Source organism: Gottschalkia purinilytica (assembly GCF_001190785.1).
Classification (GTDB): domain Bacteria; phylum Bacillota; class Clostridia; order Tissierellales; family Gottschalkiaceae; genus Gottschalkia_A; species Gottschalkia_A purinilytica.
Window position 1 is genome coordinate 57672 of sequence record NZ_LGSS01000007.1, and the last position, 97120, is coordinate 154791.

General features: G+C 34.4%; 92 protein-coding genes and 1 pseudogene (1 of these 93 running past the window's edge). 81 read left to right on the top strand and 12 right to left on the bottom strand.

All coding sequences use genetic code 11. The features are described 5' to 3' along the window. The 36 genes from CLPU_RS08630 to CLPU_RS08810 all read left to right on the top strand — a co-directional run. Positions 1 to 173, top strand: the final stretch of a protein-coding gene (locus CLPU_RS08630) for an HNH endonuclease (RefSeq protein WP_035150329.1). Its footprint begins 187 nt before the window's first position; the window shows 173 of its 360 coding nt (coding positions 188-360); its start codon lies off the left edge, out of view; it ends in the stop codon at positions 171 to 173. Positions 174 to 284: 111 nt separating this feature from the next. Further along, on the top strand, positions 285 to 836 hold the full coding sequence (locus CLPU_RS08635) for a P27 family phage terminase small subunit (RefSeq protein ID WP_024400905.1): 552 nt from the start codon (positions 285 to 287) through the stop codon (positions 834 to 836). A gap of 17 nt (positions 837 to 853) precedes the next feature. Beyond that, positions 854 to 2035, top strand: a complete 1182-nt coding sequence (gene metK, locus CLPU_RS08640; RefSeq protein WP_157857716.1) for a methionine adenosyltransferase — start codon at positions 854 to 856, stop codon at positions 2033 to 2035. Next, complete coding sequence (locus CLPU_RS08645; RefSeq protein WP_050355262.1) at positions 2010 to 3251, top strand: site-specific DNA-methyltransferase; 1242 nt, start codon at positions 2010 to 2012, stop codon at positions 3249 to 3251. Before metK ends, CLPU_RS08645 begins: the two co-directional genes overlap by 26 nt. Next, the gene (locus CLPU_RS08650) at positions 3244 to 5439 is read left to right on the top strand and encodes a DNA cytosine methyltransferase (RefSeq protein ID WP_050355263.1); all 2196 of its coding nucleotides are present in this window, start codon (positions 3244 to 3246) and stop codon (positions 5437 to 5439) included. Before CLPU_RS08645 ends, CLPU_RS08650 begins: the two co-directional genes overlap by 8 nt. A gap of 64 nt (positions 5440 to 5503) precedes the next feature. Beyond that, the gene (locus CLPU_RS08655; protein ID WP_050355264.1) at positions 5504 to 6292 is read left to right on the top strand and encodes a hypothetical protein; all 789 of its coding nucleotides are present in this window, start codon (positions 5504 to 5506) and stop codon (positions 6290 to 6292) included. After that, a complete protein-coding gene (locus CLPU_RS08660) occupies positions 6292 to 6519 on the top strand; it encodes a DUF4314 domain-containing protein (protein ID WP_050355265.1) in 228 nt (75 codons plus the stop codon). The genes CLPU_RS08655 and CLPU_RS08660 overlap by 1 nt, the downstream gene beginning before the upstream one ends. Before the next feature lie 135 nt (positions 6520 to 6654). Next, a complete protein-coding gene (locus tag CLPU_RS08665) occupies positions 6655 to 7554 on the top strand; it encodes an amidoligase family protein (RefSeq protein ID WP_050355266.1) in 900 nt (299 codons plus the stop codon). A gap of 38 nt (positions 7555 to 7592) precedes the next feature. Then, on the top strand, positions 7593 to 8051 hold the full coding sequence (locus CLPU_RS08670; RefSeq protein WP_050355267.1) for a gamma-glutamylcyclotransferase family protein: 459 nt from the start codon (positions 7593 to 7595) through the stop codon (positions 8049 to 8051). Further along, positions 8044 to 8232, top strand: coding sequence for a DUF5049 domain-containing protein (locus tag CLPU_RS08675; protein ID WP_018664388.1), 189 nt, complete (start codon positions 8044 to 8046; stop codon positions 8230 to 8232). Before CLPU_RS08670 ends, CLPU_RS08675 begins: the two co-directional genes overlap by 8 nt. An 88-nt stretch (positions 8233 to 8320) precedes the next feature. Then, positions 8321 to 9925, top strand: a complete 1605-nt coding sequence (locus tag CLPU_RS08680; protein WP_041700827.1) for a terminase large subunit — start codon at positions 8321 to 8323, stop codon at positions 9923 to 9925. A gap of 50 nt (positions 9926 to 9975) precedes the next feature. Then, entirely contained in the window at positions 9976 to 11220 is a 1245-nt protein-coding gene (locus CLPU_RS08685; protein ID WP_012102986.1) for a phage portal protein, read from the top strand. Then, on the top strand, positions 11221 to 11910 hold the full coding sequence (locus CLPU_RS08690; protein ID WP_018664390.1) for a head maturation protease, ClpP-related: 690 nt from the start codon (positions 11221 to 11223) through the stop codon (positions 11908 to 11910). Between the two features lie 19 nt (positions 11911 to 11929). Next, positions 11930 to 13135, top strand: coding sequence for a phage major capsid protein (locus CLPU_RS08695; RefSeq protein WP_050355268.1), 1206 nt, complete (start codon positions 11930 to 11932; stop codon positions 13133 to 13135). 12 nt (positions 13136 to 13147) lie between these two features. Beyond that, complete coding sequence (locus tag CLPU_RS08700; protein WP_035150350.1) at positions 13148 to 13528, top strand: head fiber protein; 381 nt, start codon at positions 13148 to 13150, stop codon at positions 13526 to 13528. 19 nt (positions 13529 to 13547) lie between these two features. Further along, positions 13548 to 13865, top strand: a complete 318-nt coding sequence (locus CLPU_RS08705; RefSeq protein WP_012102982.1) for a head-tail connector protein — start codon at positions 13548 to 13550, stop codon at positions 13863 to 13865. Between the two features lie 3 nt (positions 13866 to 13868). Then, positions 13869 to 14204, top strand: a complete 336-nt coding sequence (locus CLPU_RS08710) for a head-tail adaptor protein (RefSeq protein ID WP_050355269.1) — start codon at positions 13869 to 13871, stop codon at positions 14202 to 14204. Then, on the top strand, positions 14197 to 14628 hold the full coding sequence (locus CLPU_RS08715; RefSeq protein WP_050355270.1) for an HK97-gp10 family putative phage morphogenesis protein: 432 nt from the start codon (positions 14197 to 14199) through the stop codon (positions 14626 to 14628). Before CLPU_RS08710 ends, CLPU_RS08715 begins: the two co-directional genes overlap by 8 nt. Further along, on the top strand, positions 14625 to 14969 hold the full coding sequence (locus CLPU_RS08720) for a hypothetical protein (protein ID WP_050355271.1): 345 nt from the start codon (positions 14625 to 14627) through the stop codon (positions 14967 to 14969). Before CLPU_RS08715 ends, CLPU_RS08720 begins: the two co-directional genes overlap by 4 nt. A 2-nt stretch (positions 14970 to 14971) precedes the next feature. Beyond that, positions 14972 to 15571, top strand: coding sequence for a major tail protein (locus tag CLPU_RS08725; RefSeq protein ID WP_044037664.1), 600 nt, complete (start codon positions 14972 to 14974; stop codon positions 15569 to 15571). Between the two features lie 2 nt (positions 15572 to 15573). Then, positions 15574 to 15957 carry a hypothetical protein gene (locus CLPU_RS08730; protein ID WP_050355272.1) on the top strand — a complete coding sequence of 128 codons (384 nt, stop codon included), beginning with the start codon at positions 15574 to 15576 and terminating at the stop codon, positions 15955 to 15957. A 209-nt stretch (positions 15958 to 16166) separates the two neighbouring features. After that, entirely contained in the window at positions 16167 to 18623 is a 2457-nt protein-coding gene (locus CLPU_RS08735; RefSeq protein WP_050355273.1) for a phage tail protein, read from the top strand. A gap of 15 nt (positions 18624 to 18638) precedes the next feature. Beyond that, on the top strand, positions 18639 to 19412 hold the full coding sequence (locus tag CLPU_RS08740; RefSeq protein ID WP_044037658.1) for a distal tail protein Dit: 774 nt from the start codon (positions 18639 to 18641) through the stop codon (positions 19410 to 19412). Between the two features lie 5 nt (positions 19413 to 19417). Next, positions 19418 to 21937, top strand: coding sequence for a phage tail spike protein (locus CLPU_RS08745; RefSeq protein ID WP_050355274.1), 2520 nt, complete (start codon positions 19418 to 19420; stop codon positions 21935 to 21937). Positions 21938 to 22159: 222 nt separating this feature from the next. Further along, complete coding sequence (locus tag CLPU_RS08755) at positions 22160 to 22729, top strand: hypothetical protein (RefSeq protein WP_050355275.1); 570 nt, start codon at positions 22160 to 22162, stop codon at positions 22727 to 22729. Further along, positions 22726 to 25194, top strand: a complete 2469-nt coding sequence (locus CLPU_RS08760) for a glycosyl hydrolase family 18 protein (RefSeq protein ID WP_050355276.1) — start codon at positions 22726 to 22728, stop codon at positions 25192 to 25194. Before CLPU_RS08755 ends, CLPU_RS08760 begins: the two co-directional genes overlap by 4 nt. Positions 25195 to 25278: 84 nt before the next feature. Then, a complete protein-coding gene (locus tag CLPU_RS08765; RefSeq protein ID WP_050355277.1) occupies positions 25279 to 25695 on the top strand; it encodes a phage holin family protein in 417 nt (138 codons plus the stop codon). Next, on the top strand, positions 25692 to 26393 hold the full coding sequence (locus CLPU_RS08770) for an N-acetylmuramoyl-L-alanine amidase (RefSeq protein WP_050355278.1): 702 nt from the start codon (positions 25692 to 25694) through the stop codon (positions 26391 to 26393). Before CLPU_RS08765 ends, CLPU_RS08770 begins: the two co-directional genes overlap by 4 nt. Positions 26394 to 26588: 195 nt before the next feature. Beyond that, complete coding sequence (locus tag CLPU_RS08775) at positions 26589 to 26825, top strand: SHOCT domain-containing protein (protein ID WP_050355279.1); 237 nt, start codon at positions 26589 to 26591, stop codon at positions 26823 to 26825. Between the two features lie 61 nt (positions 26826 to 26886). Then, the gene (locus tag CLPU_RS08780; RefSeq protein ID WP_050355280.1) at positions 26887 to 28446 is read left to right on the top strand and encodes a recombinase family protein; all 1560 of its coding nucleotides are present in this window, start codon (positions 26887 to 26889) and stop codon (positions 28444 to 28446) included. A gap of 5 nt (positions 28447 to 28451) precedes the next feature. Further along, entirely contained in the window at positions 28452 to 28880 is a 429-nt protein-coding gene (locus CLPU_RS08785; RefSeq protein ID WP_050355281.1) for a recombinase family protein, read from the top strand. Then, on the top strand, positions 28870 to 30441 hold the full coding sequence (locus CLPU_RS08790; RefSeq protein ID WP_050355282.1) for a recombinase family protein: 1572 nt from the start codon (positions 28870 to 28872) through the stop codon (positions 30439 to 30441). The genes CLPU_RS08785 and CLPU_RS08790 overlap by 11 nt, the downstream gene beginning before the upstream one ends. 140 nt (positions 30442 to 30581) lie before the next feature. Next, positions 30582 to 31103, top strand: coding sequence for a hypothetical protein (locus tag CLPU_RS08795; RefSeq protein ID WP_050355283.1), 522 nt, complete (start codon positions 30582 to 30584; stop codon positions 31101 to 31103). A 2-nt stretch (positions 31104 to 31105) separates the two neighbouring features. Next, a complete protein-coding gene (locus tag CLPU_RS08800; protein WP_050355284.1) occupies positions 31106 to 31861 on the top strand; it encodes an HNH endonuclease in 756 nt (251 codons plus the stop codon). Between the two features lie 58 nt (positions 31862 to 31919). Beyond that, positions 31920 to 33611, top strand: coding sequence for a DUF262 domain-containing protein (locus CLPU_RS08805; protein ID WP_050355285.1), 1692 nt, complete (start codon positions 31920 to 31922; stop codon positions 33609 to 33611). A gap of 51 nt (positions 33612 to 33662) precedes the next feature. Next, the gene (locus CLPU_RS08810) at positions 33663 to 34592 is read left to right on the top strand and encodes a hypothetical protein (protein WP_050355286.1); all 930 of its coding nucleotides are present in this window, start codon (positions 33663 to 33665) and stop codon (positions 34590 to 34592) included. Between the two features lie 406 nt (positions 34593 to 34998). Here CLPU_RS08810 and CLPU_RS17870 read toward each other — a convergent pair whose 3' ends face one another. Then, the gene (locus CLPU_RS17870; RefSeq protein ID WP_050355287.1) at positions 34999 to 35511 is read right to left on the bottom strand and encodes a hypothetical protein; all 513 of its coding nucleotides are present in this window, start codon (positions 35509 to 35511) and stop codon (positions 34999 to 35001) included. A 247-nt stretch (positions 35512 to 35758) separates the two neighbouring features. Then, positions 35759 to 37204: a PQQ-dependent sugar dehydrogenase gene (locus tag CLPU_RS08820; RefSeq protein WP_235436148.1), complete on the bottom strand. Its 1446-nt coding sequence runs from the start codon at positions 37202 to 37204 to the stop codon at positions 35759 to 35761. A 160-nt stretch (positions 37205 to 37364) separates the two neighbouring features. Here CLPU_RS08820 and CLPU_RS18015 point away from each other — a divergent pair, with 160 nt between their 5' ends. The 3 genes from CLPU_RS18015 (at position 37365) to CLPU_RS08830 (ending at position 40550) form a co-directional block, all read left to right on the top strand. Beyond that, positions 37365 to 37493: a hypothetical protein gene (locus CLPU_RS18015; protein WP_268760462.1), complete on the top strand. Its 129-nt coding sequence runs from the start codon at positions 37365 to 37367 to the stop codon at positions 37491 to 37493. A gap of 1006 nt (positions 37494 to 38499) precedes the next feature. Then, positions 38500 to 38721 (top strand): YdbC family protein, encoded by a 222-nt coding sequence (locus tag CLPU_RS08825; RefSeq protein WP_050355288.1) that lies wholly within the window; start codon positions 38500 to 38502, stop codon positions 38719 to 38721. A 365-nt stretch (positions 38722 to 39086) separates the two neighbouring features. Next, positions 39087 to 40550 (top strand): protein adenylyltransferase SelO, encoded by a 1464-nt coding sequence (locus CLPU_RS08830; RefSeq protein WP_050355289.1) that lies wholly within the window; start codon positions 39087 to 39089, stop codon positions 40548 to 40550. Positions 40551 to 41017: 467 nt separating this feature from the next. Here CLPU_RS08830 and CLPU_RS08835 read toward each other — a convergent pair whose 3' ends face one another. Further along, the gene (locus CLPU_RS08835; protein WP_050355290.1) at positions 41018 to 41413 is read right to left on the bottom strand and encodes a hypothetical protein; all 396 of its coding nucleotides are present in this window, start codon (positions 41411 to 41413) and stop codon (positions 41018 to 41020) included. Positions 41414 to 41883: 470 nt separating this feature from the next. Between CLPU_RS08835 and rlmD the strand changes: the two genes are divergently transcribed. From rlmD to CLPU_RS08885, 11 genes are all read left to right on the top strand, one after another. After that, complete coding sequence (gene rlmD, locus CLPU_RS08840; RefSeq protein ID WP_050355291.1) at positions 41884 to 43242, top strand: 23S rRNA (uracil(1939)-C(5))-methyltransferase RlmD; 1359 nt, start codon at positions 41884 to 41886, stop codon at positions 43240 to 43242. Positions 43243 to 43518: 276 nt separating this feature from the next. Beyond that, positions 43519 to 44088, top strand: a complete 570-nt coding sequence (locus CLPU_RS08845; protein WP_050355292.1) for a TetR/AcrR family transcriptional regulator — start codon at positions 43519 to 43521, stop codon at positions 44086 to 44088. 301 nt (positions 44089 to 44389) lie between these two features. Beyond that, on the top strand, positions 44390 to 46183 hold the full coding sequence (locus CLPU_RS08850) for an oleate hydratase (RefSeq protein ID WP_050355293.1): 1794 nt from the start codon (positions 44390 to 44392) through the stop codon (positions 46181 to 46183). 140 nt (positions 46184 to 46323) lie between these two features. Continuing rightward, positions 46324 to 48435 (top strand): P-loop NTPase family protein, encoded by a 2112-nt coding sequence (locus CLPU_RS08855; protein ID WP_050355294.1) that lies wholly within the window; start codon positions 46324 to 46326, stop codon positions 48433 to 48435. Continuing rightward, complete coding sequence (locus tag CLPU_RS08860; protein ID WP_050355295.1) at positions 48432 to 49670, top strand: hypothetical protein; 1239 nt, start codon at positions 48432 to 48434, stop codon at positions 49668 to 49670. The genes CLPU_RS08855 and CLPU_RS08860 overlap by 4 nt, the downstream gene beginning before the upstream one ends. 12 nt (positions 49671 to 49682) lie before the next feature. After that, entirely contained in the window at positions 49683 to 50906 is a 1224-nt protein-coding gene (locus tag CLPU_RS17680) for a hypothetical protein (protein WP_200898547.1), read from the top strand. 72 nt (positions 50907 to 50978) lie between these two features. Beyond that, positions 50979 to 51626 carry a vWA domain-containing protein gene (locus tag CLPU_RS17685; protein ID WP_200898548.1) on the top strand — a complete coding sequence of 216 codons (648 nt, stop codon included), beginning with the start codon at positions 50979 to 50981 and terminating at the stop codon, positions 51624 to 51626. Positions 51627 to 51765: 139 nt separating this feature from the next. Next, the gene (locus CLPU_RS17240; RefSeq protein ID WP_157857717.1) at positions 51766 to 51936 is read left to right on the top strand and encodes a hypothetical protein; all 171 of its coding nucleotides are present in this window, start codon (positions 51766 to 51768) and stop codon (positions 51934 to 51936) included. Positions 51937 to 52070: 134 nt separating this feature from the next. Then, complete coding sequence (locus CLPU_RS08870; RefSeq protein WP_050355296.1) at positions 52071 to 52289, top strand: hypothetical protein; 219 nt, start codon at positions 52071 to 52073, stop codon at positions 52287 to 52289. Positions 52290 to 52536: 247 nt separating this feature from the next. Continuing rightward, on the top strand, positions 52537 to 53016 hold the full coding sequence (locus CLPU_RS08875; RefSeq protein ID WP_050355297.1) for an SAM-dependent methyltransferase: 480 nt from the start codon (positions 52537 to 52539) through the stop codon (positions 53014 to 53016). A gap of 261 nt (positions 53017 to 53277) precedes the next feature. Next, positions 53278 to 54093: a MerR family transcriptional regulator gene (locus tag CLPU_RS08885; RefSeq protein ID WP_050355299.1), complete on the top strand. Its 816-nt coding sequence runs from the start codon at positions 53278 to 53280 to the stop codon at positions 54091 to 54093. A 227-nt stretch (positions 54094 to 54320) separates the two neighbouring features. On the opposite strand, the gene CLPU_RS08890 is transcribed toward CLPU_RS08885, so the two are convergent. Both CLPU_RS08890 and CLPU_RS08895 read right to left on the bottom strand, forming a co-directional pair. After that, complete coding sequence (locus CLPU_RS08890) at positions 54321 to 55268, bottom strand: ketopantoate reductase family protein (RefSeq protein WP_050355300.1); 948 nt, start codon at positions 55266 to 55268, stop codon at positions 54321 to 54323. A gap of 726 nt (positions 55269 to 55994) precedes the next feature. After that, a complete protein-coding gene (locus tag CLPU_RS08895; RefSeq protein ID WP_050355301.1) occupies positions 55995 to 57440 on the bottom strand; it encodes a pyridoxal phosphate-dependent decarboxylase family protein in 1446 nt (481 codons plus the stop codon). A gap of 146 nt (positions 57441 to 57586) precedes the next feature. Here CLPU_RS08895 and CLPU_RS08900 point away from each other — a divergent pair, with 146 nt between their 5' ends. Further along, positions 57587 to 58477 carry a LysR family transcriptional regulator gene (locus tag CLPU_RS08900; RefSeq protein WP_050355302.1) on the top strand — a complete coding sequence of 297 codons (891 nt, stop codon included), beginning with the start codon at positions 57587 to 57589 and terminating at the stop codon, positions 58475 to 58477. A gap of 286 nt (positions 58478 to 58763) precedes the next feature. On the opposite strand, the gene CLPU_RS08905 is transcribed toward CLPU_RS08900, so the two are convergent. Next, complete coding sequence (locus tag CLPU_RS08905) at positions 58764 to 59468, bottom strand: FadR/GntR family transcriptional regulator (protein WP_050355303.1); 705 nt, start codon at positions 59466 to 59468, stop codon at positions 58764 to 58766. 266 nt (positions 59469 to 59734) lie between these two features. Here CLPU_RS08905 and CLPU_RS08910 point away from each other — a divergent pair, with 266 nt between their 5' ends. The 8 genes from CLPU_RS08910 (at position 59735) to cphA (ending at position 70950) form a co-directional block, all read left to right on the top strand. Next, on the top strand, positions 59735 to 60715 hold the full coding sequence (locus tag CLPU_RS08910) for a DUF5692 family protein (protein ID WP_050355304.1): 981 nt from the start codon (positions 59735 to 59737) through the stop codon (positions 60713 to 60715). A gap of 23 nt (positions 60716 to 60738) precedes the next feature. Continuing rightward, entirely contained in the window at positions 60739 to 61410 is a 672-nt protein-coding gene (gene hypB, locus CLPU_RS08915; RefSeq protein WP_050355305.1) for a hydrogenase nickel incorporation protein HypB, read from the top strand. A gap of 126 nt (positions 61411 to 61536) precedes the next feature. Then, positions 61537 to 64128 carry an FAD-dependent oxidoreductase gene (locus CLPU_RS08920; RefSeq protein WP_200898550.1) on the top strand — a complete coding sequence of 864 codons (2592 nt, stop codon included), beginning with the start codon at positions 61537 to 61539 and terminating at the stop codon, positions 64126 to 64128. Between the two features lie 39 nt (positions 64129 to 64167). Continuing rightward, on the top strand, positions 64168 to 64509 hold the full coding sequence (locus CLPU_RS08925) for a hydrogenase maturation nickel metallochaperone HypA/HybF (RefSeq protein WP_050355307.1): 342 nt from the start codon (positions 64168 to 64170) through the stop codon (positions 64507 to 64509). A 558-nt stretch (positions 64510 to 65067) separates the two neighbouring features. After that, a complete protein-coding gene (locus CLPU_RS08930; protein ID WP_050355308.1) occupies positions 65068 to 65655 on the top strand; it encodes a GNAT family N-acetyltransferase in 588 nt (195 codons plus the stop codon). 647 nt (positions 65656 to 66302) lie between these two features. After that, positions 66303 to 67448, top strand: a complete 1146-nt coding sequence (gene iadA, locus CLPU_RS08935; protein WP_050355309.1) for a beta-aspartyl-peptidase — start codon at positions 66303 to 66305, stop codon at positions 67446 to 67448. Between the two features lie 15 nt (positions 67449 to 67463). Next, positions 67464 to 68270: a cyanophycinase gene (locus CLPU_RS08940; RefSeq protein WP_050355310.1), complete on the top strand. Its 807-nt coding sequence runs from the start codon at positions 67464 to 67466 to the stop codon at positions 68268 to 68270. Positions 68271 to 68310: 40 nt separating this feature from the next. Beyond that, the gene (gene cphA / locus CLPU_RS08945) at positions 68311 to 70950 is read left to right on the top strand and encodes a cyanophycin synthetase (protein WP_050355311.1); all 2640 of its coding nucleotides are present in this window, start codon (positions 68311 to 68313) and stop codon (positions 70948 to 70950) included. 449 nt (positions 70951 to 71399) lie between these two features. Here the strand turns inward: cphA and CLPU_RS08950 are convergent, their stop codons facing one another. Beyond that, a complete protein-coding gene (locus CLPU_RS08950; RefSeq protein ID WP_082154157.1) occupies positions 71400 to 71855 on the bottom strand; it encodes a DUF2512 family protein in 456 nt (151 codons plus the stop codon). Between the two features lie 588 nt (positions 71856 to 72443). Here CLPU_RS08950 and CLPU_RS08955 point away from each other — a divergent pair. From CLPU_RS08955 to abc-f, 9 genes and pseudogenes are all read left to right on the top strand, one after another. Then, positions 72444 to 73694 (top strand): agmatine deiminase family protein, encoded by a 1251-nt coding sequence (locus tag CLPU_RS08955; protein WP_050355312.1) that lies wholly within the window; start codon positions 72444 to 72446, stop codon positions 73692 to 73694. Between the two features lie 204 nt (positions 73695 to 73898). Further along, a pseudogene (locus tag CLPU_RS18150) lies at positions 73899 to 74158 on the top strand (hypothetical protein). Positions 74159 to 74713: 555 nt separating this feature from the next. Then, positions 74714 to 76069, top strand: a complete 1356-nt coding sequence (locus CLPU_RS08960) for a sodium:solute symporter family protein (RefSeq protein WP_050355313.1) — start codon at positions 74714 to 74716, stop codon at positions 76067 to 76069. 41 nt (positions 76070 to 76110) lie between these two features. Next, positions 76111 to 77103: a biotin synthase BioB gene (gene bioB / locus CLPU_RS08965; RefSeq protein WP_050355314.1), complete on the top strand. Its 993-nt coding sequence runs from the start codon at positions 76111 to 76113 to the stop codon at positions 77101 to 77103. Positions 77104 to 77722: 619 nt separating this feature from the next. Beyond that, the gene (locus CLPU_RS08970; RefSeq protein ID WP_050355315.1) at positions 77723 to 79261 is read left to right on the top strand and encodes a phytoene desaturase family protein; all 1539 of its coding nucleotides are present in this window, start codon (positions 77723 to 77725) and stop codon (positions 79259 to 79261) included. Positions 79262 to 79460: 199 nt separating this feature from the next. After that, complete coding sequence (locus CLPU_RS08975) at positions 79461 to 80057, top strand: LysE family translocator (RefSeq protein ID WP_050355316.1); 597 nt, start codon at positions 79461 to 79463, stop codon at positions 80055 to 80057. 5 nt (positions 80058 to 80062) lie between these two features. Beyond that, entirely contained in the window at positions 80063 to 80839 is a 777-nt protein-coding gene (locus CLPU_RS08980) for an AraC family transcriptional regulator (protein WP_050355317.1), read from the top strand. Between the two features lie 14 nt (positions 80840 to 80853). Next, a complete protein-coding gene (locus CLPU_RS16695) occupies positions 80854 to 80967 on the top strand; it encodes a DUF2000 family protein (RefSeq protein ID WP_200898551.1) in 114 nt (37 codons plus the stop codon). Positions 80968 to 81398: 431 nt separating this feature from the next. Continuing rightward, the gene (abc-f, locus tag CLPU_RS08985; protein ID WP_050355318.1) at positions 81399 to 83036 is read left to right on the top strand and encodes a ribosomal protection-like ABC-F family protein; all 1638 of its coding nucleotides are present in this window, start codon (positions 81399 to 81401) and stop codon (positions 83034 to 83036) included. Positions 83037 to 83325: 289 nt separating this feature from the next. Here the strand turns inward: abc-f and CLPU_RS08990 are convergent, their stop codons facing one another. Together CLPU_RS08990 and CLPU_RS08995 are read right to left on the bottom strand one after the other, a co-directional pair. Beyond that, positions 83326 to 83658 carry a dimethylsulfonioproprionate lyase family protein gene (locus CLPU_RS08990; RefSeq protein ID WP_050355319.1) on the bottom strand — a complete coding sequence of 111 codons (333 nt, stop codon included), beginning with the start codon at positions 83656 to 83658 and terminating at the stop codon, positions 83326 to 83328. A gap of 49 nt (positions 83659 to 83707) precedes the next feature. After that, a complete protein-coding gene (locus CLPU_RS08995; protein WP_050355320.1) occupies positions 83708 to 84352 on the bottom strand; it encodes an oxygen-binding di-iron domain-containing protein in 645 nt (214 codons plus the stop codon). 295 nt (positions 84353 to 84647) lie between these two features. On the opposite strand from CLPU_RS08995, the gene CLPU_RS09000 reads away from it, so the two are divergent. Further along, positions 84648 to 84971 carry a winged helix-turn-helix transcriptional regulator gene (locus CLPU_RS09000; protein ID WP_050355321.1) on the top strand — a complete coding sequence of 108 codons (324 nt, stop codon included), beginning with the start codon at positions 84648 to 84650 and terminating at the stop codon, positions 84969 to 84971. Between the two features lie 456 nt (positions 84972 to 85427). Here CLPU_RS09000 and CLPU_RS09005 read toward each other — a convergent pair whose 3' ends face one another. Beyond that, a complete protein-coding gene (locus tag CLPU_RS09005) occupies positions 85428 to 85853 on the bottom strand; it encodes a hypothetical protein (RefSeq protein WP_050355322.1) in 426 nt (141 codons plus the stop codon). A gap of 215 nt (positions 85854 to 86068) precedes the next feature. On the opposite strand from CLPU_RS09005, the gene mntA reads away from it, so the two are divergent. Then, on the top strand, positions 86069 to 86479 hold the full coding sequence (gene mntA, locus CLPU_RS09010; protein ID WP_050355323.1) for a type VII toxin-antitoxin system MntA family adenylyltransferase antitoxin: 411 nt from the start codon (positions 86069 to 86071) through the stop codon (positions 86477 to 86479). Beyond that, entirely contained in the window at positions 86469 to 86867 is a 399-nt protein-coding gene (gene hepT / locus CLPU_RS09015) for a type VII toxin-antitoxin system HepT family RNase toxin (RefSeq protein ID WP_050355324.1), read from the top strand. The genes mntA and hepT overlap by 11 nt, the downstream gene beginning before the upstream one ends. Positions 86868 to 86912: 45 nt before the next feature. On the opposite strand, the gene CLPU_RS09020 is transcribed toward hepT, so the two are convergent. Further along, a complete protein-coding gene (locus CLPU_RS09020) occupies positions 86913 to 87788 on the bottom strand; it encodes a LysR family transcriptional regulator (protein WP_050355325.1) in 876 nt (291 codons plus the stop codon). Between the two features lie 122 nt (positions 87789 to 87910). Here CLPU_RS09020 and CLPU_RS09025 point away from each other — a divergent pair, with 122 nt between their 5' ends. The 10 genes from CLPU_RS09025 (at position 87911) to CLPU_RS09070 (ending at position 96369) form a co-directional block, all read left to right on the top strand. Then, positions 87911 to 88486 carry a chromate transporter gene (locus tag CLPU_RS09025; protein ID WP_050355326.1) on the top strand — a complete coding sequence of 192 codons (576 nt, stop codon included), beginning with the start codon at positions 87911 to 87913 and terminating at the stop codon, positions 88484 to 88486. After that, a complete protein-coding gene (locus CLPU_RS09030) occupies positions 88483 to 89046 on the top strand; it encodes a chromate transporter (RefSeq protein ID WP_050355327.1) in 564 nt (187 codons plus the stop codon). The genes CLPU_RS09025 and CLPU_RS09030 overlap by 4 nt, the downstream gene beginning before the upstream one ends. A 393-nt stretch (positions 89047 to 89439) precedes the next feature. Next, positions 89440 to 90240 (top strand): helix-turn-helix domain-containing protein, encoded by an 801-nt coding sequence (locus tag CLPU_RS09035; protein ID WP_050355328.1) that lies wholly within the window; start codon positions 89440 to 89442, stop codon positions 90238 to 90240. A 41-nt stretch (positions 90241 to 90281) separates the two neighbouring features. Further along, entirely contained in the window at positions 90282 to 90986 is a 705-nt protein-coding gene (locus tag CLPU_RS09040; protein WP_050355329.1) for a transglutaminase-like domain-containing protein, read from the top strand. A 215-nt stretch (positions 90987 to 91201) separates the two neighbouring features. Continuing rightward, entirely contained in the window at positions 91202 to 91906 is a 705-nt protein-coding gene (locus CLPU_RS09045; RefSeq protein WP_050355330.1) for a pseudouridine synthase, read from the top strand. 422 nt (positions 91907 to 92328) lie between these two features. Further along, the gene (locus tag CLPU_RS09050) at positions 92329 to 92778 is read left to right on the top strand and encodes a LytTR family DNA-binding domain-containing protein (RefSeq protein ID WP_050355331.1); all 450 of its coding nucleotides are present in this window, start codon (positions 92329 to 92331) and stop codon (positions 92776 to 92778) included. Between the two features lies 1 nt (position 92779). Next, positions 92780 to 93211: a DUF3021 domain-containing protein gene (locus tag CLPU_RS09055; protein ID WP_050355332.1), complete on the top strand. Its 432-nt coding sequence runs from the start codon at positions 92780 to 92782 to the stop codon at positions 93209 to 93211. A gap of 251 nt (positions 93212 to 93462) precedes the next feature. Then, positions 93463 to 94233: a GntR family transcriptional regulator gene (locus CLPU_RS09060; protein ID WP_050355333.1), complete on the top strand. Its 771-nt coding sequence runs from the start codon at positions 93463 to 93465 to the stop codon at positions 94231 to 94233. Between the two features lie 251 nt (positions 94234 to 94484). Then, positions 94485 to 94967, top strand: coding sequence for a nucleoside deaminase (locus CLPU_RS09065; protein WP_050355334.1), 483 nt, complete (start codon positions 94485 to 94487; stop codon positions 94965 to 94967). A gap of 85 nt (positions 94968 to 95052) precedes the next feature. Then, positions 95053 to 96369: a uracil-xanthine permease family protein gene (locus CLPU_RS09070; protein WP_050355335.1), complete on the top strand. Its 1317-nt coding sequence runs from the start codon at positions 95053 to 95055 to the stop codon at positions 96367 to 96369. Positions 96370 to 96728: 359 nt separating this feature from the next. Here CLPU_RS09070 and CLPU_RS09075 read toward each other — a convergent pair. Next, the coding region (locus tag CLPU_RS09075; RefSeq protein ID WP_131701614.1) for an IS3 family transposase at positions 96729 to 97120 on the bottom strand (392 nt) is incomplete at its 5' end.

The following is a 97120-nucleotide window of genomic DNA, read 5'->3' on the forward strand; positions in this document are numbered from 1 at the left end:
CTCTTTGCGAGGAGTGTAAACGGCAAGGAAAGCTGACCCCAGCAACCGAGGTACATCACATTCTTCCTCTTGCAAGAGGTGGAACACATGATAGAAGCAATCTGATGTCCCTTTGTACTTCTTGTCACTCTGCCATCACTGCAAAAGATGGAGACCGTTGGGGAACCCGGTAGGGGGAGTCAAATCTCCACAGCTTTTTAGATGTGCAACGGGCGTGGGGCAACGCGTGAAAATTCGCGGTTTCAAACAGGGTAATAGACCCATCGACGAAAAGAGGTGAGTGAATGGCCAAAGATGGAACAAATCGTGGCGGTGCCCGTATAGGCTCTGGTCAAAAAAAGAAACCACTTGCTGATAAAATTGCACAGGGTAATCCAGGTAAGAGAAAGCTAGAAATCATTGACTTCCAAAATACCGCTGATTTAAAGGGGCAGGAAATGCCAAAGCCAAGGGCCATGCTCTCAGCGGTGCAAAAGGACGGGAAAACCCTAGTAGCCAGCGAGATTTATGAAATTACTTGGAAATGGCTTGAGGAGCGAGGCTGTGCCCATTTGGTGCTCCCACAGCTTCTAGAACGATATGCCATGAGTGCGGCCAGATGGATACAGTGTGAGGAGGCGGTAACTGAGTTTGGCTTTCTTGCCAAGCATCCAACTACCGGCAATGCTATTCAAAGTCCTTATGTAGCTATGAGCCAGAACTTTATGAGCCAGACAAACAGATTGTGGATGGAGATTTATCAAATCGTTAAAGAGAATTGTGCTACAGAGTATTCTGGTTTAAACCCACAGGACGATGTGATGGAGCGACTGCTATCTGCCCGCAGAGGAAAATAAAGATGAGGAGATATATAATGAGTAAAAGATATTTAACAGCTGAAAGTGTATGTGCTGGACATCCTGATAAACTATGCGACATCATAGCAGATAGCATTTTAGAGGCATGTTTACGTAAAGACAAAGCATCACGTGTCGCTTGTGAGGTAATGGCAACCAAAGGGAAAATTATCGTGGCGGGCGAAATCTCCTGCAGCGAGAAAATAGACATCCGATACATTGTTAGGAATGTCCTTAAAGAGATTGGATACAACCCTCTTAAATTCTTGATTTATGTATTTGTACACAAACAAAGTGTAGATATTGCAACTGGCGTGGATACTGCACTGGAAGTAAGAAATGGAATAAATGAACAGTATGGTTCGATAGGTGCTGGAGACCAAGGAACTGTGTATGGCTATGCTACAAAGGAAACAGGAGAAATGCTTCCCCTACCCCTTGTACTATCTCACAGGATTGTAAAGAGACTGGATGATTGCCGAAAAGGGAAACTGATAAAAGGTATCCATCCAGATGGTAAAGCGCAGGTGACGGTGGAATATGAAGGGGACACTCCAGTGCGAATAAAGACTATTGTGATATCGGTACAGCATGATAAGAATAAAACACAGGAAGAACTTAAGACAGATATCCTTAACAATGTCCTATGGCAGTGCTTTGAGGATTTCCCATTTGATGATGAAACAGAAATTCTCATTAACCCCTCTGGTAGATTTGTCGAAGGTGGTCCCGCTGCCGATACAGGCTTAACTGGTAGAAAAGTTATGGTTGATACCTATGGAGGACTTGCATCCCATGGAGGTGGCGCACTTAGTGGTAAAGACCCCACCAAGGTTGACCGAAGCGGTGCCTATATGGCTCGGTACATTGCAAAGCATATCGTCTGGTGTGGTTATGCAAAGAGATGTGAAGTTAGTATATCCTATGCCATTGGTAAGGCAAATCCTGTAGCCTTTTCTGTAAATACCCTTGGCACAGGTATTGTTTCTGACGAAATATTAACTCTTGCTGCACAGGAGATTTTCAATTTAAGACCTGCGGCAATCATAGAGAAGTTGCGTCTAAGGAATGTGATTTACTCTGATACAGCTGTTTATGGTCACTTTAATAGTTGTCTATTCCCGTGGGAGGATGTAAATAAGTACAGTGAATTTAGAAAGGCGGTGGAAAAGTATGTTGATAGAGAAGATAAAAACTAAACAACTCATCCCCGCTGAATATAACCCAAGGAAGGATTTAAAACCGGGTGATCCGGAATATGAGAAACTTAAACGCTCCCTTGAGGAGTTTGGATATGTAGAACCCGTAATATGGAATAAGACCACAGGCAGAGTCATCGGAGGTCATCAGCGTTTGAAAATCCTGCTGAGTATGGGCATGGATGAGATAGAATGCGTAGTTGTTGAAATGGATGAGCAAAAGGAGAAGGCGCTGAACATTGCACTAAATAAAATAAGTGGTGATTGGGATAAAGACAAATTAGCACTTCTCATCACGGACTTAAATGCTTCAGACTTTGATGTGTCTTTGACAGGTTTTGACCCAGGAGAGTTGGACGATCTTTTCAAGGATTCCCTTAAGGATAATATAAAAGAAGATGATTTCGATGTAGACAGCGAGCTGAAAAAGCCCGCTGTTTCGCATTTAGGGGATATTTGGCTACTTGGACAGCATCGATTAGTCTGCGGAGACAGTACAAAGAAAGACACCTTTAATGTCTTGATGGATGGGAAAACTGCTAATTTGGTAGTTACGGACCCTCCATATAATGTTAACTATGAAGGCACTGCTGGAAAAATCAAAAATGACAATATGGCTAACGAAGCGTTCTACGATTTCCTGCTGGCAGCATTTCAGAACACCGAAGTAGCGATGGCAAAGGACGCTTCTATTTATGTATTCCATGCGGATACGGAAGGACTCAATTTTAGAAGAGCATTCTCCGATGCAGGATTTTATCTTTCCGGTACTTGTATATGGAAAAAGCAGTCCCTTGTTCTCGGTCGCTCTCCTTATCAGTGGCAGCATGAGCCTATTCTCTTTGGGTGGAAAAAGAAAGGTAAGCATAACTGGTATTCCGATAGAAAGCAGACTACCATCTGGGAATTTGAGAAACCGAAGAAAAACAGTGATCATCCTACGATGAAGCCAGTTGCACTTGTGGCCTACCCTATTTTGAATTCAAGCCTTTCTAATTGTATCGTGCTTGATCCTTTTGGAGGTTCAGGAAGTACACTGATTGCTTGTGAGCAGACAGATAGAATCTGTTACACCATTGAACTGGATGAAAAGTACTGTGATGTTATTGTGAAAAGGTATATTGAGCAAGTTGGAAACTCAGACGGTGTGTTTCTTTTAAGAGATGGTTCGAAAGTCAGATATTGTGACCTGCCGGAGGTGAATGCAGATGAGTAAATTGACACTCGGTTCCCTTTTTGATGGGAGCGGAGGTTTTCCTCTAGGCGGTCTGCTCTGTGGCATTGAGCCTTTATGGGCATCTGAAATTGAGCCCTTTCCTATAAGAGTTACGACCAAACGCATCCCTCAGATGAAGCACTATGGGGATATAAACAAATTAAATGGTGCGGAGCTTCCACCTGTAGATATCATAACATTTGGCTCTCCCTGCACAGATATGAGTGTGGCGGGTAAAAGAGCTGGTCTGGACGGAGAACAATCCGTCCTTTTTTATGAAGCAATAAGAATTATCAAGGAAATGAGGTGTAAGACCAATGGACAATATCCAAGGTATGCAGTCTGGGAAAATGTCCCCGGAGCATTCTCGTCAAATAAAGGAGAGGACTTTAGGGCAGTCCTCGAAGCGGTCATCGGTGTCAAAGAGCCGAACACCTCGGTGCCTTTACCTGAAAAAGGACGATGGCCATACGCTGACATCTATATGGGAGACGGATGGAGTGTGGCTTACCGAACTATCGATGCGCAATATTTCGGAGTACCCCAACGTCGTCGTAGAATCTACCTTGTCGCAGATTTTGCAGGCAGATGTGCCGCAGAAATACTATTTGAGTCCGAAGGCATGCCAAGGAATTTTGCGCCGAGCGGCAGCCCGTGGCAAAGAACTGCCGGAAATGCTAAAAACTGTACTAGAAAGACAGGCAATAGCATAACCTGCCTAAATGATCAAGGCGGAAGAGTGATGTCTGTTTCTAAAGATATTACTGCAACACGTCGAGCAGAGGAACACGGGCATCAGCCTTGCGTAATGCAGTCAAGCTGTTTTTGTACCGAACACAGTGCCAAGAGTAGAAGTGTCGGTTATGAGGAGGAACGCTCCACTACCCTTAGAGCGGGTGGTGTTCCAGGTACAGTCATGTCTTTTGAACCAGGTGCAGTTTCACGCATTGGCGGGCACACGGATGAAAATATAAGTGGAGCACTTCGTGCAAGCATGGGAGATAATCAAACAGCTGTTGTAATAGAAAACCACCCAACTGATAGCCGTGTGAAACTCTCAGAGGATAATAAAGTACAGACGCTTACTTCTCGTATGGGGACTGGTGGCGGGAATGTACCTCTTGTTATGAACACTCCTAAAACGTTAAAAATTCGTTCCGGGTGTGAAGGTGGCGGTAAAGGTGCGTTAATTCAGGATGATAAGTCTGCTACCCTTGGATGCAACAATGACCAGACTGTTTTTGTGCCTACTGCATTTGGTATCTGTTCTGATAAGAGCAACTCTATGCAGTCAAGCAATCCTCACAGCGGTATATATAAAGCAGATACTTCCCGAACCATCGATGCTAATGGTGGAAATCCGGGATGTAATCAAGGCGGTATTGCAGTAGTTGCTCTTCAAGGCTCGATGATTGGAAGGCAGGATAAAAATGGTCCCCAAGGAAGCGGTATAGATGAGGATGTTTCTTTTACACTTAATACCGCTGATCGTCATGCTGTTGCCTATGCCATGACTACTGGAGCCTATGCACAGGTTGAAGAAGATAAAGCGCCAACGTTATTGTCGAGAGATTATAAGGATGCCCCTGTTGTGACTCAGCCATCTTACGGTATTGATAGGGCAGCTTTTAACCAAGGAAAGAACGCGCTATATAAACCTGCTATAAATGAAGAGCAGCAACCTACGCTCACGGCAAAGGGACCTGGGGCAGTGGCACACCCAGCTTCATTTTATCCTCAGATGAAAGCCGAAAGTCAATGCTACAGACAAGACGGTACATCAAATACGATTATTAATGGTACCAATCCAGGTTATCAAAATGGATTGGTTGAACCGGACTATATCGTTCGAAGGCTTACACCAACGGAATGTGCAAGATTGCAAGGTTTTCCTGATGATTGGTGTGATGACCTCGGTACGGAAAACCCTACAGAGGATGAAATTTTATTCTGGACAGAGGTTTGGGAAACTCACCGCAAAATCATGGGTAAGAGCAGCAAGCCAAAAACAAGAATGCAGATTATAAAATGGCTTAACAACCCTCATTCTGATTCAGCTGAGTATAAAATGTGGGGTAATGGTGTAGCACTTCCATGCGTCTGTTTTGTGCTGACTGGCATTGTGTTATCTGCTGAAAATCCGCCGATTAATGGAACAGTCTTTTCTACAGAAAGATGCTCTAAATGACTTGATATTAACAGCCTTTAGAGTGATATATGTATGTACCGAAAATAGAAAGGCGGTATAAAAAATGCAGATAAACTATAATGTCACAGGAGCAAAAAGAAAAGAGTTAGTCAACGCAATCAGCCAAAAACTGAATGCTCCTGCAAGATATCTTGGAGCACCTACATTTGCATATGAGGTGGAAGACTACAACATTGACAAAAACGGGGTAGTCAGAGGACCAGATAATTCTGAACTGGTTAATGATCTATTAGGCTTTTATGACTTCAATGCGGTTACAGCAGAATATGACACACCACTTCCAGAAGCAGAGCCTGTTCTTGAAAATATTCAAGTTCCCAATGAAGCGGCTCTTGGGGATAGGGTAAGTCCAAATAGTGATTACGAAGAACCTCCCGTATATAGCGAATCAGATGAAACCGAAGAAACTGTTAATTTAATTATCCATATGCCGAGGGAGGGTTTTAGCGAAACTGCACTTGATAACCTAAAAGGATTGGTAGAAAGCAAAGAAACCCTTATAAAGAAAGCACTTGATACTGACTCTATTCCCATTATCATAAATGAGGAATTTATAACCTTCCCTTGGTTCCAGAGTGAGTGCTCCGCAGAGGAGGTGAAGGCTTATACCCACTTTGTAACAGCACTTTGTGAAATGGCAAAGAAGCAGACCCGCGTCAACTCGACCGAGAAATCAGTGGAGAATGAAAAGTACGCTTTCCGTTGTTTCCTTCTAAGACTTGGATTTATCGGGCCAGAATACAAAACAGAACGAAAAATTCTCCTCTCCAAACTGTCGGGTAGCTCTGCCTTCAAAAGCGGAAGTGCCAAGCATCAGGAGGTGAGTGAATAATGAATATCATTCACCCAGAAATGCTAAAGCAACTTAGAAGTTATTACACTCCAGGAACTCGTGTCATGCTACTTAAGATGAATGACCCTTATACCAAGCTTCAGCCAGGAGATAAAGGTACGGTTACTAGTGTTGATGATTTGGGAACTATCCACGTCAGTTGGGATTCAGGCAGTTCCCTTGGAGTGGTTTTTGGAGAGGATTTATGCAAGAAAATCGAAGAATAAAAACACACATTTTAAGCCCAATATGGCAGTAAATATGTAGATTTATGTTGCAGAATTGTCTTGCTATATAAGCCTTTTAGAGTGATATATGTACATGCCGAAAGGACAAACACACTTTAAAAGGAGCGAGACACGATGTTAAGTGCAAAATTCGGGATTGAGATTGAATTTACAGGGATTACAAGGGAAAGGGCAGCTAGAGTCGCTGCAGAATATTTGCAAGGCATTTACAGTGAAGGCGGGACTTACTACGACACCAAGAAGGTAAAAACTTCAGATGGTCGAGTGTGGAAGTTTATGTACGATGGGAGCATCAACTGCCAAAGAAAAGAAGGTAGAAGAAAAGTAGCTGCAGGTAGAGATTATAGCGTTGAGCTGGTTAGTCCAATCCTAACCTACCGGGAGGACATTGAAACTTTGCAGGAGCTAGTAAGAAAGCTTCGCAAATCTGGAGCCTTTACAAATACATCTTGCGGAATTCACATTCATCTAGACGGTGCTGAACATACCCCACGAAGCATTCGAAACTTTGTAAATATCATTGCAAGCAAAAACGACTTATTTTATAAAGCACTTCAGATTGCACCGCAGAGAATGAATTACTGCAAAAAGATGGACAGCATTTTGGTTGAGAAGATAAACCGTAAAAAGCCTAGAACCATGAGACAAATTGAGGACATTTGGTACGAGGGCTACAGCGAGAGTAGAAACACTCATTACCACAACAGCCGCTACCATTTCCTCAACCTTCACAGCTTTTTTACCGGAAACCATACAGTTGAACTTAGAGGGTTCAATAGCGAACTTCATGCAGGAAAGATAAGAAGCTACATTGTTCTAGCACTTGCCATCAACCACCAAGCCTTAACACAAAAGTGTGCATCAGCAAAGAAACCGCAGGTGGAAAACGAGAAATTTGCCATGAGAACCTATCTAAACCGGATTGGTTTCATTGGGGATGAATTTGCAAACTGCAGAGAACATTTGACAGCAGCACTTTCGGGTTCAGCTGCATGGCGGTTTCGGGCGGCCTGAGCTGCCCCTAACCCACAAAGCTAAGAAGGAGGATTACAATGAAGAATAAATTATATCTTGCCTATGGCTCCAACCTTAATCTAAAGCAAATGGCCGACAGATGCCCCACAGCGAAGGTGGTAGGAGCAAGTCAAATCAATGACCACCGCCTATTATTTCGAGGGGCACACGCGGGCGCTGTGGCGACAATCGAGCCTTTTGAGGGTGGCAACGTACCAGTTTTAGTTTGGGAGATTACACCGACCGATGAAGCGGCACTTGACCGTTACGAGGGATGGCCGTTCCTTTATCGAAAGGAAACAATAAAAGTGAAGTTGGGAAGCAAAACCGTCAAGGCGATGGTCTACATCATGAATGATGGTAGACCGCTTGGACAGCCGAGTTGTTATTATTACAGTACAATTTTAGAAGGCTATAAGAGTGTGGGCTTCGATGTGGAAATCCTGCGCAAAGCGACAACCGATTCAATAGAATCGGAGGAGGTAGCCAATGAATGAGATAATTAAGCAACAAATCCTTTCCATCCGAGAAAGTGGAGTCACAAATATGTTTGATGTGGACCGAGTACAGTATGAGGCAAATGAACGAGGGTTTTATGAATTGGTAGTCTATTTAATAGACCATAAAGCAGAATATGCCCATTTCATACTGACGGGTGAAGTGGATAAAAAGAAATAACTAAATCTAAATAGGATAGAGAAAAGGGCTTCATCTATAGGATTGAGGCTCTTTTCTTATGTCCTTTTCCATAAAAGGGGCGGTGTTTATGCGGAAACTGAAGAAATATAAGCCGACCGCCTTTATAGCTGAAGGGTCATATTACGATAAGGACGCTGCTGATTACGCTGTGGCTTTTATCGAAGCACTCTCCCATACGAAAGGTTCATGGGCAGGCAAGCCTTTTGAACTTATCGACTGGCAGGAACAAATTGTCCGTGATTTATTCGGTATCTTAAAACCTAATGGATACCGGCAGTTTAACACGGCTTATATAGAAATACCTAAAAAGATGGGAAAAAGCGAGCTTGCAGCAGCAATCGCACTTCTCCTCACTTGTGGAGATGGTGAAGAACGAGCAGAGGTATACGGTTGTGCCGCAGATCGCCAGCAGGCATCAATTGTATTTGAAGTAGCAGCCGATATGGTGCGGATGTGTCCAGCGCTGAATAAACGAGTGAAGTTGCTGGCTTCAACTAAACGACTGGTGTACCTGCCGACCAACAGCTTTTATCAGGTATTGTCGGCTGAAGCCTATTCAAAACACGGCTTCAATATACATGGTGTTGTTTTTGATGAACTTCATACTCAGCCAAATAGGAAACTATTTGATGTTATGACAAAAGGGTCTGGTGATGCGAGAACCCAACCGCTATATTTTCTTATCACCACTGCAGGGACGGATACCCAGAGTATCTGCTATGAAACACACCAAAAAGCGGTTGATATTATTGAGGGCAGAAAATACGATCCTACTTTTTATCCCGTAATCTACGGTGCCAAAGAAGAGGATGATTGGACTGATCCTAAAGTATGGAAGAAAGCAAATCCAAGCTTAGGAATTACAGTAAGTATCGATAAAGTTAGAGCCGCTTGTGAAAGTGCAAAGCAGAACCCTGCTGAGGAAAATAGCTTTCGACAGCTGCGTCTGAACCAGTGGGTTAAGCAATCTGTCCGTTGGATGCCAATGGCAAAGTGGGATGCCTGTGCGTTTCCAGTAAAACCAGAGAGCCTTGAAGGTAGAGTATGCTATGGAGGACTTGATTTATCCTCTACCACTGACATTACAGCCTTCGTGCTGGTGTTCCCACCGGAAGATGAAACAGATAAATATACCGTTCTCCCGTATTTTTGGATGCCGGAGGATAATATTGACCTCCGAGTTCGACGAGACCACGTGCAATACGACCTTTGGGAGAAGCAAGGCTATATTTTAACCACCGAGGGAAATGTAGTCCATTATGGATACATTGAAAAATTCATTGAAGAACTGGGGGAAAAGTACAACATTCGAGAGATTGCTTTTGACCGCTGGGGCGCTGTTCAGATGGTGCAAAATCTTGAAGGGTTAGGCTTTACTGTAGTTCCTTTCGGTCAAGGTTTTAAAGATATGTCACCACCTACAAAGGAACTTATGAAATTGACATTAGAAGAAAGAATAGCACACGGCGGGCATCCAGTACTACGGTGGATGATGGATAACATCTATATAAAAACAGATCCGGCTGGAAATATAAAACCGGACAAGGAAAAAAGTACAGAAAAAATAGATGGAGCAGTGGCAACTATTATGGCACTCGACCGCGCCATCCGCTGTGGACCAGGTAATAGTGGAGACTCGGTGTATGACGAGAGAGGTTTAATAATTCTATAAATTTCAATGATTGTTTGTGGTGTAATTCTTTCAATTTGGAGGTGAGGCCTATGAATTTATTAAAAGGACTGTTTCGTTCAAGGGACAAACCGCAAAACCGTGTGGGTAGCGCATTTTCCTTCCTGTTTGGCGGTACATCATCTGGCAAAACAGTAAATGAGCGTACTGCAATGCAAGCAACAGCGGTGTATGCCTGCGTAAGAATACTAGCTGAAGCGATTGCTGGACTGCCACTACATGTATATAGATATCGTTCTGATGGAGGTAAAGAAAAGATTCCTTTCCACCCTTTGTATTACCTTCTTCATGATGAACCAAATCCAGAGATGACTTCATTTGTGTTTCGAGAAACACTGATGAGTCATCTTTTACTTTGGGGCAATGCTTATGCACAGATAGTTCGAAATGGTCGTGGCCAGGCAATTGCGCTTTATCCCCTACTTCCTAACAAGATGGAAGTAAGTCGAGCATCAAATGGTGAACTGGTTTATACCTACTACCGGGATACAGACGAAAGTGGCCTGAATCCAAAAGGAGGCTATGTCACACTTCGCAAAGATGATGTACTTCACATACCAGGCTTAGGCTTTGATGGACTCATTGGCTATAGCCCCATTGCTATGGCAAAAAATGCAATCGGTATGTCACTTGCTACTGAAGAGTACGGTGCGGCATTCTTTGCTAATGGAGCCAATCCCGGCGGTGTGCTGGAGCACCCGGGAGTAATTAAAGACATACAGAGAGTGAAGGATAGCTGGAATAGTGCTTACCAAGGCACAGCTAAGGCACATAAAATCGCTGTATTGGAAGAGGGCATGAAGTTTCAAGCCATCGGTATACCTCCAGAACAGGCTCAGTTTTTAGAAACACGGAAATTTCAAATCAATGAGATTGCGAGGATTTTCCGTGTGCCTCCTCATATGGTGGGAGATCTTGAGAAATCTAGCTTCTCCAATATCGAGCAGCAGTCGTTGGAGTTTGTAAAATACACTCTCGATCCGTGGGTGGTGAGATGGGAGCAAAGTCTCCAGCAATCGCTTATTTTGCCTTCTGAGAAAACATCAGTATTCATCAAGTTCAACTTAGATGGTCTGCTTCGCGGCGATTATCAAAGCCGAATGAATGGCTATGCTATTGGGCGACAAAATGGCTGGATGTCAGCTAATGATATCCGTGAATTGGAGGACATGAACCGTATCCCAGCTGAGGAAGGTGGCGATTTATATCTGGTTAACGGAAATATGACGAAACTGGCTGACGCAGGAGCGTTTGCCAAAACCGAAGGAGGTCAGTAAATGAAGAAGTTCTGGAATTGGGTGCGAGATTCTGATGAAGGGCGCACTCTCTATTTAAATGGAGTGATATCCGAAGAAACGTGGTGGGGTGATGAGGTCACACCTAAGATGTTCAAAGATGAACTGCTAGCTGGCACAGGTGATATTACAGTGTGGATTAACTCTCCTGGCGGGGATGTGTTTGCAGCAGCTCAGATTTACAACATGCTTATGGACTATACCGGAAAGGTCACTGTAAAAATTGACGGGCTTGCGGCAAGTGCAGCTTCCGTTATTGCAATGGCGGGTGGAGATGTATATATGTCGCCGGTATCCATGATCATGATTCATAACCCTTCGACCATTGCCATCGGTGACAGCGAGGAAATGCTGCGAGCAAAGGCTCTATTAGATGAAGTTAAGGAAAGTATTATTAATGCCTATGAGTTAAAGACTGGTCTTTCCCGAACAAAGCTTTCTCATCTGATGGATGCAGAGTCATGGATGAATGCAAATAAAGCCATAGAACTTGGTTTTGCAGATAAGATCATGTTTATGGAAAGTGAAACACCGGATTTGACGGATAGCCTTATCTTTAGCAGGATGGCGGTTACTAACTCACTTATTAGCAAACTACCCAAAAAACAAAAACAAAAGACAGGTACACCTATAGAGTCGCTGGATAAGCGGCTTTCTTTAATTTCTCACTAATTTAAAGGAGGAAATAACAATGAGTAAAATTCTTGAATTGCGCGAGAAACGCGCTAAGGTTTGGGATGCGGCGAAGGCATTCCTTGATTCAAAACGTGGCGGTGATGGATTGTTATCCGCAGAGGACACACAAACCTATGAAAAGATGGAAACTGAAGTTGTTGCACTTGGTAAGGAAATAGAACGTTTGGAACGTCAGGCGGTTATTGACTTAGAACTTTCCAAAGCCACTAGTAGCCCTATTACAAACACACCATCCAAACATGCCGATGATAAGACAGGACGTGCGTCTGCAGAGTACAAGAAAGCATTCTGGAATGCTATGCGTACTCGTGCAGGTGAAGGCCTTGATGTAAACGTAAGAAATGCCCTTCAAATCGGTACAGACTCCGAGGGTGGTTATCTTGTGCCTGACGAGTTTGAACGTACCTTAGTAGAGGCTCTTGAGGAAGAGAACATTTTCCGTTCACTGGCCAATGTTATCAATACATCTTCTGGCGATAGGAAAATTCCTGTTGTAGCTACAAAAGGTACTGCTTCCTGGGTGGATGAAGAAGGCACTATCCCAGATAGCGATGATAGTTTCGGACAGGTTTCTATAGGAGCTTACAAACTCGCTACCATGATCAAAGTTTCCGAGGAACTTCTTAACGATTCTGTGTTCAATCTTGAAGCCTACATCTCTAAGGAGTTTGCAAGACGTATCGGTAACAAAGAGGAAGAAGCGTTCTTTACTGGTGATGGATCTGGAAAACCGACAGGTATACTTGCTTCTACAGGTGGTGCCCAAATTGGTGTGACTACTGCAGGTGCTACGGCAATTACTATGGACGAGGTACTTGATCTGTTCTATTCACTAAAGGCACCTTACCGTAATAAGGCTGTATTCGTTATGAACGACGCCACTGTAAAAGCAATCCGTAAACTAAAGGATGGTCAAGGACAGTACCTATGGCAACCTTCCTTACAGGCAGGTACACCGGATACTATCCTCAATCGACCATTGTATACTTCTGCATATATGCCAACTATTGCTGCAGCTGCAAAGAGTATCGCATTTGGTGATTTTAGTTATTACTGGGTAGCTGATCGTCAGGGTCGTGTATTTAAGAGACTTAATGAACTTTATGCTGTTACTGGCCAAGTAGGCTTTGTTGCTACTCAGCGTGTGGATGGAAAATTAATTCTACCTGAAGCCATAAAAGTACTTCAGCAGAAAGCTTAATGGAGGTGCGTTATGAGCTATAACACAAAGAATTATACCGAACAAGGCGGAGAGAAAACTGTTATAGGCGGAACACTTGAAATCAAGGAAGGAGCCTCGGTAACGGGGCTCTCCGCCGATCCGCTTCTCGTTGCCACAGAGGAGACTCTCGGTGGTGTAAAAGCCGCCGCTGCTGATGAGGGTGATACTGTCGAAATCAAAATTGGTGAAGATGGTAAGCTGTATGCTCCAACATATCCTACCGATGCTACGGAGTCAGTCTCTGGGCTGGTAAAAATGGCTGCTAATCAATCCGACAGCATAGCCGAGGATACAGCCACTCTTGTCACGGATTTTAATGCTCTGCTCGCTAAACTAAAAGCGGCTGGGTTAATGGCAGCAGACGAAGAATGACCGGAGGGAGGCGGACGGCATGACAACTGATAATCTTCTCCCTAAAGTAAAAGCAAATCTGATCCTGACGCATGATGCAGACGATGGACTTCTGCTGCATTACATCAAAGCCGCCGTCTCTTATGCGGAAAGTTATCAGCATGTTGCTGAGGGTTATTACACTGAAAACATCATGCCCCCAACAACTGAACAGGCAGTAATCATGCTGTCGAGTCATTTCTACGAAAGCAGAGATGGCTCGACGGCTGGTTTCTTCGCCGATAGCGTACAAGCGGGGCAGCAGGTTTGGAACACAGTGAACCTACTTCTTAGACTAGACCGGGATTGGAAGGTGTAGCCTATGAGTTATGGGAAAATGAATACCTTTATCGATATAGTTTCCGTTGAAAATGATAAGGATAGCGAGGGCTTTGGTACAATCAGTGACACTATTATTGCCTCGGTTCGTGCGTATAAGGAAGAACGACATGGTAATGAGAAATGGGCAAACAGGGCGGTATTTTCTGAAGCAACCGTTCTTTTTTGTTTTCGAAGGATCCCTAGTATCCATGTGACAACAAAAATGGTCATTGTAGATAGTGATGGGCGGTATGAAATTACCGGTGTAGAAGATGTAAAAGGCCGAGGAATGTATATTGAGGTTTTAGCAAAAAAGGTGGTGGCATCGAATGGCTAAAGTGGATGTAAGAATGCCTGAGGACTTTCTTCTTAAGGTATCTAAATTGGCTGAGCAAACTGATGTGATTATCCCAAAGGTACTAGAAGTTGGTGGCGAAGTTGTGCTTGCTAAAGTCAAAGATAATTTACGCTCTGTTGTTGGAAAGGGAACAAAATACCCGTCCAAATCCACTGGAGAACTTGTATCCTCCCTTGGTGTTACTTCAGCAAAACAAGACCGTAAAGGTAATTATAATGTCAAGGTTGGGTTTTCAGAACCCAGAAGCGATGGTGGTAGCAATGCAAAAATTGCTAATATCATTGAATATGGTAAACATGGGCAGCCTGCAAGGCCATTTCTAAAACCCGCAAAATCTAAATCAAGAAAGCAGTGTGTGGAGGCCATGACTGCCAAACTGGAGGAGGAGATTAACAGACTATGAGTATATTATTGGAGCTAAATAGAATTGTGGATGGTCTAGGTATTCTTGTGGAAACGGGTGTGTTCAAGGACAAAGCCCCTGATGAGTATGTTGTTATCACACCTCTTTCGGATACCTTTGATGTTCACTCAGACAATTGTCCACAGTATGAGATACAGGAAGCACGGCTTTCGTTATTTAGCAAAAAGAACTATCAAGTACGAAAGAATCAGCTTGTCCGTGCGTTCCTGGATGCAGACTTTACAGTGACGGATCGTCGTTATATTGGACATGAGGATGACACGGACTACCATCATTATGCCATTGATGTGGCAAAAGAATATAAATTACAGGAGGTTTGATTATGGCAACGATAGGACTTGACCGTCTCTATTATGCTCCCATTACAGAGGACGAAAACGGAGACGAAACCTACGGTACGCCCGTTATGCTGGCAAAGGCAATCTCCGCAGAGCTATCCATTGAACTTGCGGAAGCTACCCTTTACGCTGATGACGGAGCGGCAGAGATTATAAAAGAATTCAAAAACGGAACACTCTCCCTTGGTGTGGATGACATTGGACGTAAAGCTGCTGAGAGTCTCACAGGAGCAACTACAGATGATAATGGTGTACTTATTTCAGCTAGTGAGGATGGAGGAAGCCCTGTTGCTATCGGTTTTCGAGCGAAAAAGGCAAATGGACATTACCGCTACTTCTGGCTATACAGGGTAAAGTTTGGTGTTCCTTCAACCAACCTGGCTACAAAGGGAGATTCTATCACTTTTTCTACACCAACCATTGAGGGAACTGTATCGCGCAGAAATAAATTAGATGGAAATGGTAATCATCCGTGGAAAGCGGAGGTCAATGAAGATGATGAAGGAGTTTTACCAGCTACTATCAGTGGTTGGTATACGGAAGTCTATGAACCTGTTTTTGCTGTTTCTGGCGGAGGTGAATAAGGATGGATAACGATAGAAGTGCAACGATAAATATTGGTGGACAGGAACATGAGCTTATCCTCACGACCAAAGCTACAAAAGAAATCGCCCGTCGCTATGGTGGTTTGGAAAATCTGGGAGACAAATTGCTGAAATCTGAAAACTTTGAGATAGCTTTGGATGAGATAATATGGCTTATTACTCTCTTGGCAAACCAATCCATTCTCATTTACAACCTGAAAAATAAGGAAGCTCCAAAGGATGTGCTAACCGAGGATGAGGTGGAACTGCTCACATCCCCACTAGAACTTGCAACTTATAAAAGTGCCATTACAGAAGCTATGTTCAAAGGAACAAAGAGAAATATTGAAAGTGAAGATAACCAAAAAAACACCGAGGCCGAGTAAGCGATGATGAATTGTTTACTCGGCTTCTTTATTACGGAACAGTGCACCTGAACCGTACTGAGGAAGAAACATGGCTCACACCATTAGGGCTTCTCATGGACTTGTGGGATTGTCATCGCCAGTTCTTGGGGCTTGCTAACCGGAAGCGAGAACTCTTCATTGAGGATATTATTCCCGAAGGATTGAATTAGAAAGGAGGGCAATAACGTATGTCTGATAATTTTGGCTTAAAGATTGGCATTGAGGGAGAAAAAGAGTTTAAGAATGCCCTTCGTGATATCAATCAGTCCTTTAAGGTTCTAGGTAGTGAGATGAAACTCGTGTCCTCGGAATTTGATAGAAATGATAAAAGTGTTCAGGCTATAACCGCTCGAAATGAAGTTTTGAACAAAGCCATTGAAGCACAGAAGGATAAAATCTCTACACTGGAAGCCGCTCTAAAAAATGCTTCTGAGAGCTTTGGCGAGAACGATAGACGTACACAAAATTGGGCTATTCAGCTGAATAATGCAAAAGCCCAACTTAATGATATGGAACGAGAACTAGAAGAGACAGCTGATGAAGCAGATGATCTTGGAGAGGAACTTGAGGATACAGGTAATATTGCAGATGAGACTGGTAGCAAGTTTGAGAAGCTGGGCGGTGTCCTTAAAGGTATCGGTGTGGCGATGGGTACAGTTGCTGTTGCCGCAGGAGCTGCTGCGATTAAGCTTGGTAAAGAGGTAGTTGCTCAGTTCGGAGAGTTAGAACAGAACCTCGGTGGCTCTGAGGCGGTATTCGGTCAATATGCCGCATCAATTCAAAAAACTGGTGAAGAGGCTTACAAAAATCTCGGTGTTTCCCAAAGTGAGTATCTTGCTACGGCAAACAAAATGGGTGCATTGTTCCAAGGCTCTGGCATAGAACAGCGCAAAAGCCTTGAACTGACAGAAAAAGCTATGCAACGAGCAGCGGATATGGCATCTGTAATGGGTATTGATATGCAAGTGGCACTGGACTCAGTAGCAGGAGCAGCAAAGGGTAATTTCACCATGATGGATAACCTTGGTGTTGCTATGAATGCTACCAATATCGAGGCCTATGCACTGGCAAAAGGCCTAGATTTCACTTGGAATACAGCTACACAAGCAGAAAAGGCTGAAGTCGCAATGCAAATGTTCTTTGAAAACACAGAGCAATATGCAGGCAACTTTGCACGAGAATCTACAGAAACCGTCACAGGTTCGCTTGGCTTACTCCAAGCCGCACTCGGATCGTTTACAGCAGGACTTGGCAATGCTGATGCAGATATGACGAATTTGACACAGAATCTTGTAGATGCATTTCAATCGGTTGTTGCTAATATTGTCCCAGTTTTAGAAAATATCGTAACTGCATTACCTACGGCAACAGGTGCGATATTATCAGCTGTGGGAGACTTGCTTCCTATGCTTCTGAGGACTGTTACGGAATTGTTTTCTCAAGTACTGGAGGTAATTCTGAGTCTTTTGCCAGAACTCATTCCAGCTACTGTTGAAGCTGTAATGACGATTGTTGGGGCATTGATTGATAATCTACCACTCCTAATTAATGCTGCAGTGGAACTGGTCACTGCACTTGTAGAAGGCATCGGGTTGGCTTTACCAAAACTCATACCAGCAACAGTTCTTGCTGTAACACAGATTGTACAAGGATTAACTGACAACTTGCCAATGATACTGGAGGCAGCCTTTCAGCTTATTATGGGGCTAGCCCAAGGTCTAGTTGACGCTATTCCGCAGTTAATTGCCGCATTACCCGCCATCATTACCGCTTTAGTTGACTTTATTATTGGTTCCATTCCGCAGATTATCGATGCAGGTATACAGCTTTTGGTTTCACTAGTTGAAGCATTGCCGGAAATCATTGCAGCAATAGTTGCTGCAATCCCACAGATAATTGATGGTTTAGTTAAGGCGATACTTAGCTCAATCCCCCAAATAATTGATGCCGGGGTGAATCTGTTGATTTCCTTAATTCAAAATTTACCACTCATCATCACTACTGTGGTGGCGGCGATACCTAAGATTATTACCTCGCTTGTCAATGCAATTATTGGTAGTATCCCACAGATAATTCAAGCGGGTATACAACTTTTAGTATCACTGATTAAAAACCTACCTACTATTATCGTAGAGGTTGTCAAAGCTGTCCCACAGATAATCGCAGCTTTAGTAAAGGGTTTTACGGGTTCAATTGGGCAGATGGCTCAAGTTGGTGGCAATCTCATCAAGGGTCTATGGCAGGGAATCTCTGATGCGGGTGCATGGCTCTGGGGGAAAATATCCGGCTTCTTCGGTGGTGTGGTGGATAAAATCAAAAACTTCTTTGGCATCCGCTCACCTTCTGCACTTTTTGCAGGACTTGGTGACAATATGGCACAGGGGCTTGGGCAAGGCTTTGAGAAGACGATGGCGCAGGTTGGTGAGGATATGCAAAACGCTATCCCCACAGACTTTGACACACCAGGTATAAACCTTAGTAGCTCTATCAATGGGTCAGTCGGTACTGGGGGCTTTGGTGGTTCGCTTATCACCATACAGCAGATGATAGTTCGATCCGAGGACGATATCCGCAGGATTTCACAGGAACTGTACAACTTGATGGAAACTGGCTCGAGGGCGCAAGGACGCTTCAATCCCGCTTAAGGAAGGAGGATGAAAATGGGGTTCACATTTAACGGCATATCATCGCAATCAATGAGTATCAAGGCTAGGCTGACATACTGGCAAGCATCACCCTCATTGCGAAACTCCTTTGTAACGATACCTGGCAAGCCCGGTGTAGCTGACTTTGGCAGCGATATTGCAGAGAAAATAATCACAGTTCATTGCAATGTCTACCCACAATATAAATTTTCTAAACTGGTATCTGTTATGGATAGCCTTGCTGAATGGCTAAATCCTGAACGTGGGGTGCAACAACTCGTTTTAGACGATGTACCTGACCGTTATTTTACTGCTCGTCTGTCAGAAGCTGTGGACTGTGACAGACTCATTCTTTCAGCCGGTGCATTTGATTTGAAGTTTGTTTGCCCAGATCCTCATGCCTACGCTTTAACGGATGAAACCTATAGCATATCGGTCATGGGAGAAAGTACCGTTACAAGGCTTAAAGGGAATGCCGACTCTGAGCCTGTGTACTTGGTAAAAGGAATAATTCCATCAGGAACAAACACATATGTTTCCATTCAGACTAACAATGAAGAAATTCGTGTTATTGGCCCTTTGTATGATGGTGAAACATTAATCATTGATACAGGAAAGGTCACAGCAAAGGTCGTTGATACTAGCGGCGAAACACTCCGTAACGGTCTACCGCTTATGCAAGAACTCAATTTCCCTGTACTTCGTAAGGGTAACAATACTGTGACGATTACTCCTGTAGGAGCGGATTTTACGGAACTTAAAATACAAGCAAAAAGCCGATGGAGGTGATGCAAATGGCAATTAAATCAATATTGACATCACAAACTGACTTTACGGGTGAGTTTCCTGTAAGTGAGAATACCCTTGCCCTTTGGCGATTCAATGAGTCTGGACCTGACTCCGATGTTAAACTTGTAGATGCGAGTGGCCACGGTCGGCACGTCACTATATCGGGATGGTCTGGCACATCGGCAAGTCTCCCAAGCGGTCGTTATGGACGATTTTTTCGTCAGAATATTGTTAATCCGACATCAGAGAAAACCCACTTAATTGCAAAGAATGATGGTACATTTTTCTCCAATCTAGGCGATAAAGTCGCAGTAGGTGGATGGATAAACCCAACTACCTACTCTGTGGGACAGACCTTTATTCCGCTGTTTAATACAAGACAGGGCCCGGGTCAACCTATTCTATACTTGTCTCTGTACCAGGGCAGACCTCGAATGATGTTATATAACTCTTCTGGTTCACTGATTCTCGACCAGAGTGAAACACCAAGTTTTAACATGGTTAACGGCGGGTGGTACTTTATCGCAGCAATTATTGAAGTGAATACCAAGACATCGCAGTTTATTCTTTGTAACCGAGCAGACGGCACAGTCTGGATTGCGCCTAAACGGACATTCACGGGAACATTAAACCCATCTTGCACAGCCGATATTGTGATTGGAATGCATGCAAATCAGTATTATTATGCAGGTGGATTTGATGATTGGTTCATTGAAGTGAATTCACAGCTTACAATTGAGGGTTTAGAACGACATTTCAAGCAGTCAATGCTTGCCAACGGTGGTGATACCAGTGGTGCGGTTGATGCTATAACAGAGCCAGGTGTGGTAACACTCCTCAAGGATACTAACAACAGATATCCTGAAAGTGGGCAGCTTACGACTATAGCTACAGAATGTTCTCTTGCAGGTAGTGGTCGGGTGTCTGTAACCTCGGAATATACTGCAGGTGTGACTTCAATTTCTTCTATAGAGACGGCTACGTCAGACGATTTGCAGGATTGGTCGGCGTGGCAGGAGGTGGGTTCCAACGGTGAACTGGTTTCTCCAAACCGTAACTTTATTCGTTATAGGATTACACTTTCAACTATTGATCCCTTGGTTACACCGAAACTTTTGGATATCACACTTCACGACATACCGAAAGCTCCATATGAAAAACTGGGTTTTGCTAGGCCTGTCGTGCTGGACGAGAATGGCGCATGGGAAGCAGTACTTGAAAATGCATATGACATCATCGTAACGGGAGAGATTAATGGCGCAGATACTTTGGAATTCAAACTGCCATGGAATGATAGCAAGCGTGTATATTTAGATAATGAAAAACAGGTTCAGGTTGCACATGACATTTATCGCATAAGGACACTGACAGATGAAAAAGGAGCAGATGGAACAGGGATTCTGACCACTGTATATGCGGAAGCAGCATTTTATGATTTAACCTTTTCAGATGAAAAACAGCCGCGAGAGTTTAATGCCGATTTACCCTCCGTTCCAATGAGTTATGCGTTGGAAGGCACAGGATGGTCTATTGGTGTAGTTGATGTCACTACCAAACGGACATGGCAATGCCAAGAGAAGAATGCATTGGCCATACTCAGAATGACGCAACAGATTCACGGTGGAGACTTAGTATTTGATAGTCGAAACCGTCTTGTAAATTTACTTACATTTAGTGGTAGAGATAGTGGTGCATTATTTGCCTATAAGAAAAACCTTACAAGTATCAAGAGGGTTGTTGATACCCGCTCTCTGGTGACAAGGCTATATGCCCATGGTAAAGATGGCATGACCTTTGCCACTATCAATAGTGGCAAGGAATATGTAGAAAACTATGAATATTGCAATGAGGTGCGGGTTTCAACACTCGATCTTTCGAACTTCACAAATCCTTATCAAATGCTTGAGTTTACGAATATGCGACTTGCAGAGTACTCAAAGCCTCGTGTCTCCTATGTGCTATCGGCGATGGATTTGTCTGTGCTGACAGGTTATGAGCATGAAAGGTGGTCACTTGGCGACATTGTGACGGTGGATGATAGAGATTTAAATCTTACTATCAAAACAAGGGTTGTTCGCAGACAATATAATCTTCAGGAGCCGTGGAAAACAGTGCTTGAGTTATCATCAAAACTTCGTGAACTTGGGGATACGTCATCTAGCATTCTCGCTGATCAGCTTGACCAAAGCAACCTCATTGGGCAGGAAATCAAAGATATGGTGCCGTTCAACCACCTGCGTAATAGTAGAGCAGACGATGGCTTCGCTTACTGGCAGAATTCAGGTTTTGAGGTGGACACTGAAAAAGGTGTGACCGGTACAGCTTCCTTTAAAGCGGTAGGCTCTGCAACTGCTACAAAAAGTATGGCTCAAACAGTATATCCTGCATCCCGCCGTAACTACACCATATCAGCACAAATAGGCTCAGATAACCTCCAAAAAGGCCCAGATGGACAAGTGGGTATCGAAGTAGTGTTTGAGTTTGAGGACGGAACTACTGAAACGAGATTTATTGACCTATATTAAGGAAGGATGGTGATTGACTTGGCTGTATTTCAACAAATTGCTCGTGATGCAACACCTAAAGGGTATGAAACACTTCGCTCTATCACCATTCGGTTGGTAGTTTCAAACTGCACAGGAGAAGTATATTTCACTGACCTTATGCTGCAGGCAGGTTCTATTGCCACTGGTTGGGTCGGTCATGTATGCGAAATCAAGTGGACGAACGACGGGTAGGTGATGGCTATGCAGGAAAGCAATTTTATACGTTTTGCGGAAGTTATAAAAGTAAAATCAGAAAAGCGTGTAGTAAGTATCACTGTGCGTCCCCTTATTACCAACTGTACGGGTTCGATTTATTTCACCGACCTACAACTTCAGGAGGGTGACAAGCTGACAGGATACACGCTACACACGGAAACGTTCCTAAAGCATTCGCCTAATCCGGTACGTTTCCACAATGGTGTAGTCCGTAGTGGAGACACAATCATTATTTTTAACCTCGGAGAAACTTCAAGCGGGCTAGATTGTTATATCTACCCCCTGCAAGCTATGGAAGCTGGCAGTATTCAGCTTTCACAGGGGATGGGTTCACATAAGGTAAAATTTGATTCAGAGGCTTACCCAGGTGATGAATTTACACTTAAGGCTTCAACAAGAGAGTGTTTGCGAAACGGCTATCCCACGCCGAAGCATGGATTCTATCAATACACAGCTGCTACTGATAGTAAGCACCAAGTGAAGCTACAAGACAGAAAATCTGCTAGGGTATATTTCGAATACAAAGAAATGCTGAAAGGGGATCTGCGTCCATGAAAGATTATATTAAGGGTAAACGCTGTATGGTATGGTCCTTCATGGGCAATGCTCGGATGTATCAGGCTTTGAACGATTACGGTGACCGCTTAGATACTGTTGGTATTTTCACTTTTGAGGTAGACATCACAGGTACGATAACGGAAACAGGTACTAGCGTTTCTTCCCTTACTCCATATCGTACAAAGTGGCCACATATCAAATGGTTACTTACCATTATGAATCATGGGACAGAGAGCATATTTACGGCTCTGAGAAATAACGAAGGTGGTGCAAAGTCGAAATTCCTCTCAGAAATAGTACGTATTATGAACAAACACCCTTGGTGTGCAGGTGTAGATATCGATTTAGAGCGCGGTGGCGGATTTGAGAACCGTGCTGCCGCAAATGCTCTATTTGCTGATATATACTCGACTGTTAAAAACTATGATTCATCAAAACTGGTCAATATCTGCTTACCTGGAATGACGGGTGTGCAAGGATCAGTTGGTGGAGAAAATTGGTGTGTTTATGCCGACCTTAACGATTATTGTGATACGGCAGCAATCATGAGTTATGGCATGGCATGGGCAGGTTCAGCTCCAGGCCCAGTATCACCAAGGAGCTGGCTTGAAGGTATCTACAATTATGCTATTATAGCTATGTCACCACAAAAAGTATATATGGGTTTACCTGGTTACGGTTGGAATTGGCAGATTTACGACTATCCATCCAACCTAGGTAAGACTTATCGCGGTACATCGAACACTTACTATGCAGCTAAGAACTGGATGACTGGGGTGTATAACTTTACAAATGATCAGCCTCCACAACCATTTATCCCAATCATTGCCTACTGGGATGATCACGATAAAGTACCATGGGCGCTGCCACATGTCTACGATTATATGGAAGGCTGGGACGCAGTATCACGAGAAGCTCCTATTATTGCTGAAACATATAATCGGCGAAAATATCTTACTTGTTATGGGAAAACACAAAAGTCGGAGTTTGGAACTATATATGTTAACCGAGATGGTGAACCAGACAGCTACACAGATGGTGTTGTGGTTGGTAATGGAATGATCACTCTTTCGTCAAGTGAAGGTAAAGCGGAGTACAACTTTACAATTGACAAATCAGGTACTTATGATGTAGTTGTACAGCTTTGCTTTCCGTTCTGGGATAAGAATGGTATCACAATTGCAATTGACGGTACAGTGGTTAGCTACTCAGAGAATCGTCTGTGGTGGCCATACTGGAGGAAAACTTTCTGGGCAGAACTTGCCACTAATGTAAATCTCCTAGCAGGAACACATAGCATCACGATTGAAGGTGGTGTAGTTGGTACTCAATTTTATGGTTTCCGGGTTTGTTCTAATTTTAGTGAATATCCTTCTGCTGGAGAGGCAACCTTCAGTTTATCTCCACGAAGCTTCAAAGACGTAAATGGTAACATGGCTGTTCCCGACAAAGGGTTTAAGCTTACTACAGAGGTTTTGCGCCGTAAGCCGGATTCAGCGTTAGCTTGGTATGAAGACTTTAGAGATCCCTTCATCCTGCCAGAAAGCTACTGGCAGACGTTATCGGGGAGTTGGAGTGTATGGCAAAATCCTGATGACAATGGCAATCGCCCGTATTCTCAGCTTGAAGGAAGTGGTCAGCTTGCCTGGAAATACGACAGCTTTAGTGATGTGCATATTCGTGCTAGAATTGCCTTTCCTATGAGCGGTAGCGGAAGAGCAGGAGTGTTTTGTGGGAATGTGTTTTGTTGTATCAACATTGATGCCCAACAAGTGGAGCTTTACCAAGGCTCTACATTACTTGGTAGTTATCCGGCAAGTTACTATAAGACTTCAGATGCTGACATCCGCACAAATCCGAATATGTATCTCATTGAAATGAGGAAACGTGGAAATAAGGTGCGTGTCTACTCTGGGAATTCCAACACACTCCGTTTTACTGCAAACATCTCAAGTACGGGTGGCTATTGTGGGATTCAGTCCGATGGGCATATAAAATGTGAACTTCTCCGCTTGGGAGATGCATGGACTTATGAACCTTACGAAGCCTTTGATGTCACCATGCCAGACGGATCACTTATGCAGTATGGCAGAATTGCTAGGAATGGTGTAACTTGGGATAGTAAGTTTCATGTATTTACTCTTACAGCTGATGTAGAGGAAGCCTCCACCAGAAGTGAGGATATTTCCATGGATTATGACTTTTATCATAGTAATCTCTTGCAGATACCATGCAATGCAGATTATACAGCGAAGGTTATACCAAGGGACATCAACGTCTGGATATCTCGGCTGTTTCTCGGTGATGCAGATGGCTTTTCAATTTTGTACTATCAAGATGTGGATTCGCTGGTCTACTGGTCAAACGAAGCGGCTTATCGTTGGGACTTACGGGGTATTGCTATCTGGTCATTGGGACAGGAAGATATGCGGCTATGGGAAGCTTTGCCAAAACAAATATAGAGGAAAAATAACCTATACAAGTATACGCTTGCCTATTTCGGTTGGCGTTTTTTTATGCAATTAGAATGATAGGAGGTTAAGACAATGAAGGAAATTTGGAACTGGATTCAAGTGACATTTGCTGCTATTGGTGGTTGGCTTGGGTATTTCCTCGGAGGATGGGACGGATTTTTATATGCTTTACTTACTTTTGTTGTGATTGATTACATCACAGGTTTAATGTGTGCTGTGCTTGATAAAAAGCTATCCAGTGAGGTAGGCTTTCGCGGCATATTCAAGAAAGTACTCATCTTTTCACTGGTAGCAATCGGTCACATTATTGATAAAAACGTTATTGGAGATGGCTCTGTTATACGAACAGCGGTCATCTTTTTTTATCTTTCAAATGAAGGCATATCCATACTTGAAAATGCTGTTCATATTGGTTTGCCTGTACCACAGAGACTCAAGGATATATTAGAGCAGCTTCACAACAGAAGCGACAAGGAGGACTATAAATGAATCTACGTAAACTGATACTTACAAACAATGCCTGCTATAGGGCAGGCAGAACTATAAAGCCCAAGGGCATTATGGTGCATTCAACAGGGGCGAATAACCCAAACCTAAAACGCTATGTTGGCCCAGACGATGGCTTGCTAGGAAAGAACCAGTATAACAACCATTGGAATCAAGACAAACCTGGAGGCCGTCAAGTTTGTGTTCATGCCTTTATTGGTAAATTAGCAGATGGTTCCATTGCTACCTATCAAACATTGCCTTGGAATCACCGAGGTTGGCATGCTGGAGGAGCTGCGAACAATACTCATATTGGTTTTGAAATTTGCGAGGACGGTTTGACCGATGCCTCGTATTTTTCTGCTGTTTATAAGGAGGCTGTGGAGCTATGTGTATATCTTTGCAAACTCTATGGGTTTAGTGAAAGAGATATCATTTGTCATAGCGAAGGTTATAGACGAGGCATTGCCAGTAATCATGCAGACGTGATGCATTGGTTTCCTAAGCATGGGAAGAGTATGGACACCTTTCGAGCGGAGGTAAAGAAACTATTAAGTGCTGAAAATAAAACAGTTGAGCCGGTGAAAAAGAAATATTACCGTGTGCAAATTGGTGCATACTCTGATAAATCAAATGCGAATGCACAGCTTGCCAAAGCTAAAAAGGCAGGCTTTACGGATGCATTTATTAAGTATGATTAATCAAAAGGAGTGAGTAAATAAGCAATTATGCTTTAGCTTTACAGAGTTTCCCTAAAAATATTAACTATTAGATGTATATAGCCTGTGGGGGTTATTCCCTTGCAGGCTCTTTTTTTATGCTCTGATTTTATTTTATTTTTACAAATCCTCAACTTCGACCTGTTCCCGTGGCTATTAGGTAGGAGGTGATTCTACATGAATCAGCATGAGGATAAAAAAGTCATGAAGATCTCGGATGAGATTATAGACAAAGGCATCGAATTAAAGAAAATGTCACAGGAGCAACTACAGCGTGAGTTTGATTATATTCAAGCAGAGAAATTACTTAGAAAGATGCTCCAAAAAGGTTTAATAACTGAAGTAGAATTCAACAAGATAGACGCATTAAACCGCCAAACTTTCTCCCCCTTTTTAGCAGAAATAATGCCCTGAAATCGTTGATATATAAGGGTTTCGGAGGTAATATGTGACCTACAAAGAAGGAGGTGAGGCGATGAAAAAGATAACAAAAATAGAAGGAAATAAGGTTGCATCGATTATCAAACCTAAACTACGAGTGGCCGCATACTGTCGTGTTTCTACGGATAGTGATGAACAGTTAGTAAGTCTACAAGCACAAAAATCCCATTATGAGACTTACATAAAGGCAAACCCAGAATGGGAGTATGTTGGCTTGTATTATGATGAGGGAATTAGTGGCACTAAAAAAGAAAACCGAACGGAACTTCTAAGAATGCTGTCAGATTGTGAAAACAAGAAGATTGACTTAATTATTACAAAGTCCATTAGTAGATTTGCAAGAAACACTACGGATTGTTTGGAGATGGTTCGTAAACTGTTGGACCTTGGGATTTATATCTACTTTGAGAAAGAGAATATCAATACCCAATCAATGGAAAGTGAACTGATGCTTTCTATATTAAGCGGGCTTGCAGAAAGTGAGTCAATCTCCATTTCGGAAAATAACAAGTGGGCAATTCAAAGGAGATTTCAGAACGGAACTTTTAAGATTTCATACCCACCATATGGTTATGACAACATTGACGGTCAAATGGTGGTAAATTCTGAGCAAGCAGAAATTGTGAAGTATATTTTCGCAGAAGTATTATCAGGCAAGGGTACACAGAAAATAGCAGATGATCTTAATCAAAAGGGTATCCCCTCCAAAAGAGGTGGTCGTTGGACTGCTACAACAATTCGAGGAATTCTAAAAAATGAGAAATATACCGGGGATGTTATACTACAAAAAACCTATACAGATTCCCGTTTTAATAAGCGCACCAATTATGGTGAGAAAAACAGATATTTAATAGAAAATCACCATGAGGCAATTATCAACCATGAAGTGTTTGAAGCAGTAGAGGCTGCCTTAAATCAAAGGGCAAAAGAAAAGGGAATAGAAAAGCGTAATGATAAGTACCAAAACCGGTATTCTTTCTCCGGAAAAATTATTTGCTCGGAATGTGGTAGCACCTTTAAAAGACGAATTCATTCATCCGGCACAAGAAAATATGTAGCCTGGTGTTGTAGTAAACACTTAAAGCAGATAACAGAATGTTCCATGCAGTTTATTCGAGATGAGGATATAAAGACGGCCTTTGTTACTATGATTAACAAGCTGATTCTCGGTAGAAAACTTATTCTACAACCACTATTAGATGCTTTGCGTGGAATGAGCAACTCAGATAACCTTTCAAGAATTCAGGAATTAGAGAAGCAAATTGAAAAAAATGCAGAACAGAGAGAACTGCTTGTAAAGCTTATGGCAAAGGGTTATCTAGAACCTGCCCTTTTTAACAGAGAAAACAATGAACTGCAAATGGAAGCAGATAATTATATGGGGCAAAAAGAAGCTTTAATTCATGCTTTAAATGGAGAATTATCAAAGGTGCAGGAAGTCAGTAACTTAATAAAGTTTACAAATAAGGCTGAAATGATAAATACCTTTAGCGAGCAAATTTTCAATGATTATGTTGAAAAAATTATAGTTTACTCAAGGGTAGAGATAGGTTTTGTTCTGAAATGTGGAATCACACTAAGGGAAAGGATGTGAGAAAAGTGGCGCATACGCCTTATGGCTATAGGATAGAGAATGGAATAGCAGTTATCGATGAAGAAAAAGCTGAAAAGGTTAGGAATTTATATAAGGGTTACTTATCAGGCCTTTCCTTATCGGTCGCGGCAAAGTCTGCTGGAATAGATGCTTATCATGGAACTGCTGGAAGGATGCTAAGAAATGAACGTTATCTTGGTGATGATTATTACCCTGCCATCATTGATAAAGAAACCTACGAAAGAGCAGAAGCAGAGAGGGTAAAGAGAGCAAAAAAGCTAGGCAGAATCTTTGAACCCAAGACAGAAGATAAACCTACTATTTATAAGAAGTTTTCCATAGGACAAGTAATTCAGAAGTATACAAATCCTTTTACACAAGCGGAATATGTATACAGCTTAATAGAAAGTGAGGTGCAGCAAGATGGCAGTTAATAAAAATGTAATGATTATACCTGCAATAAAACGTGTAGGCAACAATCGAAAAGAAGATGAAACACCAAAACTTCGGGTCGCTGCTTATTGCAGAGTTTCTACAGATAGTGATGAGCAGGCTAGTAGTTACGAAGTGCAGATTGAACACTATACAGAGTTTATCAAGAAGAATTCAGAGTGGGAATTTGCAGGGATCTTTGCTGATGATGGTATCAGCGGCACAAATACAAAAAATCGCGACGAATTTAATCGAATGATTGATGAGTGCATGGCTGGGAAAATTGATATGGTTATTACCAAATCAATAAGCCGATTTGCTAGAAATACCTTGGACTGTCTACAATACATCAGAAAACTTAAAGATAAAAATGTTGCGGTATATTTTGAGAAAGAAAATATCAATACACTGGATGCCAAAGGTGAAATTATGCTTACCATTATGGCATCCTTAGCGCAACAAGAGAGCCAGTCATTAAGCCAGAATGTAAAGCTTGGTTACCAATACCGATACCAACAGGGAGAGGTAATGGTCAATTGTTCTAGGTTTTTAGGATATACCAAAGATGAAAATAAGCGATTAGTAATTGTGCCGGAGGAAGCTGAAATAGTCAAAAGGATTTACCGAGAGTATCTTGAAGGCTCAAGTATGGATAAAATCAAAAAAGGACTTGAAGCTGATGGCATACTTACGGGAGCGGGGAAAAAAAGGTGGCATACCAGTACTATAAGAAAAATATTAAGCAATGAAAAATACATTGGTGATGCATTACTCCAAAAAACTTATACGGTAGATTTTCTTACAAAAAAGAGGGTTGTGAATAACGGAATCGTACCTCAGTATTATGTAGAGAATAACCATGAAGCCATTATCCCGCGTGAAATTTTCATGCAGGTACAAGAAGAGTTAGTTCGTAGAAGTAGAGGACATATAAGTACTAGTGGAAAGAAAAGAAACTTTAGTTCAAATCATGTATTTTCGCAAATTATCTTCTGTGGAGAGTGTGGCGAAATATACCGTAGAGTTCATTGGAATAACCGAGGTAAAAAATCAATTGTTTGGAGATGCGTCAGTAGACTTGAGAATACAGGGTTAACTTGTCATTCCCGAACCGTGCTGGAGGATATGATAGGCCTTGCTACGGTGGAGGCAATTAATAAACTAATAGGGCAAAAGGATGGCTTTTTAACTATCTTAAAGGAAAATATAGAAACAGTGATAAGTGAAACGGACAATAATATTGTTGCCGAGATAGATAAAAAGCTAGAGGAATTACAAAAAGACCTTTTGAGACTGGCCAATTCCAAAGAGGATTATAACGATATAGCCGATGAGATTTACAGGCTCAGAGAGGAAAGGCATAAGGCTTTAGCAGAAGAAGCTGGCAAAAAAGGCTCCAAGCAAAGGCTAGAAGATATGGAAAAATTCCTAAATGAACAATCCACCCTCCTTGAGGAGTATGATGAGCAACTAGTAAGGAGACTTATAGAGAAAATAACGGTCTATGAAGATAAACTCACAGTGGAATTTAAGTCGGGTACTATGATTGATGTGGTTTTATAGTTTTTATTACATTACCCTACAGGCTAAATTGCTTGTAGGGTTTTTTAATTGAAACTAAATTAGTGTTTAGTATTGACTAAATACTAATTTAGTACTAAACTCAAGACAAGATTTCATTTTATTAACAAGGGCGTGAAAATATGAGTAAAAATGTTAACTTTTTAATAGATGAGGATGTATATGAGAAATTTTGTCTTGCCATGAACATCTCTAAGGATTCTGAAAAAGAAGCTATTGAAATGTGTATGAGATGGTATATTGCTAAGACTTTTGAAAAGGCCTCTCACGAATACAACCCTAAAACAATATCCAAAAAAACTAAGGAAACAAATAAAGATTATTATGGGAAGGCTATTCAGCGTATTCCTGTGTGGGCATTAAAGACAGAACAGTATAATCATAAAATTATAAAAGCTTACTTTACTGCAGTTGATATTGCTGGTAAAGCCACAATTTCAATGATGGAACGTCTATGCAGTGATAAGGAACACCCAGAGTTATATGTGCCTACCTTTAAAAATAATTATTCACAAATGAAAATAGATGGAGCTAAAAGTCATGGTAAAGTATTTGAGGATGATGGAGAGAATGTTTGGATTTGGAGTGAAGTAGAAGATATTCTGATGAAGTATAAATCGAGTTTTTACAATGGGGAGGTTTAATGATGGTCATAAATATGAAATTTTTCAACGTGTACTATTTCTGTCATCTTGCTAATGAAAGTATGGGGAAATTTGATTATGCTAGAACTAATGCTGAATTTACAGAACGGCAGTTTGAAGTTGAGCCAGAAGATTTTCCAAAGGTGTCTGTACTAAGGGAATATTGCTTTTGGCTTATTGATAGGGTGTTCTATGAGCAGGCCAATTATATTGCAAACTCAGGAGAAATTGCAGATTTTAATCCCATCCATTGGATAAATCAAGCAATTCTAAAATATAGAGGTATAGATATCTCCCTAAGAAATGGCTTTGAAGCCAATAATGATGATTATCTTGAGTCATATAATAACTATATTGAATACCTGAATGAATATGAAGACGGACTATTCGAGGATGTTCTTAATGATATCGCAACGGAAGTGGAATATATTCTGTTTCAAAATCGAGATTTCCTATTAAGATTTAATGAACAACAGGCTGTTGCATTTGAAGATAATTTAAGAAAAAGAAAATATATTCCTGAATGGGTGAAACGTGCTGTTTTATTTAGAGATAAAGGTTGTTGTGTTTTTTGTAAAAGAGATTTGACGGGATTGTACTCGATACTAGAAGATAATGAAAAACACTTTGACCATATTGTGCCATTGAATGAAGGTGGATTAAACGATGTGTGTAACATCCAGTTATCTTGTCAAGATTGTAATTTAGCAAAATCAGATACCAGTAAAACAAGTACTTTGTATCAGAGTGCATACTGAGTAGAAAACATAAATTGCAATCAATGTAATTTACCTAAGAATAGTTAGGAGGATAAGCATGAGCAGATTAATTGATAACAGCATAAGTATTTATGAGGCTTTGCAAAATATTAAAGAAGGTAAATATGTTATGCCGGCATTTCAAAGACAGTATGTTTGGAGTATGGAGCAAGTTGAAAAATTGTGGGATTCTATTCTTCTAGATTACCCTATAGCAACCTTTTTGTTTTGGCATCTAGATGATGATAATGTAACTTGGGATACATACTTTTGTAATTTTTTATATGAAGTAACTTTTGATAATCGTAAGCAAGCAGATACTGTGAATTATGAATTAAGCAATATAAATGTTAATAAAACTGACACAGCTGTGCTTGATGGGCAACAGAGATTGACTTCATTATTTCTTTCTTTATTCGGTAATGCTTTTATTCGGCAGAAATATGCAAGAAGAAAAAATAGTGGTGGTATTGTTACAAAGTTATTGATTGAGTTAAACAAAAACAAACTAACGGTTGATGAGGAAGAATATAATAGTAAAAAATATGATATAAAATTTAGTGAAAAAGTTGGCAAGTTAAGCCCAACACAATTTGAGATAAAAAATATACTAGACCCAAGATTTCAAGATGAAAGTACCAGAAATAAAGCTATTGAAGAGGTTATTTCTAAGGTTCCTTCAGATAGTAAAGATTATGCTAGAAACATTTTAAATAAACTCTATAACAAGATTTTTGTAGAAAAGTTAATTCGCTATACAGAAATCCATGATATGAAACAAGATGATGCACTTGAAATGTTTGTAAGATTTAATAGTGGCGGTAAAGCTCTACGAAAATCTGAAATCACTATGTCTATACTTGAGGCATATTGGCCAAGTGCAAAAACTGAATTTGGAAAACTACTTGTTGACTCTTATGTAGGATTCGGAACAGATTTTATAATTCGTTCTGCTCTTATGATTTATGGAGATGTTGTCAAATCAAATATAAGTAAAAGCATAGCGGAAGAATTAAAAAATAATTGGAGCGAATTCAAAAAGACGTTAAAAAATCTAGAAGTCACATTAAAGGAAATGAAAATCGAGGTTAGTAGATTTGCAAGCAGCTGGAACGTGCTATTGCCGATTATCTACTTTATCTACTATAATCCTGAATATAAAAATAACCTTGATGGTATCCGTGCATATTTGATTAGAGCAGTTTTGTTTACTTATTTCCAATCAGGTACAACTGGAAAGTTGCAACAGATGAAAAGTAGAATTAATGAAAATGATTATGAAATAACGGTGGACATGCTTAACCAAATGAACGATCTTAGAGTAACAGACGGTAAAATTGAAGATATTTTAAATGAGGAAAAAGGCAGTAGAGTTGCCAGTGAAGCCTTATATTTCCTTAGTTTGGATTGGAGAAATAACCACTTCAAATATGAACAGGATCACCTCCACCCATTTGAAAGATTTGATGGTAATAAACCAATTTCTGTGTCTATGGAAGATTGGAGAAGATGGAGAGGTAATCGAAACAGACTAGCTAATTTACATCTCCTAGAAGGTAGAAGTAATTCTAGTAAAAGTGATATGAGACTTGCAGATTATTATAATGATATGAATGATGTACAGAAAGCAGAGTTTATAAAACAATCACTTATCCCAGAGGGTGTTTCGCTTGAACTGGAGAATTTTGAGGAGTTTTACGAGGCGAGAAAAGCGATACTAACGGAAAAGATACGTGAGTTGTTAGGGTAAATTCTGTTTAAGTAAGTTTGAATTTTCTAACTAGTGTGGAGGTTAAATCAGATGGAAACGGATACAAGAAATCTATCTTCAATTGAAATCAGAAATCTAATGTTAGAAACTTTGGCATATGAAGAAGCAGATATTGATTCAGAAGGTAAAACATTCAAAATGTATGGTTATCAAGGTGCACAATCAGATTTATTTCGTCTTATGGAAGGTCTTGCAGTAAAAAGAGGACTGATTAAAGAAAAAGTTCCTCTACATGGAGCTGCATGGGGTGCAAGTGGTTTCATGCTTCATCCACTTAGCACAACAAATTTTAGCCGTAGTGATATAAAGAATATATTTGAGCAATTTCATCTACTGCTTAACCAAGGAATTATAGCGCCTGGTGCAGTAGGCAATTATGGCCACAATTTACCCTATTTTCATGTAACAGAATACGGGCTTAAATGTTTAGAAGAACAGGAAGTTTTACCATATGATATAGATGGGTATTTTGACAAGATAAAAAGTATCCCAAGCATTTCTGAATGGGTAGAATTCTATATTAAAGAAGCTTTACAGTGTTACAACGCTAATTGCATGGAAGCGGCAGTAATTATGCTTGGTTTAGCCAGTGAAAAAATAATTGATGAGAAATTAGATGCATTACTTGGATTCTTATCTAGGAATTTCAATACTGAGTTTTTACAGATGCAATCTGAGCTGGCTAATATAAGAATGGCTTCGGGAAAATTTAATTGCTACAAAAAGTATTTTGATAAGATAAAAAACAATGTATCAGATCTAGAATTCAAGAAAATGTTGCCAACGGTTGATAAAGTAGCATTTCAGACTTATGCAAACTTCACCAGGATAACTAGGAATGAATTAGCACATCCATCTGATACAAAAATGGAGCGAATTGAAGTTCTAATGATCTTTATATCTTTTATAAAGTTTTGCCAGATACAATATTGGTTTATAGATTACTACATCAATAATTGAGAAAAATAAGCCTTTAATAAGCGTTATGGCCCTAGGGATGGATATGTTCCCGCCTACCGATAGTGCAAAAAGAGCCTTTGACGTGTTCCCGACTACCGACAATATAAAAGACATCAATCCACCCCGCTCGTTCCATGTGGAGTGCATAGTTCAGGTGACAAATGGTGGTCTGAAGGACAAATAGGACGGTTTGACCATAAGATGTTGTTGTTTTGAAGTAAAAAATGAGCAAAAATCGAGGCAAAAAAGTGCACTTTTTTGCCTCGATTTTTAATGGCATTTTATATATGACATCGTGTTCTTGATGATGCTCAGGCTGTCCATTGTGCCTTTAGTTTCAGCGATGAAGAAAATATGCTTCACCATTTCACTAAATAGCCAAAATGATAAGAAATCCATATTTGAGTCAACTAATTAATTTTATTTTTATAAGATAATTCATGAATTTTCTAAGGCAAATATTCCAAATGCTCGCGTAAACAAGTGAAAATAGGAAAAAAATTAAAAAAGTTAAAGGAGTTGATAACGGACTTGTTAAATTCACAAACGCCGAAATACCTACTATATAAGTTAAAAATATCATCCCAAGAGATAATGCTATGCTTGAAAATAATATAGAAATTATTATTCCCTTCCTATAAAGTAATGTTCCGATAACGATACCTAGTAGCCCGGTGGTAGAAAGCAGGATTATTGTCTCCTGCGCACTAACTATAACAAGAATTAATGCGGAAGAAAAAAATACAGTAAAGCCAAGAGAAATATTAGAAACAGCAGCTATCGCAATAGGTATAGTGCTTAATGGACTTAAGGCCAACCCAATTGCGGGTAAAAATACAGGTGCTGATTGGAATAGTACAGCTATTGTTGTTAATATTCCTCCAATACAAATAAACCTGCCTATATTCATCTTTTTCAATTTAAATGCCTCCTATCAGGTGATACTAGTAATTTAGAATACTGATTGATGCGCGCATATTTCTGCATAAGTACTGAAGGTATAACTTCTTAATATACCTCCATTAAACGCTTTCATCATTTACATCAAATCAATTTCAAAATTTATGAGGGAACATGATTGCTCTCTCTTGTTTGTATTATATTTCGATTCAATAAATCCTAGAAAGGGATTTATCTGGTATTAATTCGAATTTTATAGTTATGAATCATGGAACAATTTCAAAAACAGTACCTTGGTTAAAATCAGTCACATTCATAGAGCCATAAACCCCTAAATATAGTCTGGTTTGATTCAGATTCGTTCCCAAACTAGCATAATAAGCTGATTGAGATCCAAAATTATAATCGGTTTCAATGACACTAAAATCACTTAGTTTACAATCTATTCTTGCCCTGGTATAAGCTAAAACACCTCTAATTGGAGGTTGAGATCCTTCATTCCGGGCAAAATCAGTAAACACAACGCTTCCAGTTAAATCGGGAATTCTATTCCCCATATATGACTGGACTCCCGTAAGTGCAGTTCCTCCAAACTTATCCGGTCGGGGATCTTTATGAAAATAACTAGTTAGAGGCTGAAGACGCTGCACTGAAGTTTTTACTGTATCATTGTAATAAGCAATTGTTTTCTCATCCAAAGTTGGATTTGCAGAGCAGCCCCTTATAATCGAAGTAGGAAAAGCACCTTCCCACCCTCGCCAGCCAAAGTTAATAAATCCTTCTTGGTCAAGATTAGATTTCATTAAAGAAGCTTGAATAAGTTGAGTAACCGGTATTGGCTTATAATTAACGAATGAAAAAATTGACTCTACCAGATCCTGTCCGACAATTCCTACATATTTGATATACTGGTTATAAAACCTTTGAAATGAAATGCCAGGTATATTGCGAACCCCTTTAGCAATTACCGTAAGCGTTTCCTGAATAGGTGCAGGAAGTTCATCAAAACGTGTGACTACCGGTGGATTATTGATAAATGTATTCTTAGCCACATCAATTTCAATTATTTTACCGGCGATTTCCATATCATTCTGGCTTGAATTAAATGGGTCATAGCCTGATCCACCATCACCGGTTGTTAAAACAAGTTTTCCTGTTTCAGGTGAAAAGTTTAAGCTATTGACACCATTATGATTAAAAAATGGTCTTCTTAAATTAAGTAATGTCCGCCGTTTTTGAGGTTGATCATTGGATAGTAAAATCCATTCTTCAACTGTATCAATATGATCATAGTTAACTTCTCTATTTATCCACTTTTGGTTTAAGGTTCTGGGGTCGCATGGGTTAGGCTTAAAAGGTTCAGGAAGATCTTGTGAAACTTCTGAACTTGGAAGAGCACCTGGACCTTGTGTTCCAGCTACTGAATAATGAAGATAAAACAAACCGTTATAATAAAATTGGGGATGAAATGCTAGACCTATCAATCCACGTTCGTCATACTTACCACCCGAAAAACCTAGTTTTATGATTCTCGGACGAATATCTAAAAAAGTTCTTATAACTCCGTTTCCAATGTAAAAGATCTCTCCTACCTGGGTTGCAATAAATAATCTTTCCATTGAGTCACCCGGAAGTACAGCTGTTTTCAAAACAGTAGGCATATTTATCTTACCAGCAATGGGCCGTAAACTAACTTTAACTTTTTTTAACAACTAACTTCACACTCCTTTATATCCTTTTTTTTATAAGAATATGATTAGAACTGTTCTATTAGTACTAAATTGAGGCCAGGGAATCTGATGACGCATTGCACCGTTTTCTGTTAATACTGTATTTAAAAATGCAAATTGTCTAATAGTTGGTAATATAATTATGGGTGATGTATTAAAGAATGGATTTATTCTTGAAAATAACAATATTCTGCGTAATGAGCTTTTTGTAATAGATGAAATAGTCGAGCTTAAAAAAGAGTTCAATGAACATGATGTTACATGGAGTTGATAATCCAAATATTGAATATAAGGATTCACTTTCAGAGATAAATATAGATAAGGATAAATATACTCTAGTATTAGCGAATCTCTCTTTTAATGGAAGCTAGATTATGAGGCAGTATATGCAGATCTTTTAAAAGTCATATAGATGGGGATAAAAAATTATAGATGATGTAGCACTAGTTAAAATTATTCAAGACTCTAAAGAGGCTAATGAACTTCTTATTAGGAGTAGGGGTGATAATTTTGTATTCCATACATATAAGGATAAATCATCTTTGACAATCGTACGAAATCCTAGTTATAGAATTAGGAGTTGAACCTGAAGCAAAAGATGAATCTATAACTATGTATGGAATTGGTGGAGAGCAATATGCTTATAGAAAATCTATTGAAGGTATAAAATTATGTGGACATGAATTAAATGATATAAAAATTGACTTTGGATTAATAGATGATTAGGGTAGGATTAATGACTTATTAGGATTAGATATTTTACTAAAACTAAATGTTAATATTAATCTAAAAAATTTAGTTTTAAATGTATAGTTATTATTTGAATCTAATTAATATTGTTTACTAAACCGCTGTATATTAATTTAGATAGAAGAAATAAAGAGTTTTCATGTTGTATTAAAAAAGTAAGAACTTAACATTACTCCTCATCAATGTAATATCAAATAAATTAAAAGCGTATTAATTTATTCAAACAAGGTGAAATAGGCGGAGCGGTAACTCTGCCTATTACATTTTTATAGTCAGATTTTCTACAGCATAATTGTTTTCATGAGTTAAAAGGTTTATAATTAAATTGGATAATTTTATGTAAATTAAATATTGATTAATTATAGTAGATAATTAAAAAATTAAAGATAATATCAAAAGTGGGAACATAAATGAAATATCAGACTGAAAAACCAACATGTACTGATATTATGAGTAGAACTACCTGCTATAGAATAATAGGAAAGAAAGATTAATGTAACAAATGTTTATTTAGGAGGTATATATTTATGGCAGATATTAAATTTGAAATAAAATCAGAAATAGGATATATTTCTGAATCACCAAAAGGCTGGAAAAAAGAACTCAATTTAATCAGTTGGAATGACAAAGAACCAAAATACGATTTAAGGGACTGGTCCCCTGATCATCAGAAAATGGGTAAGGGAGTAACCCTTACTAGAGAAGAACTTAAAAATTTAAAAGAAATCTTAAACCAGATAGAATTATAAACTAACCATGCTGGTTAAAAGAAGTTGATATAAGGCTAAAAGGCACTCTTTGATTATATTGCAAAAGGGTGCCTTTTAGTTAAAATACTAGAATGTAAATAAAACTATTTTTCTGATTTATGAACAAAAAAATGATCTACAATAAAATCTCCTTTATATACACTATGCTTAAATAAAGTACCTCAATTCACAGTTTATTTGAAGTAGATTGGGTATAATAAATCCATAGAAACAGATACTAAAAGAAATTAAGTTATATTGATATATATAAGTATATAGCTAAAAATCATAGAATACTATAATTCTTATTTATGTAAAAGAAAAAGCTAAGGTATAAAAAACATAAAAGGAGAAAAAAAGTTAAGATGACAGAGAGAACAAGAATAATAGAAAACGTGTGGAACTTAGACAATAGCTATGCTAATCTGCCGAAGTTATTCTTTACTAATACCAATCCAACCCCTGTACCTTCACCAAAGTTAATCATTTTCAATCATTCGTTAGCAACATCTTTAGGGTTAGATGATGATAAGGTTAGAGTAGAAGTACTTGCTGGCAATGAGATTCCCAAAGGCTCTTTACCTATTGCTCAAGCTTATGCAGGTCATCAATTCGGACATTTTACGATGTTAGGAGATGGCCGAGCTGTATTGCTTGGAGAGCAGATTACTCCTAAAGGAGAGCGATTTGATATTCAACTCAAGGGTTCAGGTAGAACACCATATTCTCGTGGGGGAGATGGTAGAGCAGCACTTGGACCGATGCTTCGAGAATACATCATAAGTGAAGCAATGTATGGACTTGGTATTCCTACTACTCGTAGTCTAGCAGTGACCACAACAGGTGAGTCAATAATTCGTGAGACTAAGCTTCCTGGGGCAATTCTAACTCGTGTAGCTGCCAGTCATATACGCGTTGGGACATTTCAATATGCTGCCAACTGGGGGAATATTGATGATCTTAGAACTTTAGCTGACTATACAATAAAGCGACATTTTCCAGAAGTTGAAGGTGATAACAATCCATATCTTTCTCTACTTAAGGAAGTTATAAAGCGTCAAGCCATACTTATAGCTAAATGGCAACTAGTTGGTTTTATTCATGGGGTAATGAATACTGACAATATGGCTATTAGTGGGGAAACCATTGATTATGGTCCTTGTGCCTTCATAGATACTTATAATCCAGCAACAGTATTTAGTTCCATTGATATACATGGACGTTATGCCTATGAAAATCAGCCTGCTATTGCTGAATGGAATCTTGCTAGATTTACTGAAAGCTTACTACCACTTCTACATGATGAGGAGGAAAAGGCTGTCAAACTAGGTCAAGATGCACTTTCAGATTTCACTAAGCTGTATCATTATAATTGGTTGATAGGAATGAGATCAAAACTAGGAATATTTAACGAAGAATCAGAGGATGAATCTCTTATTAAAAAACTACTTAGTATTATGGAGAAACATAGTGCAGATTATACTAATACCTTCATCGCATTAACTTTTGATAAGATGGAAGATATAAATTTATTTGGTACTAAAGAATTTATACAGTGGAATGAACTGTGGAGGTCGAGACTAGAAAGACAACAGGAATCAAAACAGTCATCTCAACAGCTGATGAAAAATAGCAATCCTGCATTGATTCCTCGTAACCACCGAGTAGAAGAAGCACTAGAAGCAGCAGTGAAACAAGGAGACTATAGTGTGATGGAGAGACTTCTTGATGTTCTTGCAAGACCTTACGATCACTTAAAAGAACAGGCTGATTATGCCACACTACCTCCAGTATCAAGTTGTACTTACCGAACGTTTTGCGGTACCTAGTTATAGAATAATTAGGAAATCAGAGCCAATAGATAAATTTAGTTACTAAACAACTTAAAATAGAAATTTAATTTAGAAACTATGTAAAAAGGTGAAGCTTTCGTTCAACTTATGATCGATAGGCTTCGCCTTTTTTCATTAATAAATCTTAAGGCATTAGAAAACTTTATTAGAATATAGGTTGTTGAATAATTACCTTTCTCCACATATAGGTTTAAGGAATTCAGGTAAATTCCTACTTATTCCAGGAAAACTTATTACACTCAACCCCTTGTTCTTTATCAAGTAGTTTGTCAATTAAATATAATAATAAAGTCCACATTACATGAGACTTATACTTGTTAAAGCCATATAATCTTGGATTTTCTAATACATAACGCATTTTTAAAATACTAAATAATTGTTCAATTGAAAATCTTTTTTATAAATCTTTTCTCCAATAGGAGATTGTAGATAAAGTAAACTTTTTACTCTATATTCATTTTTAATTGAACTGTAAGTTTTAGCCTTATGAAAATATCATAATTATATAATTGCTCTATCAATTGTTTACAGTTACTATCGTAAACATTAGACGTTGTAAAGCTTAAAGCTAAGGGAACTAAATCAACAGAGCTAACTAAATGTAATCTATATCCTTTATACCATCCTGAGCGAGTTGACTTTCCTGACCTAGCTTGTGAATCAAATCTAGAACTACATAAAGCAATAGAGTCTATAGAGCTAATTCTTACATCTGGACTTAATAATAATACAAACATCTTGTATATTTGATAGAAAACAGTACCTTTAATTTCTTTCAATCTAATACAAAAAGTTGAATGATCTGGGATATCAGTGAAGCCTATAGTCTTAGCAGACATAATATCATTTTTTAATGACCATTCTAATTCTCTAAAACAATATATTCTATTTACTACTCTATATAAGGCACATTGAATAATCAGGGGTTATCTTTTATCATGTTAAGTGTTACAATTATTATTAGTCGTCCTTTCTATTGATTGTTTGGTTAGCACTTAACATGATACTAGAAATGGACGACTTTTTTTAGTGGTAATTTTAGTTATTCAACAACTTAAGTATAAACTTACTTTAACTATTATATCAATTTCTCTTATAACTTTTAGGCCTAATAAAGGAGTGAAATATTGTTTCACATCTAAATATATTTAGTATATTCTTTGAATAGTAAAGTTTTATTGTTCTAAACTTTATTATTTGATATTATTTACTATATTAAAGGTTAGAATAATTATAAGAAGATAAAGCCTTAACTATGTAATTTATACTATAATTTATATACATGTTAAACATAAGGAGGAAAATTTTAATGGTTAAAAAAAATGAGGTATTAGACCTTTATATAGAAGATGTTATTTTTCCTAATAAGGGAATAGCAACGATAGATGATAAAAAGATAACGGTAAAAAATGCGATAAAGGGACAAAAGGTAAAGGCTAGAATAACTAAAAAACGTAAAGACAAAATAGAAGCTAATATATTAGAGATATTAGAAAAATCACCTGTGGAAAGCGATGCAGAGTGTAGACACTATGGGATATGTGGAGGATGTTCTTATCAGACACTACCTTATGAAGAACAGTTAAAACTTAAGGAAAATCAAGTTAAGAGACTATTAGACGAGGTCTTAACAGATGAATACGAATATTTAAATATAGAACCAAGTCCAACTAAGTTTGAATATAGAAATAAGATGGAGTTTTCTTTTGGAGATGCAGAAAAAGATGGAGAATTAGAATTGGGAATGCATAGAAAAGGAAGATTCTATGAGATAGTTACTGTAGATGGATGTACTATAGTAGATGAAGACTTTAAAGATGTGCTAATGACTGTTTTAAAATATTTTAGGGAAAAGGGCATATCTTTTTATAATAAAAAAAGACATGAGGGATATTTAAGACACTTAGTGGTTAGAAAAGCTATAAAAAATAAAGAGATACTAGTAAATTTAGTTACAAGTTCTCAAATGGACTTAGATCTTAAAGATTTAGTTGAAAAGGTTAAGAACTTAAATTTAAGTAGCAAGCTTAAAGGATTTCTACATACTATAAATGATAGTTTATCTGATGTAGTTCAAAGTGATGAAACTAGAGTGTTATATGGTCAAGATTATATAACAGAAGAATTATTAGGGCTTAACTTTAAAATATCAGCGTTCTCGTTTTTTCAGACAAACTCACTAGGAGCAGAAAGATTATATTCTGTAGTTAGAGATTTTACGGATTCATCTAAAGATAAGATAATATTTGATCTTTACTGTGGAACAGGAACTATAGCTCAAATAATGTCACCTATAGCTAAGAAAGTTTATGGAATAGAGATAGTGGAGGAAGCAGTAGAAGCTGCAAAGGTTAATGCTAAGCTTAATAATCTAGATAACTGTGAATTCATAGCTGGAGATGTTATGGAAAAAGTTGAAGAGTTAAAAGAAAAACCAGATATTATAATATTAGATCCACCAAGAGATGGTATACATCCAAAAGCTATTCACAAAATAATAGACTTTAACCCAGAACAATTTATATATGTATCATGTAAACCAACGTCTCTAGCTAGGGATTTACCTATATTTGTAGAGAGAGGGTATAAAGTGGAGAAAGTTAAGTGTGTGGATATGTTTCCTATGACTCCCCACGTGGAGACTGTGGTGAGGATAAAGAAAGGCTAAAATAAGTAGAGCAGAAAAGCCAGTAAATAAGAACCTCCAAGCATTACATCAATTTTGCCAGATGTTGGCTGGCAGATGATGTGCTTTGAAACTTCTATTTATATGTCTTAGGAAACATATCAAGGGCTTAAGTGTGTGATTGTGTTGACAGATTAGATAACAGCTGTTTTTAAGGTGTTGAGAATTATAATAAATCATATGATGATGGATTATTTGTAAATAATTTACAATATGTTATAATTTTAAATACAGATAAAGCGTTAAGGAGGTGGCGACTTGGCACAGCAATATACCAAAAAAATGATTCGCGAGGTATTCATAAAGATGCTGAATGAGCGTCCACTTAACAAAATCACAGTTAAAGATATTGCTACAGAATGTGAGATCAACAGAAATACTTTTTATTATTACTACACAGATGTATATGCACTTTTATCAGAGATATTCCAAACAGAACTTCAGACAGTCATTGATGAATATAATGATACACTCTCTTGGGAGGAGAGCTTCACTGTAGCTGCTAGATTTGCTTTAGAAAACAAAACAGCCATTTATCATGTATATAATTCCATGCAGAGAGAAGAACTAGTGAATTATATATACAATGTATCAGGAAATGTCATGATTCGGTATGTTGAAAAAGTAAGCGATGGTATCCCAGCTTCTTTGGAAGATAAAAAACTGATTGCCTCCTTTTATCAGTGTGCCCTCACTGAAATGGTACTACGCTGGATTGCTTCCGGAATGAAGGAAGACCCTGATACTATCATCAGACGAATCGGGCAGCTCTTCGATGGAAATATTGAGTTATCCCTTAAGCGAAGTGCTGGTTTAAATGATGTCTAATAAAAAGCAATAGAAGATTCCTTTTTTATCAGACACTTTAACCTAGATGCCCAAAAATTAAGCAAACAAACTGCGGTGTTCGAAATTCGAACACCGCAGTTTGTTTATCTAATGAAAAAGACACAAAAAAACTATATTATAGATTTATACAAATATTACAGATAATAAGTATTCATAAAGTTAAAGGAGGACTTATTATTTTACACCATGTGGGAATACTAATAGAGTGAACATAGGTGAACTCTAAATATGATAGTAGTCTTTAGAAGACTATTAAAAAATTAAGAAAGAAGGGGATAATATGAAATTAAAGACACATGATGATAGGCTTACGCTTACAAATGGAACTTATCATGCTTTAGTAAATGCAAGAAAGCCTAAAGGGATTGAAGACAAAAAAGCTTATTTAATTGGTACTGGAATTGCTTCTTTGGCTGCTGGTTGTTTTTTAATTCGTGATGCTCACATGGATGGTAGCAAGATTACCTTCTTAGAACAATTAGATATTCCTGGTGGATCTTTGGACGCCCAAGTTCGCCAGAATGCGGGTTATGTAGCACGTGGTGGACGTGAAATGGGTCATTATTTTGAGGTTTTATGGGGCTTGTTTAGTTCATTACCATCTACAGAAGATCCTAGTATGACTGTGTTAGATCATTTTTATTATACAAACTACGATGACCCAAACTTTAGCAATTGTCGTATTACTAAAAATCAAGGTGAGCGCTATGACAATGGAAAATTTAATTTGGGTCAAGACTTAGCAAAAGAATTAGCTGCTTTTGTAAGCATGACAGATGAAGAACTTCAAAATAAAACTATTGAAGATGTTTTTTCTGAAGAACTTTTAAACAGTGATTTCTGGACATATTGGAGAACAATGTTCGCTTTTGAAAACTGGCATAGTGCTTTAGAGATGAAATTATATATGAATCGTTTCATCCACCATGTTGGAGGATTACCAGATCTTTCTGCTTTACAATTTTCACGCCATGATCAATACACTTCATTTGTAAAACCTATGGTAAAATATTTGGAAGACCATGGTGCTAAATTTGAATATGGAGTCACTGTAGATAACGTTGAGTTCTCAATTTCAGATGATAAAAAAGTTGCAAAGAGAATAGTTGCAACAGATAAAACTGGAAAGGATATTTCCATTGACTTAACAGAAAACGACTTAGTATTTATCACTAATGGTTCTATGACTGAAGGTTCTGGATATGGTGATGACAATACTCCTGCACCATTTAATAAGGAACCAGAAGGATGCTGGAAGTTGTGGAGAAATATAGCGGCTCAATCAGATGAATTTGGAAATCCAGATAAATTCTGTACAGATCCAGAAAAATCTAATTGGGAGTCTTGTACAGTAACTTGTCATGATGAACGTGTTCCTGAGTACATTGAAAAGATTACAAAACGTTCACCATATGGCGGACGTACTGTAACAGGTGGAATAGTTACAGCACTTGACTCTTCATGGTTGATGAGTTGGACAATAAACCGTCAAGAACAATATTACGGACAACCTGAAAAAGACATTGTAGTTTGGGTATATGGTTTATTTTCTGATGTTCCTGGAGACTACATTAAAAAACCTATGAGAGATTGTACTGGTAAGGAAATCACAAAAGAATGGCTATATCATATAGGTGTTCCTACAGACAAAATAGAAGAATTAGCAGGATCATGTACTGCAGTTCCTGTTATGATGCCATTTATCACATCTCAATTTATGCCTCGTGAATTTGGAGATCGTCCATATGTTGTACCTAAGAATGCAGTAAACTTTGCTTTCCTTGGACAATTTGCTGAGACATTGGATGATCCAGGACGTGATACTGTATTTACTATCGAATACTCAGGACGTACAGCGATGGAAGCAGTATATGTTTTAACTGGAGTTGAAAAAGGAGTTCCTGAGGTATTTGCTTCGAGATATGATATACGCTATTTATTAAATTCAATTAAATGTTTATTAGATGGGGAGAAGCCAGAACTTGATTTACCTCCAATGACTAAACGTAAAATTTTAAAACAAGTAGCAGGAACAGACATTGAAAAGTTATTAAAAGAATATGAAATTATTTAATGACACTTATAATTAGATAAATTGATTAAAATCCCGAGTTTTAAAAAAATCGGGATTTTAATTTATATTCATTTATTACTCATATTGCTAATTGATATGTTAATAATATAATAGAATATCATGCAAAGGAGGAAACTTCTGTGAAAGAAAAAACAAATTTCAAGCAAGCTTATATTCCTACTATAGAAGAAATGCAAAGTTGGTATGAAGGTGATTTGCGCAAGGAAGCCTTAAAATTATCGGAATATGAAAATAATAAAAAAATAGTAGAACAAGGATCATTTTTTAAAGCTTTTAGGAAATTTGAAGAAAGGGACGATAGAATCGCTCTTGATTCTAAAAAAAATAATGTTTATTACAAAAAATATAAAGCTTATGTAGAAGAAGAAACAGCAAATAAGGGCAAAGAGATACAAGAAATTGAAAATTCAATCGAATATGAAAAGTTTTTTCTCCGTTGGGAAAGAAGGGTCAGTAGGGAGAGCAACAATTCCAATCACTATGGAAGTAATTCGGCTACAAGATATCGGGTTGATCGCATAGAAAAATTGGAAAAAGAATTAGAGAAACTTTTAGAAAACTCTCCGGAAGCATGGGAATTTTATTATAAACGCCAATTGATAAGTGATATAGAAACTCAACACCAACAGCGTTTAGTAACTGTCCCTTATGTGGTTAAAGCAAAACAAAAAGTAATAGATTCGTTGAATTTAGGTGTTCCCGTATATATTGTAGGACATTTAGGAAGTGGTAAAACACAATTAGCAACTGAAGCAGCTTTGGATTTTACTATTCAAAATAAAATACAAAGAGAATTAGAAGACAAAATGGAAGATTGGTTTTCTGCAAATCCAAATGCTACAGAAAAAGATGCTATTCAAAAATTTAGAGAATTTAATGAAGAAAGAAAGTTTTACTATAAAAATATTTTAACTAATGGAAGTAAAGAGGAAATAGAATCTTTACAGCCACTTTTTATTTCTGGTTCACATAATTTAACTTATGAAGACATGTTTGTAGAGAAAACTTTATCTCTCAAACACAGTTTCTCACAAGGTTCTTTTGCAGATTATCTGAATATGATTATAGAAGATTTTTATGAGTGGATGGATGAGCACAAAGCAAGGCTGGAACAGATGACTGATGAAGAGCAGTTACAACTTAAGATTCAAATATGGAAAAGTTTTTCTGATTTATTGGTAGCAAGTAATAGTGCTTTTGGTACTGAAATCAAAAAAATAGAAAGAGAAATTTTGATTGCGGTAAAAGAAGGTCGCACTGTAATAGTAGATGAATTAAATACAATTGCTATGCAAAATTTAATTGCTTTAAATGATATATTGCAACGTCATGCGGGAAGTACAGCTTATATTACAGGAGTTGGTCCTGTTTTGATTAAACCTGGATTTGGATTCATTGGCACAGGAAATTTGTCAACTCAAATGGTAAATTATGAAGGAACAAATGAGTTAAATCCAGCCTTTAAATCACGTTTTGTAACGATTGAATATAATTATGTACCACAAAAGATAACTGGATCCCTAGAAGATCAAGAGTTCCCAGAAGAAAATGAACTTTTCAGAATAATAATAGCACGATTAGCTGACAAAAATGGAAACATTCATATACCTGATTCCAAAAGGACATTAGAAGAATTGTTTCGCTTTTCTCAGTTGTGTAGAGTTACTCAGAATGTTTTTATGGGTAAGTGGAAAGATAATGAAGTCCAAAAAGATTCTGGAATGGATGAACTAGAGTTGAGAGAATCTGTATTATCAATCCGAAATATTTTGCATGTTTTAGATAATTGGAATCAAGGTGAAGAAAAAGATTTGAGCAAAGCTTTGTGGGATGGTTTTATTAGTTCAATCACTTATCCTGATGACCAAAACTATATTCTCTCACAAGCAGTGCGTTTTGGATTTTTTCCTATAAGCGAAGGATGGAATATTGAGACAAAAGGCATAGGAGAAGCCACGACAACATATGACGAAATTCGTACTCGTCCATATCACTATGTTCGTCCATCAATAGAAACTTTAAGCTATTTAGATGTAGTTCATCTGGTATTTGGGAAAGGAACTCCAAGAAAAACTTTGCCAAAAGGGCTAAAAGAAACTTTTGAAGCTGATATTGATGATTTATTGCAGATTGATGCGAAAAAATATCAAAAACTAGACCAACAATTATCTCATTTAGAGCATTCAAAAGATCTACTTGGATACTTGGAAGATAATGGAGGAGAAAAATGAAAATAAATTTGTCGGTAGACGGAAAGAATTTTAAGAGTCAAGTTAAAGATCTAAGAGAAAGACTGAATGAATGCCAAGCAAATGGAATTTTAGATGATGGTTTCGAAGAACAATTAAACAAACTTTTAAAAATAGAAGAAGAGTTATTGACTGATTTAATTCCGTATTACCGAGTTTATGCAAATGATATCCAAAAGACTTCAATGCAAATAAATCCGATAAAACAATTGGGAGCTTTTAGTTTTGATAGTTTTTTACAAACTACATTGAGGATTAATAAAAATCTTTTTATTACAAGTAGTATAGATAGAAAAGTTCAATTTTTTTATATAGATATTGTAGATGATTTTTTTGATCATAATCAAATAGAAGGAGAGTGGAGTCCTCCTATTAAAGAAATAAAAGAGACAATTTCGTTTATATATAAATTGAATGACAAAGAAATTTTGCTTTTGGGAGTCAGAGGGGGATGCTATATACTTTCAAGCGATAATTTCGATCAACTACCTAATGTGAACGGACAGATTAAAGTTAAAAGAATCCAAACAGATCATAATTTTAATGGATTTGGAAGATGTTTAGCAATTAAAGATAATTTATTTATGGTGGAAAATGGAGATGAAAAGTTAAATTTATTTGAAATAATAAAAGAAAATGATGAATATAGTTTGGTTTTTCATAAAGATATATATTGTACTATTCCAAATTGGACGTCATTTGAAAAAATAAATGACGATTATTTTGTAGTTGGAACAAAGATGGGAAAGTTATATTTTATTAAATATGATAACAGACAACTTACTATTATAGAAAAAATTAATTTTCTAAATGATGAAATAAGGCAAATTAGATGCTTAGAGGATGGAAATGGTAATAAGAATTCCCTTATAGTAACAGGCAATAAAGGGCAGCTTAAGATATTTTCTTTATATGAAAATTCAAAAACTATAAAAATAGAATTGAATGATTTAAAAGGTAATTTGTTTGACGTTCAATCTAAAAAAGGCACAGCTATAGTTTTAAGTGAAGATGGAATTATATACTTACTTGAAGAGAATTTTGGAAATTGGTATCTGAATGAAGAAGCGACGATCAAAGATTCCTTTTTTACAAATGTTTTAAATTTAGATATTTCAAAATATTTGCTCATGGATATGGAAGGTAAATTAAATCTGTTAGACATTGATCGAATTGATACACCAAAAGACTTGTGGGATCTGCCACTGTATCAATAGGAGGGGATGAGTATGCTTGACTTCGATGAACAAACTCTAATTGAAGAATCTAAAAAACATTGTGAAGAATTTTTGCAAAAAGAACAACGTTCGTTAGCCACATTTACAGGGGATTCTAGTTTAATGTATATTCCTGATTCAAAACTACAAAAATTTATATTAGATCCTTCTAAAGGAGTTTTGTACTTACCGTTGGAAAGTTTTTTGGATAGAAAATTAGATAGCAATCAAATCATGTGGCACATCTACTATGAGCTAGCCTTATATCCTGATTGGAAAAAACAAACTAAAAAATATCTGAATAGAAAAAAAGATTGGCAGAAAGAAATTGATCATATGACAAGTTATATTATGACTAGGATAAAAAAAGAAGGATTGGAAAATGACCCTGCATATCAACCCAAAATTATTTCTAATTATGTAAGAAAAGAAATTTTTGATTTGTTACATCTATTGGATAAACAGACATCATTTCTAAGAGTTTTGCAGATGTGTCCTATATATAGGGATGAAGAAAATTTTGGGAAAATTGTTTCATATATGAAACAAACAGGTAAGACCATTGAGTCAATTTCTCAAATGCCTAGACATAGAGCTTTTGCAAACAGTTTTTTAATTATTGAATTATATAAAATTAAGCCTAAAATCGAAGGATGTGTTGAAAATCTTTTTGATAGAAAAATTTTCAATCAGCCTTTTTTTGAATTTATTCATTATCAATTAGTAAAACAGATAAATAACGATAAAGGAATTATAGAAAGAGATCCATTCATTCGTTCTTTCATCTTTCCAACTTTTGAACAATTATGGAAACAAGAAATTGATGAAATGGTGTTTTATAAATCAAAAGGACAGAAAGAAGAGCAAGTTAAAGGAAGTGAAAATCCTTTTGAACAATCTAAATCAGATGAGATACCAAATTCACTGGAATCTACCCAGGAAGAAGTGGAAAAGATTTTAGAAGAAATGCTAGATCAACAAGATCAAATAAGTACTAGCATACAAAATACTATGCAAGGTAAGGTAGATTTAGAGCCTTATGGAATTAGCCAAGCAGATCAGCAATTGTTTCAATTTTATTCAAATAAAATGAAATCGGAAAGAGAACAAATGCGTCAATTTTGGAAAAAGTTGATAGGAGATGCAAAGAAAGAAATAAGTGTAAAAAAAGATGGTCAAATAAAGGGAAAACTAGATGTGGATAGCTTTATTAACTTTTATCCGGATTTTGTATAAGCTGAAAAAAAGGGAAATTATAAGAATCTTCCAATCTTTAATAGATATTTATTAGAGCCTCAGACAGACATATTGCCTGAAAGAATAGAGATTTCTTTTGTAATAGACAATTCAGGATCAATGAATGCGTCAAAAATTGAGGCTACAAGAAAAGCTTTGGCTGTGGTCTTGCTGTCAATAGATGATTTTAATCGATATTTGAAAAGCAATGCAGAACAATTGAATCAAAAAGTAGAAGTTTTAAGCGAAACCTGGTTTTTTGGCAGTAAGTATTATAATGTTAAAGAATTTAACGATAAAAATGTGAAGGAAAAAGAAAAAAGCGATATAATTCGCTCAATCATAAAGCTAAATGCAGCAGATGGAGCAACTGACGATGCAAGTTGCCTTAGAGAAATATCCGATGGAATTACGTCCATACAGGAAAGTGAACTCAAAAAAGGAAAACAAATAAAGATAATCTTCGAAATTACAGACGGTGCATCAAGTTTTCCAGGATCAGCAAAAGAAGCTGTGCAAGAATTATTATCTAAAAATGTCGAGATCTATGCATTTCAAATAGGAAAAAATAGTAAAACAAATGAAAAAATATTTAACTTCGTATGGAATGAAGGATACAAACAACCACACGGAGTAATGATTGGTGAAGAAGTAGAAAAACTACCCAAAGAACTGCTAAAAGTAGTAAGAAAAAATATGCGGTCTATTTTTAATAATTAGCTGGCATATTGAAATGATATGTAAAAACAATTTTTGGCTATGTAAATAATTTGAGAACTTTCATTTTTTAGATAATAATTGGGTAGCATCGAAGAACTTGGGGCAAGAGCGGTTGTTCATTTAAAGCGTAGTAATACAGATGGATGTACATTCAGATTTAGCATTTTCACCGAATGTTGATTATTATAAATTTCTAAAGAATATTTATGGAAAATTAAGTGTAGAACTTAAGGTAGGAACAATATTTGAGGAAGGAAGTGAACTTATTGACAGCAGAAATTACTTATTAGCTGCTGTTATTAATGGTTGAATAAACAAGATAAATTATGTGTACTATCAAGATTTGAATTATTTGGATATTACTGAATATGTTGTAGAAAATATTATTCCAGGAAAAAGTTTAAATTTAATTTTTGTAATCAAATAAAAGAAAGAGATATTTACTTGGAGGTCTTATATCCTTCTGATTTTCAAAAAAATGAAATGTATGGCTATGTAACTATTGATAAAAGCCATTTTTGTAGAATAAATTTAAAATATGAAAGTATTCAATATTGTATTTTGGTGGATGTTATATTTTATCAGTATGAGTATAGAGGTTGTACAGAAGAATTTTTAACATTTTTAATTAGGTATTGCACAGGAGCTGAACAGTATTGGTAAGCATCGTATCTATTTAATTATCTTAAGAAGTATAAAAGATATTTTAGAGAAGAACATTTTTAAAGAAGATGGTGGGCAAAGAAACTATATTCTTAAATAATCAAAAAGTTACAATTTAATCTTAATATTTATATAGTAAAAGGTGCTTTCTAGAAAAATTTTAAAAAACACTTTTTGTTGACTCTCACATGATGTCAGAGTATACACTGAGTTTATATAAAATAAAAATCATGTGGAGGAATTAAATATGAAAAATTTTCAAGTAAGTCCTATTGGAAAAATCAATATCAATGAAGATGGAATGTTTATTGAAATTAAATCCAATTATATTCCAGCTCTACAAGCATTAGATGGATTTAGTCATATTAACATCATTTGGTGGTTTAGCAACTTTGATAATAAAGAAGCAAGGAATACTCTTGAAATACCACAACCATATAAAAAGGCTCCAGATATAATGGGGATATTTGCTACAAGGTCACCTGTTCGTCCAAATCCTATTGCTTTGACTGCAGTACAAGTTATTAACATTGACTATGAAAAAGGTATTATTCAAATTTCTTATATTGACGCTAATGATGGCACACCTATACTTGACATAAAGCCATATACTCCAAGCCTTGACAGAGTTGAAACTCCTAGAGTGCCACAATGGTGCAGCCACTGGCCGAAAAGTTTAGAGAAATCTGGAAGTTTTAATTGGGAAAAGGAATTTAATTTTGTATGAAGATCGATAGAATAATTTTAATTGTAAACTATCAATCTTCTTTTATTGTTATAGTAGAGTGTAAAATTTGGAAATTAAAGAAGGAAACAATGAAAGGTTATGAATATGAGAATTACATTATTTATGGTGCTCATATTAAGAATTTATTTATGATGTTGCTTAAGAATGCCGGGATGAATATTGCATCTTGACTAGTTGGATAAAGCATATTGAAGTTTAGTTGAACAAGCACTATAATATCTCCATATAGAGGTGATAGTAATGTTCAAGATAGGTGAGTTTTCAAAATTAACACAAGTATCAGTGAGAATGCTAAGATATTATGATGAAACCGGTCTATTAAAACCTGCAAAAATAGATAAATTCTCTGGCTATAGGCTATACTCTACAGAGCAAATTCCTATTCTCAATAAAATTATTTTTCTGCGGGATATAGGATTTAATGTGTCAGAAATTGCAATTGCTCTTAACTATTGGGATAATACTTTTATTACAAATCAACTTGAAAATAAACGTCTAGAAATCGAGAACATTATTCAGATAGAACAGGATAAATTGAGTAAGATAGAATTAGCAATAAAAGATATTCAAGAAGAAAAAATGTCAATTCACTACAATGTTACTATTAAAAGTATACCTAGTTATCAAGTTCTTTCTTTGAGAAAAGTAATTCCTAATTATTATGCGGAAGGTGAGCTTTGGAAAGAAATGTGTGCATTTGCAAATGAAAATAATATTTTCATATCTAGTAATACTTTTTCTATTTATCATGATACAGAATATAAAGAAAGAGATGTTGATGTTGAACTATGTGCACTTGTAGACAAAATAGGTGAAAATATGAATGGATTTGTATATCGCAATACAGAACCTATACAAATAATGGCTTGCACAATGGTATATGGAGAGTTTAAGAATATTGCCAGTGCTTTTATATCCTTTGCCAATTGGTTACAGGAACATAATCAATATAAAATGACTGGCAAAAGTAGACAAATAGTTCATCGTGGACCATGGAATGAGAAAAATCTTGATAAATATTTAACTGAAATTCAAATTCCACTGGAAAAAATATAGTAAAAAAACGTCTTCTAGAAAAGTTTTTGCAAAACGTTTTTTACTATATTTTCTAATATACTGTCAAAGATTATATTGAATTTACAGTAAAACAAAACTCATTTAGAAAAATACATTTATGAAAAATTAATTATTGTAAATGTGAATCAAAATACCAGAAATTATATTTTCAAGTATCTTAACTATATAAATTGTAGTAGTTTTAAAATTGCTCTTTAGAGTATTTCTTATTTTTGAGTTCTCACATTTTTAAGATATACTTCTAGAGTATCCCAATTTGGTGTTGAAATATTTGCTTGTTGTTTTAAGTCATCAAATGCATCATGCAATGCTAGCATTTCATCAACTGCTGACGTGGCATGATCACTTATTGAAAGTTTACCAATAGGAGTTGCTGTTGCAATCTTTAATAATATATAGAACATAAATCGTTTTTTACGGATAAATTCTTCTTCATTTGCAGGTACAATACTGTAGCCTAGAGTTTCTAAAACTTTATATCCTTCATCAATTGCATCAATAATTTGATTTAGAAGTTTTTTGTCTTTAGAAGCCTTGCGTAAATTACCATTACAGGCATAAGTAGCGTAGCATAGAGGCATAATAAGAGCAATGTGACTTTTAAGCCAGGAGTCCATATTATCAAAATATGTTAGTTTATATTTTGTATTTGCAAAAGCATTATCTATCAAGGAGCGCCATGACAAATTATTATTCAGTCCACCCAGCTCCATATGTCCACCTGCACGTACACAAACAACACGACCATTTTCTCTACGTCCTCCAGTGCTTTGAAAGCCGAATGCCACTTGCTTTTCAACAGAACTGTTTTTTAATACATAATCTTGCATCGTATAAGCATCTGCATTATTACCAACAAAGATAATATGACGACTTCGATTTTCTGCTAAAATAGGTAATATAGCTTTTAAATGTGTATATTGCATTACAACAAAAATAAGATCATATACATCCTCAGGTGTTAATTCATCAATAACATTAACTTTATCAATAGTGGTTTTGCGCTGAATATAGTGGCGAATGATAAGGCTATTTTCCTTAAGTTCTTTTAAACGCTGTCCTCTGGCAAGAACTGTGACATTATTACCAGCACGCACTAATACGTGGGCTAGATAACTTCCTACAACACCTGCACCATAAACTAATATTTTCACTTGGTTGACCTCCCTTTACTATATTTTTTCAAATTAGTATAATTTATATAAAAATTGCAATATAGTTGTTAAATAATAACTATATTGCTAATTAATTTTTGATTAATCATTATATTATAAATTTCCTTAAAAGTCGAATATTTCATAAACTCTTGGAGAGGGATATAGTTGCTTCAATTTCAAATATTCCTTTGCAGGTTCTTGTGAATGGAAGCTAAAAAAAAATTATGAAATATTTCTATGATATTCAATGTTAAATGTTTAGAAAATAATATAAAAAGGATTCCTCAACAAAATAAGTATGTATAAAGAAGATAATATTTATATAAGAAAATTTTTAAAATTTATCTTGAAGAGAACCTTATGAGGTGTGGGAAGAAGAAAATGGTGTTGATTGAGAGATAAATATCTTGATAAAATAGAGTACGTACCTTTTACTTAATGATTATTATTTTTCAAAGGTGAAGGAGGTATAAAAATGGACTTATTTTTTAAAGAGTTAGAAAAAGATGCAAAGAAGTCAACTGCAATATCAATTGACTTCTTTTTGCATATGTACTTTACCCTGTCTTAAATGTCTGTACAATATTCAGCACTTATTAATAGGTTAAAGCACATAATGAAAAACTTAACCTGCAAAGACAGCAGACTTTATTTGTAATTTTTCTTTTTTAGTACACAGTCTTTTCATTTAACCACTCAATCTATAAAAAGTCATTAAAGGTTTTAACTGCTAACTTTCATTGTTATAATTGATTGATAAAATTCCTGGGCATATTCATTCATCAGACGCATTGTATTTCTCATATCACTCTCTTTGGCATCCGGATGAATTGCACAAATACGTAAAACTTTTTTACCATTCAGTTCTGTGGTAAAGACACCTGCGTAACCATTATTAATAATTGCTTTAGAAATGTTTTTATTAAGCTCATCTATTTGCTCTTCTGTTATTCCAGATGGAGCAAAGCGGAAGTTAATAATGGCAAGTTGTGCATGGGAAATAATCTCCCAATCTTTTTTCTTTTTCAATTCATCTTCTGCCCATTCAGCAAGTTGGAATCCATGTTCTATTGCTTCAGCAATGGCGTATGATCCCATTACTTGAAGAGTAAACCACAATTTTAGACCACGGGCTGGTCGTGTAAGTTCTATTCCCATATCTCCATAGTTTACTTGGTTTTCTTCTGCTTCCAGATCCTTAAGATATTCTGGATGGGTATTAAAGCTATTGAACAGATTTAATCTATCCTTTACTAGAACCATACCGCAACCATAGGTTTGAAATAGCCATTTGTGAGCGTCCCAACTGATGCTGTCTGCGTTTTCGATTCCTTTAAGTAGGTGCTTATATTTTTTTGTCAATAACACAGAAGCTCCATATGCACCATCTACATGCATCCACATGCCATAGTTATGGCATAAAGAGCTGATTTCCTCAAGTGGATCAATGCTTCCAGTATTGGTAGTTCCGGCACTTGCAATCACAACGAATGGAATAAGTCCATCTAATATATCCCTTTCAATGGTAGCTTTTAATTGCTCTATATCCATTCGGAACCAAGGATCAGTAGGTATTTTCCTAATCCTAGAGTTTGGAATTCCGATAATACGCAACCCTTTTGCAACAGAACTGTGAGTTTGGTCTGAAACGTAGGCAACACCTAAGTGTTGTTTTTCCTCTTTTAAGATTGTATCACGGGCAGCGGTAAGTGCTGTCATATTTGCCATAGAACCACCAGAAACAAATAGCCCTCCAGACTTCTTTGTATATCCAGCTTGAGCACAAAGCCAGTCAATCAACTCCTGTTCGATACAGCTTGCAGCAGGACTTGTTGCCCAGCTTCCAGCATGAATGTTGTAAGCAGCTGTCATAACATCACCAAGCCAGGATATCATAGAGGCAGGTCCTGGAACGAACCCAAAAAATCTAGGGTGATTTACACTTGCCCTGTATTTATAAACCTCTTCAATCATTTCGTTTACTACAGTATTTATAGGACATCCTTTAGCAGGTATACCAATTTTTTTAAGATTTGCAATTTGATTCTCATCGGCTTCCTGCATAATTTTATGAGCGGCTAATTCCCGCTTGTCAGCACAAAATACTTGAATAAAATCCTCAACTGCACGTTGTACTTGATTATTTAATGTCATTTCCTGTTTATTCATTTTACCGTCACCTTATATATCTAGTATATTGGAAATATCTAGTTAAAAACTTGACATTTCTCATTACCAATAGTACCATGTAGCCATGTATTTGTAAAATTCATAGATTTCATAATATATATTAAAAAAATTAATAGGTGATAAAAATGGAGTTTAGAAATATTGCAACCTTTTTAAGGGTAGCGGCAACAAAAAATTTTTCAAAGGCAGCGGAGCAACTGGGCTATTCTCAATCTACTGTCACAGTTCAGATACAGCAATTAGAAAAAGAGCTTGGCACACAACTCTTTGAAAGAGTGGGTAAACATGTAAACTTAACAAATCAAGGAGAGGCTTTTATTTTTCATGCCAATGAAATCATGAGAGTCACTAATGCAGCTATGACATTTGCAGTTAATGCTGAAGTTCCTAGAGGATCTCTTCGTATAGGAGGGGTAGAATCACTTTGTACAGCTATACTTCCAGAACTATTGCTTAAATTTCATCATGTTTGTCCACAGGTAGAGACAGTTATAAAAACTGCTACCACAGAAGAGCTTATAGACATGATTAAATGCAATGACATTGACCTACTTTTTACATTGGATCAAAAGATATACGGTTCAGAATGGGTGAGGACAGTGCAACAGAAGGAAGACATTGTTTTTGTGACCTCTAGTGGCCATTCATTTATAGATGGGGAAAAGATTGACTTACAAGATATTATCAAAGAGCCATTTATATTGACGGAAAAAGGTGGAAGTTATCGCTACGAATTAGAAAGAATGCTCGCTGCAAAGGAAATGGAGATTAAGCCTGTGTTAGAGATTGGCAACACCGAAACCATCATTCATCTGCTAGAAGAAGGTGTAGGAGTTTCATTTCTTCCTTTGTTTTCCGTAAAAAAGGCAATCAAGCAGGGGACTTTATCTCGTATTCAAACGGATATTACAACTATTCAGATGTGCAGTCAGCTCCTCTATCATAAGAGCAAATGGGTGACTCCACAAATGCAAGCATTTATTAAAATAGTTCAAGATTTTTATAAAAGAGAATAAAATAATAGGGCTGTGATACTAAATAATTAGTACACAGCTTTTTTATATGAAAAATATTGAAAAAATTTTTGCAGCATAAATTTAGATATAAATCAAATCAAAAATTTTGAGATTTGGAACTAAAAAATGTTGAACCTAGCGTTTATTGCACTTATATTTAATGTCTAACCTAACTTTATGATTAAAATACTTATCCTTATAGTTAGAATGATTATTCATAAAATCTCTAAGTAAAATTAGATTTTCTCAATTTTTATCTCCATGTTCAATAATATGAAGTTTATACTTAATAGTAAATTTGTTTACTGCCATTGATAATATCATTAATAGAAGTAGTTAGCCATTCTACAGCTTTATCAGTGTCCCTTTGTTCAATGTAATCACACAAAACAGCTGTGTTTTTGTGTAAAGACTCTAAACCATATAATCTACAGAAACGTTCCCACAAAGATAGAATAGGAACTTTAAATGAGAAGAAAATTAGAGGCATCAGTGTATTTCCAGAAAGGAAGGCAAGCTCATGCTGAAAATGAAAAGCCAGCTCAGAAGCCACTTCTGGAGAGTCTGTCTCTTCCATTTGTTTTACATATCCCTTTAATATGGCAATTTCATCATCTGTAATCTTGGGAATACATAACTTTACTGCAAGACAGTCAAATGCAATTCTAAGCTCTAAGATAGAACGTATTTCTGCCTCTTTCAATATCCCACCATTATAATTCATAATGGAAATTAGGGTTTCCATAGTTCCATTTCTACGATAATCAGCTACAAAGGTACCTACTCTTGGCTTAACCAATAAAAATCCTTTTCTCGCCAATTCGGAAATACCAGCATTAACTACAGCTCTGCTAACTTGCATGGATTCAGCGAGTTCTCTTTCTGAAGGAAGTTTTTTCCCGATGGGCAGTTTGCCAGATAGAATCATGATCTCCAGTTCTTTAATAAACAATTCTTTTAACGATGGTGAACTCAATTTTTTAAACTCCATATGGTCTTGTCACTCCTTTAAACTGGTTGTGGTATGTACACAAGCCAATAATAATTATAATGTAATATTACTAAAAAAACAAGAAAAAAATAGAAATAAATCAATTAAAATACATGGAAAAATATTGAATATATATCGTATTTATGTTAATATTTTCCTGAAGCTATATCTGTCATACTGGTATGACCAGAGAAATATATATTATAAAATGGACAGTTCACTATCCTAGGATAGTGAACCTAGAGTAAATAAGGAGGGGATTTGAAATGTTTATATTCAACTACGAAGGCGGTGCATCCGCAATTTCTGTGTGGCTTGTTTGGATATTGGTATTTGTTCTGTTATTTGCTTTAAATGAAGTAACAAGAAGATCCAAGAAAGCAGGATTTTTATGCTTTATTATCATGCCTATTATACTTTCTGTTCTCTGGTTTACAGTATTGAATGATACTACCTATACCGACTGGTTCCATCTTGCTAAGGTATATTCTTCTATTGCAGGTTGTATTGGCTTTTGGTGTATTCGCTATTTACATGGAAAAAATAAGAAAACCGGGAAAGAATGGCGTCTTTCTGACAGTCGTTTTGCACTTTATTTCCCACCATTGATTCTTGCAATTAATATCTGTGAAGCAGTAGTTCGTGACATCGAAGTAGGACTTAAATATTCACAAGGTGGAATTCTTGCTAATGAAGCAATGTATGTACTTGGTGGTCCATGGAATTTCATGAATGCAGCAGCAGGTATCATAAATATCATTGCTATCACTGGATGGTGTGGCATCTGTATCCGTAAAAGAACTGACAAAGATAGAAGCCAAGATATGTTATGGCCAGATATGATGTGGTTTTGGATTGTAGCTTATGATATTTGGAACTTTGCATACACATATAACTGCTTACCAGGTCATGCATGGTACTGTGGATTTGCTTTACTGTTAGTTCCTACTCTATGTGCATTTACCATTGGTAAAGGTGCTTGGTTACAACATCGTGCTCACACATTAGCACTTTGGTGTATGTTTGCACAAACTTTCCCATCATTTATTGATAAAGGAAGATTTGCTGTATCTTCTACATATAATACTACTGCATTAACTATATGGAGTTTTGCAGCATTAGTAGCAAACATTGGAGTATTGATTTTCATGGGTTATAAGATTGTGAAGACCAAGAGAAATCCATACAAAGATGAACTTTATGTAGATATGAGAAGATATCAGGAAATAAAATCATTTGCTGAATAATAAAATATTTGGAGGTTAAAGTTATGGATAATTTTAGAGTTCTTGAAATTAAACAAAGTGTTTTTGAAGACAATGATCGTCAAGCGAAGTTACTTAGAGAAGATCTGAAAAAAGAGAAAACTTTTTTACTTAATTTAATGTCATCACCAGGTTCCGGAAAAACAACGACTCTTACAAAAACGATTAATGCTTTAAAGGATGAAATGAATATCGGAGTTATGGAAGCGGATATTGATTCTGATGTTGATGCTCACACTATTTCTGAAACTGGTGTAAAAGTAATTCAATTGCATACAGGCGGTATGTGCCATCTTGATGCAGATATGACAAAGCAGGGTTTAACTGGTTTAGGAACTGAAAATATAGATTTTGCTATTTTAGAAAATGTAGGGAATTTAGTATGCCCTGCAGAATTTGATACCGGAGCATCAAAAAATGCAATGATTTTAAGTGTGCCAGAAGGTGACGATAAACCACTTAAATATCCTTTGATGTTTTCAATTGTTGATGTTCTTTTGATAAATAAAATAGATGTATTGGAATACTTCGATTTTGATTTAGAAGCATGTAAAGAAAGAGCAAAAAAATTAAATCCAAATATTAAAATTTTTGAAGTATCTGCAAAGACAGGTGAAGGAATTGAGAAATGGGTAGATTGGCTACGTACTGAAGTGAAAAAGTGGAATAACAATTAGCACTATCATAGTCTCTATTGGAGGGTAAAACTTATGGTTAAAGAAAAGGTACTTGATCTTGCCAATCATATTAGCAACAAAAAACGAGGTTCAAAAAATGAAATTAAACCAACAGATCCAGAATATATGATTCTTGAACCTGTTGTTACAGAAGAAATGGCGGAAGTGGCACTTTGTATGAAAATACGTAAAAAAACAACTGCGAAAGAGCTTGCTCCACTGTGTGGTAAATCTGTAGAGGAAACCACTAAATTATTATTGGATTTGGCAGTTGCTGGTGTTTGTTTTGTAAATGAAATTGATGGAGTAGATCACTTCTGGTATGAAACTTGGGTTCCAGGTATTATGGAAATGATGGTTAACAACAAAGAAAATGTTGCAAAATATCCTCAAATTGCAGAAGCTTTTGAGGCATATGGAAGAGTAAGAGGACCAAAAACCACAGGTAATTTTCCTGTAGGGGTAGGGCTTATGCGTGTTATTCCTATCGAAAAAGCCATTGAAGGTGAAACTAGAAGAGCATCTTATGAGGAAGTTTCTAAATATCTTAATGAAAATGATATCTTCACAGTTTCAGATTGTTCTTGTCGTACGGCAAGAGAAGTTATGGGAGAAGGCTGCGGTCATTTAAAAGAAGATATGTGTATTCAGATGGGGCATGCTGCTGAATACTATATTCGCACAGGCAGAGGTCGTCAGATTACTCGTGAAGAAGCTTTTGAAATTATTAAAAGGGCAGAAGAAAATGGTTTGATGCATCAGATACCAAATTTGGATGGTTCAGGAAAAACTCATGCAATCTGTAACTGCTGCGGGTGTTCTTGTCTTTCTTTGAGAACCGCTGAGATGTTTATAAACGCTGACATGGTACGTTCAAACTATGTTTCGCTTGTAGATAAAGATAAATGTGTTGCCTGTGGAGAGTGTGTTCAAAATTGCCCAGTTAATGCATTGCAATTGGGTCAAAAACTGTGTTCTAAGACACCGGTTACTGAAGAAATAAAAAGAAAAGAGACTCCACGTGATACAGAGTGGGGTCCGGAGAAATGGAATCCAGATTATCGTATTAATAGAAAAAATGTAGTTGATACTGGTACGAGTCCTTGTAAAACAGAATGTCCTGCTCATATTGCTATTCAGGGTTATATTAAGCTAGCATCCCAGGGGAAATATACAGAAGCTCTTGAGCTTATCAAGCATGAAAATCCCTTTCCAGCAGTATGCGGGCGTATTTGTCCAAGAAAGTGTGAATCTGCGTGTACAAGAGGTGATATTGACGAACCTATTGCTATCGATGAAATCAAAAAATTCATTGCAGAACAAGACTTAAATACGGATCGTCGCTATGTACCTAAACGAAGACATAAATATGGTAAAAAGATTGGGGTTATCGGTGCAGGTCCATCTGGACTTTCTTGTGCTTATTATTTAGCTATTGACGGTTATAAGGTAACAGTATTTGAGAAACAAAATGAACTTGGGGGAATGTTAACACTTGGGATTCCTTCTTTTAGACTAGAAAAGGACGTAATTAATGCTGAGATTGATATTTTAAAAGAATTAGATGTTGAGTTTAAAACAGGTATTGAAGTTGGTAAAGATGTAACTATTAATGACTTAAGAAGTCAAGGATATGAAGCATTTTACCTTGCAATCGGTGCTCAGGCAGGAAGAAAACTTGGTATAGAAGGTGAAGATGCACAAGGGGTTATTTCAGGTATTGATTTTTTAAGGAATGTAAATTTAGGTGACAACTCTAAACTTAAAGGAAATGTAGTTGTAATCGGTGGAGGTAATGTTGCTATAGACGTTGCAAGAACTGCTGTAAGAGTTGATGCTTCAAAAATAGATATGTTTTGCCTTGAAAGCCGTGAAGAAATGCCAGCTCTTGAAGAAGAGATTGACGAAGCTTTATCTGAAGGTATTACAATAAATAATTCCTGGGGTCCAAAGTCTATTATTACAGAAAATGGACGTGTTGTTGGTGTAGAATTTAAAAAATGTATTTCTGTTTTCAATAAAAATGGAAAGTTTAACCCTCAGTATGACGAAAATCATACAATAATCGTTGATGCAGATTATGTACTGCTTTCAATAGGTCAGGCAATAGACTGGGGAAACTTAATTTCAGACAGCAAGATTGAATTGAATCATAACAAGACAATCAAAGCTGATCCTGTTACATTACAGACAGGAGAGCCTGATATATTTGCTGGTGGAGATGTATTTACAGGGCCTAGATTTGCTATTGATGCTATTGCTTTAGGTAAAGAAGGTGCTATTTCAATTCATCGTTATGTTCATACAGGGCAAAGTTTAATTATTGGTCGTGACAGAAAAGAATATCATTCATTAGATAAGGCAGAGACTATATTTGATGGATACGATACTCTTCCAAGACAGAAAGCAAGGCATGTGGATGGAGAAAAATCTCAAAAAACCTTTAGGGATTTGCGTGGTACCTTTACAGAAGAACAGATAAAGAAGGAAACGGAACGATGTCTTGGCTGCGGCGCTACTGTTGTAGATGAGTTTCTCTGTGTAGGATGTGGTCAATGTACAACTAAATGTAAGTTTGATGCTATTTCACTTGTTAGAAAATATGATGGTGAAGGTGTAGCCTACGAAGATATGAAAGCAGTAGTTGTTAAACAAGTTTTTAAACGTAAGGGGAAAATTGCAGTTAAAAAGGTCAAGAATTTATTTAAGAATAATTAAGTAGAGGACTTTTACCATTGTAAAGGATAGGTGATTAATTTGCATGAATTAGGTGTTGTAATTGAGGTTGTTAGGATAGTAGAAAAAATTGCAAAAGAAAATCAATTAACTAAAGTTGATACATTGGTACTGCAAATCGGAGAGCTTTCATCAATGATTCCTATGTATGTAGAGCAATGTTATCCCGCCGCAGTTGATGGTACAATATTGCAAGACACAAAATTAGAAATTGAGATATTACCAGGCAATGCTCTTTGTAAAGATTGCAACAAAGTTTTTAATCTTATTCAAAACCATAAAAGATGTCCGAACTGTGGAAGTATTCGTTGGGAAATATTAAGCGGAAGAGAGTTTTTTATTAAGGAAGTCATAGCCTGCTAAAATAAAAATCAGAAGACCTCTTTTAGTTATTATAGTGACTAAAGGAGGTCTTTAATATAGATATATATAGTTTTTAATTAGAATTTAATTATACGTGATTTTAATTTTTATAACAAATTTTTTTACTCTGAAAAAATATTATACGTCTCCTAAAACTCAGCAACTTTAGCAAGACATTCAAAAATTCTAGAATAATTAAGATATGAAACCCTAAAAGTACAACTAGTAGACATGTTCCCATAGACAGTACATATGGACTGTGTAGAACTAATAACGTATCGAGATAAAAAGACAAATAAAGTACTCTGATTACAAGATGTTGGGGGATTGAGATCGAAAAGTGAATAATAACTAGGATAAAGATGCCTCTTTTTTGCTCTTATTTTTTAAAATAAATACCACAAAAGATCGCCAGTCCAATACTTATTTTAATGCTTATAACTATTATCTATGATCTCTACATTGTTATTAGAAGGATATAAAGATAAATAGCTATTTAGATTTGTGATATATGTTATGATAGTTGAGAACGAACTAAAAAGAAATGAGAGGGAACACATGAAAACAGAAATTGATTTTCTAACAAAGCCTACTTTGAAAGGAGAAAAGGTAATTTTAAGACCTTTTGCAACGGAAGATTGGGAAAAAATGATACCTCTGTTAACAGATCCAGAAGTGAAACGCTTAACTGGATCAGTTGCTAATGATGAAGAGGCTAATGCGCCTATCAGTTCTGAAGAAGCTGAACATATTAAGCAATGGTACCAAAGCCGTAATCAGCAAACGGATCGATTAGACTTGGCTATTATTGAAAGAGCGAACGGAAAATTAGTAGGCGAAGTTGTATTCAATGATTTTGAAGAAACTACACGAAATGTAAATTTTCGTATATTGATTGGAGCATCAGGTCGTGGTAAGGGACTAGGAACTGACGCTACTGCATTATTTCTGCAATATGGATTCGAAGTGCTCGGACTTCATAAAGTAGAATTGGAGGTTTATAGCTTCAATCCTCGAGCAGAAAAAGTCTATCGTAAAAACGGGTTTGTATTGGAGGGCATAAAACGAGAAGACTTTTTATATAATGACGAGTATATTGATACCAAGATCTTCGGATTGCTAAAAAAGGAGTATGAAGGAAGATAATAATTCTAGCATGGATGAGTAATTTTGGTATTTAACAAACATTGTTCATTAAAGAAAAAGGGAAGGTTTAAAGTTGACTATATGAATGATTAGACTCATGTAGAATATCGGATAAAAATTAAAAAATTCAAAAGCACTGAGATAATAGAATTCTATACTTTTGTTATTATATAAGAATAAAAATACAATTTAGTAATATGATATTAAGTATATATCCTAGGCAGATGTGTTTTTCGAGATGAGAAACATATCTGCTTTTTTATTATTAAACTTTCAATATACATTTCCTATCACTTTTCATTTTTTCAGTTTTTTTAGTGTACAAAGGATTAGTGTTAGTTTTAAATTGTGGAAACAGAGTATTTTAGATGTATTTCATATGATGTTAAATACGGAAAGTATAGCATGACTATATCTTTAAAGTGTAATCATATAATAACATCTTGCCTAATTTAAAATAAACATTTGCTTTTAGCTCATAAGCTTCGTCTTATGAGCATTTTTCTTACCCTAAAAAGAGAAAAGAAGTTTTGATTATCGATTATTTGATTCAATACTAAGGATTAATAGAAAAAATAATATATTTAGTATTTTTTTTTATTATGTGTCAATACTAGGAATAGCTTATTGAAGTTAGGAGATTATTTATGTTTACATTACTTAAGAACGGAGATTGTTATATTCCTGAAAGTATAGGTAAAAAAGATATTTTAATTGCATTTAATAAAATATATAGAGTAGAGGATGAAATTTCTAAGGAAAAACTATGGGATGCAAAAGTTATTGACTGTACTAACAAGATAATTATCCCTGGTATAATTGACCAACACGTTCACATTATTGGAGGAGGTGGCGAGGAAGGTCCAGCTAGTAGAATTCCTGAAATACAATTAAGTGAAATTGTTAATGCTGGAGTAACTACAGTAGTAGGAGTTTTAGGACTTGATAGTATTACAAGAAATATATCAAATCTATTAGCCAAGGCTAATGCGCTCCAAACTGAAGGTATTACATCATATATTTATACAGGAAGTTATTCTATTCCTACCTCGACTTTAACAGGGAAAGTAGTTAATGATATTTCACTTATAGATAAAGTAATAGGTGTTGGTGAGATCGCTTTATCTGATTATAGATCGTCACACCCTAGTCTTCAAATGTTGAAAGAACTTGCCAGTGAGGCAAAGATAGGTGGCTTAATAGGGTCAAAAGCTGGAATTGTTCATATTCACGTTGGAGATGGTAAAGAAGGTATAGAGCTTTTATTTAGATTAGTTCAAGAATCTGATTTTCCAATTGATATGTTTATTCCAACCCATATAAATAGGAATAAGAAACTTTTTGAACAAGGCATGGAATTTCTTGATATGGGAGGATTTATTGATATTACTGCAGGTGAATCTTCAGAAAAAGGGTATAGTTTGCCTGATGCAATAGAAATACTTATAAAAAATAATAAAAACTTAGATAATGTGACGGTATCTTCAGATGGTAATGGCAGCAATATGGGTAATGGCATATGTAAGATGTCTCAATTATTTACTGATATGAGAGACTGTATTATTGAAAGAAAAATAGATATAACATCAGTTTTGAAAACTGCAACAGTAAATGTGGCTAAGTTTCTAAAAATTTACCCTAAAAAGGGTACTATTAAAGTTGGAAGTGATGCTGACATTCTTGTTTTAGATAAAGAGACACTTAATATAGATACTGTGATTATAGGTGGAGAAATTTTTATGAAAGATGGCAAAATAATTAAAAAAGGTAAGTTTGAAAGTTATATTAACTAATTATGGAGGTTATGCATGCAAGCAGATAAAAAAGGTGTTCTTTTAATAATAGGTGGAGCAGAAGACAAAGAGGAAGAAATGACAATACTTAAGAAATTTACTAGGCTTTTAGAACACGATGATTCAAAACTTTTAGTGTTAACTACAGCAACTAAAGAGCCAGATTCTGTCGGAGATAATTACCGCAAAGTTTTTGAAGAACTGGGTATGACTAATATAGATATATTAAATATAGATAGTAGAGACGATGCTAATGATAAAGTGTATATTGAAAAAATAAGAGAATCTGATGGAATTTTTTTCACTGGTGGAGATCAACTAAGAATTACTAGTATAATTGGAGGAACTAAGGCAGGTGAAGCTTTATTCGAGTGCTATTTAAACGGTGGAATTATAGCTGGAACGAGTGCTGGAGCTTCTGCAATGAGTAATATTATGATAGTTGAAGGTGATAGTAATGAACCACCACGAAAGTGCATTTTAAAGGTTGCACCAGGTTTAAATTTATTAAACAATACAATAATTGACCAACACTTTGCTCAAAGAGGAAGAATTGGACGTTTAATTTGGGGTGTAGCACAAAATCCAGATATTTTAGGAATTGGAATAGATGAGGATACTTCAATAATTGTGTATTCAGACAATACCTTTGAGGTACTTGGGACAAATTCAGTAACTATTGTTGATGGTAAATCCATTAGAAGTTCTAATATTTCCGAACTTAAACCAGATGAAGTTCTAGCAATAACAAATGTAATATTACATGTATTGCCAGAAGGATATAGTTTCGATTTGAAAAATAGAGAGGTTTTTAGATCATAATAATCTATGCTTTGTAAGATAAAGTAGGAGGGAATGAATTTTGAAGATTATAGATATAAACGTGTTTAGAGGAAGAAATATATATAGTCATAAACCCGTAATCAAAGTATTAATCGATCTTGAAGATTTAAGTGATAAAACTACAATAGAATTTGATAATTTTAATGATTACTTATTAGATCTATTTCCAAGTTTAATAGAGCATCATTGTGGTCTTGGAAAACATGGTGGGTTTGTTGAAAGAATTAGGGAAGGAACTTATTTTGCACATGTTGCTGAACATTTAACTCTGGAGCTTCAAGCAATACTAGGATATGAAGTGTTTTTTGGTAAAACTAGGGTAAAGGAAAGCCCTTCTTTATATAACATGATAATTGAATATAAGAATGAAAATGTAGCTATCGAATGTGTCAAACAATCAATTAATATTATTGATTGCATTATAAGAAACGAGAATATTGATTTGGATAATATATTAGATAGCCTAAATAACATTAAGGAACGCTATGAACTAGGTCCAAGCTCTAGAGCTATTTTTGATGAAGCAAAAAAAAGAGGAATACCTATAAGAAGATTAGGAGATGAAAGTATTCTAGAACTTGGTTATGGAAAATATTCAAAACTAATTCAAGCTGCTTTAACTGATTCAACTAGTGGAATATCCATAGATATTTCTTGTAATAAACAATTAACTAAACAACTTCTTGCGGAAAATAATATTCCTGTTGCTTATGGAGAGATAGCTAACACAATAGATGAAGCATTAAGAATTGCTAGAGAAATTGGATATCCAGTTGTTTTAAAACCTCTAGATGGGAATCAAGGCAAAGGAGTTGTTCTTAATGTTAGTTCACCAAAAGAGCTAGAAGATAATTTTAATATACCAATAAGATATAGTAACAGTGTATTAGTAGAGAAATATATAAAAGGAAAAGATTATAGAGTACTTGTAGTTAAAGACAAAGTATGTGCAGTTGCTGAGAGAAGAGCACCAGAAATAATTGGAGATGGAATCCATACTATTAGGGAATTAGTTGACATAGAAAATACAAGTGAATTAAGAGGATATGGTCATGAGAAACCTCAAACTAAAATAAGGCTTGATGAAATAGCATTAAATTATTTAGAGAAAAATAATTTAACAGAGTATTCAATTCCACAATTGGGACAAATTGTTAAATTAAGAGGGAATGGGAATATTAGTACAGGTGGAAGTGCTGTGGAATGTACAAATGATATTCATCCATATAATATAAAGATTGCTGTAGATGCAGCTAAAATTATTGGTTTAGATATTGCTGGAATTGATATTACTACTAAAGATATATCAAAGCCTATCACAGAATGTGAGGGTGCATTGATAGAAGTTAACGCAGTTCCAGGACTTCGTATGCACCTACATCCAACTATAGGTAATAGTATTAATGTTGCTTCTGATATTTTAGATTTTCTTTATCCAGAAGGTACTCCATATTCTATTCCTATTATTGCTACGACTGGAACAAATGGTAAAACTACAACTACAAGATTGATTGGTCACTCCCTTTCATTATCTGGAAAGAAGGTAGGAATGACAACTTCAAGTGGAATTTATATTGATAATAAATGTATATTAGAAGGAGATAATACAGGACCTCTGAGTGCAAGAAATGTATTAAGTTCTAAAGAAATAGATATTGCATTACTCGAGGTAGCAAGAGGAGGACTTGTAAGGAAAGGTTTAGGTTATGATGCTGCAGATGTTGGGATATTAACAAATATTGGTGATGATCATATTGGGCTTGATGGTATAGAAAGCATTGAAGATTTAGCTTTTGCAAAAAGTTTAGTTTTAGAAGCAGTAAAACCTGATGGCTATTCTGTACTAAATGCTGATGATAAAATGATTGAATATTTTATTAATAGAGCAAGTGGAAACTTAATTTTATTTTCTAAAACTTATGAAAATGAAATTTTAATTAGACACATTAAAGAAGGCAAGACTGCACTGTTTATAGAAGATGATAGTATATATGTATATGATAATTTTGAAAGAACCAAACTTATTGACTTAAACAGTGTTCCAATCACATTTAATGGGATATTAGAATGTAATATAGAAAACGTACTTGCAGGATCTAGCGCTTTATATGCTTTAGGAACACCACTAGATATTATTAGAGAGGGATTAAAGACATTTAAACCTGATGTAAATATGAATCCAGGTAGATTTAATATTTTTGAATTAAGAAATAGAAAAGTAATGATAGATTATGGTCATAATATTGAAGGATATGAAGAGGTTGGAAAATTTGTAAGTAAACTAAATGTTCCTAGATCCATTGGTGTTATTGGAGTACCAGGTGATAGATTAGATGAACAAATTTTTAATATAGGAGTAAAATGTTCTGAAATTTTCTCGAAAGTATATATAAAAGAGGATATGGTTTTAAGAGGAAGAAAACCAGGTGAGGTGGCTAATATACTTTATAAAGGATTATTAAGTGCTAATTTTAATGCTGATAACATTAAAATTGTACCATCAGAAATTGAAGCATTAAAAACTGCAGTTTCTGAATCTGAGGATGGGGATTTTATTACACTATTTTATGAAGAATTTGATCCAGCTATAAACTTGATCACTCAATTACAAAATGAGGAATTAAATAAAAATGATGTGGCTTTCTCAATGCTAGGTTAGTAAGTTGCTATTTTTTTAGTAAAAGATTTGAGAATCTCTAACTTAAAACATGTAGTCAAATTTCTTTCAAATGCACAGTTATATATAACATAAAGGAAGGGTACAATTTCTAATCCTTCCTTTAATTATGTCTAAGATATGAATGATTGGGAGGGACGAGGATAGAGGTAAATTGTCCTATATGTAGTTGTCATAATGAGTAAGTTACATAAAAAACTCATTTACAGTAACATGGTAGGCAGTTTGTATAAGATTGTGACTTCTATTGATCTGTATAGCTCATTTAAAAGGCTTGTGTTAAACTTTTTAGCTTTAGTATTGTAAATTAATATTTAAAGATTTTCTTTTTAAACTTTAATGCCAAATTTCACGTCCTAAATTATATAATTACTAAATGTAATACAAAAGATGGCATATCAATCGTGATATGCCATCTGAAAAACTATTCATTAATTTTCATTGTTATCGCGGTCGTCTTTATTGCTATCAATACTGAATTCATCTCCTGCTTCCATATTAAAATTAGTATGATTATTATGGGTGTCGCTGGTGTTCGGTGCAACTTCTTCGGTTTTAAGTAAATATATATGGAAGAAATATTCAAATATAGCAACAAGAATTCCAAAAATAATAAATGTAGTTATATTAGCTCTAAAACCGTAGGTAAATGTACCTATAATGTAAGCTGTTAACATAGCAAGTCCACCATCACCTAAAGAAGCAACTAGATTACCGAAGTTAGGAAGAATGAGCAGATCTCCTATTAAATAATTTAATAATGTACCAGCTATAGCAACTGTTAGTACAAACCCAAATGTATTGTTTTCCAATAATGAGAATGCAATCCAAGTAGCTCCTAAAGTTGCTACAAACTTGACTAATAAAGCAGTTACTGTTTTGTTCATTTTTTACCTCCTTCTGAGAATAGTATATTTCTATAATAGATTTTTCCTTTCTTTAAATCTAAATAGTTAAACTTTATTTACTTAAATAATAAGTTTAGTAAAAGTATGTGTAGAAATCCGTAAAATATTCAAGTTTTGATACTAGGAAGTACTTAAGATTTATATAAAGATTAAACTGTTTAATCAAGTTTTAATATATCATTTAATAATAGTTTTATTAAAATATAGAAAAAAGGGTACCATTAAGCAGAGTTAAAAGGCATAGAAGTAAAACAAGAAGAAGAAAGATATACAAGTGGTTTTAGTACGTTTAATTTAGAAATTATAAATAAAAAGTATTATGATAAAAATCGTAGAATTGTAAGATAGCCATTTACTATGAGATTTATTCTTTTGCAAGTTTAATTGTTTTCATAACAATACCGATATTTTGTTCTCTACCTATTTTATATTCAACAATAAAAATATCTATCATACAAATCTTTTTACTGATTTTTTAGCTATTACCTATTATATACAATAGATAATAGGTTAATAATCTGTGAAAATAGGTATACTAATAAAAAATATATTCAAGGTAGGAATAAAATGAAAAAACAATATTCAATGATTGCATTGGCTTCTCTTTGTGCATTCGTACTGTTTATGTTGGGAGCATGTAATTATACTCAAAACAGTAGAAACAAACCTAATATTAAAAATAATCAAAATAATAGAAGTGATAATCAGTACGTTAAACTAGAATTAGATGGAGGTACTTATCCCATTACTTACAGATTTCCGGCTGAGTTTGAAAAGCAGCAGGCGATTTGGATGCAGTGGCCATCAGAGGTATATAATCAAGATTCCCATCCTGTAAGTCCTGTTATTATTAACATCATGAAGGCTTTTGATCCGTATATTAGAGTTAATGTTATGGTACGCAATAATGATGATATCACCGAAATTAAAAACATGCTTAAAGATAGTGGTTACTTTGGTACAAATATTCATTTTCACGTGATTAACCACTTATCTATATGGACAAGAGATGTTGGACCTATTTTCGTAAAAGACAGTCAAAATAAACTGAACGTGGTGGACTTTGGTTTCAACAACTACAGTAGGGATGGCAGTAAGGATTATATTAATATAGAGAGTCAGGTGGACAAATCTGTCGCTAAATTATACAAACTACCAGTGGTGGATACAAAACTTATTTCTGAGGGTGGTGCAATAGAGTCAAATGGTCAGGGAACATTAATGACAACAGAGTCGGTGGTTCTCAAGCGTAATCCTGAAATGACAAAGCAACAAATTGAGGATGAATATAAAAGAGTTCTAGGAGTTAAAAAAATCATCTGGTTAAAAAAAGGACTGGCTGAAGATGACCATATTACAAGTGGACACATCAATGAAATAGCGCGCTTTACAGATCCTAATACGATACTTTTAGCTCAGATTCTTCCAGAGGACAGATATGTGAATGAAGCTTCTCGTGAATCCTATTTGCGGCTTGAAGAAAACTATAATATACTTCGGAATGCAACAGACCAGGATGGAAAACCTTTTAATATTATAAGGATTCCAATGCCCCCTACAATTTATCAGAAACCAGTTGACACGGGGAAAATACCCATACGAAGCTATTTGAACTATGCTGTTACAAACGGCGTAGTGATTATGCAGACTTATTGGAAGCCCGGATTATCCAGTGAATTAAAACAAACGGAAGATAGAGTCAAAAACATATTGCGTGATGCATTCTCCAGACGGGATGTTATTGGCATTGATGCCGAAAATTTAAATCTTTGGGGAGGCGGAATTCATTGTATAACTCAACATATGCCTGCAGATTAGCTTTATTAATATGTGAAAGTCTTTAAATTGCTATTCGAGTAAGGAATTATATAGACGGTATTAAATGATACAAAAAATGCAAGTAAACTAGCTAGTTTACTTGCATTTTTATTATATCAGATCGAGAGAACTGAGGACAAATCGTATTTTGGAAAGATTAATTTTAAAGAGTTTGGCGTTAATTCAATTCCTTTAAATGTGCTAATGTCGATTAAGGGAACTCCGCTAGAAAATAATAAGATATTATCTCCTTTTGAGGTTTTAAAAACTATGGCACTATATAGGTATATTATACTCAATTCGTATATAAGATATGCCGAAGGAAGAAGGCAATCGGAGATAAACAGGAATTAGGATTTAAAGCAGGAGTGAATGCGGCATTAGTAGGAAATTATTTAATTACTATAGGACGTAATATTGAAGAAGATAAAGAGATGATTACTTGTGTAGGTATGAAGATATAACTTAGTAAAACAGTATATAGGGATATTATCTATTTTTATTAGAATTAAATCCATAAAAACATTTAATAGATAAGAAATTCATTGTTTTAGTAGTGAGAATTTGAGTTGTTAGAAATATTGATGTCATTTGACTTTATAACCTTAGTATGCTAGAGTGTGTAATAAAATGTAAATCAAGTAAAAAAATTCAAGGCAATCAATGGATGTTAATTTAAACTGATATATGAGTAAAGGTGCTATATATTCCAAACTATTCTAAATATAAGCTTATATTTAAATAAAAATAGAACAAAACAGTTTTTTATAGCTCAGAGGAATTATACATATTTATAAACCATTATATATAATTTCTGTTATGTATCTGGTCAAAACGAACATTTTAAGCTTTTAAAATTAAAGACTTTGATGAAATTAGCTTCTATAGAATATCTGTTCCTTTTTCATAATTTTAATTTTTATACAGAGAAGATACATGGTAAGAATTTTATGGCGAATTATAGCTTAAGTTAACGTTCATGATATCTTATCACAAAAATTATTTTGAGGAGGTATTTTATGGTAGTAGCATTAATTATTTATGTATTACTTTTTTTGGGAATTGGCTTGTACAATTACTTTCAAGCTAATAGCTATGACGACTATGTTGTTGCAGGTAGAAAGCAATCACAGCCTATTATATTAATGTCACTATTATCCACTATTATTGGAGGATCAGCAACTTTTGGTACTGCAGATATGGTTTATAATATGGGTTTTCCAGCTTTTTGGTGGCTTGGTGTAGGTGGTATTGGACTTATTCTACAATCTATTTTTTTATCTAAAAAGATTAGAGACTTTGACGCCTATACATTGCCTGACATTGCTAATAAAATTGTTGGCGAAGGTGGAAAACTAATTATTGCTTTTATTATAGTAACATCATGGACTGGAATTATTGCTTCTCAATTTACAGCTTTATCACAGATATTTTCTGTAATTACAGGATCGTCAAATACTTTAGCTTTGCTAATTATCGTATCAATAACAGTAATTATATATACGGCAATTGGAGGACAACTTTCTGTTATAAAAACTGATGCTATTCAGTTTGTTATTTTAGCAATAGGTATAGTATGTACTTTTTACTATCTTTTCTTTAGTGGTGCCCAAATGAATGTAGCAAGTGTGTTTTCTAATATAGAATTATTTAACGATAAATTTAATTGGCTTAACCTTATAAATCTATTATTTATTGTAGGGGGAACTTATTTCATTGGGCCAGATATGTTTTCAAGAAACTTAGCAGCGAAGGATGGAAAGGTTGCTAAAAAAGCTGCTTTTAATGCAGGAATATTGTTATTTTTCTTTAGTTTTTTAATAACTTCAATAGGTCTTTGGGCAAAACTAAATATTACTGATTTAGGTAATGAGAATCCTTTAGTTTATATGATATCAAACCATCTTCCAACATCAATAGGTATAGCTCTAGCTATAGGTCTGGTATCTGCTCTTATATCATCTGCTGATACTTGTTTAATTACGACAGCTACTATCATTGAAAATGACATTTTAAAACGAAACAAAGTGTCAGATACTAGGATATTTGTATTAGCTATTGGATTAATCTCTCTTTTGATTGCAGTATTAAAACAAGATATTATCTCGTTACTATTGGGAGCTTATTCTGTTTATGCACCGGGGATAGTATGTCCATTACTTATAGCAATTTGGTTTTATAAGAAAAAAGAAATTAATAAGATTTTATGGTTTTTAGCTATTATTGTAGGAGGTAGCAGTGGAATATTAGATAACTTTCTTAAGATAAAATACTTACCTTTAATAGGTATGGGGTGTTCGCTGATTTTAAGTGTTCTGTCTGTTTTCTTATCAAATGAATATGAGCAATCCTCAGATAAAAATTTGAGTATTTAGTTTAGAGTTATATTTTGTTAATTAAGAGGGAAGAGAGGGTTATGAAAAATATAGTTTCAAGTTTATTAGAGAAAGTTATTGAGGGTAATCTGATTGATGCTAACGAAGCATTAGAATTAGCTGAAAACGCTGAAACCACAGAATTACTTGAAGCTTCAAATAAAATTAGGAATATTAATAGAGGAAATCTTGTGAACTTGTGTGGTGTAATGAATATCAAATCAGGAAAGTGTAGTGAAGATTGTAGATATTGCTCTCAATCAGCTTACTATATGACCAATGTCAAGTCCTATGACCTTGTTGACGTTGATGAGGTTGTTGAATTTGCAAAAAAATATCAAGAAAAAGGAGTCAATTGTTTTGGCATAAGTACAAGTGGAAAAGCTTTTTCAGACTTAAATAAGGAAAAGGTTTATGATATTTATAAAGCTCTTTCTCGTGAGACAACAATGAGATTATGTGGCGCCCATGGTTTATTAAAAGAAGAAGAAGCATATCGTTTGAAAGAAGCTGGACTATGTTGTTATCAGCATAACTTGCAAACATCAAAGGAGTTTTTTACAGAAGTTTGTACTACACATTTTTACGATGATAGAATGAATACAATAAAATATGCTCAGAAAGCAGGTTTAGATACCTGCAGTGGAGGGATTATGGGATTAGGTGAAACTATGAAGGATAGAATTGAAATGACTATGACACTAAGAGAACTTAATGTCATGAATATTCCAGTTAATACACTAAATCCTGTTGAAGGTACTCCTCTAGGTGATAGACCAGTTTCTATAACTCGTGAGGAAGTATTAAGAAATATAGCTATTTATCGATTTATTATACCTAAGGCTAATTTCATTTATGGTGCTGGGAGAGTACTTTTAGGAGAAGAACAGCATATGGCTTTTAGAGCAGGGATGAGTGGAATAGTGGTAGGTAATTTTTTAACAACACCAGGAAATTGTATAGAAGAGGATGTTGAAATGCTAAGAAACGAAGGATTTATGTTAACTAGTGATAAGGGTTCTTATGCAATTTAATTTATATAATTAAATCATTCAATAAATAGTTAAGAAAATTAAGCGAAATGCTAGAAAAACTATGAAGAGTTGTAGAGGTCACTATTGGCATCTCAATGTATCTAGTATAAAAAGTGCTATTATAGGACTTAGAAATATTACACTACACAATTACAAAAAAATAAATATAGATATACTATAAAAGTTAGTAGAAAATCATTTATAGGATTTTAGAGAAGTTATAGAAGTAATAAGATAGGCCTGGACGAGATATAATTATCTGTTCAGGTTTTTTATTTATTATGAAAATGTTTATATGGACAAAAAACTCTAATGGAATCTCAGAATAAATTGAATATTTAAATATAGAATTAAGTTTGAATATATAAATAAAATAGAATATTATTTTATCGATATAGAAAAGGGACGTACTAACACGAAATAAGCAAGTAAGCAAAAAAATAGAGGGTTTCCATACTTATATGGTATAATATGGGTTACTAGTAAGTGATTACAGGGAAAATAAAATTAATAAAATATGGATTGATAATTAGATTAGGGAAATTATACAACCTCTTAATGTCAAGTAAGAATCTGTTTAAGAAGGAAAAATAAATTTAAATATAACAGGAGATCATATATGAAGAAAAAAGTTAAAATTATAGGAGCTGGTATTTCTGGATTAGCTACCGGATGTTATTTACAGATGAATGGATACGAAACTGAAATTGTTGAGATGCACAATCTTTCGGGTGGTCTCTGTACAAGCTGGAAACGAGGTGGCTATAATTTCGATGGATGTATACACTGGTTACTTGGCTCTAACAAAGGCAGTGCATTCTATAAGCTTTGGTCAGAACTAATTGATTTAGAAGAAATTGAATTTGTTAACCACTCAAAAAGAGTTTCTATTGAAGTGAAAGATAATGTAGATAAATATGGGAATAAAATATTCGAATTATACTCAAATATAGATGAATTAGAAAAATATCTTCTAGACTTGTCTTCTGAAGATACAGCGCCAATCAAAGAATTTGTTGACTCTATAAGGTTTATACAAAAATATGAATTACCGCCACTAGTAGAAAAAGCACCCGAGTTAAGGACTTTTTCTGAAAAAGTCAGCTTATTAAAGTATCTTCCTGTAGTTTTATTTATTAATAAGTGGAGTAAAATTACAAATATAAGCTTTGCTAAAAAAATTAAAAATCCATTTTTAAAGGAAGCCTTTGAATTGCTCTTTGAAGGTGAAGAGCATACCTTGTTAATTATTACTATGCAAATGGCTTATTTTAGTATAGGCTGTGCTGGATATCCGGTAAATGGCTCCCTTACTTTTGCTAAAAAGCTGGAAGAACGATACTATAAACTTGGTGGTAAGATAAGGTTTAATACTAAAGTGGACAAAATCATTACTGAAAATAACACTGCTGTAGGCATACAAATAAATGAAAATCACATACTTGATGCTGATATAGTAATTTCAGCTGCTGACTGGAATTTTACTGTTTTCAAAGCCTTAGAAGGAAAATATATTGATACTGATATCACTTCATTAAAAGAACAAAAAGTTTTAGATGTTTTCCCTTCTATATTACTTATTTCCATTGGTGTCTCCAGCTTGTTTAAGGATATTCCTCATTTATTGCGATTTCCATTGGATGAGGTGTTAGAGCTTGAAGATGGATCTGAAGTTAAAAGAATGGAAGCACATATATATAACTATGATAGAATCATGTCTCCCAAGGATAAAACCACCATTGCAGTAACGTTACAAACATCAAATGCAGATTTCTGGATTAATCTTCGTGAGAAAGATTATGTAAGATATAAAGAAATAAAAGATAACGTTGCACAAGAAGTTATAAAGAAACTTGATAATAAGTTTGGTAATATAAAGAACAACGTTGAAGTTATTGATGTAGCAACTCCAGCTACTTTTATGAGGTACACTGGTAATTGGAAAGGTAGTATACAGGGATGGATGCCTACAAAAAAATTATTCGCATCGTCCCCAGTGAAGAGTACACTACCTGGCCTTAAAAATTTCTATTTAACAGGGCATTGGTTAGTTCCTGGTGGAGGATTACCTATAGCTTTGTTAACAGGTAGGAATATAGCACAAATCATTTGCAAAAATGATAATAAGATATTTGTAAGTGAGGAGAAAACTGTATAAAGGAAATATTTTTATTTGTAGTTCATATATTCCGGGTTTTAAGAACTTAGATAATACTTAAATCAAAGAAAGGTATTGAGATTATAAAATCTTGATATCTTTCATTTAATAGCCCTAATATAGCTCTGCAATAATATACTATACACTCTTTAATTTTAAGATGTATAATTCATGATAATACTTTGAAAGGAGTTTGGTTATGAATATTACATCTTTTTTAGTATACTGTATTATTGTTACATTTACACCTGGACCTGCAAATATTGCTATATTGTTTATAGTTCATAATTTTGGAATAAAAAAAGCAATGGAATATACATATGGAGCGACTATAGCTTTTGGCATATTGCTTGTCATTTCTGCTATATTAAATACCGCACTTATGATGATAATACCAAAAATTTTGATTGTTATGCAGATAATCGGAAGCCTATACATGCTCTATCTTGCTTATCAAATATATAAAATGGATGTATCAAAGTCAACCGTAAAACAAACTACTACCTTTATGTCTGGTTTTCTTATGCAGTTTGTAAATCCAAAAATTATGTTGTTTACAATGACAGTAATTCCAACGTTTATTATGCCTTATTATACAGAAACATCTGCATTAGCAATATTTGTTGTAATTATAATAATTATTGGATTTTTATCATTTATAACTTGGGTATTATTTGGTACAATCTTCAAGGAAGTTTTGAAGAAATATCAAAAGTTTGTTAATGTAATTATGGCATTATTTTTAGTTTATTCTGCAATAATGGTATCAGGAGTGGTTGACCTTATTAAGAGGTGATTTATATGGAAAGATTTATATATAAAAAATCAGCAGGCATTACTGTATTATCAGCAACCCTCACAGACTTCGTATACAAAAGGCATTGTCATAAGGAATATGCTTTGGGTGTAACTCTACGTGGCATTCAGCAGTATAACTTGGATGGCAGTTTACAGTCATCATATCAAAATGGAATTATGCTTTTTAATCCAGAGCAGTCACATGATGGTAGGTCACAGAAGAAAACAGGTATTGATTATGTAATGCTTTATATTGAGCCTGAGTTGTTTTTGGAGATACTAGAAGAAAAAGATATAGTTTATTTTTCTTCTCCTATCGTTTATAATTATAGACTTGAAGAAAGCATATTAGCGTTATCTAATGCAATATTAATTGGTAAAGACGAAGCTTTATGCAGTGAATTGCTTTTATCTCTTATAAATAGTTTCGCTCGAACTGATATTAGTACAGTTTATAAAAAAGATAATACTCTAATTAAAAAAGCAAAGGAAATGATCTATTACAGCTTAGAAAATATACTAAGGCTTGATGACATTTGTAAAGAACTTGATATATCAAAATTTAAATTTATAAGATTATTTAAAGCTAATACTGGAATTACACCATATCAATATTTTTTAAATTGCAAGGTAGAACTCGCAAAACAGTTAATAGAAAAGCATAAAGATATCTACTCTGCAGTATCAGAATATGGTTTTGTTGATTTAGCTCATTTAAATAGACACTTTAAAAAAATATACGGGACGACAGCGTTTGAATATATGTCACATTTGAAATAAGAAAGAGTTTTAAAGTGAAAAAAGTTGCGGAGTATGAAACTGATAACTTAAACCTTGTAGGTATTGACATGATAGGTAAGAAAAATCATATCAATAAATTGACAAAAGAAATTAAACTCTATGATTAAGGTAAGTATAATATATGATTGACATTAATTTTGTCATTATTATTCAGTGATGTTGACAGTAAAGAGGTTAATTTATATAATTAAGATGAATATTAGAAAAATTATTTTAAGAAAGGGCAAGGTATTTGCAGACATGAAGATATAATTTCACTTTAACGATTGATGTAAGATGAGAACAGATATAAAGCCTTAGTTGAACCTTAAGTAGGGGTTTTATTGTTATGCATTTTATTTAAAATTGTGAGTGGATAGTATTTTCTATAGCTGTGGATAGCTTGTTTATATGATATATTTTATCTTAATGAAGCACTTTAACTTTGATTCGGTTTAATCCAGTTTTATTATATATTGTTCAAAGTTTTATTATTTATTCATTAAGGTTATTGTATTCGTAGAATGCTATCCTCTCCAAGTACAGGGAGGATTTTTTTATGTTATTAATTGAGTGTAGTAAAATTAAAAAGTATTTTGGTGATAGGTTGATATTAGATGTAGATCACTTGAAAATCTATTCAGAAGATCGAATAGGTATAGTAGGTAGAAATGGAGTGGGAAAAACCACTCTAATTAATATATTGAGTCAAAGGTTAAAGCCCGATGAAGGCTGGATAAAGTTATATGGAGGAGCTGGATATATATCACAGCTAGAGTCACCAGATAGTAAAAATATAAGCGGTGAAATGGCTTCGAAATTTGGTGTTGAAGCTACCTGGAATGAATACATGAGTGGGGGAGAAAAGACAAGATTTAAATTGGCAAAGGCTTTGGATAATGAAAATTTGATGGTATTTGCAGATGAGCCCACTAGTAATATGGATATAGAAGGCATTGAGCTTATGGAAGAGAAATTTAGAGAATATAAAGGTGCTCTGATTATAATCTCACATGATCGAAGTTTTTTAGATAAGTTATGTAATCAGATTTTAGAAATAGAAAATGGAAAGATTAAAATATATAAAGGTAATTATAGTGACTATAGAGATCAGAAGACCCAAGAAAAAGAAAGAGCTCAATTTGAGTATGAAGAATATGTAAAAGAGAAAAAGCGGCTTGAGGAAGTTGCCTATGGAACAAAACAAAAGGCGAAAAATATAAGAAAAACTCCTAAAAGGATGGGAAATTCTGAGGCTAGACTTCATAAGATGGGAGATCAAAAATCAAAGTTTAATCTTGAAAGGACAGCTAAAAGTGTTGAAAGACGAATTGAACACCTTGAAGTTAAAGAAAAACCTAAAGAAGAATTAGAAATTAGGCTAGATATCATGGATTCTAATAGGCTTCATAGCAAAATCATTATAGAAGGAAAGAATATAAATAAAGCTTTTAATGATAAGATTATATTTAAAAATGCAGAGTTTGATATTTACAATGGCTCTAAAGTAGCATTAATTGGACCTAATGGATGTGGCAAAAGCACCCTAATTAAAATGATTATGGACAATGATGATGCCATAAGAATTGCTCAGGGAGCAAAAATAGGATATTTTAATCAGGATATGAACATGCTGGACAAGAACTTAAGTATTATGGAAAACGTAATGGAAAGTAGCATATATTCCGAGAATTTTGCAAGGTTATTGCTTGCAAGGCTACTGTTTAAAGGAGAGGAAATTTATAAAAAGGTTGATATACTAAGTGGCGGAGAGCGAGTGAAGGTTTCATTTGCTAAGATATTATTGCAGGACATTAATTTACTAATATTAGATGAACCTACTAATTATGTAGATATTAATTCTCTTGAAGTAATAGAGGAAACTCTCAAAGAATATGACAGAACATTATTATTTGTTTCTCATGATAGACGATTTGTAGATGCTGTTGCAAATCAAATTATGATAATTACAGACCAAAGGATAAAAATGTTTACAGGAAACTATACGGAATATTTAGCTAGAAACAATAAACCAATGAATCAGCATAAAGAAGAAGTTGAAAAACAAGTGATTATATTAAAAAATCGTCTTTCAGAAGTTATAGGAAGATTATCGATGCCATCTAAAAAGGATGATATGGAAGCATTAAATAAGGAATATAATAGAATATTAGATGAACTAAAGAGACTTAAATAGTAGATTAGAGTTCTTGAAATATTTAAGACATATCTATATCAATGGTTTTTATAATCAAACTATAAACAAGCACAAAGAATATGTTTATAAATAGTAATTTTCAATTAAAAAATGGATTCTTTCCATGATTAGCTGAAGCTAGTTATAGTTACTGGATATTTTAAATAAAAATCTTATTAACTAAGTAACTATATCTTAGCTTTCAACTACCATTGGAAAGAACCATTTTTATTTTGTTATAAACAATTTATATATTTTTCTAAATTATTCTATTGATCATTAATTTACTTTAATTAGAGATTTCTTTGTTCGAAGTAATCTTGATTTGTAATACGGTCCAATTAGAAGAACTCGTATTATAAAATCCATGAGTTTCACCTTTTGGAGAAAATATAATATCTCTTTCTTTTAGTGATATTCTTTCATTTTCTATTGTAATTGTTCCCTCACCTGAAACTACATAAAAGACTTCGTCAATATCCGAATGTTTATGATCAGGTGTAGTTTGTCCAGGTGCATAAAGAAGAAGACCTGCTTCAAGTTGATTTTCTTTAAAGATAGCTTTACGTGCACTCTTCTCAGATGCAAATTCCATTATACTTTCAATATTAATTTTTTCCATTATATTTTGCCCCCTAAATCTATAATTTATATTTTGTGAACAGGCTATTTTAGTCTAGTTTCAGAAAAGGACCATGTCCTGTTGCAATATATTTAACATCAATATCTCTCAAGTTATTTTGTAAAGTTTTAAGTTCATCGATAGAAGGTATATCTTTATTGTTTAGATTATCTACCTCATACTTCCAATTTGAACGAGCTTCTTTTTCAAATATATTGTTCATTTTTATAAAGATATCGCTGCTAAAGAAAATTTTTCGATCTAAATCAATAGCTAATAGTCCTTCCCATAAATGAGCTTCTGATGGATAGGCAATAAACTTCAACTTAAAATTCTTAGTTTCTAAAATTTCGTTTGGCTTTTTAACGATAACTTCATTTGTGAATCCAAAGCCTACCAATTGCCTTAAAGTAATAGCTGAACAGATTGTCTTAACATTGGGAAAATGACTCAACAAATATTCTAATCCACCACATTCATCATATTCAAAATGAGAAACAAACACATATTTTAAATCTTGGCCGTCTAATAAGACTTTTATCTTCGGAACTAGTTCTTTTGTTTGTTGTACACTTCCAGTATGAACAAGTAGTGGCTCATCTCCCAGTATCAAGTATTGATTAAATGTTAAGGGAATTGCTTTATTTTCTGTAGTAAATTTATAGAAATCATCTAAGATCTTAATTTGTTCCATATATACACCTCCCTGAACTATTAATATTATTCTTTAAATACTTCTCATAACAGGTTCACGTTTATTGCAGTAATAGTTAATGGTACATATAGACAACATACCGGTATATTTTTTATCTATATATCATTTTCTTTCATGATTAAATTACTCAACTTGATTTACGTGAACCTTCCTTTACTTGTTAATCAAGTTGGTTTATACTTACTATATAACCATTACAAACTTTATACAAGAAGGCACTATTTTGTACTATACTTACTATTTAGTAAGTATTAGATAGATGGGAGAGAGTAAAATGTCATGCGATAAATCATGTCCTATTGAACATACAGTTAATCTAATCGGACATAAATGGAAGGTTCTTATATTAAGAAATTTACACAATAATGGAACACAAAGATTTAGCCAATTCAGTAGAGGAATTAAAGGTATAACTCAGAAGATGTTGACACAACAACTTCGTCAGTTAGAAGCTGATGGACTTATTAATAGAAAAGTTTATGCTGAAGTTCCACCAAAGGTTGAATATTCACTCACAGAACTTGGGGAATCATTAAAGCCGATATTGGAAGCAATGAATAAATGGGGTATGGAACATATGGATAAACATCATCAGTAAGTATACTAGAAATTAGTGAGATTGGTGCTCTTTAGATATGTTGCATATAATGCCACATATGAAGTACTATGTATTACTAAAGAGAATAATAATATGAGTTAAAGCTATCTTTTATAGTTAAAGAAAACTAATAAAGATGGCTTTTTTATAGATATAAGGAATATATAGAAAGGATATGATATGAAATAGAGAAAAAAAGGAACTACTTCCATCAATTCGAACATTAGCAAATGACTTATGTGTAAGTGTTCTTACAACTAGAAGAGTATATGACGAACTTAAAAAAGAGGGTTTTGTTACAAGTAAAGCAGGAAAAGATAGATTTGTGGCATCAGAGAACCTCGAGCTTTTAAGAGAAGCGAAGTTACATATGGTAGAAGTGAAAATCATGGAAGCATGGGAACCCCCTCAATCTCTTGATATTATCTGTGTATATTCCCCCTCGATATATAATTTTTAAATGTCATCTTTGTAAAAGCTTGATACTATAGTATGTCCTAATATTATGCTAGAAACAATTAGAATGTAGCTATTGTATCCAAAGTACAAAAGCATATTAGCACTTACTCTAATCAACCCTATCGTACACAATACATATATAAGAGAAATTAGAAAGGATGGAATTCCTAATAATATTAATTTTGATATATTAACTTTTAATACACCTTTACTTTTCATTCTCAAGTTTAATGCGTCTAATCCCAATACTGCTCCTATTCCACCAAAAAACATAAATGCAATTAATACCATATAAAATGGATTATTAATAAGGTTTTTTTGTGCTTGTAAATTATGGTTGTAAAATAATGTTGAGCCTAAAATAAATAATACTAAAATTAATACAAAATAAATAAAATTCTTTATCCAAATATTCTTTTTCATAACTCATCACCTTTCATAATAATTTAATTTTAAATTATTTATCATAATATCCATAATTTACTATAAATCAATTATAACATAATGTTTGAAATAAATTTTATAGATTATATATATGTATATTGAAAAATATAGACATATATTATTAAAGTGCTTTCAATGGTATAACGTACAATAAAGAATTATAAATGTTCAGATAATAAATTTGAGGTGGTTTTATGTATTTGTCAGAAGAGAATAAGAATACTATAGTTAACTCTATGGTAAAAGAATTTAATCCAAAATTTATTTATCTTTTTGGATCTTATGCTAAGGGAATAGCTAGAGGAGATAGTGACATTGATTTAGGTATATATACTGATAACATGATAACCACATACGAATTATTTATGGCAGCAGGCAGACTTTCGATGAAATTGAAAAAAGATGTAGAGATAATAAATCTTAAAGATATATCTACGGTGTTTGCTGCTCAAATAGTGATTATCAGGGATGTATTATATTGTGAAGATGAGAACCTCAGGGCCAACTACGAGATTAGAATACTTAAAGACTATGCAAAGCTTAATGAGGAAAGACAAGTAATACTAGATGTAATTAAAGAGGATGAGAAGATATATGAGAAATGATATATTGTTAAATAAAATTAGTATAATTGAAAGATGTATAAGTAGGGTTAAAGAGGTATACTCAAATAATCCTGAAAACTTGAAGGATTATACAAAGCAGGACTCCATAATACTTAATATACAAAGAGCTGTAGAGGCTACTATTGATATAGCGATGCATTTAGTGTCAGAAAAAAAGCTTGGACTACCTCAAAATAGTAGAGATGCTTTTGAATTACTTCATGAGAACAGATTGATAGATAAAGAATTACTTATGAAAATTAATGCTATAATAGGCTTTAGAAGCATCGCAGTACACAATTATCAAAAAATAAATATAGAGATACTACAAAAGGTAATAGAAAATCATTTAAAAGATTTTAATGAATTCATAGAAGTAATAAGATAAACCTGAACGAGATATAGTTATTTGTTCAGGTTTTTTCTTTATTGTTTATACTTCTTTCTTTATTATTTCAATTAATGCTTTAAAAGTTTTGGTTTGAAATTTATCTTTATGAAACACAATATGATTTACACTGTTTAACTTAAAGTCACTGACACATATCTCAAAAACTTCTCCCTTATTTAATTCATCTTTTACCAATATTTTAGGTAATACACTTATTCCTAAATTTTGTTTTACTGCCTGAATTAAAGCTTGTGAACTGACACTTGTCCATTCTGGATTTACCGATAAATTGTGTAGTAATAACGCACTATCAAAAGTATCACGAATTGCGCTACCTTTTTCTCTTAATAATAGTTGTTCTTTTATTAGCTCATTTATAGTTAATGACTGTTGCTTGGAAAAGTCATGTTCTGGAGAACAGATTATCACTAATTCATACGATGAAAATGGAATTTTAATTAGTTGTTCGTTATGAATGACTCCTTCAAGTAAAGCCAAATCAATTTCATTGCTAATCAGTTTACTTTCAATTTCTTTAGCATTGTCAATTATAATTTTTGTTGGAGTGTTATTATAAACTGTCTCAAATTTTTTGATTACCTTTGGTAATATAAAATTAGCAATTGTTATACTCGACCCAATCTTAATAGTTGCATTGACTTCTAATTCTTTAGAATTCTTTTCTAAATCATCATATAAATCTAATAGCTTTATTGTTTTTGTGAGAAATAGTTTGCCAGTTTCATTTAAATAGAGTTTCCTTGAAATTCTATCAAATAAGCAGACATCCAAATAACTTTCTAGTTCACTAATTGCATTAGAAACTGCTGGTTGTGTCATAAATAGCTTTTCAGATGCCTTAGTGATACTTTTTTCCTCACATACAGCTTTAAAAATACGCAGGTGTCTTAAATTCATATAATACTCCTTTCATTACTAATTAGTTATGTGTATTATAATATTATATTATTTTACTTATGATAGTTCTAGAATATATAATAAAGATGTCGACAATTTGTTAATAAGGAGAACTTATTATTATGAAATCTAAAAATTTAAAACTTTATCTTTCATTATTTAAAATTAATTTTTATATAAGTGCTTTTACTTTTGGTGGAGGATACGTTGTTATTCCTATGATGCGAAAATACTTTGTAAATAATTTGAAGTTGATTAATGAGGAAGAGCTTTTGGACATGGCAGCAATTTCACAGTCAACACCTGGTGCCATTGCTGTTAATATCTCTGTACTGGTAGGATATCGTATTGCTGGGCTTACAGGTGCAATCATTAGTTGTGTTGGGGCAGTCCTTCCACCATTGCTTATTTTAACTGTTATATCTTCTTCTTATAGTGCATTTCGAGATAATAGGATTATTTCTTCAATACTAAAAGGGATGGAAGCAGGTGTCGCTGCTACTATTGTAGATTTAGTGATTGATATGAATAGGGAAATCTTAAAAGATAAAAATTGGCTATTAACATTAATGGTTCCTGCTTCATTCTTTGCTAACTTCTTTTTAAACATTAATGTTGTACTAATTATTATTTTTTGCTCATTCATATGTTTTGCACAAAGTTATTTTAAAAGCAGAAGAAGGAGGAGCAAAATATGATTAAAACTATTATTGTTTTATTTATAAGCTTTTTGAAAATAGGACTATTTAGTATTGGTGGAGGCTATGCTACCATACCGTTGATACAAGAACAGGTAGTTGATTTTCATCATTGGCTTACTTTGCAAGAATTTACGGATATTATTACAATATCTCAAATGACCCCTGGTCCCTTGGCAGTTAATACTTCGACTTTTGTTGGAATACGTATAGCAGGAATATTAGGAGCGATGTTAGCTACACTAGGATGTATTTTATCTGGATTCATTCTTTCTATTCTTTTGTACAAATTTTTTAATAAGTATAAGGATACAGATAGTATTTTTAATATATTAAAGGGATTACGTTCTTCTTCAGTTGGGTTAATAGCATCATCAGCATCAACTATCCTTTTGATTGCTTTTTTTGGATCATCTTCAATTAATGTAAGCGGTGCTAATTTAAATATAACTGCTATTGCTATTTTTATAGTATCTCTATTTATATTGAGAAAATTTAAGATGAATCCAATATTTGTTATGGTTTTAACAGGCATTGCAGGAATGATTTTTTATCTATAATAATTATAAAGAGATAAAATTAAAAAGGAAGTATAAAAAATATATATGAAACTTTAGTGAATTTATAAAAATAATAATGTAAAGCTGAACGAGATATAGTTATTTGTTCAGTTTTTTCTTTATTAAGAAGTTAATATTATGAAATATTTAGTATATACTTAAATTATAAATTATGGATGAACATCAGTTTTCATACAATTAATTTAATATATCTAACAGTTTATTGTTAAGTAATAATATTACTGTAATTTATTTGAAATAAAAAGATAGCTGTACTACAAGGGTTATAAGCAAAATTTATATTATTAAATCTTTCAAAAGAAAGTGCATAATAACATTATGAGAAAAGTTAACTATGAAAATATTAAATTTGAAAGGAGAAAATCAATTCTAATGGCTAACAATACTAATTTAGTCAATTTATCTAATAATGAATTAATTTTATTTAATTTTAAAGATCATGTTGCCTTTCTTACAAATAAAGTAGATACTTCTTATCATAAACATAACTATATTCAGATTACTATTGGACTTTATAAGGGATTTCATATTACTATAGAAAAGAACTATATATACACAGAAGGTATTATTCTAGACTCAAATACTAACCATAAGTTATATGGGGATAATGAATGGCAATTATACTTATTAATTAACCCGGAGTCTGTATTTGGAGAAACAATAAAAAGAAACTTATTACAAGAAAAACAAGCTTATAAGTTACTAGGAAAAGAGATAAGTAATATTATCCAACTTGATATTAAATCAATAATGTCAGAGATAATTAGTTCTGAAAAATATAATAAGCTTTTAAAAAGATTTAAACAAATTTTAAATATATCAGATTATAACCTAGATCGCACAATTGATGATCGTATACAAGAAGTTCTAGATTACATAGAAACTTATCCATTAGATAGGTTGTCCGTTAAAGAATTAAGCAACAAGATTTTTTTATCAGAGAGTAGATTGTCACATTTGTTCAAAGAAGAGATAGGCATATCCATAACTAGTTATATATTACATGAAAAAGTGAAAAAAGCCTTCTATTTAATATTTAACGGATTAAGTATTACCGAGGCTTCCATCGAGGCTGGATTTAGTAGCTCTTCTCATTTTACTCAAAGTGTTAGAGATAAACTAGGGATGACTCCAAGAGCAATTATAAAGAATAGCAGATATTTGCAAGTATAGTTATTAAAATCATCCTATAATAAATTAAAAGGGGTGATTATATGAAAAAATATTTGGAAGCAACAACATTATTAGATTTTAACAAACCATCTATTCAAAATTTAATTAGTAATAGAGGATGGACTAAGCTAGAGGAAAAAGAAAAGATTCAAGCGGTTTATGATTTTGTACGAAATGAAATTAAGTTTGGTTATAATAAAGGTGATGATATAACTGCCTCTGAGGTTTTAAGAGATGGATATGGACAATGTAATACAAAGAGTATTCTTCTTATGGCTTTATTAAGAGCTTTAGGTATTCCGTGTAGAATACATGGCTTTTTTATTGATAAAAAAATGCAGAAAGGTGCTTTGACAGGAATCATATATTTATTTGCTCCCAAGAAAATTGTTCATGCTTGGACTGAAGTATATTTCGATAAACAATGGATAGCTTTGGAAGGTGTAATTATTGATGAAAGATATCTTAATCAAGTAAAAGACAAACTTTGTAATTTCAACAATGGTTATATAGGGTATGGTATTTCTGTAAAGAATAAAGAAAAAATAAATCTTTGTTGGCAAGGTCAAAGCACATATATTCAAAGTTTTTCTATTACAGACGATTTAGGTTTTTTCAATAATCCTGATGATTTTTTTATTAAATATAACAATACAAGCAATAAAATAAAAAAAATTTTATTTAATATTTTACGGAAAAGAATCAATAAGAAATTAGACTTAATTAGATATAGTAAGAATAATTAATATAATAGTTAGCCTGTTAAGGAAATGAATATTTGTAAAAAATAAATATCTTTGATTTATAAAATAAAGCTTCAATTAGAGTTAATGTGTTAAATCATGCAATAAATAGTATAAGTTTCTGATAAACTATTTATATATTATTAAAAATACTCAGAAGACATTTAATTAGAAAAATAATAGTATATGCAGAAATGGACGTCTACAAGGAGGTATGTATGAGGCTAAATAATTTTATTAGTTCAACAGGACTTTGCTCTAGAAGAAAAGCCGATGAATTAATTAAACAGAAAAAGGTAAAAGTTAATGGTAAAATTGCAGTATTAGGATGTATAGTAGGTCCAGAAGATAAAGTAGAAGTAAATGGCAAGTATTTAAAGAAAAAGAAAAATGATGTCTATATTGCTTTAAATAAACCAGCAGGTATTACTTGTACAACGGAAAGACATGTGAAGGGAAATATAATTGATTTTGTAAATCATCCAGAAAGAATTTTTCCAATTGGAAGACTTGATAAAGATTCTGAAGGTTTAATTCTTTTAACAAGTGATGGAAGTATTGTTAATGAGATTTTGAGAGAAGAAAACAATAAACAAAAAGAATATATTGTAACTGTGAACAAAAAGATAACTCCCTCTTTTATAGAAGGTATGTCAAAAGGGGTAAAAATATATAATCCTGTTAAAAATCAATATACAATGACAAAGAGTTGTAAGGTATCTAAAATAGATGATCGAACTTTTAAAATTATATTATCTCAAGGATTAAATAGACAAATTCGAAGAATGTGCGCTTATTTTGGTTATAAGGTTATAAAGCTAAAACGTATTAGAATTAAAAATATTACACTAAAAGGTTTACCAGTAGGAAAGTGGAGAAATTTAACGAAGGAAGAAGTGAAAAATATTAGAACTAAAGACTAAAACTAATTCTTTAAATAAGTTATCAATCAATTAGTCTTAATACCTTTAAATAAGAAGTTGCCTAATTCTAAAATGACATAACGAATTGTAGGATTTAAAGAGTATTTTATTTTCAATGGATATATTGACTAAGAAGCTTTAACTTCTATAAGAGGGGTAGTTCACTTTTGTAAATTTGATAGACATCATACTAGCTATGTTTAAATAAAGGAACTCTGATTTTATCAGAGTTTTTTATTATGTAAAAATTTATGTGTTATTAATATGATTTTATAAAATACAATAAGTTTAAACTTTACCGCTTAGAATAATCAAAGTGCCTCTTAAAGTGGATAAATAACCACTTATTTAAAAATCATAGAAAAATATATAAAGTTCCAATATACTTAAACTATAGTTAATGGCTTGAAAGGGGATATAGAATGAAGATTGATATAGATATTAATGAAGATTACCAAGAAACAACTATAACAATCAAATCACCAGAGATGACTTCGGAAATTATAGAGTTAATGGAAAAAATTAAAGGTACTAAAAATAAAAGCATCATAGGTAATTACAATCAAAAAATATATATATTAAATCCAGAAGATATATTAGTATTTTATAGTAAAGAGCAGAAGGTATTTGCAGATACTATAGATGGAACCTATGAAGTTAAACAAAAACTCTATGAGTTAGAGGATGAATTGAAATTGCTATCCTTTGTTAGAATATCCAAATTTGCCATAGCCAATATTAATAAAATTAAGGATATAGAGATGTTTTTTAATGGAAGCCTAGTAGTTAATTTTATTAATGGAAAACAAGAAACTATATCTCGCAGATATGTACAAAAAGTAAAGGAATATATAGGTATAGGGGGTAAATAATATGGATTATATAAAAAAGTTCATTTTAAGAGGTTTATTTGGAATAACTCTGGGAGTTTTCATTAATCAACTTGTATATGTAGCTATAGCTATGAAAGGTAATATGGTTCAGATTTCTTCTGATATAGTTATTTTACAATTTATTATTGCAAGTTTAACTGGACTTTATTGTGGAGGAATAACTATAATATTTGAAGTTGAAGAATGGAGCTTGTTACGTCAAACTATTACCCATTCAATAGCCATGCTTCCTTACTTTCCTATATCAATATATGCGGGATGGATGCCAGAATCTTTAATTGGAAGGGTATTTTTTATACTAAATTATATAATAATATATATAGTCATATGGTTTTCGTTTAAAAAGTATTGGGAGAAGAAAGCTAGAGAATTAAATGAAGAATTAAAAAAACATAATCAAAATAAAAGATAGCTATACTAGATAAATAATTTCGATATTTTTATATGATAACACTATTTTAAATAAGAGAACTCTGATTTTTTTCAGGGTTTTTTTTGATATATAGATATTATTATATTTAGTTATTATCTTAAACCAGTTGGACTTGTGATATGGTAGAAAGTATACTTAAAAGATAGTAAAATGATGTAAGCATATAGATATAGTATTAAAAATCTACTATAATTAAATCAAGTTTATAAGATTATAGGGAGGTAAATTTATTGGGAAAGAAACGTCTTAGGAATAAGGCTTTAAGTGAAGAAGTAAAATTATATATAATTAAATATATAAAAACTTTAGACTTGAAAAAAAATAACAAACTTCCAAGTGAAGAGCTACTTTCAGAACTTATAGGTGTTAGCAGGATTACGGTTAGAAGTGCACTAAATGAGTTAGCTTCAGAAGGAATTATATTTAGAAGACAAGGAAAAGGTACTTTTGTAAATACAGAAGCACTAAAAATAAAAGTTACATTTAATCCAGTCTTACAGTTCAAAGATATGATAACAAACAGTGGATATTCTCCAAGTGTAAAGCTACTAGGGTTAGAAACTAAAAAAGCCAGCAAAAATATGGCGTCTTTATTGAGAATAGAAGAAGGACAAGATATTGTAGTGGCTAAAAAAATGTTCTATGCTGATAAAAAACCGTGTGCTTTTTGTATTGATTACTTTGATAAAAGCATTATACCAGATCAAGCAGATTATGATGATTTAATAAAATATGAAAATTCTATATTTGAATTTATAAACAGTAAAACTAACAGATGTGTAACTTGGGATAAGGTTGAAATTCTTACAGAAACCAATCTTCAAAATCCTGAGCTTAAAAAGAACTTTAATTGTGATAATAATACTATTAAATCATTTCTTCTTTTGAAGGGTTTAAACTTCGATAATGAAGATAAGCCCTTAATATATGCAAAAGAATATATAGATACAGATTTTATAAGGTTTAATATGATAAGACAAAGGAATATAAATTATTATTAAAAGTGAAAAATTATATGTAGTTTAAATAAAATATTTTATTTTTATAAAGATAGCTTTTGTATCCAAATAAGCTATCTTTATTTGTTTTTTGAAAAGATATTTTATAGTTATTACCCTATATTTCATTTTAGGTTTAATGAAAATTATAAAAAAATATCAATTATTTTATTGACAAATAATATTTTAAAAGTTATAATCAAAAACAAACAAAGGTAATACGTATTACCTTTAATAAAAAGGGGGAATATAAAATGGGTTATCAAAGTCATGCATACTACTTAAGAAGGGCTATTGAGATATCAAAACAAGCTAGAGAAAATGGTAATACACCATTTGGAGCTATCTTAGTAGACAAAGATGGGGAAATAATTATGGAGCAAGAAAACATTGAAATTACAGAAAAAATTTGCACTGGACACGCAGAAACAACTCTAGCTCAGAGAGCCTCAAGTAAATATAGTAAAAAATTCTTATGGGATTGCACTCTTTATACTACTGCAGAGCCTTGTGCTATGTGTGCAGGTGCAATATATTGGGCTAATATAGGTAGAGTTGTGTATGGAATGACTGAAAAAAGGCTTTTAGAGTTAACAGGTAGTAATGAGCAAAATCCTACTTTTGATTTACCATGCCGTCAGGTTTTTTCAAAAGGCCAAAAAAACATAGAGATCGTAGGCCCTATAGAAGAAGTAGAAGTGGAAGCAGCAAAAGTTCATGAAGGATATTGGGAATAAGATATAATAAGTCAATAAAGTATTACGTAATACCTATTACGTAATACTTTTAGTATACTATTAACAACCTAAAGGGGATGGTTTTATGAGTGGTTCATCTATATCAAATGTGAAGAAAGAAAATTCGTTATATGAGCAAGATGTACCTTTTCTTCAAAAAATTATTTTGGGGTTTCAGCATGTCTTGACTATGTGTCCAGCGTCTTTAGCAGTACCTTTAATTTTGGGAAATGCACTGAACTTAGATTCTAAAACTATAGCTTTTCTTGTCTCTGCAAACCTTTTCACAAGTGGAATTGCAGTATTAATACAAGTTATTGGTATAGGTAAGTCTATTGGATCCAAACTTCCAATAGTACTAGGATCGTCTTTTGCACCATTAGGACCTATGATTTTGATAGGAGAAAAAGAAGGTCTTCCTGTAATGTTTGGGGCCATAATAGGTTCGGCTATATTGATGTTTATACTGTCCTTTTTTATGGATAAAATACTAAAGCTGTTTCCTACTGCTGTAGTTGGATCTTTTGTAACTCTAATAGGAATAAGTTTAGCTCCTGGAGCGATGAAAGATTTAGCCGGGGGTGAATTTTCAAAGAGCTACGGTTCAACACAAAGTCTCTTATTAGGACTATTTGTACTATGTGTGATAATTTTGATAGGTAGATTTGGAAAAGGTATAGTTAAGTCTCTTTCGTTACTAATAGGAATGGCTTCAGGAACCATAGTTGGGGCATTTATGGGAATAGTTGATTTTACTCCAGTTCTAGAAGCAAAGTGGGTTCAGGTAATTACTCCTTTTAAATTTGGAGTCCCTAAGTTCCAATTTGGAGCTATAATTATAATGACTATATTCTGTATAATAAATATGATACAGTGTATAGGAGTATTCTCTGTTCTAGATGAAGTTACTGGTAACAAGACGGAAAACGATACCAAAATAAAGGGAATCAGAGCTCAGACTGTATCTCAAGCTATAACAGGTATATTTAACTCTGTACCTTCTACAATGTTTAACGAAAATGTTGGACTCCTTGATCTTACTAAAATAAAGAGTAGATCAGTAATAAGAACAGCTGGTATTATGTTAATCTTACTTGGAATATTTCCTAAGTTTGCTACAATCATTACTATAATTCCTAAACCTGTACTTGGTGGAGCAACATTGGCCCTTTTTGGTGTAATAACTTCAGCTGGTATATCAATACTTTCAAATTTAGACTTTTCTGCTGATAATAACTTTACGGTAGTTGGAACAAGTTTAGCTATTGGTGTTGGGGCTACTTTTGCTCCTGAGATATTTAAGACATTACCCCAAACATTGAATATGCTTTTTAGTAATGGGCTTTTTACAGTAAGTGCGTCAGCTATTATTCTAAAACTTGTGCTAGATCATAAGGGATGAAAAAATTAAAAGAATAATAAACTTAAAAACTATAGGATGTTTTCATTTATAAAGTGAGATAGGTAATTACTAATACGTATTAGTAATTACCTATCTCATTTTTTATTAAATATAATGTTAATATTTTGTATATTAAAATGTTAAACAAGAATATCAGTATAACTTAAAATTAAATTAGAAATTTATATTAATGGGAAATAGATACATTAATAGGTTATTAAATAATTAATTTTCTAGCCTTGCATTGATTATAAGTGAACTGGCTCCAAAATGTTAGACAGAATTGATTAAGATACTTGGAACTGTCAACAAAAACTAGACACAAAGTTAAGCAATTTTTATGAATTTAAATCTTCAAATTAGGTAGGGGAAAGATACCCAATAGAGGAATGCATTCTCTTTGTGTTGTAATATAACTCAATATATTTAAAGATTTCTTGCTGAGCTTGTTCAGGTGTTTCGAAATTAGCATCCTGAATAAGCTCTCTTTTTATTGTCCTATAAAATGATTCCATTAAGGCGTTATCATAAGGGTTACCTTTCCTGCTAACACTTGACACTGCTCCATGTGTACGTAACAGTGTCTGAAAGTTACCACTAGTAAATTGAGAGCCTTGATCCGTATGAACTATAAGACCCTCTTTCGGGCGTTCTCTTCTATAAGCCTGCATAAATGCATCCATTACGAGGGTGTCCTTCATCTTCCTGCTCATGGACCATCCACATACTTTGCGAGAATAAATATCAAGAA

Excerpts from the sequence above, each read along its gene's own strand:
- CLPU_RS08705 (WP_012102982.1), top strand. The coding sequence starts at position 13,548 with ATGACAACTGATAATCTTCTCCCTAAAGTAAAAGCAAATCTGATCCTG.
- CLPU_RS08755 (WP_050355275.1), top strand. The coding sequence starts at position 22,160 with ATGCAGGAAAGCAATTTTATACGTTTTGCGGAAGTTATAAAAGTAAAA.
- CLPU_RS08780 (WP_050355280.1), top strand. The coding sequence starts at position 26,887 with ATGAAAAAGATAACAAAAATAGAAGGAAATAAGGTTGCATCGATTATC.
- CLPU_RS08655 (WP_050355264.1), top strand. The coding sequence starts at position 5,504 with ATGCAGATAAACTATAATGTCACAGGAGCAAAAAGAAAAGAGTTAGTC.
- CLPU_RS08895 (WP_050355301.1), bottom strand. The coding sequence starts at position 57,440 with ATGAATAAACAGGAAATGACATTAAATAATCAAGTACAACGTGCAGTT.
- CLPU_RS09035 (WP_050355328.1), top strand. The coding sequence starts at position 89,440 with ATGGCTAACAATACTAATTTAGTCAATTTATCTAATAATGAATTAATT.
- CLPU_RS17680 (WP_200898547.1), top strand. The coding sequence starts at position 49,683 with ATGCTTGACTTCGATGAACAAACTCTAATTGAAGAATCTAAAAAACAT.
- CLPU_RS08875 (WP_050355297.1), top strand. The coding sequence starts at position 52,537 with ATGAAAAATTTTCAAGTAAGTCCTATTGGAAAAATCAATATCAATGAA.
- abc-f (WP_050355318.1), top strand. The coding sequence starts at position 81,399 with ATGTTATTAATTGAGTGTAGTAAAATTAAAAAGTATTTTGGTGATAGG.
- CLPU_RS08665 (WP_050355266.1), top strand. The coding sequence starts at position 6,655 with ATGTTAAGTGCAAAATTCGGGATTGAGATTGAATTTACAGGGATTACA.
- CLPU_RS08740 (WP_044037658.1), top strand. The coding sequence starts at position 18,639 with ATGGGGTTCACATTTAACGGCATATCATCGCAATCAATGAGTATCAAG.
- CLPU_RS08950 (WP_082154157.1), bottom strand. The coding sequence starts at position 71,855 with ATGAACAAAACAGTAACTGCTTTATTAGTCAAGTTTGTAGCAACTTTA.
- CLPU_RS09070 (WP_050355335.1), top strand. The coding sequence starts at position 95,053 with ATGAGTGGTTCATCTATATCAAATGTGAAGAAAGAAAATTCGTTATAT.
- CLPU_RS08770 (WP_050355278.1), top strand. The coding sequence starts at position 25,692 with ATGAATCTACGTAAACTGATACTTACAAACAATGCCTGCTATAGGGCA.
- CLPU_RS08775 (WP_050355279.1), top strand. The coding sequence starts at position 26,589 with ATGAATCAGCATGAGGATAAAAAAGTCATGAAGATCTCGGATGAGATT.
- CLPU_RS08660 (WP_050355265.1), top strand. The coding sequence starts at position 6,292 with ATGAATATCATTCACCCAGAAATGCTAAAGCAACTTAGAAGTTATTAC.
- mntA (WP_050355323.1), top strand. The coding sequence starts at position 86,069 with ATGTATTTGTCAGAAGAGAATAAGAATACTATAGTTAACTCTATGGTA.
- CLPU_RS09030 (WP_050355327.1), top strand. The coding sequence starts at position 88,483 with ATGATTAAAACTATTATTGTTTTATTTATAAGCTTTTTGAAAATAGGA.
- CLPU_RS18015 (WP_268760462.1), top strand. The coding sequence starts at position 37,365 with ATGGGTGATGTATTAAAGAATGGATTTATTCTTGAAAATAACAATATT.
- CLPU_RS09065 (WP_050355334.1), top strand. The coding sequence starts at position 94,485 with ATGGGTTATCAAAGTCATGCATACTACTTAAGAAGGGCTATTGAGATA.
- CLPU_RS08960 (WP_050355313.1), top strand. The coding sequence starts at position 74,714 with ATGGTAGTAGCATTAATTATTTATGTATTACTTTTTTTGGGAATTGGC.
- CLPU_RS08980 (WP_050355317.1), top strand. The coding sequence starts at position 80,063 with ATGGAAAGATTTATATATAAAAAATCAGCAGGCATTACTGTATTATCA.
- CLPU_RS08905 (WP_050355303.1), bottom strand. The coding sequence starts at position 59,468 with ATGGAGTTTAAAAAATTGAGTTCACCATCGTTAAAAGAATTGTTTATT.
- CLPU_RS08975 (WP_050355316.1), top strand. The coding sequence starts at position 79,461 with ATGAATATTACATCTTTTTTAGTATACTGTATTATTGTTACATTTACA.
- CLPU_RS08885 (WP_050355299.1), top strand. The coding sequence starts at position 53,278 with ATGTTCAAGATAGGTGAGTTTTCAAAATTAACACAAGTATCAGTGAGA.
- CLPU_RS08765 (WP_050355277.1), top strand. The coding sequence starts at position 25,279 with ATGAAGGAAATTTGGAACTGGATTCAAGTGACATTTGCTGCTATTGGT.
- CLPU_RS08920 (WP_200898550.1), top strand. The coding sequence starts at position 61,537 with ATGATTCTTGAACCTGTTGTTACAGAAGAAATGGCGGAAGTGGCACTT.
- CLPU_RS08675 (WP_018664388.1), top strand. The coding sequence starts at position 8,044 with ATGAATGAGATAATTAAGCAACAAATCCTTTCCATCCGAGAAAGTGGA.
- CLPU_RS08970 (WP_050355315.1), top strand. The coding sequence starts at position 77,723 with ATGAAGAAAAAAGTTAAAATTATAGGAGCTGGTATTTCTGGATTAGCT.
- CLPU_RS08810 (WP_050355286.1), top strand. The coding sequence starts at position 33,663 with ATGGAAACGGATACAAGAAATCTATCTTCAATTGAAATCAGAAATCTA.
- CLPU_RS08835 (WP_050355290.1), bottom strand. The coding sequence starts at position 41,413 with ATGTCTGCTAAGACTATAGGCTTCACTGATATCCCAGATCATTCAACT.
- CLPU_RS08725 (WP_044037664.1), top strand. The coding sequence starts at position 14,972 with ATGGCAACGATAGGACTTGACCGTCTCTATTATGCTCCCATTACAGAG.
- CLPU_RS08830 (WP_050355289.1), top strand. The coding sequence starts at position 39,087 with ATGACAGAGAGAACAAGAATAATAGAAAACGTGTGGAACTTAGACAAT.
- CLPU_RS08650 (WP_050355263.1), top strand. The coding sequence starts at position 3,244 with ATGAGTAAATTGACACTCGGTTCCCTTTTTGATGGGAGCGGAGGTTTT.
- metK (WP_157857716.1), top strand. The coding sequence starts at position 854 with ATGAGTAAAAGATATTTAACAGCTGAAAGTGTATGTGCTGGACATCCT.
- CLPU_RS08800 (WP_050355284.1), top strand. The coding sequence starts at position 31,106 with ATGGTCATAAATATGAAATTTTTCAACGTGTACTATTTCTGTCATCTT.
- CLPU_RS08910 (WP_050355304.1), top strand. The coding sequence starts at position 59,735 with ATGTTTATATTCAACTACGAAGGCGGTGCATCCGCAATTTCTGTGTGG.
- CLPU_RS08805 (WP_050355285.1), top strand. The coding sequence starts at position 31,920 with ATGAGCAGATTAATTGATAACAGCATAAGTATTTATGAGGCTTTGCAA.
- CLPU_RS08860 (WP_050355295.1), top strand. The coding sequence starts at position 48,432 with ATGAAAATAAATTTGTCGGTAGACGGAAAGAATTTTAAGAGTCAAGTT.
- CLPU_RS09040 (WP_050355329.1), top strand. The coding sequence starts at position 90,282 with ATGAAAAAATATTTGGAAGCAACAACATTATTAGATTTTAACAAACCA.
- CLPU_RS08940 (WP_050355310.1), top strand. The coding sequence starts at position 67,464 with ATGCAAGCAGATAAAAAAGGTGTTCTTTTAATAATAGGTGGAGCAGAA.
- CLPU_RS08635 (WP_024400905.1), top strand. The coding sequence starts at position 285 with ATGGCCAAAGATGGAACAAATCGTGGCGGTGCCCGTATAGGCTCTGGT.
- CLPU_RS08900 (WP_050355302.1), top strand. The coding sequence starts at position 57,587 with ATGGAGTTTAGAAATATTGCAACCTTTTTAAGGGTAGCGGCAACAAAA.
- CLPU_RS09025 (WP_050355326.1), top strand. The coding sequence starts at position 87,911 with ATGAAATCTAAAAATTTAAAACTTTATCTTTCATTATTTAAAATTAAT.
- CLPU_RS08850 (WP_050355293.1), top strand. The coding sequence starts at position 44,390 with ATGAAATTAAAGACACATGATGATAGGCTTACGCTTACAAATGGAACT.
- CLPU_RS08695 (WP_050355268.1), top strand. The coding sequence starts at position 11,930 with ATGAGTAAAATTCTTGAATTGCGCGAGAAACGCGCTAAGGTTTGGGAT.
- CLPU_RS08795 (WP_050355283.1), top strand. The coding sequence starts at position 30,582 with ATGAGTAAAAATGTTAACTTTTTAATAGATGAGGATGTATATGAGAAA.
- CLPU_RS08670 (WP_050355267.1), top strand. The coding sequence starts at position 7,593 with ATGAAGAATAAATTATATCTTGCCTATGGCTCCAACCTTAATCTAAAG.
- CLPU_RS08760 (WP_050355276.1), top strand. The coding sequence starts at position 22,726 with ATGAAAGATTATATTAAGGGTAAACGCTGTATGGTATGGTCCTTCATG.
- CLPU_RS09055 (WP_050355332.1), top strand. The coding sequence starts at position 92,780 with ATGGATTATATAAAAAAGTTCATTTTAAGAGGTTTATTTGGAATAACT.
- hypB (WP_050355305.1), top strand. The coding sequence starts at position 60,739 with ATGGATAATTTTAGAGTTCTTGAAATTAAACAAAGTGTTTTTGAAGAC.
- CLPU_RS08790 (WP_050355282.1), top strand. The coding sequence starts at position 28,870 with ATGGCAGTTAATAAAAATGTAATGATTATACCTGCAATAAAACGTGTA.
- CLPU_RS08745 (WP_050355274.1), top strand. The coding sequence starts at position 19,418 with ATGGCAATTAAATCAATATTGACATCACAAACTGACTTTACGGGTGAG.
- CLPU_RS08715 (WP_050355270.1), top strand. The coding sequence starts at position 14,197 with ATGGCTAAAGTGGATGTAAGAATGCCTGAGGACTTTCTTCTTAAGGTA.
- CLPU_RS08735 (WP_050355273.1), top strand. The coding sequence starts at position 16,167 with ATGTCTGATAATTTTGGCTTAAAGATTGGCATTGAGGGAGAAAAAGAG.
- CLPU_RS08645 (WP_050355262.1), top strand. The coding sequence starts at position 2,010 with ATGTTGATAGAGAAGATAAAAACTAAACAACTCATCCCCGCTGAATAT.
- CLPU_RS09005 (WP_050355322.1), bottom strand. The coding sequence starts at position 85,853 with ATGAAAAAGAATATTTGGATAAAGAATTTTATTTATTTTGTATTAATT.
- CLPU_RS08825 (WP_050355288.1), top strand. The coding sequence starts at position 38,500 with ATGGCAGATATTAAATTTGAAATAAAATCAGAAATAGGATATATTTCT.
- CLPU_RS09050 (WP_050355331.1), top strand. The coding sequence starts at position 92,329 with ATGAAGATTGATATAGATATTAATGAAGATTACCAAGAAACAACTATA.
- CLPU_RS08690 (WP_018664390.1), top strand. The coding sequence starts at position 11,221 with ATGAAGAAGTTCTGGAATTGGGTGCGAGATTCTGATGAAGGGCGCACT.
- CLPU_RS08720 (WP_050355271.1), top strand. The coding sequence starts at position 14,625 with ATGAGTATATTATTGGAGCTAAATAGAATTGTGGATGGTCTAGGTATT.
- CLPU_RS08680 (WP_041700827.1), top strand. The coding sequence starts at position 8,321 with ATGCGGAAACTGAAGAAATATAAGCCGACCGCCTTTATAGCTGAAGGG.
- CLPU_RS09000 (WP_050355321.1), top strand. The coding sequence starts at position 84,648 with ATGTCATGCGATAAATCATGTCCTATTGAACATACAGTTAATCTAATC.
- CLPU_RS08930 (WP_050355308.1), top strand. The coding sequence starts at position 65,068 with ATGAAAACAGAAATTGATTTTCTAACAAAGCCTACTTTGAAAGGAGAA.
- CLPU_RS08995 (WP_050355320.1), bottom strand. The coding sequence starts at position 84,352 with ATGGAACAAATTAAGATCTTAGATGATTTCTATAAATTTACTACAGAA.
- CLPU_RS09045 (WP_050355330.1), top strand. The coding sequence starts at position 91,202 with ATGAGGCTAAATAATTTTATTAGTTCAACAGGACTTTGCTCTAGAAGA.
- CLPU_RS08730 (WP_050355272.1), top strand. The coding sequence starts at position 15,574 with ATGGATAACGATAGAAGTGCAACGATAAATATTGGTGGACAGGAACAT.
- iadA (WP_050355309.1), top strand. The coding sequence starts at position 66,303 with ATGTTTACATTACTTAAGAACGGAGATTGTTATATTCCTGAAAGTATA.
- rlmD (WP_050355291.1), top strand. The coding sequence starts at position 41,884 with ATGGTTAAAAAAAATGAGGTATTAGACCTTTATATAGAAGATGTTATT.
- CLPU_RS17240 (WP_157857717.1), top strand. The coding sequence starts at position 51,766 with ATGGATGTACATTCAGATTTAGCATTTTCACCGAATGTTGATTATTAT.
- CLPU_RS08700 (WP_035150350.1), top strand. The coding sequence starts at position 13,148 with ATGAGCTATAACACAAAGAATTATACCGAACAAGGCGGAGAGAAAACT.
- CLPU_RS09020 (WP_050355325.1), bottom strand. The coding sequence starts at position 87,788 with ATGAATTTAAGACACCTGCGTATTTTTAAAGCTGTATGTGAGGAAAAA.
- bioB (WP_050355314.1), top strand. The coding sequence starts at position 76,111 with ATGAAAAATATAGTTTCAAGTTTATTAGAGAAAGTTATTGAGGGTAAT.
- CLPU_RS08990 (WP_050355319.1), bottom strand. The coding sequence starts at position 83,658 with ATGGAAAAAATTAATATTGAAAGTATAATGGAATTTGCATCTGAGAAG.
- CLPU_RS08710 (WP_050355269.1), top strand. The coding sequence starts at position 13,869 with ATGAGTTATGGGAAAATGAATACCTTTATCGATATAGTTTCCGTTGAA.
- hepT (WP_050355324.1), top strand. The coding sequence starts at position 86,469 with ATGAGAAATGATATATTGTTAAATAAAATTAGTATAATTGAAAGATGT.
- CLPU_RS08685 (WP_012102986.1), top strand. The coding sequence starts at position 9,976 with ATGAATTTATTAAAAGGACTGTTTCGTTCAAGGGACAAACCGCAAAAC.
- CLPU_RS08955 (WP_050355312.1), top strand. The coding sequence starts at position 72,444 with ATGAAAAAACAATATTCAATGATTGCATTGGCTTCTCTTTGTGCATTC.